This window comes from Streptomyces finlayi, from assembly GCF_014216315.1.
GTDB classification, from domain to species: Bacteria; Actinomycetota; Actinomycetes; order Streptomycetales; family Streptomycetaceae; genus Streptomyces; species Streptomyces finlayi_A.
Genome location: NZ_CP045702.1, coordinates 113,273 through 226,319 on the forward strand (window position 1 = coordinate 113,273; position 113,047 = coordinate 226,319).

At 70.0% G+C, this 113,047-nt stretch carries 103 protein-coding genes, 1 tRNA gene and 8 pseudogenes (2 of these 112 cut by a window edge); 52 read left to right on the top strand and 60 right to left on the bottom strand.

Going from position 1 to position 113,047, the window contains the following annotated elements; translation table 11 throughout:
- The 3 genes from F0344_RS00580 to F0344_RS00590 form a co-directional block, all read right to left on the bottom strand.
- Window positions 1–506: the 5' end (the start) of a polysaccharide lyase 6 family protein gene (locus F0344_RS00580; RefSeq protein ID WP_185296889.1), read on the bottom strand. 913 nt of this gene lie to the left of the window's left edge; 506 of the gene's 1,419 nt are visible here — the first part of the coding sequence; its start codon is at window positions 504–506; its stop codon lies off the left edge, out of view.
- Between the two features lie 125 nt (window positions 507–631).
- Window positions 632–1,417 carry a DUF4232 domain-containing protein gene (locus F0344_RS00585; RefSeq protein ID WP_185296890.1) on the bottom strand — a complete coding sequence of 262 codons (786 nt, stop codon included), beginning with the start codon at window positions 1,415–1,417 and terminating at the stop codon, window positions 632–634.
- Window positions 1,418–1,624: 207 nt separating this feature from the next.
- A complete protein-coding gene (locus tag F0344_RS00590; RefSeq protein WP_185296891.1) occupies window positions 1,625–1,825 on the bottom strand; it encodes a type II toxin-antitoxin system VapB family antitoxin in 201 nt (66 codons plus the stop codon).
- A 629-nt stretch (window positions 1,826–2,454) separates the two neighbouring features.
- Between F0344_RS00590 and rox the strand changes: the two genes are divergently transcribed.
- On the top strand, window positions 2,455–3,882 hold the full coding sequence (gene rox / locus F0344_RS00595; RefSeq protein WP_185302441.1) for a rifampin monooxygenase: 1,428 nt from the start codon (window positions 2,455–2,457) through the stop codon (window positions 3,880–3,882).
- A gap of 34 nt (window positions 3,883–3,916) precedes the next feature.
- Here rox and F0344_RS00600 read toward each other — a convergent pair whose 3' ends face one another.
- The 6 genes from F0344_RS00600 to F0344_RS00625 form a co-directional block, all read right to left on the bottom strand.
- Entirely contained in the window at window positions 3,917–6,034 is a 2,118-nt protein-coding gene (locus tag F0344_RS00600) for a HelD family protein (RefSeq protein ID WP_185296892.1), read from the bottom strand.
- Window positions 6,035–6,095: 61 nt separating this feature from the next.
- Window positions 6,096–6,689, bottom strand: a complete 594-nt coding sequence (locus F0344_RS00605) for an NAD(P)H-dependent oxidoreductase (protein WP_185296893.1) — start codon at window positions 6,687–6,689, stop codon at window positions 6,096–6,098.
- A gap of 79 nt (window positions 6,690–6,768) precedes the next feature.
- On the bottom strand, window positions 6,769–6,939 hold the full coding sequence (locus tag F0344_RS00610) for a hydrophobic protein (protein WP_185296894.1): 171 nt from the start codon (window positions 6,937–6,939) through the stop codon (window positions 6,769–6,771).
- A gap of 84 nt (window positions 6,940–7,023) precedes the next feature.
- Complete coding sequence (locus tag F0344_RS00615; RefSeq protein ID WP_185296895.1) at window positions 7,024–7,623, bottom strand: DUF1707 SHOCT-like domain-containing protein; 600 nt, start codon at window positions 7,621–7,623, stop codon at window positions 7,024–7,026.
- A 616-nt stretch (window positions 7,624–8,239) separates the two neighbouring features.
- Window positions 8,240–8,695, bottom strand: a complete 456-nt coding sequence (locus F0344_RS00620; protein ID WP_185296896.1) for a tail fiber domain-containing protein — start codon at window positions 8,693–8,695, stop codon at window positions 8,240–8,242.
- On the bottom strand, window positions 8,683–8,925 hold the full coding sequence (locus tag F0344_RS00625) for a hypothetical protein (protein WP_185296897.1): 243 nt from the start codon (window positions 8,923–8,925) through the stop codon (window positions 8,683–8,685). Before F0344_RS00625 ends, F0344_RS00620 begins: the two co-directional genes overlap by 13 nt.
- A gap of 305 nt (window positions 8,926–9,230) precedes the next feature.
- Between F0344_RS00625 and F0344_RS00630 the strand changes: the two are divergent.
- Window positions 9,231–9,455 (top strand): annotated as a pseudogene (locus tag F0344_RS00630) (DinB family protein); the annotation flags it as partial.
- Between the two features lie 139 nt (window positions 9,456–9,594).
- Window positions 9,595–10,062, top strand: a pseudogene (locus F0344_RS35295) (endonuclease/exonuclease/phosphatase family protein); the annotation flags it as partial.
- A gap of 58 nt (window positions 10,063–10,120) precedes the next feature.
- Here F0344_RS35295 and F0344_RS00635 read toward each other — a convergent pair.
- Together F0344_RS00635 and F0344_RS00640 are read right to left on the bottom strand one after the other, a co-directional pair.
- The gene (locus F0344_RS00635) at window positions 10,121–10,450 is read right to left on the bottom strand and encodes an NIPSNAP family protein (RefSeq protein WP_185296898.1); all 330 of its coding nucleotides are present in this window, start codon (window positions 10,448–10,450) and stop codon (window positions 10,121–10,123) included.
- Window positions 10,451–10,679: 229 nt separating this feature from the next.
- Window positions 10,680–11,654: a hypothetical protein gene (locus tag F0344_RS00640; RefSeq protein ID WP_185296899.1), complete on the bottom strand. Its 975-nt coding sequence runs from the start codon at window positions 11,652–11,654 to the stop codon at window positions 10,680–10,682.
- A gap of 1,065 nt (window positions 11,655–12,719) precedes the next feature.
- On the opposite strand from F0344_RS00640, the gene F0344_RS00645 reads away from it, so the two are divergent.
- Window positions 12,720–12,795: transfer RNA gene (locus F0344_RS00645), tRNA-Trp, on the top strand.
- Between the two features lie 68 nt (window positions 12,796–12,863).
- On the opposite strand, the gene F0344_RS00650 is transcribed toward F0344_RS00645, so the two are convergent.
- Window positions 12,864–13,406, bottom strand: coding sequence for an MOSC domain-containing protein (locus tag F0344_RS00650; protein ID WP_185296900.1), 543 nt, complete (start codon window positions 13,404–13,406; stop codon window positions 12,864–12,866).
- A 137-nt stretch (window positions 13,407–13,543) separates the two neighbouring features.
- Window positions 13,544–13,708 (bottom strand): hypothetical protein, encoded by a 165-nt coding sequence (locus F0344_RS00655; protein ID WP_185296901.1) that lies wholly within the window; start codon window positions 13,706–13,708, stop codon window positions 13,544–13,546.
- Between the two features lie 735 nt (window positions 13,709–14,443).
- Here F0344_RS00655 and F0344_RS35300 point away from each other — a divergent pair.
- The 7 genes from F0344_RS35300 (at window position 14,444) to F0344_RS00685 (ending at window position 20,857) form a co-directional block, all read left to right on the top strand.
- On the top strand, window positions 14,444–14,578 hold the full coding sequence (locus F0344_RS35300) for a hypothetical protein (RefSeq protein ID WP_258049550.1): 135 nt from the start codon (window positions 14,444–14,446) through the stop codon (window positions 14,576–14,578).
- A gap of 557 nt (window positions 14,579–15,135) precedes the next feature.
- Window positions 15,136–15,696, top strand: a complete 561-nt coding sequence (locus F0344_RS00660) for a mycothiol transferase (protein ID WP_185296902.1) — start codon at window positions 15,136–15,138, stop codon at window positions 15,694–15,696.
- 361 nt (window positions 15,697–16,057) lie between these two features.
- Entirely contained in the window at window positions 16,058–16,891 is an 834-nt protein-coding gene (locus F0344_RS00665; protein WP_185296903.1) for a PP2C family protein-serine/threonine phosphatase, read from the top strand.
- Window positions 16,892–16,954: 63 nt separating this feature from the next.
- Window positions 16,955–17,950: an MASE1 domain-containing protein gene (locus F0344_RS00670; protein WP_185296904.1), complete on the top strand. Its 996-nt coding sequence runs from the start codon at window positions 16,955–16,957 to the stop codon at window positions 17,948–17,950.
- 289 nt (window positions 17,951–18,239) lie between these two features.
- Complete coding sequence (locus tag F0344_RS00675) at window positions 18,240–18,443, top strand: antitoxin (protein WP_185296905.1); 204 nt, start codon at window positions 18,240–18,242, stop codon at window positions 18,441–18,443.
- A gap of 199 nt (window positions 18,444–18,642) precedes the next feature.
- Window positions 18,643–20,223, top strand: coding sequence for a sigma-70 family RNA polymerase sigma factor (locus F0344_RS00680; RefSeq protein ID WP_185296906.1), 1,581 nt, complete (start codon window positions 18,643–18,645; stop codon window positions 20,221–20,223).
- 301 nt (window positions 20,224–20,524) lie between these two features.
- Window positions 20,525–20,857, top strand: coding sequence for a low temperature requirement protein A (locus tag F0344_RS00685; RefSeq protein WP_185296907.1), 333 nt, complete (start codon window positions 20,525–20,527; stop codon window positions 20,855–20,857).
- A 54-nt stretch (window positions 20,858–20,911) separates the two neighbouring features.
- Here F0344_RS00685 and F0344_RS00690 read toward each other — a convergent pair whose 3' ends face one another.
- Window positions 20,912–21,253 (bottom strand): hypothetical protein, encoded by a 342-nt coding sequence (locus F0344_RS00690; protein ID WP_185296908.1) that lies wholly within the window; start codon window positions 21,251–21,253, stop codon window positions 20,912–20,914.
- Between the two features lie 477 nt (window positions 21,254–21,730).
- The gene (locus F0344_RS00695) at window positions 21,731–22,282 is read right to left on the bottom strand and encodes a GH25 family lysozyme (RefSeq protein WP_185296909.1); all 552 of its coding nucleotides are present in this window, start codon (window positions 22,280–22,282) and stop codon (window positions 21,731–21,733) included.
- A gap of 168 nt (window positions 22,283–22,450) precedes the next feature.
- Here F0344_RS00695 and F0344_RS00700 point away from each other — a divergent pair, with 168 nt between their 5' ends.
- Together F0344_RS00700 and F0344_RS00705 are read left to right on the top strand one after the other, a co-directional pair.
- A complete protein-coding gene (locus F0344_RS00700) occupies window positions 22,451–23,131 on the top strand; it encodes an NADPH-dependent F420 reductase (RefSeq protein ID WP_308461003.1) in 681 nt (226 codons plus the stop codon).
- Between the two features lie 232 nt (window positions 23,132–23,363).
- Window positions 23,364–23,864, top strand: a complete 501-nt coding sequence (locus F0344_RS00705; protein ID WP_185296911.1) for an SRPBCC family protein — start codon at window positions 23,364–23,366, stop codon at window positions 23,862–23,864.
- A 70-nt stretch (window positions 23,865–23,934) separates the two neighbouring features.
- Here F0344_RS00705 and F0344_RS00710 read toward each other — a convergent pair whose 3' ends face one another.
- Entirely contained in the window at window positions 23,935–24,777 is an 843-nt protein-coding gene (locus F0344_RS00710; protein WP_185296912.1) for a pentapeptide repeat-containing protein, read from the bottom strand.
- Window positions 24,778–25,451: 674 nt separating this feature from the next.
- Here F0344_RS00710 and F0344_RS00715 point away from each other — a divergent pair.
- Both F0344_RS00715 and F0344_RS00720 read left to right on the top strand, forming a co-directional pair.
- The gene (locus F0344_RS00715) at window positions 25,452–25,943 is read left to right on the top strand and encodes a hypothetical protein (RefSeq protein ID WP_185296913.1); all 492 of its coding nucleotides are present in this window, start codon (window positions 25,452–25,454) and stop codon (window positions 25,941–25,943) included.
- Window positions 25,944–26,039: 96 nt separating this feature from the next.
- Window positions 26,040–26,267: a hypothetical protein gene (locus F0344_RS00720; protein WP_185296914.1), complete on the top strand. Its 228-nt coding sequence runs from the start codon at window positions 26,040–26,042 to the stop codon at window positions 26,265–26,267.
- 43 nt (window positions 26,268–26,310) lie between these two features.
- On the opposite strand, the gene F0344_RS00725 is transcribed toward F0344_RS00720, so the two are convergent.
- Window positions 26,311–27,069 carry an ArsR/SmtB family transcription factor gene (locus F0344_RS00725; protein WP_185296915.1) on the bottom strand — a complete coding sequence of 253 codons (759 nt, stop codon included), beginning with the start codon at window positions 27,067–27,069 and terminating at the stop codon, window positions 26,311–26,313.
- A gap of 241 nt (window positions 27,070–27,310) precedes the next feature.
- On the opposite strand from F0344_RS00725, the pseudogene F0344_RS36680 reads away from it, so the two are divergent.
- Window positions 27,311–27,629: pseudogene (locus tag F0344_RS36680) on the top strand (FGGY-family carbohydrate kinase); the annotation flags it as partial.
- A gap of 201 nt (window positions 27,630–27,830) precedes the next feature.
- On the opposite strand, the gene F0344_RS00735 reads toward F0344_RS36680, so the two are convergent.
- The 4 genes from F0344_RS00735 to F0344_RS00750 form a co-directional block, all read right to left on the bottom strand.
- Complete coding sequence (locus F0344_RS00735) at window positions 27,831–28,889, bottom strand: enoyl-CoA hydratase/isomerase family protein (RefSeq protein WP_185296916.1); 1,059 nt, start codon at window positions 28,887–28,889, stop codon at window positions 27,831–27,833.
- A 147-nt stretch (window positions 28,890–29,036) separates the two neighbouring features.
- Window positions 29,037–29,525 carry a GNAT family N-acetyltransferase gene (locus F0344_RS00740; protein ID WP_185296917.1) on the bottom strand — a complete coding sequence of 163 codons (489 nt, stop codon included), beginning with the start codon at window positions 29,523–29,525 and terminating at the stop codon, window positions 29,037–29,039.
- A 73-nt stretch (window positions 29,526–29,598) separates the two neighbouring features.
- Entirely contained in the window at window positions 29,599–30,600 is a 1,002-nt protein-coding gene (locus F0344_RS00745; protein ID WP_219732095.1) for a DUF6397 family protein, read from the bottom strand.
- Between the two features lie 130 nt (window positions 30,601–30,730).
- A complete protein-coding gene (locus F0344_RS00750; RefSeq protein WP_185296918.1) occupies window positions 30,731–31,147 on the bottom strand; it encodes a roadblock/LC7 domain-containing protein in 417 nt (138 codons plus the stop codon).
- Between the two features lie 132 nt (window positions 31,148–31,279).
- Between F0344_RS00750 and F0344_RS00755 the strand changes: the two are divergent.
- Window positions 31,280–31,707 (top strand): annotated as a pseudogene (locus F0344_RS00755) (PPOX class F420-dependent oxidoreductase).
- 204 nt (window positions 31,708–31,911) lie between these two features.
- Here F0344_RS00755 and F0344_RS00760 read toward each other — a convergent pair.
- A pseudogene (locus tag F0344_RS00760) lies at window positions 31,912–32,343 on the bottom strand (MHYT domain-containing protein); the annotation flags it as partial.
- 88 nt (window positions 32,344–32,431) lie between these two features.
- Between F0344_RS00760 and F0344_RS00765 the strand changes: the two are divergent.
- Window positions 32,432–33,031 carry a class I SAM-dependent methyltransferase gene (locus F0344_RS00765; protein ID WP_185296919.1) on the top strand — a complete coding sequence of 200 codons (600 nt, stop codon included), beginning with the start codon at window positions 32,432–32,434 and terminating at the stop codon, window positions 33,029–33,031.
- A gap of 105 nt (window positions 33,032–33,136) precedes the next feature.
- Here the strand turns inward: F0344_RS00765 and F0344_RS00770 are convergent, their stop codons facing one another.
- Window positions 33,137–33,910, bottom strand: coding sequence for an alpha/beta fold hydrolase (locus F0344_RS00770; RefSeq protein WP_185296920.1), 774 nt, complete (start codon window positions 33,908–33,910; stop codon window positions 33,137–33,139).
- 147 nt (window positions 33,911–34,057) lie between these two features.
- Between F0344_RS00770 and F0344_RS00775 the strand changes: the two genes are divergently transcribed.
- Window positions 34,058–34,588: a PadR family transcriptional regulator gene (locus tag F0344_RS00775; protein WP_185296921.1), complete on the top strand. Its 531-nt coding sequence runs from the start codon at window positions 34,058–34,060 to the stop codon at window positions 34,586–34,588.
- On the opposite strand, the gene F0344_RS00780 is transcribed toward F0344_RS00775, so the two are convergent.
- Window positions 34,568–35,473, bottom strand: a complete 906-nt coding sequence (locus F0344_RS00780) for an oxygenase MpaB family protein (RefSeq protein ID WP_185296922.1) — start codon at window positions 35,471–35,473, stop codon at window positions 34,568–34,570. The two genes, F0344_RS00775 and F0344_RS00780, sit on opposite strands and share 21 nt — an antisense overlap.
- 233 nt (window positions 35,474–35,706) lie before the next feature.
- Between F0344_RS00780 and F0344_RS00785 the strand changes: the two genes are divergently transcribed.
- Window positions 35,707–36,579, top strand: coding sequence for a hypothetical protein (locus tag F0344_RS00785; RefSeq protein ID WP_185296923.1), 873 nt, complete (start codon window positions 35,707–35,709; stop codon window positions 36,577–36,579).
- 208 nt (window positions 36,580–36,787) lie between these two features.
- Here F0344_RS00785 and F0344_RS00790 read toward each other — a convergent pair whose 3' ends face one another.
- Window positions 36,788–36,970 carry a hypothetical protein gene (locus F0344_RS00790; protein WP_185296924.1) on the bottom strand — a complete coding sequence of 61 codons (183 nt, stop codon included), beginning with the start codon at window positions 36,968–36,970 and terminating at the stop codon, window positions 36,788–36,790.
- 96 nt (window positions 36,971–37,066) lie between these two features.
- A complete protein-coding gene (locus F0344_RS00795) occupies window positions 37,067–38,155 on the bottom strand; it encodes an acyl-CoA desaturase (RefSeq protein ID WP_185296925.1) in 1,089 nt (362 codons plus the stop codon).
- 258 nt (window positions 38,156–38,413) lie between these two features.
- Here F0344_RS00795 and F0344_RS00800 point away from each other — a divergent pair, with 258 nt between their 5' ends.
- Window positions 38,414–41,326, top strand: coding sequence for a DEAD/DEAH box helicase (locus tag F0344_RS00800; RefSeq protein ID WP_185296926.1), 2,913 nt, complete (start codon window positions 38,414–38,416; stop codon window positions 41,324–41,326).
- On the top strand, window positions 41,323–42,654 hold the full coding sequence (locus F0344_RS00805) for an SWIM zinc finger family protein (RefSeq protein WP_185296927.1): 1,332 nt from the start codon (window positions 41,323–41,325) through the stop codon (window positions 42,652–42,654). Before F0344_RS00800 ends, F0344_RS00805 begins: the two co-directional genes overlap by 4 nt.
- A gap of 81 nt (window positions 42,655–42,735) precedes the next feature.
- On the opposite strand, the gene nadE is transcribed toward F0344_RS00805, so the two are convergent.
- Window positions 42,736–43,566 carry an ammonia-dependent NAD(+) synthetase gene (nadE, locus tag F0344_RS00810; RefSeq protein WP_308460879.1) on the bottom strand — a complete coding sequence of 277 codons (831 nt, stop codon included), beginning with the start codon at window positions 43,564–43,566 and terminating at the stop codon, window positions 42,736–42,738.
- A gap of 294 nt (window positions 43,567–43,860) precedes the next feature.
- On the opposite strand from nadE, the gene F0344_RS00815 reads away from it, so the two are divergent.
- From F0344_RS00815 to F0344_RS00840, 6 genes are all read left to right on the top strand, one after another.
- Window positions 43,861–45,216, top strand: coding sequence for an esterase-like activity of phytase family protein (locus F0344_RS00815; protein ID WP_185296928.1), 1,356 nt, complete (start codon window positions 43,861–43,863; stop codon window positions 45,214–45,216).
- A 233-nt stretch (window positions 45,217–45,449) separates the two neighbouring features.
- The gene (locus F0344_RS00820; RefSeq protein ID WP_185296929.1) at window positions 45,450–46,040 is read left to right on the top strand and encodes an N-acetylmuramoyl-L-alanine amidase; all 591 of its coding nucleotides are present in this window, start codon (window positions 45,450–45,452) and stop codon (window positions 46,038–46,040) included.
- Between the two features lie 290 nt (window positions 46,041–46,330).
- The gene (locus F0344_RS00825) at window positions 46,331–47,008 is read left to right on the top strand and encodes a CBS domain-containing protein (RefSeq protein WP_185296930.1); all 678 of its coding nucleotides are present in this window, start codon (window positions 46,331–46,333) and stop codon (window positions 47,006–47,008) included.
- 148 nt (window positions 47,009–47,156) lie between these two features.
- Complete coding sequence (locus tag F0344_RS00830) at window positions 47,157–47,834, top strand: CBS domain-containing protein (RefSeq protein ID WP_185296931.1); 678 nt, start codon at window positions 47,157–47,159, stop codon at window positions 47,832–47,834.
- A gap of 496 nt (window positions 47,835–48,330) precedes the next feature.
- A complete protein-coding gene (locus F0344_RS00835; protein WP_185296932.1) occupies window positions 48,331–49,077 on the top strand; it encodes an ABC transporter ATP-binding protein in 747 nt (248 codons plus the stop codon).
- 2 nt (window positions 49,078–49,079) lie between these two features.
- A complete protein-coding gene (locus F0344_RS00840; protein ID WP_185296933.1) occupies window positions 49,080–52,016 on the top strand; it encodes an ABC transporter permease in 2,937 nt (978 codons plus the stop codon).
- A 64-nt stretch (window positions 52,017–52,080) separates the two neighbouring features.
- Here the strand turns inward: F0344_RS00840 and F0344_RS00845 are convergent, their stop codons facing one another.
- The 3 genes from F0344_RS00845 to F0344_RS00855 form a co-directional block, all read right to left on the bottom strand.
- Complete coding sequence (locus tag F0344_RS00845) at window positions 52,081–52,641, bottom strand: flavodoxin domain-containing protein (RefSeq protein ID WP_185296934.1); 561 nt, start codon at window positions 52,639–52,641, stop codon at window positions 52,081–52,083.
- 82 nt (window positions 52,642–52,723) lie between these two features.
- Window positions 52,724–53,458 carry a response regulator gene (locus F0344_RS00850; RefSeq protein WP_308460880.1) on the bottom strand — a complete coding sequence of 245 codons (735 nt, stop codon included), beginning with the start codon at window positions 53,456–53,458 and terminating at the stop codon, window positions 52,724–52,726.
- A gap of 139 nt (window positions 53,459–53,597) precedes the next feature.
- Window positions 53,598–54,500, bottom strand: a complete 903-nt coding sequence (locus F0344_RS00855) for a universal stress protein (protein ID WP_258049554.1) — start codon at window positions 54,498–54,500, stop codon at window positions 53,598–53,600.
- Between the two features lie 299 nt (window positions 54,501–54,799).
- Here F0344_RS00855 and F0344_RS00860 point away from each other — a divergent pair, with 299 nt between their 5' ends.
- Genes F0344_RS00860 through F0344_RS00870 form a run of 3 tightly spaced genes read left to right on the top strand, consistent with a single transcriptional unit; the run spans window position 54,800 to window position 56,566 of the window.
- Window positions 54,800–55,297: a flavodoxin domain-containing protein gene (locus tag F0344_RS00860; RefSeq protein ID WP_185296935.1), complete on the top strand. Its 498-nt coding sequence runs from the start codon at window positions 54,800–54,802 to the stop codon at window positions 55,295–55,297.
- A gap of 6 nt (window positions 55,298–55,303) precedes the next feature.
- Window positions 55,304–55,891, top strand: a complete 588-nt coding sequence (locus tag F0344_RS00865; RefSeq protein WP_185296936.1) for an Rv1733c family protein — start codon at window positions 55,304–55,306, stop codon at window positions 55,889–55,891.
- A gap of 42 nt (window positions 55,892–55,933) precedes the next feature.
- Window positions 55,934–56,566 carry a CBS domain-containing protein gene (locus F0344_RS00870; protein WP_185296937.1) on the top strand — a complete coding sequence of 211 codons (633 nt, stop codon included), beginning with the start codon at window positions 55,934–55,936 and terminating at the stop codon, window positions 56,564–56,566.
- A gap of 262 nt (window positions 56,567–56,828) precedes the next feature.
- On the opposite strand, the gene F0344_RS00875 is transcribed toward F0344_RS00870, so the two are convergent.
- Genes F0344_RS00875 through F0344_RS00885 form a run of 3 tightly spaced genes read right to left on the bottom strand, consistent with a single transcriptional unit; the run spans window position 56,829 to window position 61,258 of the window.
- A complete protein-coding gene (locus F0344_RS00875) occupies window positions 56,829–59,450 on the bottom strand; it encodes a cation-translocating P-type ATPase (protein ID WP_219732097.1) in 2,622 nt (873 codons plus the stop codon).
- 48 nt (window positions 59,451–59,498) lie between these two features.
- The gene (locus F0344_RS00880; RefSeq protein WP_185296938.1) at window positions 59,499–60,371 is read right to left on the bottom strand and encodes a universal stress protein; all 873 of its coding nucleotides are present in this window, start codon (window positions 60,369–60,371) and stop codon (window positions 59,499–59,501) included.
- Complete coding sequence (locus F0344_RS00885) at window positions 60,368–61,258, bottom strand: universal stress protein (RefSeq protein WP_185296939.1); 891 nt, start codon at window positions 61,256–61,258, stop codon at window positions 60,368–60,370. The genes F0344_RS00880 and F0344_RS00885 overlap by 4 nt, the downstream gene beginning before the upstream one ends.
- A gap of 250 nt (window positions 61,259–61,508) precedes the next feature.
- On the opposite strand from F0344_RS00885, the pseudogene F0344_RS36685 reads away from it, so the two are divergent.
- The 7 genes and pseudogenes from F0344_RS36685 to F0344_RS00920 all read left to right on the top strand — a co-directional run.
- Window positions 61,509–61,691: pseudogene (locus tag F0344_RS36685) on the top strand (nicotinate phosphoribosyltransferase); the annotation flags it as partial.
- A gap of 321 nt (window positions 61,692–62,012) precedes the next feature.
- Window positions 62,013–62,672 (top strand): DUF4389 domain-containing protein, encoded by a 660-nt coding sequence (locus tag F0344_RS00895; RefSeq protein ID WP_185296941.1) that lies wholly within the window; start codon window positions 62,013–62,015, stop codon window positions 62,670–62,672.
- A gap of 127 nt (window positions 62,673–62,799) precedes the next feature.
- Window positions 62,800–63,690, top strand: coding sequence for a universal stress protein (locus tag F0344_RS00900; protein ID WP_185296942.1), 891 nt, complete (start codon window positions 62,800–62,802; stop codon window positions 63,688–63,690).
- Window positions 63,691–63,726: 36 nt separating this feature from the next.
- On the top strand, window positions 63,727–64,710 hold the full coding sequence (locus F0344_RS00905; protein WP_185296943.1) for an Acg family FMN-binding oxidoreductase: 984 nt from the start codon (window positions 63,727–63,729) through the stop codon (window positions 64,708–64,710).
- A 126-nt stretch (window positions 64,711–64,836) separates the two neighbouring features.
- On the top strand, window positions 64,837–67,563 hold the full coding sequence (locus F0344_RS00910) for a cation-translocating P-type ATPase (RefSeq protein ID WP_258049555.1): 2,727 nt from the start codon (window positions 64,837–64,839) through the stop codon (window positions 67,561–67,563).
- A 5-nt stretch (window positions 67,564–67,568) separates the two neighbouring features.
- Window positions 67,569–68,228: a potassium channel family protein gene (locus F0344_RS00915; protein WP_185296944.1), complete on the top strand. Its 660-nt coding sequence runs from the start codon at window positions 67,569–67,571 to the stop codon at window positions 68,226–68,228.
- Window positions 68,225–68,881, top strand: coding sequence for a potassium channel family protein (locus F0344_RS00920; protein WP_185296945.1), 657 nt, complete (start codon window positions 68,225–68,227; stop codon window positions 68,879–68,881). Before F0344_RS00915 ends, F0344_RS00920 begins: the two co-directional genes overlap by 4 nt.
- 72 nt (window positions 68,882–68,953) lie before the next feature.
- Here the strand turns inward: F0344_RS00920 and F0344_RS00925 are convergent, their stop codons facing one another.
- The gene (locus F0344_RS00925; RefSeq protein WP_185296946.1) at window positions 68,954–69,643 is read right to left on the bottom strand and encodes a helix-turn-helix domain-containing protein; all 690 of its coding nucleotides are present in this window, start codon (window positions 69,641–69,643) and stop codon (window positions 68,954–68,956) included.
- 219 nt (window positions 69,644–69,862) lie between these two features.
- On the opposite strand from F0344_RS00925, the gene F0344_RS00930 reads away from it, so the two are divergent.
- On the top strand, window positions 69,863–70,312 hold the full coding sequence (locus F0344_RS00930; RefSeq protein WP_185296947.1) for a universal stress protein: 450 nt from the start codon (window positions 69,863–69,865) through the stop codon (window positions 70,310–70,312).
- Window positions 70,313–70,314: 2 nt separating this feature from the next.
- On the opposite strand, the gene F0344_RS00935 is transcribed toward F0344_RS00930, so the two are convergent.
- The 3 genes from F0344_RS00935 to F0344_RS00945 all read right to left on the bottom strand — a co-directional run bounded on the left by F0344_RS00935 (window position 70,315) and on the right by F0344_RS00945 (window position 73,032).
- A complete protein-coding gene (locus F0344_RS00935; RefSeq protein WP_185296948.1) occupies window positions 70,315–70,995 on the bottom strand; it encodes a CBS domain-containing protein in 681 nt (226 codons plus the stop codon).
- 67 nt (window positions 70,996–71,062) lie between these two features.
- Window positions 71,063–71,938: a universal stress protein gene (locus tag F0344_RS00940; protein WP_185296949.1), complete on the bottom strand. Its 876-nt coding sequence runs from the start codon at window positions 71,936–71,938 to the stop codon at window positions 71,063–71,065.
- Window positions 71,939–71,964: 26 nt separating this feature from the next.
- Window positions 71,965–73,032, bottom strand: a complete 1,068-nt coding sequence (locus F0344_RS00945) for a zinc-dependent alcohol dehydrogenase family protein (protein WP_185296950.1) — start codon at window positions 73,030–73,032, stop codon at window positions 71,965–71,967.
- A gap of 562 nt (window positions 73,033–73,594) precedes the next feature.
- Here F0344_RS00945 and F0344_RS00950 point away from each other — a divergent pair.
- The gene (locus tag F0344_RS00950; RefSeq protein ID WP_185296951.1) at window positions 73,595–74,455 is read left to right on the top strand and encodes a universal stress protein; all 861 of its coding nucleotides are present in this window, start codon (window positions 73,595–73,597) and stop codon (window positions 74,453–74,455) included.
- Between the two features lie 139 nt (window positions 74,456–74,594).
- On the opposite strand, the gene F0344_RS00955 is transcribed toward F0344_RS00950, so the two are convergent.
- The 10 genes from F0344_RS00955 to F0344_RS01000 all read right to left on the bottom strand — a co-directional run bounded on the left by F0344_RS00955 (window position 74,595) and on the right by F0344_RS01000 (window position 85,185).
- Complete coding sequence (locus tag F0344_RS00955; RefSeq protein WP_185296952.1) at window positions 74,595–75,500, bottom strand: universal stress protein; 906 nt, start codon at window positions 75,498–75,500, stop codon at window positions 74,595–74,597.
- Window positions 75,501–75,659: 159 nt separating this feature from the next.
- Window positions 75,660–76,010, bottom strand: coding sequence for a P-type ATPase (locus F0344_RS00960; protein WP_258049557.1), 351 nt, complete (start codon window positions 76,008–76,010; stop codon window positions 75,660–75,662).
- Between the two features lie 147 nt (window positions 76,011–76,157).
- Window positions 76,158–77,039 (bottom strand): universal stress protein, encoded by an 882-nt coding sequence (locus F0344_RS00965; protein WP_185296953.1) that lies wholly within the window; start codon window positions 77,037–77,039, stop codon window positions 76,158–76,160.
- Between the two features lie 239 nt (window positions 77,040–77,278).
- On the bottom strand, window positions 77,279–78,481 hold the full coding sequence (locus tag F0344_RS00970) for a globin domain-containing protein (protein ID WP_185296954.1): 1,203 nt from the start codon (window positions 78,479–78,481) through the stop codon (window positions 77,279–77,281).
- Between the two features lie 323 nt (window positions 78,482–78,804).
- The gene (locus F0344_RS00975) at window positions 78,805–79,107 is read right to left on the bottom strand and encodes a hypothetical protein (RefSeq protein ID WP_185296955.1); all 303 of its coding nucleotides are present in this window, start codon (window positions 79,105–79,107) and stop codon (window positions 78,805–78,807) included.
- Window positions 79,108–79,113: 6 nt separating this feature from the next.
- On the bottom strand, window positions 79,114–80,643 hold the full coding sequence (locus tag F0344_RS00980; protein ID WP_185296956.1) for a YfcC family protein: 1,530 nt from the start codon (window positions 80,641–80,643) through the stop codon (window positions 79,114–79,116).
- On the bottom strand, window positions 80,640–81,581 hold the full coding sequence (arcC, locus tag F0344_RS00985; protein WP_185296957.1) for a carbamate kinase: 942 nt from the start codon (window positions 81,579–81,581) through the stop codon (window positions 80,640–80,642). The genes F0344_RS00980 and arcC overlap by 4 nt, the downstream gene beginning before the upstream one ends.
- A gap of 33 nt (window positions 81,582–81,614) precedes the next feature.
- Window positions 81,615–82,616 (bottom strand): ornithine carbamoyltransferase, encoded by a 1,002-nt coding sequence (gene argF, locus F0344_RS00990; protein WP_185296958.1) that lies wholly within the window; start codon window positions 82,614–82,616, stop codon window positions 81,615–81,617.
- Between the two features lie 60 nt (window positions 82,617–82,676).
- Entirely contained in the window at window positions 82,677–83,900 is a 1,224-nt protein-coding gene (locus F0344_RS00995; RefSeq protein WP_185296959.1) for an arginine deiminase, read from the bottom strand.
- Window positions 83,901–84,315: 415 nt separating this feature from the next.
- A complete protein-coding gene (locus F0344_RS01000; RefSeq protein ID WP_185296960.1) occupies window positions 84,316–85,185 on the bottom strand; it encodes a universal stress protein in 870 nt (289 codons plus the stop codon).
- Window positions 85,186–85,435: 250 nt separating this feature from the next.
- Between F0344_RS01000 and F0344_RS01005 the strand changes: the two genes are divergently transcribed.
- Window positions 85,436–86,305, top strand: coding sequence for a universal stress protein (locus tag F0344_RS01005; RefSeq protein WP_185296961.1), 870 nt, complete (start codon window positions 85,436–85,438; stop codon window positions 86,303–86,305).
- An 89-nt stretch (window positions 86,306–86,394) separates the two neighbouring features.
- Here the strand turns inward: F0344_RS01005 and F0344_RS01010 are convergent, their stop codons facing one another.
- Both F0344_RS01010 and F0344_RS01015 read right to left on the bottom strand, forming a co-directional pair.
- Complete coding sequence (locus F0344_RS01010; protein ID WP_185302448.1) at window positions 86,395–87,126, bottom strand: response regulator; 732 nt, start codon at window positions 87,124–87,126, stop codon at window positions 86,395–86,397.
- A 278-nt stretch (window positions 87,127–87,404) separates the two neighbouring features.
- Window positions 87,405–88,415, bottom strand: a pseudogene (locus F0344_RS01015) (iron-containing alcohol dehydrogenase); the annotation flags it as partial.
- Between the two features lie 373 nt (window positions 88,416–88,788).
- On the opposite strand from F0344_RS01015, the gene F0344_RS01020 reads away from it, so the two are divergent.
- Window positions 88,789–90,066, top strand: coding sequence for a PP2C family protein-serine/threonine phosphatase (locus F0344_RS01020; RefSeq protein WP_374940045.1), 1,278 nt, complete (start codon window positions 88,789–88,791; stop codon window positions 90,064–90,066).
- Window positions 90,067–90,257: 191 nt separating this feature from the next.
- Here F0344_RS01020 and ppdK read toward each other — a convergent pair whose 3' ends face one another.
- Window positions 90,258–92,960, bottom strand: a complete 2,703-nt coding sequence (ppdK, locus tag F0344_RS01025) for a pyruvate, phosphate dikinase (RefSeq protein ID WP_185296963.1) — start codon at window positions 92,958–92,960, stop codon at window positions 90,258–90,260.
- Between the two features lie 607 nt (window positions 92,961–93,567).
- Here ppdK and F0344_RS01030 point away from each other — a divergent pair.
- Window positions 93,568–94,032, top strand: a complete 465-nt coding sequence (locus tag F0344_RS01030; protein ID WP_185296964.1) for a pyridoxamine 5'-phosphate oxidase family protein — start codon at window positions 93,568–93,570, stop codon at window positions 94,030–94,032.
- A gap of 245 nt (window positions 94,033–94,277) precedes the next feature.
- Here F0344_RS01030 and F0344_RS01035 read toward each other — a convergent pair whose 3' ends face one another.
- Both F0344_RS01035 and F0344_RS01040 read right to left on the bottom strand, forming a co-directional pair.
- Window positions 94,278–95,993 carry a sensor histidine kinase gene (locus F0344_RS01035; protein ID WP_374940046.1) on the bottom strand — a complete coding sequence of 572 codons (1,716 nt, stop codon included), beginning with the start codon at window positions 95,991–95,993 and terminating at the stop codon, window positions 94,278–94,280.
- A 17-nt stretch (window positions 95,994–96,010) separates the two neighbouring features.
- Window positions 96,011–96,505: a glyceraldehyde 3-phosphate dehydrogenase NAD-binding domain-containing protein gene (locus F0344_RS01040; protein WP_374940047.1), complete on the bottom strand. Its 495-nt coding sequence runs from the start codon at window positions 96,503–96,505 to the stop codon at window positions 96,011–96,013.
- Window positions 96,506–96,530: 25 nt separating this feature from the next.
- On the opposite strand from F0344_RS01040, the pseudogene F0344_RS01045 reads away from it, so the two are divergent.
- A pseudogene (locus F0344_RS01045) lies at window positions 96,531–96,924 on the top strand (zinc-binding dehydrogenase); the annotation flags it as partial.
- 149 nt (window positions 96,925–97,073) lie between these two features.
- Window positions 97,074–97,724 carry a CBS domain-containing protein gene (locus F0344_RS01050; RefSeq protein WP_185296965.1) on the top strand — a complete coding sequence of 217 codons (651 nt, stop codon included), beginning with the start codon at window positions 97,074–97,076 and terminating at the stop codon, window positions 97,722–97,724.
- A 320-nt stretch (window positions 97,725–98,044) separates the two neighbouring features.
- Here the strand turns inward: F0344_RS01050 and F0344_RS01055 are convergent, their stop codons facing one another.
- On the bottom strand, window positions 98,045–98,389 hold the full coding sequence (locus F0344_RS01055) for an alpha-amylase (protein ID WP_258049561.1): 345 nt from the start codon (window positions 98,387–98,389) through the stop codon (window positions 98,045–98,047).
- A 344-nt stretch (window positions 98,390–98,733) separates the two neighbouring features.
- Window positions 98,734–99,060, bottom strand: a complete 327-nt coding sequence (locus F0344_RS01060) for a GYD domain-containing protein (RefSeq protein WP_185296966.1) — start codon at window positions 99,058–99,060, stop codon at window positions 98,734–98,736.
- Window positions 99,061–99,622: 562 nt separating this feature from the next.
- Here F0344_RS01060 and F0344_RS01065 point away from each other — a divergent pair.
- The 6 genes from F0344_RS01065 (at window position 99,623) to F0344_RS01090 (ending at window position 105,758) form a co-directional block, all read left to right on the top strand.
- The gene (locus tag F0344_RS01065) at window positions 99,623–99,880 is read left to right on the top strand and encodes a WhiB family transcriptional regulator (RefSeq protein WP_185296967.1); all 258 of its coding nucleotides are present in this window, start codon (window positions 99,623–99,625) and stop codon (window positions 99,878–99,880) included.
- Between the two features lie 332 nt (window positions 99,881–100,212).
- Window positions 100,213–100,749, top strand: a complete 537-nt coding sequence (locus F0344_RS01070; protein WP_185296968.1) for a Dps family protein — start codon at window positions 100,213–100,215, stop codon at window positions 100,747–100,749.
- A 306-nt stretch (window positions 100,750–101,055) separates the two neighbouring features.
- Window positions 101,056–102,216, top strand: coding sequence for a polyprenyl synthetase family protein (locus tag F0344_RS01075; RefSeq protein ID WP_185296969.1), 1,161 nt, complete (start codon window positions 101,056–101,058; stop codon window positions 102,214–102,216).
- Complete coding sequence (gene crtI, locus F0344_RS01080; RefSeq protein ID WP_185296970.1) at window positions 102,213–103,775, top strand: phytoene desaturase family protein; 1,563 nt, start codon at window positions 102,213–102,215, stop codon at window positions 103,773–103,775. Before F0344_RS01075 ends, crtI begins: the two co-directional genes overlap by 4 nt.
- Window positions 103,762–104,757, top strand: a complete 996-nt coding sequence (locus F0344_RS01085; protein ID WP_185296971.1) for a phytoene/squalene synthase family protein — start codon at window positions 103,762–103,764, stop codon at window positions 104,755–104,757. Before crtI ends, F0344_RS01085 begins: the two co-directional genes overlap by 14 nt.
- Complete coding sequence (locus tag F0344_RS01090; protein WP_185296972.1) at window positions 104,754–105,758, top strand: DUF5914 domain-containing protein; 1,005 nt, start codon at window positions 104,754–104,756, stop codon at window positions 105,756–105,758. The genes F0344_RS01085 and F0344_RS01090 overlap by 4 nt, the downstream gene beginning before the upstream one ends.
- 76 nt (window positions 105,759–105,834) lie before the next feature.
- Here the strand turns inward: F0344_RS01090 and F0344_RS01095 are convergent, their stop codons facing one another.
- From F0344_RS01095 to F0344_RS01115, 5 genes are all read right to left on the bottom strand, one after another.
- Window positions 105,835–107,394 carry an FAD-dependent oxidoreductase gene (locus tag F0344_RS01095; protein WP_185296973.1) on the bottom strand — a complete coding sequence of 520 codons (1,560 nt, stop codon included), beginning with the start codon at window positions 107,392–107,394 and terminating at the stop codon, window positions 105,835–105,837.
- Window positions 107,394–108,125, bottom strand: coding sequence for a class I SAM-dependent methyltransferase (locus tag F0344_RS01100; protein WP_185296974.1), 732 nt, complete (start codon window positions 108,123–108,125; stop codon window positions 107,394–107,396). Before F0344_RS01100 ends, F0344_RS01095 begins: the two co-directional genes overlap by 1 nt.
- Window positions 108,122–109,327, bottom strand: coding sequence for a lycopene cyclase family protein (locus F0344_RS01105; protein ID WP_185296975.1), 1,206 nt, complete (start codon window positions 109,325–109,327; stop codon window positions 108,122–108,124). The genes F0344_RS01100 and F0344_RS01105 overlap by 4 nt, the downstream gene beginning before the upstream one ends.
- A 182-nt stretch (window positions 109,328–109,509) precedes the next feature.
- Window positions 109,510–110,757 (bottom strand): NAD(P)/FAD-dependent oxidoreductase, encoded by a 1,248-nt coding sequence (locus F0344_RS01110; RefSeq protein WP_185296976.1) that lies wholly within the window; start codon window positions 110,755–110,757, stop codon window positions 109,510–109,512.
- Between the two features lie 122 nt (window positions 110,758–110,879).
- Window positions 110,880–111,863, bottom strand: coding sequence for a MerR family transcriptional regulator (locus F0344_RS01115; protein WP_185296977.1), 984 nt, complete (start codon window positions 111,861–111,863; stop codon window positions 110,880–110,882).
- A gap of 138 nt (window positions 111,864–112,001) precedes the next feature.
- On the opposite strand from F0344_RS01115, the gene F0344_RS01120 reads away from it, so the two are divergent.
- Window positions 112,002–112,640: an RNA polymerase sigma factor gene (locus F0344_RS01120; protein WP_185296978.1), complete on the top strand. Its 639-nt coding sequence runs from the start codon at window positions 112,002–112,004 to the stop codon at window positions 112,638–112,640.
- A 78-nt stretch (window positions 112,641–112,718) separates the two neighbouring features.
- Here F0344_RS01120 and F0344_RS01125 read toward each other — a convergent pair whose 3' ends face one another.
- Window positions 112,719–113,047: the 3' portion of a DUF4383 domain-containing protein gene (locus tag F0344_RS01125; protein ID WP_185296979.1), read on the bottom strand. 250 nt of this gene lie beyond the right edge of the window; 329 of the gene's 579 nt are visible here — the last part of the coding sequence; the start codon falls outside the window, past its right edge — the gene reads right to left on this strand; the stop codon is at window positions 112,719–112,721.

Here is a 113,047-nt window from a genome sequence, read left to right on the forward strand (position 1 = left end):
ACGAAGATGCCCTCGGTCGTCTTGTCGTGGAATCGGTTCCGGTCGATCTTGACGTCGTCGCCCCGCACCACGACCCAGTCGAATCCGCTGCCGGTATCGGTGAACCCGAAGTCGTTGCGGGTCAGCCGGATGCGCGTACAACTGGCCGGGATCTCCAGGGACGTGCTCTGCCGGAAGGCGAAGTCCCTGACAGTGATGTTGCTCGAGTCACTGAAGACGAAGCCGCGTTCGCCCCGCAGTACGACGCCGCCGCGGGACTCCGCGACAACGGTGATCGGCGCGTCGGCCGTTCCGTGCTTGCCCGACACCCTGATGGCGCCACCCGACGGAACGGTGTACGTGCCATTGGCCAGGACGATCTGATCGCCGGGAGCCGCGCTGTCGATCGCTTTCTGAAGGTCGGCCAGGGAACCGACCGGGGCGGCCGCCGCCATCGAGGCGTGGAGCGGCACAGCGGCGAACGCCGCGCCCAGCAGGGTGCCCGTGAGGAACGTACGTCGTTGCATGATGCCTCCTGATCGAACGGGGAAGGGGCCGGGGCGTCACGGCAGCGGAACGCGTCCATCCGCTGCTGCGCGGATGGACGCGTTGCAGGCGCGCCCCGGCTGTCGGTGCTGCTGTGCGCCGAGTCCTAGAAGTCGTCGGCGCCGTTGCGCAGCTCGTACGTCCAGTAACCGGTCTTCGCGGCCGCGTCGTCGACCGCGATGCCGCCCGTCGGCGCGGTGACGATCTCGCTGCCCTCCGTGGGGCCGTCGGAGGCGAAGAAGTTCACGTAGAAGGAGGTGACTGCGTGGTTCTCGTCGTCGACACCGCCGTTGTTGATCCGCACGGCGGCGTACGCGGGGGCGCCCGCCTCCAGCACGATGGGTGTGCCCGGCTTGCTCTTGGCGACCGGGGGAACGTCCTTCGAGGTCTGGGGAAGGTCACCGAACCCGAGGAGCGGGTACTGGAGCAGGGTGCAGCTGTGGCCCGAGACGTTCTTCGCCGTGAGCGTGATGTGCGTGGTGGGCGTGCCTCCCTGCTTGGCCGCCGTGACCTTCACATCGTTGACCGTGCAGGCGGGGGCCTTGGCCGCACTCTTCTTGGCACCCGCCTGGGTGGCACCACCGGTGGAGCCCTCCGTGTCCGAACCGGAAGTGCCGGAACCGGAAGTGCCCGAACCTGCGGTGGCCGAACCGGTCGTTCCCGATTCGCCGGTGGTCGAGCCGCTCGTGCCGGAACCGGCGGTGGCCGAACCGCTCGTGCCGGCACCGGCCTCTCCCTTTTCGGCGCCCTTGTCTGCCTTCTGAGCCGCGACAGCCGCTGCGCCGTCGCCCTTCGCGCTGTCGTCGCCCCCGCCGCAGGCGGTGAGCGCCATACCGAGGACGGCTACGGCGGTCGCGGCGAGAACGGCAGGGCGGCGGATGGAGGTACGCATGTGGGGCTCCCCGTGTGATGCGGTCGGTACGTGGTCGATGTCCGGTGCGGACATCTGGTCTGCTCTCAGCTTGCGACCACGCCCTGCCGTCCTGCTGACGTCCCGCTAACGTCCCGCTTACGCCCGGGGCCACGCATCGAACGCGTCGCCCCCTGTCCCCCGGGTCCTGCTCCAGGAGTCGTCACCACGCGCTGACCGCGCGGCCGGTCAGCCTTGAGGTTCCTGCGGCCTGGCGTCGACCTCGCGAAGGCCCTGGTCCTTGAGCTCGGTACGTGCCTCGGTGCGGTGGCCCCGGGCGATGTAGTCGCGTACGACCGCTTCGACGGCGTCCTGCGGCGAGCCGACTCCGGCGAGAACCATCACCTCCACCACGAGTTCGGCATCGAGACTGATGTTGACCTTGGCCATGGGTGGCGCCCCTTTCGTCGGACGGGGACTGTAACAGGGCAGTGACCGGGTTCCCAGGAGACGTCTGCACGAGGTGAGGATCGAGGTCGTGGGCAACGGACCGTGCGGGGCAAGGACATGCGTTCCATGAGCATGGCCATGCCCCGGCCGCCCGCCGCGACGACCGTGAGCAGAGCCGCCGTCAGGCCGCCTCGGCGCGTGGCAAGGGCTGTCGTGGTCAGACGGGCTCCCGCCGCGCCGGTAGGCCAGGACGCCCCGTCGCATGCTCGCTCGACGTACGGAGCCGAGGTCCACCGAGAGCGTGTGGAGAGGGTCGGCCGTGCGACGGGCCAGGGCGGTGACAGCGCTGGAGTCTAGCCCCCGGACAGCAGCACGATCTCACCTGGGAATGGGTCATGCGTTCGGCGAGGCGGGGGAAATGGTCGGTCCGCAGTGGACGACGAAGGGCAAGGAGAGTATCCGCTCCTTGCCCTCCTCAACGTATAGCGCACCGGGGGGCTTGCCGCAAGGCCCCGGCCGTACCACAGAATGACCCGCCGAGCCCCGCACCTGCGGAAACAGCAACTCCGCGAGGTCTGTGCGCTTTGGCCGGTGCAGGCGAATTCCACTCTCGTTGAATGGGCGTTCTGATGATTGACGTGATCGTGGTCGGCGGCGGACCGACCGGCTTGATGCTGGCCTGCGAGCTGCGACTGCACGGCGCGCGGGTGGTCGTACTGGAGAAGTTGACCGAGCCGACCGCGGAGGGCCGCGGGCAGGGCCTTCACACGCGCAGCGTCGAGGTGATGGACCAGCGCGGTCTGCTGGACCGGTTCCTCGCAGTCAGCGAGAAGTTCCAGGCCGGCGGTCTCTACGGCGGCATCGTGAAGCCGTGGCCCGACGGGCTGGACACCGCGCACCCGTACGGGGTCGCCACCCCGCAGCCGGTCACCGAACGGATCCTCAACGAGCGCGCGCTCGAACTCGGTTCCGAGATCCGTCGCGGCCGCGAAGTGGCCGGGCTCAGCCAGGACGACGACGGGGTGAGCGTCGAGCTGACGGACGGGACGCAGGTGCGCTCGCGCTACCTCGTCGGGTGCGACGGCGGCCGCAGCACGGTGCGCAAACAGCTTGGTGTCGGCTTCCCCGGCGAGCCCGCCACGGTTGAGACGCTGTTGGGCGAGCTGGTTCTGACCGAGGATGCGGCAACGATCGAGGCCGTCGTCGAAGAAGTCCGCAGGACCCAGCTGCGATTCGGGGCCACCCCTCTCGGCGGGGGCGTGTACCGCGTCGTCGTGCCTGCCGACGGCGTGGCCGAGGACCGTGCGACCGGGCCGTCCATCAAGGACTTCGAGAAGCAGCTGCGGGCGGTCGCGGGCACCGATTTCGGCGCGCACGCACCGCGCTGGCTGTCCCGGTTCGGCGACGCCACCCGGCAGGCCGAGCGCTACCGGGTAGGCCGGGTCATGCTGGCCGGCGACGCGGCGCACATCCACCCGCCGACCGGCGGGCAGGGTCTCAACCTAGGTGTGCAGGACGCGTTCAATCTCGGCTGGAAGCTGGCCGCCGAGGTCAACGGATGGGCGCCGGAAGGCCTGTTGGACAGCTACCACACCGAACGGCACCCGGTGGGTGCAAGCGTGCTGGACAACACACGCGCGCAGATCACCTTGCTGGGCACCGACCCGGGTGCGAGCGCGCTGAGGGAGCTGTTCACGAAGCTGATGGACTTCGAGGAGGTGAACCGGTACGTCACCGGGATCATCACCGCGGTCGACGTCCGCTACGACTTCGGCGAGGGGCACGAACTGCTCGGCCGGCGGCTGCGGGACGTGAAGCTGGAGCAGGGGCGCCTCTACGAGCTGATGCACGGCGGCCGGGGGCTGCTGCTGGACCCGGCCGGCCGGCTCTCGGTGACGGGCTGGGCGGACCGGATCGACCATGTCGTCGACGCCGGTGAGGAGCTGGACGTGCCCGCGGTGCTGCTGCGGCCGGACGGCCACGTGGCATGGGTCGGTGAAGATCAGCAGGATCTGCTCGGCCGGCTGCCCACGTGGTTCGGCGCCGCCAAGAGCTGAGCAGGCGGTGGCGAGGCCCCGTTGCGACCGTGGCTCAGCTCGCGGGTACTGCGCCGTCGGCAGCGGCTCGCCCGGCGGCCCTCAGCGCGGGTGGCAGGGGCCTGGCGTGCACGATGCGCAAACGGGAGACGGCCCGGGTGAGCGCCACGTACAGGCGGTTCAGACCGCGGGGCTCCGCTTGGACGATGGCTGCGGGCTCCACCACGACGACGTGGTCGTACTCCAGCCCCTTGGCCGCTGAGGCCGGCACCACCGTGACGCGTGCGCCGAGGGCGCCCGGTCCACCGGCGGGGATTCCGGCCGTGGTGAGCGCGGCGCGCAGCCCCGGCGCATCGGCATCGGCCGCGACGACACCGATGGAACCGGCTTTCCCCAGCGCCGCGTTCACGGCGGCGACCGCAGCGACGGCCGTGTCGTCGGTCCGTGTGAAACGTGCCTCGCCGTCGCGGCGCAGGGAACGGGACGGCGGCACCTCCACGTCGAGATGCCCCAGCAGCCGGTTGGCGAGTTCGGCAACAGCGGAAGGGACGCGGAAACCGGTGGTCAAAGGGGTGACGACGGCTTCCGGTTTGCCCAGGTGGGCGAGGAGTCGTGGCCAGTCGCGCGCCGCCCAGGGGGTGGTGCCCTGGGCGAGATCCCCGAGGACGGTGAGCGACCCGGAGGGCGAGCGACGGGCGATGACGCGGCACTGCATGGGGGAAAGGTCCTGCGCCTCGTCGATCACGATGTGCCCGTAGCCGGCGGGGCGCTCGATCAGCCCGGCGAGTTCGTCGAGGAGGACGAGATCAGCCGCTGACCACCGGGCCGTTCTGCGGGAACGCGGCGGCTCGGGCCGGAGCAGGACGCTCCGCTCGCCCGCGTCGAGGATGCCCTCGACTGCTCCGGCGAGAAGGTCCGCACGCGTGAGCAGATCCGCGAGGACCTCCTCGGCCCGCACGGAGGGCCAGACGGCGTCGAGCACCGTGGTGAGCGGGCGGGCCCGGGAAACCTTCTGGACCCAGAGATTGGTGCGCGGACCGGCACGGCGTTCGGCCTGTTGCTGGATGTGACGGACGACGCGGGTGCGGACCCGGTCCCGCCCGACGGCGTACGGAGGTTCCTCGGTGCGTACGTCCCTGACGATCCGCACCAGTTCGTCGGCCGGGACGCGCCAGCGGTACGAGCCGTCCGGCACCGCGAGGGACGGCGCCGGCTCGGGGCTCACTCGCGCGTACAGCGCGCGGCGCAGCACTTCGGCCATCCGAACGTCGTGCTTGACGGCTGCCGCCTGCTCGCTGTCGTGCGCCGTGACCGGGTGCCGGGCGATCTCGTCGTCGAGCGTGGACTGCCTCACGCCGGTCTCGCCGAGGGCCGGCAGCACTTCGGAGATGTAGGAGAGAAAGGTGCGGCTGGGACCGGGGATCAGCATTCCGCCGCGCTGGATGCGCTGCGGATAGGTGTAGAGGAGATACGCCGCCCGGTGCAGTCCGACTGCGGTCTTGCCGGTGCCGGGGGCGCCCTGGACGCAGAACGTGGCAGCCAGGTCCTCCCGTACGAGGTGATCCTGCTCGGGCTGGATGGTGGCGGCGATGTCACGCATGGGACCGATGCGAGGGCGCTCGATCTCGCCGGTCACGATCCCGCTCTCCCCCGATTTCCCCGCCCGCCACGCCTGCCCCGCCTCCCCCGCGCTCAGGTGCTCGTCCTCGATGCTGGACAGATCGGCGGAGTCGCCGCGGCTCGCGTACGTCCAGCCGAAGCGGCGCCGCACCGCGACACCCTGCGGGTCCTGGATGCCGGCCTGGTAGAAGGCCCGGGCGACGGGGGCGCGCCAGTCGACGACCAGGGGCGGTGAGGACGGATGCGAGGTGATGCGCAGACGCCCGATGTGGTAGCGCTGACCGGCGTGGTCGCCGGCCGTTTCGGAGTCCGGGGTGAAGTCGAGGCGTCCGAAGAACAGGGGCCCTTCGGGCAGCTCCCGGAACTCTCTGGCCCTGGTCCGCAGCTGGTGGCCGAGCACTTCGGCGTCGGCACCGGACGCGGAGACGTCCTCGCCGACGACCATCTGTTCCTGCGCACCGTCGATCATGGCGTCGAGCGCGGTTCGGCAGACGTCGTGGTGGGAGCGTTCCTGAGCGAGGGCGTCCGTGAGTACGGAGTCGGAGTGTGACATACCCTCACGATAATGCAACCCTGGCACTTTCGTTACCCAGTAACGACTGCTTCGCAGGTGCTCACTCCACCAGTGCGGCCGCCTGTCGGCGTGCCTGATCCAGCCACGCCGCCCGTTCCTCGTCACTCGAGCCCGTGACCGTCCGAAAGACGGTCCGGCGTACGTCGCCGACTCCTACGTACGGCAGGAAACACGCTGACCAGATGCGCTCCAGCGGGTCGCCGAACTCGCTCTCCTCCCGGTCGGCAGGAGTGTCGGAGGTGTTGAGGACGAGAGCCCTGCCGGCCTTCAGAAGCCCGGCGGGCTCACCCTCCGCCGTACCCAGCTTGTAGGCGACACCGGGCACGAGCACTCGCTGGACCCAGCCCGTCACAACAGCGGGCGGCATGCCCCACCAGTTCGGGTGGATGAACACCATGGCATCCAACGTAGCCACCTCGGCGCGGTGCAGCGCCACCTGCACGTCCTGGGCGAGCGGGGCCGACTGGACCGTGCCGGTCTCATCGGCGGACAGCACCGGTTCGAATCCCTCGGCGCAGAGGTCGTGCGCGATCACGTGGCACCCGCGCTTCCGCAACTCCTCCACGACGGTGTCGGATACGGCATGGTTGAAGCTTCCCGGCTTCGGATGCGCGAGATACACCCCCGTACGCATTGAGCGTCCCCCTCGACGTACCGGATTCGCAACTGTCTGGCTGGGACCACCCCGGACGAACGCGGGGATTTTCCTCCTGCTACCAGCGATACCAGCGGCTTCGACGGCCACCGGTCCCTGCGGAGCGCATGACGAAACCGAGCAGCCACACGGCCAGCACGATCACCGCCACGACCCACAGAGCCTTCAGCGCGAAGCCGGCGCCGAAGAGGACCACCGCGAGCAGAAGAACGAGAAGCAGGGGAACCATAGTTATCGACCTCCAGAGCGGCGTCTGCCCTGGGAGTCCCGCCCTATGCGCCCGAACCTGTCACTGTGCCGCTCACCGTGCCGTTCACCGCGGCCTTTTGCGCCTCAGCCTGCGGCGCTCCCTGCCGTTGGGGTGACGAATGACCACACCGGCCATGCCACCGGTGCCGGTGAGCCGGATCAGGGTTGTGCCGGGGAGCCGTTCCGGGGATGTCTTGTCCCTCAGTCCGCCGAAGTCGGCGTCCACCGCGTCGGTGTCGGCACCCCAGCTCTCGGGGATGACGATCGTGACTCCGGCCAGCTCGCCATGCACTTCTACGTCGACCACCGGCCGGCGGCAGACCGCTTGCGTGAAGTCGAGGGTGACGCCTCCCGTGCCGCCGTACGCTGTCACTCGCGTAGGCACCTGCCACGGCCCGGCGCGCTTCACGCCGTGATAACCGCCCTTGAGGAGCAGCGGTTGTCCGGGGTCTGCCGGGACGACGGGTGGCAGGTCCGCAGTGACGTCGTGCAGATCGGCGCGGGTCCTGGCAGCCAGTGCTCGCCCCACCTTCGCGTCCAGCTCGGCGAAGTCGATCCGGCCGTCGGCCACTGCCCCCTTCACCCGCTCCAGCACCTCTTCGCGCTCCTCATCGGAAACGCGCGTCACATCGCGGTGGACAGATCCTGGCGGCTCAGCGGTCATGGTCCAAGGGTACGGACGGGGGATGTCCGTCGACAGCCGATTCCCCACATGAAGGTGCTCGGTTCGCGGCACCTGCCGGCCCTTCATGTCCTGAAGTCCGGTCGAGTCTTGACCTGAAGTCCGGTCGAGGTCCCAGCGTCACGGCACATCGGTCACCACTTGATGTCCGTGATGACCGTGGACGGCAGTTGGTCACCGGTACCCCGGCAAAGGCGTTCCGGCAATAGGCGTCGGAGAACGCGGCCGCCTTCCGCTGAACCGGCGCCCTCCCGCGCGTTCTTGGCCGCGGCCGGTCCATGCTCCTGCAGCGGCCCAGCGAACGGGGCGTGGAAAGGCTGACGTCCGCCCGGCCGGGACGATGCCGGACGTGAAAGCCCCGACTGGTCGGGGGAGGCCAGCCGGGGCGGTACAGCTGTGGGCTCGGAGGGCGGCCGCCTCCCGGCGAGGGGCTCCATGGGGCTTCAGCCGAACGATTTTCCCCACGGGCTGGAGGTGAGGCCCGGGGACACTGTCCCCTCCATTCCCACATACATATAAACGGTCAATCTTCCCGGGTTGTTCCAGGACCTCTCCCCCAGCGGCAGTGAGCTGCGCCACCCCCTGCTGTCTCAGCCGGCTACCGGGTCCTCGTAGGCGCCGGGTCCGCTGCGCGAAGGACGGATACCGCCGATTCCGCCGCCTGGGTCCGGAGTTCCCCGACCTCTTTCCGCAGATCGGAGAGCTCCCGGTGCAGGGCCTGGATCGCCACGAGGGCGACTCCATTGGCATCAGTGCAACAGATGGTCCTGTCGTCGGTGCCCAGACCGAAGCTCGCCCGCCAGTCCTGCGCCATCGGCCCCAGGTGACGTACGCCGTCGGCCTCCCAGACATAGCGCCAGGTACTCACCGGGAGATCCACTACCGCAGCCAGTACCTCGAACCCGTTCACACCGGTCGCCGATGTGTCCACCGTCTCTCCGGAGGCGGTGGACGTCATTCCGGCCGGGTCAGGTACGTCCGGATGGAGACGGGCCCGGTAGGCGCGCACGGCCGCGGTCCTGGCGCGGCGGAGACGTTCGGTCAGCGGTCCCATCGCACCGGGGTGACGTCGTTCTTCACGGCGCGGTCCGAGAACAGCGTCGTGCCGAGGGGGACCCACTGGGTGGAGGGCCCGGGGTCGGCAGCGGCCGGGCCCTGCTCCGCCACCCGCACCTGAGCGGGTTCAGCCGCCGCAGCCGCGGAGGCGGTGCCGAGGCACACCGACACCGCGGCCACTGTCGCGGAGGCGACAGCGGCGATACGGGTCATTGCGGTAACAGACATGGTCACGCTCCGAATTGCTCGTCGGTCAGATCATCCAAGAAACGACTGCGGCCCGGATCGGTCACGCTCGTCGTCCCGTCCGGTCGTCCCGTCGCGTACCGTCCACCTGGAGCTGCTGAGGTCCCAGACCCGCGGCAACGAAGCCGATGACGATCTGTGGTCCTACGTACCGCGTGGTCGGCTCCCTCCATGGCATGGCGTCACCACCTCGCCGAACGCCTGACCTGGCTGGTGCGCGACCGTTGGCGCAGCTGAGGACAACGGCACGGTCCCAGAGAAATCGCGTGGCGCCTGAACCACCTGTGGCAGGCGCCGTCGCCGCCTTCACGGCCGGCGCGGCGGCCTGGCGCGACGCGCTGCTGAGCGTCGACCACACCGCGCTCGACACCGTCGGGTACTGCGCCTACCCGCACGGCAGCGACGCGGAGGAGCCGTTTCTGGACATCGCGTGGTGGGTCAACCAGGAAGTTCTGCACCATGGGGCTGAGATCGCGCTCCTGCGTGATCTGTACCACGCACGACAGCCATGAACGGCAACGGCGACGGGACGCCGGGACGTGCATCGAGACGTGGTGCGCCGGGTGGGTGCTCGCCGCGTTCGCCGTACTGACGGCCGGGTTGCCGGCGTTCCCCGGGGCGGTGCCCGATTCCCCTGTTCGCATCGGAAGCCTGGGCACCGTCGGTCTCTGGTCGAAGAATCCGCTGACGGATGTCCGGGTGTTGGGAATCAAACCGCGGGGCATTGCGGGGACTTGGAGTCGCGGGCTGCGGGCCGTGGTCCGCACGCCGCGCGGCGACGTCGCCGCGTACGTCGCACACCTGCCTTCCGTCCGCCTCCGGGCGAGCGGCCTCGCGTCCTCCTTGCGCGAGGAGAGCGCCGACCTGCTGGGCCGGGCGATCGCGGCAGAGCAGCTGAGAAGGGTGATCCTGCTGGGCGATCTCAACGGCACGGTCGACGACCGTGGGCTGGACCCGCTGACCTCACGGATGAACGTGCCGGAGCGGGGCCTCGCCTTCAGCTTCCCCGCCGCCTTCCCACTCGCCCGAATCAATCAGGTCATGGCCCGCCAGGCAACGGTGGCCCATATCCGCACCCTGCCCGCCACCGGCAGCGACCATCTGCCGGTGGCGGGCCAGGATCACACGTCGCTGAGGAAGGGGTGCCGTCCACCCCGTTGGTACGACGGACAGTCACTCAGTGGGAATGAGCGTCAGCGTTCCCCTGGTCGAGGGGTCGCAGGAAGCGCCGCTCGTAGCGCCGGATGCACCGCGTCCGGCGAGCCAGCTCGAACGCGGCCTGGCACTCCGGGTCGGTGACGCTGTCCGCCCGGTACCGCTCGTACTCGGCGAAGCCGGGGAACGAGAAAAGGGCGTACGCGATATCGCTGTCGCCCTCGCTCGGCAGGAAGTACCCGTGGTGGGTACCCCCGAACCGGTTGACGAGGGCGACCCACCGACGGCCGTACTCCTCGAAGTCCTCGATGCGGTCGGGGTCGATCTCGTACTTCAGGTGAATGGTGATCATGCATCGGGATGATGCCCGAAGGGGGCAGACTCCGACGAATGAAGGAACGCCACAGATCGCGCGAGGGCGCGAGGCCGACCCTCGGCGCTGGATCGCAGTCGACGATTTCGCGGCGCTGGAGAAGTGGGCGGCGGGCCTGGAGCGACTCGGACGGCAGGCGGGACCGGGACGGCAGGCGGGTCGGGGCCGGTCGGGCGGAAGCCCGCCGCCCCGACCCGCCCCGCAGGCGTTACCGGTGGCCGCTCAGGCGCGCCCGCAGCAGGTTGGGATCCGTGGCCGTGGTGTACGCGGCGCTGAGTACGTACACGTCCTTGCCGCGCAGCGCGACCGATGTGGGGTTCTGAAGTCCGTCTTCGGAGTCAAGGACCGTGCTGGTGGTGCCATCGGGCTGGATGCGCACGACCTTGTTGGGGGCGTTCAGAGCGGCGAGAGCCTCGTCGCCCCGTCCCGTGAAGGTGAAATCGTCGATGCCCACCATGCCTGACGCCTTGACCTGAGGAACGCCCGCACGGTTTCCGGAGCGAATCGGGATGCGCAGGAGCGTGCCCTTGTCGAGGTTGGTCACCCAGAGGGCGCCGCCGTGCACCTTGGCGCCGTTCGCTCCGAGGAAGCCCGTCGAGGCCAGTTCGGGAGCGGTGGACCACGCGGTGGGGGTACCGCCGGACGTGGGAACGGTCCACACCGTGCCCAGCACCGAGTCGGTGATGTAGAGCTGCCTGCTGCGCCGGTCCAGGGCCAGCCCGTTGGGCAGGCCCTCCGCCGGCAGTGCCGCAACGCGTTGTGGTGACTTCCCGGGGGCCAGACGCCAGAGCCCGGTCAGATCCGCCGTGCCGGTCGCGTACAGCACGTACACGGCGCCGCCGGGGGCCCGGACGACTCCGGTGGCCAGGGGGAAGCCCAGGACGGGTGTACGGACTCCCCCGTCGGCCGGAGGGGGCAGGGTCGCCAGGATGCGTGTGGCGCCCCCGGGGGCGACCTCGGCGACCTGTCGGCTCGCGGCGAAGGTGACGAGGGCGGAGCCGTCGCGCGACAGGGCGATGTTCTCCGGCATCTGGCCTGCTGACAGGTCGAAGTGGGCGTCGATCCGCACATGCGTCAGCGGTTCTCCGGCCGTCGCGGTCGCGTTGGCCGGCAGGACCGCTGCCATGGTGGCCGCGGCCACCATGGCAACCGTCTTGATGATCTTGCTGCTTCGCTGGGACATGATTCCTTCACTGTTTTGGGCATGGGGCAGCCGCGGTACGGCGCCAAGAACCGAGGGATGTATCGGGAAAGAAGAGGGTGTGGTGGCCGACGACGCCTCAATGGGCGTGCAGGTGTGGTCAGGTGGTGCGGGTGCCGGAGCCGCAGCGTGGCTGCGGTGTTGGCCACGGCGCGGTGCCGGGCGTGAGTAGCGTCAGAGCGGTGACCGACGGGGGGCGGCCGTGGCCATCACGAGAGCCGGATCAATTCCCTGAGGGCCCCGAAGCCCTCAGGGCGGAACGCTGACATCAGCGAACTCACCTTGTAGAGAATGGAGTTCGCCAGGATGTGAGCCGATCACAGAATCCTGGCCTGCGATGTCGCCGACTACGAAATGCACAACCGGGCCGGCCGACGGAGGATCGTCCGGGCGCGGCCGGTGCTCAGGCGCAGGTTTCCGACCACCGCTCCGGCCCTGGCGGGCCGGTCGGCGCGAAGGCTCGGGTGCGTGCGTGGAGGAACACCGGTCCGGCCATGCCGGGCCGCTCGCCGGGCGCGCGTGGCCGTCCGGATCGAGATGGCCCGAGAAGAGCCGGTGCCCCTGACTGGCCGGCAGGGCAGTGGTCGCCGGAGGGGACGCGTTCGGGGCGCGGCCGAGTCGCTGCCCTGCCCTGCTTCGACGAACGGACGAGTTCGTGTAGATGGGCGCGCTGATGTCTGCGAGCATCGCGCGTTCTTCCCGGCGCGGTCCCGGCACCCGGCGCCGCTCGCCGCAGGTCTGCAACCCGTCGCTGTCGGGGCACAGTTGGCTGCGGCGCACTCGGAGGAAGTTCGGCGAGTTGCCCGTGCTTGTTCATGGTGCCGAGTATGCGCAACGCGGCCGCCCGGCGCCTCACCCTGTCGGGGTAGGGAAACGACTCCGCGGAGGTGGTGCGCGGCCTCGGCGCCGACAGCTCGGGGTTCGTTCCGCTCGGCCCGGTGCGGGAAGGGCGGCGGGCGCGGAGGCCGCTGCTGCGCAGATCGCTTCGGCGACACACGAAAATCAGTAGGCCAGTCAAGGTCGGTGTGCCAGGATGATCACCACCGAAGGGGTGTAGCTCAGAGGCCAGAGCGCCGGTCTCCAAAACCGGATGCCGCAGGTTCGACTCCTGCCACCCCTGCCAGAGCAGGAACGCGTACCGCACCGCGGATGCCGCTTCGGCGGCGGCCACGGCCCCGCGTGTCACAGCGGTCAGACCCGTTCGAGCGGCCGGTGCGGTTCGGCGGGGAGCTCCACCTCGACGGTGTCGCCGGGGCGCACGACGCCGCCCTCCAGCACGATGCTCATGATTCCGGCCTTCCGCACGGTGTTCCCCGCAGCGTCGCGGCCCACGACCTGCTTCAGCAGGCCGTCCTGGAAGGTGTCGATCTGCAGGCACGGGTTGCGGAGACCGGTGACCTCCAGGACGGCGTCGTCACCGACGCGCAGCAGGGTGCCGACGGGCAGGCGGAGCAGATCGAGGCCGCGGGTGGTGATGTTCTCGCCCAGTTCGCCGGGTACGACCGCGAATCCGGCCTCCCGGAGCTCGGTGAAGAGTTCCTCGTGGATGAGGTGGACCTGGCGCAGGTTCGGCCGGGTGGGGTCCTGCGCGACGCGTGAGCGGTGCTTGACCGTCACACCCGCGTGGATGTCGCCCTCCACACCGAGTCCGGCCAGCAGGGTGACGCTGTCCCGGTTCGGCTTGGTGAACGCGTACTCGGCGTTGCTGCTGACCGCCGCTACTGTCCCGCTCATCCGTAGAGCCCCCTCTTCACACGTATCGGTGATCCGCCCAGGACCTGACTCCGGGCGGGACCCCCTTGTCCGCGTGAGAAGCGCGGCCGCCGTTCATCCTCCGCGTACCGCGGAGCTCTGTTGTCCCCCGGACGCGGTCACTCGAATTCGTCGGCGACCGGCGGAAGGTTCGGTTCCATGAACAGGCCCGCGTACTGCGGCTTCGGCTGTCCCCCGTCGAGGCCGGGGCCGTTCAGGGTCTGCCCGTCGGCAGGGGTGTCGTCCACGCGGCGCTGCGCCTGACGGGGCGAGGCATAAGACATCGAGTCTCCAGTACATGGCGGTAGCGGTAAGAGGCACACAGCCCGAGCAGATTGCAGGGCTGGTCCAGCGACGAGTTTCCGGCGCCGGTGCGGCGACCGTTCCACGAATCGGAATCTTGTCGCGCCTGGAGACTGTAACCCCCGGATCGCCGGGACAGCCAGGCCACCACGGCGGGGGGCGGCGACCTGTGCCCGCGATTCGTCGGAGTGAGGCCTCCCGGCGGGATCTCAGCCGGCGGCGGGCTCGCCGTCCCCCTGCGGCGGAGCGAGCTGTGAAGCGGCGGGAATCGCGGCACGGGTGATCAACGCGGCGAGCAGAATCGCACCGGTTCCGTCGACGCGAGTTCCGCGCCCGCCGCCCGGTCGTACGTCTCGCGCTGCTCCCTCCTGAGTCGAGGGGCATCACCGCCGAGGGTTTCCAGGAGATCCGGGACCGGGACCGCCGGGCCGGGTCCGCGGGGGGATCACACGTCCGCACACCGCCTGGTCACCCGGCCTTGGCGCCGCCACCCGCCAGGACATCGTCTACATCACCGCCCGTGCCTGGATGGCCCTCGATCTCGCCCACCCGACAGCACGGCGGCCGGGGCACCGGGGCCGCAGGACAGCCGGGCCGCCTCCAGGACCACTCTGCTCTTCTTCACGTTCCCGGTCGGTTCGGAACACTCCAGGACCCCCGAGCCGTCGACGCTCCAACTGGTTGCCCGGCCCGCCACGTGCCTGCCGTCCCCGCAGGTGTACCGGAAGTCAGCGGTGATCTGCCTCACCCAGGCGAAGTCCACGAAGGTTCCGGCACTGTCGACGCTCGTGCTGGTGGCGCTGTCCGCGTTGACATCCGGGGCGGGCCTGCGGACGTCCGCGAACGCGTAGTCGTCGCTGCCACCTGCGTCAGCGTCTCCGATGTGGGCGCCCAGCGAGCGAAGCGCGGCCTCGGCGCCGACCTGCGGTCCCTTCTCGAACGTGACGGTGACACGCGGCGTGTGGAGCGGGATCAGCTTGTGTGTCAGTTCGCCGCCGCCCCCGCCCAGCTTCCGTTTCCCGGCAACGCCGGTCAGGACGCCTCGCTCGTCGATGTTGAACCAGTCATACGTGCCGTTGTCGCATCCGGCGCCGACCGGCCGCTCGCCCTTGCCGTTCCCCTTGCCGTTCCCCTGACCGGCCGCCTCGCCGCCGTCCGGACGTGCAGGCAGCGGCGCCCGCGAGCAGCGCGGCGACAGCGCACGCCGAAAGGCAGGTCTCTTTGATCTTCATGCTGTTGTCCCCCGGGACCATTGGTCAATGGTGGAGTTGACCTTGCCCGCCAGGACCCGGCCGGGCAAGTGGCGTGAGCGGATCGTCGAGGCGGACGCGGGGGCGTCGCACTACATCACTCCCGGCCGAGGAAGAACTCAGTGGCGAGCTAACGGCCTCACAACGACCATGGGGGCATGACCGACCAACCCGCACGATGGACCCGGGCAACCGTCTACCCCGACATGTGGACAGACCCGGCCGAAGACCCCCGTAACAGTGAAGGTGTCAGTCCGGACGGCGAACTGGCGACGCTTCAGGAGTTCCTGACGAGTTATCGGCTGACCTTGCGGATGAAGTGCGAGGGCCTGGACCCGGAGCAGCTGGCCCGTCGGTCGGTCCCGCCCTCGACGATGTCGCTGCTCGGTCTGCTGCGGCACCTCGCCGAGGTGGAGCAGGACTGGCGCAACTGGATCAGCGACGGGGATCCGCTGCCCAAGCTCTACGGGGAGCGGGACGCGGACTTCCACGGAGCCGTCGGCGAGCAGGCCGAGGCCGACGCCGCGTACGCGGCGCTGGAGCGCGAGCAGGGTCTGACCGACGCCGCGCTGGCCGAGCACCCGGATCTGGGCGAGCGGCTCGGCAAGGACGGGATCGCGGTCCGGGAGCTGATGGTGCACAGGATCGAGGAGTACGCCCGTCACTGCGGGCAGGCCGACCTGTTGCGCGAGTGCGTCGACGGGAGGGTGGGCCAGTAACGAGGGGTCACGGCTGCATTTGCCGCCCGGCACACGAACGGCCGGAGCAGAGCGTGGAGCTCCGGTCCACCGATGCCGTCGGCGAGGAAGCCGTGGCCGCCCGTCTCCGTACGTTCCCGAGCGGCGCGGCGTACGACCGTACACAGCTCCGGATCCCACCCCCGCCCCCGCCCCCGTAACGCTCCCGCTGCACCGGGCATCCTGCACGGGCACGCGTCCCGCCGCGCCCCTCACAGCGCCCTCGTCCTGATTCACGACCGTACGCCCGCACGTCCCCGGATCGGCGGGCCCTGAGTCGGTGCGGTCGCAGGACGGCCCTCGCCGCAATAGGATTCAGGCACTTACGCACAGCGGAGCGGCCATGAACCGGCGTCGGACCCCCCGCTCAGCGAGCGCCGAGGAACTGCTCACCACTCTTCACCACCTGACGGAGCGTGCTCGGCAGGAAGTGGAGCTGCACCGAGCCCGAGTGGAGCTGGCCCAGGCACTCCAGCGGGGAATGCTTCCAGCCTCGTTGCCCACTCTTCCCGGGCTGCAGACCGCGGCCCGGTATGCGCCGGCGCACCACGGTCTGGACATCGGCGGCGACTGGTACGACGGGTTCGTCCTGCCCGACGGGTCGCTGGGTTTCGCCATCGGTGACGTCCAGGGCCACGACGTCGAGGCCGCCGCCTTCATGGGGCAGATCCGCATCGCTATGCGGGCCATCGCGGGCACCGAACCCGATCCGGGTGAGGTCATGGGCCGTACGAACGACCTGCTCGTGTCCGTGGGGTCGACGCTCTTCGCCACCTGCACGTTCTTCCGCCTCGATCCGCTGACCTGGGAACTTCACAGTGCGCGCGCTGGTCATGTGGCGTGCGTGTGGGCGACGGCGGACGGCCGGACCGGCATCACCACCGACGAGGGCGGCATTCCCCTGGGCATCGCGGCGCACGAGCGGTATCCGGTGACCCGGCACGCCCTCGACGCGGCCGGGGCGTTCGTCCTGCTCACCGACGGAGTGGTCGAAGGTCCGTCCTTGCAGATCGAGGAGGGCCTGGACCGTGTGTGCCGGATCGTGAGCGCCCATGTGGAGGCCTCTGCCGACGCGCTGGCCGACGAGATTTTGGAGGCGGCGGGGCTCACCGGTCATGAGGACGATGCGGCGGTCCTCGTCCTGCGCCACGAGGCCGCCGGCCGTCGGCGGAAGTGACGGCAGGGGTCCGCAAGGCGTGTCACGGCCGCGAGGAGTCACGGCCGGTGTCTCATAAGATGCGTGATCCGTAGCAAGGAATCGAGACGCCGGGCCGTAGCCGTCCTCCAGGTGCTCGGCGTTGCCGCTGCCTACTACGTGTCCGCGCAGCTCGGATTCCTCCAGGAGATGGTGGTGCACAGCTCCGTCGTCACGCCGCTCTGGCCGCCGACGGGGATCGCACTGGGCGCGCTCCTGTACCTGGGCATCAGGATCTGGCCGGGCATCGCACTCGGTGCGATGCTCACCATCATCGACATCAGCGGCTCCGCCACTCTCTACGGTGCCGGGATCGCCGCAGGTAACACCCTGGCCCCTTTGTGCGCCTTACTCATGCTGCGCAGAATCGGCTTCCGTGTCGAGCTGGACCGGCTGCGGGACGGTGTCGCGCTGGTCTTCCTGGGCGCGCTTCTGGGCATGCTCATCAGCGCGACGGTGGGTGCCGGGGTGCTGATGCTCAGCGACAAGCTGCCGCTGAACCGGTTCTGGCTGGTGTGGTCGGCCTGGTGGGTGGGGGACGCGATGGGTGTCCTGGTCGTCACGCCGTTCCTGCTGGTGCTGCGCAGGGCGCGGCTGCCCAGGCTGACGGACCGGTGGGCGGAAGCGACGCTGCTGCTGGTCGTCGCGGTGGCGGCGACGGTGGTGGCGACAAGGAGTTCCCTGTCCATGATCTATCTGGTGTTCCCGGTGCTCATCTGGGCGGCGCTGCGCTTCAAGCTGCCCGGCAGCGCCCCGTGCGCCCTGCTGGTCTCGGTGCTCGCGATCGTGTCCGGTCAGGACGGCGTGGGGCCGTTCCACGACCACACCGTGCTCGAGGTCCTGGTGAACCTCGCTATCCTGAACGGCTGTGTGGCCCTCACCGCGCTGCTATTGGCCGCCATCGTCACGGAACACCAGAACATACGGCGGGAGACGGAGCTGGCCTGCGAGGAGCTGGCCGCGCTCGTGGAGCAGCTCGCGCCTCTTCCCCCGATTCCACGGCCGGACACAGGTACCGGACTGCAGGACGGCGACGTCTGACGGACGGGGGACCGGAGCGGGCCGACACGGCGGCCGCAGGCTCAGTACGGCAGCGGGCGGCCCGACGGCGTACGCAGGTCGAGCGGTGGCGGTCCTGTGGGCGGCGGCGCGGGTCGTCGAACGATCTGGATGCGGCCCATGGCCACCACCCCCTCCTGGTTATCCGGTATGTGCCCACGGTGGCGTCGTTCACACCTCCGCCCCGGCCCGGCGAGCCCGCCCGGATGCGAACACCACGCGGTGCGGTGACCCTGGAGGTATGGGGGTGCCGACTTGAGGAGGACCATTCATGTCCGCGATGGACAAGATCAAGAAGATGCTCAAGGGCCACGAGGACCAGGCCTCCACGGGCGTCGACAAGGCCGGTGACGCGGCCGACGACCGTACGCAGGGCAAGTACCGTGGCAAGGTCGACACCGGTCAGGACAGGCTCAAGCAACAGCTCGGTGACGACCGCGGCCAGGACGGCACGCCGCCCCCGCCCCACGCCTGACATCCAGGTCCGGGAGCGGCCAGCGGGTCGCTCCCGGGCGTGTGCCGCCGTACTTCACGCCGGATCCCGGTGGGCTCCCCGCCCGCCCGGATTCGGCGTTCCGTATGCCCGCGGCGGTTTTCTTGTTATCTTCCCGGCCTCATCGCATCTCCCGAGTGTGGGACGTGACGAAACAGGACTCCGAAAGAGTGAGCACAGCATGGGTGAGGCACACGAGACGGCGTTGATCAGGGCCGCGCAGGCAGGGGACGAGTCGGCGCAGGGCCGGCTCGTGACCGCGTATCTGCCGCTGATGTACAACATCGTCGGCCGTGCGCTCAACGGGCACGCCGACGTCGACGACGTGGTGCAGGAGAGTGTGCTGCGGATGCTCCGCGCGCTGCCCGCCCTGCGTACGCCCGACAGTTTCCGCTCCTGGCTCGTGGCGATCACCATGAACGAGATACGGGGGCACTGGCGCGACCGCCGCTCGGAGCACATGCCGGTCGGCGGCCTCGATGACGCCCATGACGTGGTCGATCCCGGTGCGGACTTCGTCGGTCTGACCATCATCCGGCTCGGCCTCTCCGGTCAGCGCCGGGAGGTGGCCGAGGCCACGCGCTGGCTGGACGAGGACGACCGTGCCCTGTTGTCCCTGTGGTGGCTGGAGACCGCCGGGCAGTTGTCAAGGTCGGAAGTGGCCCTCGCGCTCGAACTGTCCCCGGAGCACACGGCGGTGCGGGTCCAGCGGATGAAGACACAGTTGGAGGCCGCCAGGCTGGTGGTCAGGGCACTGGCCGCGGAGCCTCGTTGTTCCCTGCTCGCGTCGCTGGTCGGCGGGTGGGACGGAGTTCCGTCCGCTCTCTGGCGCAAGCGGCTCGCCCGCCACGCCCGGGACTGCACGGTGTGCTCGGGTCACAGGGTGGGGCTCGTCCCCGCGGAGGGGCTGCTCGTGGGACTGGCGCTGGTTCCTCCGGCGGTGTCCGCCGCCGGCGCCGCACCGGACCTGGTCGTCACGGCCGCCACGTCGCACTCGGCAGGGCCCGGACGCGCCGAGCGCAGACGCCGGCAGAGCCGGCGGCGTCGCCGCAGCACGGTGCTGGCGGCGCTGTTTGCCGTCGCTGTCCTGGGTACCGGCGGTGGAGCGGTGCACCTGTACGCGGACGAGGACGACGCGGAGCAGGAGAGCCAGGACGAGAATCCCGCGACAGCCGCCGCGCCCGCATCGCTCCCCACTGCCTCGAAGCCCGCTCCGACGCCGACGCCGACATCCTCCTCCCCCTCTCCTTCGGCCTCCCCGTCACCGAGCGCGTCCCGGAAGCCAAGCGCCTCCCCCACTCCCGAGGCCACGCCGACCACGCGGAAGCCGCCGCCGTCCCCCCGTCCCGCACCGCCAAGGACCGTGAAGCCGGCACCTTCGGGCAGGTCCGAGCAGGTCACCGCCCTCGTCAACGTCGAGCGTGCCAAAGCGGGGTGTGGAACCGTCCGCGGCAACGAGAAGCTCGCGACGGCCGCTTCCCGGCACTCCGCCGACATGGTGGCCCGCGACTACTTCTCGCACACCGCGCCCGACGGTTCGGACCCTGGCGACCGCATCACCGCGGCCGGGTACCGATGGAGCACGTATGGGGAGAACATCGCGAAGGGCCAGCAGACCGCGGCCGCCGTGATGGATTCCTGGATGAAGAGTCCGGGGCACCGTGCGAACATCCTGAACTGTTCCTTCAAGGAGATCGGCATGGGTGTGCAGGACACGTCCGGAGGCCCCGTGTGGACCCAGGCTTTCGGCACGGCAATGTGACACACACTCCGATCGGCGGCCGGGGAGGTCGGCCGGTGGGCTGTGGTCAGGGGCGGACCGGCCCGGGTAACCGGCCGGGGAAGCGACGTCTTGCGGAAGTCAGGCGGAATCATTCCCTCCATGTGGCAGTCCTAGGCTGAGATCAACGCCCAGGCCGAAGGCGTCCGCGCGCATCCCGATTCCCCGCGCACCACAGGAGTTCGGTGTTCCGCCGAGGGCCCTCGGCGACTGGCCGACTCGGTCCGCACAGGCGGACCTTCCGGTTCACTTCCCGCCCCGGCCCGGAATGCGGCAGGACTGCGTGCCCTCGGCAACGCTCGCCTCGGCCGCGACGATCGGCTCCGGCATCGAGGTGACGGTGGAGCAGGTGACGCACCATGCGCACATCTCCGCGATCGCCGCGGCGTCCGTGGTGACGGTGCCCACGGCGCTGTTCGTGTTCATGGTGTGGGCTCTGCACGCCCGCCACTTCAAGGAGCGCGGGCGCCGGCAACTGGTTCTTCCGGTGAGCTCGGCCCTTGTGCTCGTCACCACGCTCGCGGGCCATCGGGCCGTACCGCTGGCTGGTCTCGTATGCGAGCTCACCGTAGCCCTCGGCGCATCGATGTCCGCGCGCCGTCCAGACGCCGGGTGAGGATGCGGACCAGGTGATGTGCCCGGGCGGCGCTTCCGCTGCCCGGGTCCGTGGTCAGCGGATGAGGAGAGTCAGCGCGGCGCAGGTTCCGCCGGCCGCTCCGAAGGCCAGGACGACGGCCGCGAGGCAGCGATTCCTGAGCAGGCGGTATCGCTCGGAGTACTCACCACGGAGTTCGGCGGCCCGCTCGGAGATGCGGCCGAGCGTTTCCCCGCACGTGGCCATGCGATCCGCCATGTAGACGCGTTCGACGTCTTCACGCTGGGCGCCCGTCAGCCAGGGAAGCTGTTCGGCAAAGCGGCCTGCGCGGCGGCGGGCGTCCTCCACCTCCGCATTCCACAACAGGTAGCCCTCCAGCTGGGCCAGGCCCCTGGCGCTGTCCTTGTCGTGCTCCACGGCTTCCCCTCACTCCGTCGTGCCGTCCTCGTCCGGGGCGGGCTTCCTCAGGTCATCCACCGGTCGCCCGGCAGCGTTTCGAGCGCGCCGACGACGTACCGCCGGTTCGCGAACGTGCACGGCCGGAGGAACACCACGCCGGACGGCCGACCTGCAGCGGCATGATCCAGTTGCGAATCCGGCGAAGAGCGGCGTCGCGGACATCAGCGGCAAGATCGTGGGCTGCTTGCGCCGTACCGGCCGCTCGTCCTCGTGGACATCGGCACCAGCTGATTCCGACGTGTCCCTCTCGCCACTGCGACACTCCTTCGGTCGACGGCCGTTCGCGGTCTCGGCGACCAGAATGGCCCCCCGGCCATCCGCGCTGTGGGACATCCTTCTCAGCGCAACGGCGGCAGCCGCGAAGGACACTCCTTTGGCCGACGGCCCCTCACCCCGGCGGCCGTCGGAGCACCTCCCGGACCACAGCGGCGGCCGCTAGCCGCCGGCCCACTCACGCATGGCCTCGCGTGAGGGAAAGTCCGCGAGGTCTCTGTCGAGCGGGTGGTCGGTGAACTGGTGAATGCGCCAGGGCGCCTTGACACGGGGCCTGCCCGCGGCGACGTGGTCGGCGATCCACAGCCCGTCGCCCGCGTACGAGGTCGTGTCGTGGTTGAGCCAGAAGTGGCGGTTGCAGTACAGCAGGACCCGATGGTCCGGTCGCAGTCGCTTCACCGCACGGATGAAGCGGTCCTTGTCCGCGTTGCTCGCGCGCGTGCCCTCGCCGGTCTGTTCCCAGTCGACGGCGAGCAGGTCGCCGGCCCGCTCGGGAGTCCTGCTCACGAAGTACTCGGCCTGTTCGGAGATGTCTCCCGGCCACAGGAAGTGGTAGAAGCCGACGACACAGCCGGCCTCTCGCGCACGCTCGGTCTGGCCCTTGAGACGCGGATTGACGTAGGAGCGGCCCTCGGTGGCCTTGATGAGGACGAAGTCGAGACCGGCCGTGTCGAAGGATGTCTGGTAGGCGCTGACGTCGACGCCGTGCAGCATGGGCGCCACCTCCATGTGGGGTAAGAGATTCCGGTTCCTGTCCCCTACGTGCCCGGACCACTGACCTCCCATCCGTCGGCGGGAAGACGAACCGATACCTCGCCCTCGGAATAGTGTCCGCTCGCGCACGGTTGGTGACCGGACAAGACTTGATCACATCGCGCACCTCTGCATCGGAAGGTCGGATTCATGAAGATCGGCATCATCGGGGCGGGCAACATCGGCGGCAATCTGACCCGTCGTCTCACGGCCCTCGGGCACCAGGTCTCCGTTGCCAACTCACGCGGCCCGGAGACCCTCACGGGCCTGGCCGAGGAGACGGGCGCCCACCCCGTCACCGCGAGCGAGGCGGCGCGCGGCGCGGAGCTCGTCGTCGTCACGGTCCCGCTCAGTGCCGTACCGGCACTGCCGAAGGACTTCCTCGACGGAGCGGCACCCGGAGCGGTGGTCATCGATACCGGCAACTACTACCCGCAGCAGCGCGACGGCCGCATCGACGCCATCGAGGAGGGGCTGCCGGAGAGCCGCTGGACGGAGCAGCAGATCGGTCACCCCGTCATCAAGGCGTTCAACGGCACGTACGCGCAGGACATTCTGGACCGCGGCACGCCTGCGGGCACGCCCGGCCGTCAGGCGCTGCCTGTAGCGGGTGACGACCCGGCCGCCAAGCAGACCGTGCGGAACCTCATCGACGAGCTGGGCTTCGACACCGTGGACGCGGGTGGCCTGGACGACTCGTGGCACCAGCAGCCGGGCACACCGGTATACGGAAGTCAGGGTGATGTGGACACCATCGTCAAGGCCCTCGCCGACGCGTCCCCGGAACGCACCGCGCAGTGGCGCGCCTGAGGCCCGGCACCTGGGCCCAGCGGCGGGCGGGAGCGGGTCGCCGAGGTCGTACGCGAACCGGCGGCCGAGGCCCGGAGCGCTCCTTCCGGCGACCGGCCGCGGATTCCCGCGGGAAACGGAGAGGCATAGGCACCGACACTACTGATGAGTAGGGTGGCTCCGGGGCGTCGGCTCCACGGCCCCGCCGGCTCCCGGCAGTCATCCAGCCCGGCCGTGGCGAAGGAGCTGCCGCATGTCCCGCACCATGTCCGTCTCGGACAGCATCGTGATCGGCTCCGCCCCGTCGGCGGTGTACGAGGCGCTCAGCGACCCCACCGCGATGGGACGGTGGAGTCCGGAGAACACCGGTGCGAGGATCGTCGGGGAAGGCCGGGAGGCGTACGTCGGCATGGTCTTCGAGGGGCGCAACAGGCGCGGCTCGCTGCGCTGGACGACGAAGTGCACGGTGACGGCCGCCGAGCCCGGGAAGCGCTTCGCCTTCCGGGTCCACGCGATCGGCGCGCGGCACCCTCGGCTGCCCGGGTCGATAGCCACCTGGGAGTACCGCTTCGAACCGGTCGACGGAGGTACGCGCGTCACCGAGACCTGGACCGATGACCGGCGCGCGTGGCCGGACTTCCTGGCCAACGCCTTCGACCGGATCGCGACCCGGGGACATACGTTCGCCGCGTTCCAGACCGGCAACATCCGGACCACGCTGGAGCGGCTGAAGACGGCACTGGAGAGCAGCTGAAGCGGGGCGCCATCGTCTCCGGGCGGCGTCTGCCGACTCCTCCCGGTACGGCGCCCGCGCTCGCGCGGGCTCAGGCGGCCCAGTGCGAGGGCCGGGTCAGGGAGGGCGGCAGCCTGGTGGCGGTGTCACCCTTGGCCGCGTTGAGCTGGGCCTGGGTGAGGAACAGGCTCCCGGTGAGATCGGCGCCCGCCAGGTCGGCATCACGGAAGTCGGCACCGATGAGATCGGCGAGCCGGAGATCCGCCCCGCTGAGATCGGCCGCGATGAGATAGGCGCCCCGGAGATCGGCACCCCGCAGATCGGCACCCCGCAGCCGGGCACCGATGAGGTCGGCGCCGCGATGGTTGCGCCTCTTGCGCCGGGGAGCGGTGGCACGGACGAGCTCGCTCGTACGCAGGAGCAGTACGGCCACTGCGTCGCGGTGCGCCGACACGTCCAGCTCGGCGAGCGTGCCGGCCGGACGTTCCGTGAGGCGTTCCGTCGCGTCGAGTGCGCGCCCGATCTCGGAGTGGAGGGACTTCGCCGCAGGGAGCGTGAGCGCCTCGGTGAGATACCAGAGCAGTTCGTGAAGCTGGCGCATCACCGGGAACACCTGGAACATCTGCTGGGCGGTACCAGGTTCACGTCGCCAGTCCCGGCCGCGATAGGTCTCCTGGGAGACCTTCTGGCCGGCGCCGAAACAGTCGTACACGGTGCAGCCGGAGAATCCCTCGGACCGCAGCCGGGTGTGGATCCCGCAGCGGAAGTCGTCCCCCAGATTGCGGCAGGGCTCCCCCGCCTCCTTGTTGATCGCGAAGTCCGCCGAGGCCGTCAGGGTCAGAGCGACACAGCACAGCCCGAAGCAGTTCGCGCAGTCGGAGCGCAGCGCCGGGCGCTCTTCGGCGGGGAGGGCGGACGGGTCGTTCTCGGGCACGGTGGGTGGCTTCCTCTGGTAGGTCGTGCGGGAGGCCCGAGTTTAACGAGATGTCACCCGTACGCGCCGCCTCATGATCATCACCTGGCGGACCGGCCGGCCGTAACGTCCCGTTTCGCCCTGACCTCCAGGCGAAAGAGCTCGACCCGGACTCCGGCCACCTCTCCCCCAGGGCCCCGCTGACCGCTGACGGCGCGGGGACAGCCGGCCTGTGTCACGGCTTCGTCCATGTCCTGCCGCGTGACGCCCTCTCTTCCCGTACAGACGCCGGAGGCGCCGCCCTGTACGCCGAGTCGTCGCGGCTCTGGCTGCAGCTCGGTGCCGACCGGTGGGACTGCGACGTGGCGTCGGTGCGCTACTCCCGGCAGCCTGACGGCAGCCGCCACCTCACGATCGCGTCGCCGGGCGGCCCGCCCCGGGATGTTCCGGTGCCCGCCCCTGTCACCGGTCCGTTCGATCCGTCGTACGACTGGACCGATGCCCTCGCGGACGACTTCTTCCGGTGGGCGGCCGATCAGCTTGCCGTCCCCGGTCACCGGAACGTGCTTCGGGCCCACTATCAGCGGGGCTTCGAGCCGGTGCGACCGCGACCGTGGCGCGGTCCGCCCCCGAGCGCTGTCAGTGGGGTGGCGCACACTGGGGCCCACGCAGGTCACCGCCGAACGGGGGCACCGATGAGCACTGCTGACGAGACGGGATTCGAGCCCGCGACCGGGGACGGTCCGCCGCTTTCCGACCCCGGGAGCAAGCGCGCCGGGGCGGTCAGGACCGCGTACGAGGGGATGCTCCAGATCCGCCGGCTGACCAATACGGAGCACGCAGAACCCGAACGGGTACCCGCCTCCTGGGAGCTCCATCGCACGGTCCGGGCTGTGGCGCTCGCTCTGGAGGCCGCCGGTCTGCCGCCCTCCGCGGTCGACGCCTCCGGCCGACGGGTCGCCCTCGGCTACCGGGTGGGCCCGGGCGAATCCTCTGGTTCCGTCCGGGTGGAGTGGCTGGGCCCGTCCGGCAGCGGGGCGGCCCATGACGAGGAGGAGGCACTGCCGCGCTGCGCGGAGACCCTCCGCCGGCTGGGCTGGACGGCCCTGCTGTACCGAGGGCCGCGCCGGAGACGGTTCCTGGAAGTGGAACCACCGCCGGGTCGCCCGCGTACGGGGAGGGTCTGACCGGTCTCGGACGGGCGTCGCGGAGGCCCGGGAGCGCGTTGTCAGACCGATGGTGAATGCTTGACGGTCCGACACCTCTGACCGGGAGATGCTGAGATGCGCAAGGACGAGATCGCGGCGGCGCAGGCGTACGTCCGCCTACTGGAAGCCACCCGGGCCGCGCTCGCCGATCCGGATGACGCCCCCCTCTACATACCGTTGCTCGCTTCGCCGATGGCGGAGGCCGACGAGGCGCTTCGCGGGGCGGGGCTTTCAGGGAACGAGGAGCGGCTGTTCTCGCTCGTACGGGCCCTGCGGCCCAGCCTGACCGGCTCGGAGCGCTGAACTTTCCTCGGGCGGCCTCGCAGGCACGGCGCCCCCGGCGTCGCTACGGGGTGCCGTACAGGAGCGAGCCCGGCGTGGTGAGGAGTTCGCCCGTCTCCAGCCAGGTCTTGAGGCCGGACAGGATCATCGGCCAGCCCCCGTACAGCTCTTCGAACGCGCCCTCACGCAATTCGTCGTGGGTGACCGTCAGCCGGCAGGAGTCGCCGACCGGCTCGATCTCCCAGGTGACGCGGCTCGTTCCTTCGCTCTTCGCCTCATCGCTCCAGAGGGCCACCATGTTCTGGACCAGCTTGCGCGGCGGGTCGACCTCCAGGTTCCTGCCTTCACCCAGCGGGCCCGGCGCTCCTGGCGCGCTCATCTCGAAGCGTGAACCCGGCGTCCAGTCGGAGGTGACGCGGGCGCCGAAGTTGTACTTGCTCCTGATTTCCGGATCGGTGATCGCCTCCCACAGTCGCTCGGGGGTCGTGCGGATATAGATCTCGAAGACCTTCTCCATGGGATCCTCCAGCCGGCTCTTGAGACCGCTGAGCCCTTCGGCCCAGGGCTCCGCGTACTTGCTCACCCACCGATCGTGGACGAGCCGAATGGGCACCGGGTTCAGGAAGTGCAGCTTCTCCCGGCCGCGCCGCCTGCTGACGACCAGGCCGGCCGCCTCCAGCAACTTGAGGTGCTTCATCACCGCGAACCGCGTGATGTCGAAGCGGGCCTCCAGCGCACCCAGTGTCTGCCCGTCCTCGCGAAAGAGCTCGTCGAGCAGGCTGCGCCGGGTCGGATCTGCCAGGGCTTTGAACACCGCGTCCATCGGCTCAGAATATGTGACCTTTTGGTCACGTGCCAATCGGGATACCGCCGACGGAAGCCGCCTGAGACATACACCTTTCTTCTGGGATGAATTGTTTCAAGTCAAGAGGAAGCCAAGACAGCTGCTTGATTGGGCGGGCTCTGGAAACCGCGTACGTCCCCGGTGAAACGATTCATATCCTTCGTCACAACGGGTCGCCGGATGACTCTGCGCCTGGGAACAGCAGGGTTCGGCTCCTGGTATGGCGGAACTTCTCTCCGACGCCGCGAGGGCGCGGCCGTTCGCGGCGGTTCTGGACCCGGACGACGCGGCGTTCCTGGCGCCGGGTGATATGCCGGGCCGGATCGACGCCTTCCTCGTGCGGACCGGGCACACGCCCCCGGACTGCCCTGGCGGCTATGTGCGGTGTGTGCTGGAGAGTCTGGCGCTGGCGGCACCGGCGGACCCTGCGGCAGGCCGCCGAGCTGGCGGGCCGTGACCTGAACCGTATCCATCTGGTCGGCGGTGGTTCACGCAACGAGCTGCTGTGCCAGTGGACCGCCGACGCGACCGGCCTGCCGGTGACGGCAGGGCCGGCCGAGGCGACGGCGCTCGGCAACATCCTGCTCCAGGCACGGGCCCATGGCCTCGTGGGCGACCTCGCCGACATGCGCCGACTGGTCGCCCGCACGCAGGAGCTGCGTCACTACTCGCCCCGGGGCGATCGGCGGGACTTGAGCGTGCGGAGACGCGCCTGGGGGTCCGTTGAGCGGTGCTGCGTTCTATTCGGGAGCGCCGAGGCCCAGCTCCTGGTCACCGAGCGGCACGAAGTAGCGGGCCACCTCCGCATGGGTGACGTCCGCGAGTGCGGCCGGGTGCCACCGGGGATCGCGGTCCTTGTCGATGATCTGTGCGCGTACGCCCTCCACCAGGTCGGGTGCGGTGAAAGCCCGGCTGGAGACCCGGTACTCCTGGTCCAGCGCCGCTTCCAGGCTGTCGAGCCGACGGGCCCGGCGCACCGCGGCGAGGGTGACCTTCAGCGCGGTGGGTGACTTGGCGAGGAGGGTCTCTGCGGTCTCCTTGGCGGCGGTCACCCCGCTGCCGTTGAGCCGGTCGATGATCTCTTCGACGGTGTCGGCCGCGTAGCAGGCGTCGATCCACGCGCGGTGCGTGGCGAGCTCGGCCTCGGGCGCCTCGGACACGTACCGCAGCACCGTCGCCGTCACGTCGTCGGGGCGGGCGCATCCGGCTAGTTCGGCGGCGAGGCCGGGCAGCCGTTCCGAGGCCACGAAGTGGTCGGCGAGCCCGCACAGCACGGCGTCCGCCGCGCCGACGGCCTGTCCGGTCAGCGCCAGATGGGTGCCGAGTTCGCCGGGCGCCATCGCGAGGAGGTGGGTACCGCCCACATCGGGGACGAATCCGATGCCGGTCTCGGGCATGGCGACGCGCGAGCGCTCGGTGACGATGCGGACATCGCCATGGGCAGACACCCCCACGCCGCCGCCCATCACGATGCCGTCCATGAACGCGACGTACGGCTTGGGGAACCGTGCGATGCGGGCGTTGAGGTGGTATTCGTCGCGCCAGAAGGCCAATGACGCCCTGCCCCCGGCGCGTGCGTCGTCATGGATGGAACGGATGTCCCCACCGGCGCACAGCCCGCGGTCCCCCGACCCGCTGATCAGGACGGCGACGACCGCGTCGTCCCCTTCAGCCGCCGTGAGGCCTTCGTCGACGCGTCCCACCATGGCGTGGGTCAGCGCGTTGAGAGCCCGTGGCCGGTTGAGTGTGATGTGGAGGATGCGGCCTTCGGTGTGCAGCAGGACGGTGTCGTCGGTCATCTATGCGCTCCCGCTCGGGGCCTGGGCGGGTCTTCCGCCGGTCGTGGACGATCTCTCCCTGTCATTCTGCGACGGCGGCCGCCCGGTCCGGCAGCGGGTGACCACCTCGCCCGTCCCGGACAGCGGGTGACCGCCTCACGTCGCGTATCAGAGAGCCTTGTGCATGATGTGCAGCCCTACGTATCCCTTGACCGGATGGTTGAAGCCCTCGGGCAGTGTCCCCAGCACCTCGAAACCGAGTGACCGGTAGAGGCGCACGGCGTAGACGTTCGTCTCCACCACGGCGTTGAACTGCATGGCCCGGAAACCTTCGGCGCGGGCCCAGTCCAGGCTGTACTCGCACAGAGCCCGGCCCACACCCTTGCCCGCGTGGGCGGGGTCGACCATGTAGCTGGCGCTGGCGATGTGCGAGCCGTTACCCATGTGGTTCCGGTTCATCTTCGCCGTGCCGAGGACGGTGCCGGAGTCGTCGACGGCGACCACGGCACGGTTCGGTGCCCGCACCAGCCACCACTCCCGCGCGTCGTCTCCGGCAAGATCCACAGGGTAGGTGAATGTCTCGCCCGCCGCGACGATTTGGTGGAAGAACGGCCAGACGGCGGCCCAGTCCTCGGTGGTGGCTTCCCTGATCATCATGGGGACCAGAATGCCCGTTCACTTCGTCGGCGGCGAGTCCTTTCCGATGGAAAGGACCAGCTGACACGAGGGCTTATGACGAGGCCATCCTCCTTCGCAGTCCGAGCCGAGCCAACAGGCCCGTCCCCGCGCCCCGTTCGGGCAGTGGCTCCCACGGCTCCCCCCTCGCGGGTGCCTGCGCCGTCGCTCGTGGGCCCACCAGCACCGTGGTCTCCGATGGCGCGGCCGCCCGCCCGGACGCACCCCGGTCACCTCGTCCCTCGCCCGGGCGTGGTGCGGCCCTGCTCTCGCGTGCCCGGTCCAGTTCCATTGTCAGGTTGATCCGCCGCCACAGAATCTCGTCCGGATCGTCCGCGAGCATCAACTGCGCCATGATTTCGCGCCCGCTCACCGACGCCGACCGTCCGAAGACCGGCTGCGGCCTGACCCTGGCCAGATAGGCACGCTCATACGGATCGTCGACCACCTCCGCGAGCTGGACCGGGTCGAGGGCGGAGGCCTGCACCGACGCACGCACCCACGCGTCCTCGGTGCCGCTCAGCAGCCTGTCGATCCTGCTGGAGCGCCAGTTGCGCGCCCGCCAGTCGGTGCCCGCCTCCAGCATCGTCCGCATCCCGACCGGGCTCTTGCCGGCGAGCAGCCCGGGCTCCCGAATGGCGAAGCGGGCAAGATCCTCGGTGAGGTAGAGCCACACCACCACGCGGTAGCGGTTGAGATAGAACGAGACCGGTGAGAGGCACCCCACCCGGGCCAGCCGCGTGAACCGCACCGGGCTGATCCCGAGCAGCCCGGCGCCCTCCGCCGTCCCCGCCGTCCGCACCCGGTCGCGCAGCGCTTCGGGAAAGCCGGACTGTGCTCGCAGCCGGGCGATCTCCTCGCTGCGGACCCTGGGCCGCCCGCCGCTCCGACCGTCGGTGACGCCGATCAGCCCGAGGTGTACCGCCAACTCGAACTCACCGCGCCGCAGCTCCAATTGCTGCGCGGCACGGCTCGCGGCCACAGTGACGGCGGCACCCGCGTCAGCGTTCTCGGCCCTGTCTGCGGCGCGCCTGTGCGTCGCTTCCGTAACAGCCATGACTGTCCTCCCCCGCGAGGTCGAATACTCTGTGTAACCACGGTAGCCCGGAGGAGGCTCGACCCGTCCAGCCTGTGGATAACTTTCGGGCCGCACGATAGGAGCACGGAGGAAAGACGAACCGTGCAGGTCAGAGACGGCTTGGGCCACCGTCGACGCCGCCACCGCGCAGCGCGACGCCGAGATGTTCGCCCACGCGGTTCACGAGCAGGGTCATCTCGTAGGCGACCTGGCCGACATCCGCCTCGGCCGCGCTCAGTACGCACAGACAGCTGCCTTCGCCCGCGGCGGTCACGAACAGCAGCGCCTCATCGAACTCCACCATCGTCTGCCGCGCTCGCCCCGCCCCGAAGTGCCGGCCCGATCCACGGGCCAGGCTGTGCAGACCCGACGACACCGCGGCGAGGTGTTCCGCGTCCTCGCGTGCCAGTCCCGTGCTCGCCCCGGTCACGAGGCCGTCGTTGGACAGCACCAATGCGTGTCGTACGTGCTCCACCCGGCCGGTCAGATCGTCAAGGAGCCAGTCAAGTCCCCGGTCCAACGTCATGCGTTCGCCCTCCCCGCTCATACGTTCCCCACTTCGCGCGTAAGCCTTGCCTACCGCTCCCGTACGGGCAAGCACCGTTGTTCGCCGGGGCGCCGCTTCGCGCCACGCTCCTCACTGCCGGAGGATGACTCCATGGCACACCACATGGCTCGGGACGCATGGCATTCCTTCGTTTCAGAGGGCACGCGCACAGGCAAGGTATCGACCGTCCGCGCCGACGGCAGCCCTCATATCGCTCCCGTCTGGTTTCTGCTCGACGGTGACGATCTCGTCTTCAACACCGGTAAGGAGAGCGTGAAAGGCCGCAATCTTGCCCGTGACGGCCGAGTGGCGGTGTGCGTCGACGACGACCGCCCGCCCTTCGCGTTCGTGGTGCTCCAGGGGCATGCCGTACTCAGCGAGGACCCTGCCGAGCTGCGGCACTGGGCGCCCGGATCGCCGCCCGGTACATGGGTCAGGAGGCGGCCGAGGAGTTCGGCGCACGCAACGGCGTGCCCGGCGAACTCGTCGTGCGCGTACGCGTGGACAAGGTGGTGGCGATGGCCGCCGTCGCCGACTGACGGCAGCCTGCCGCCGGGTGTGCGGGGCTACCCGACGGAGTCGAGCAGCCGGGCCGTGTGCATCCGCCCGGCGTACTCGACCATACGGATCAGGACTTCTTTTCCGGACTCGCGGTCGCGCGCGTCGCACAGCACGACCGGGGTGCCCTGATCGAGATCCAGGGCGCGCGACACGTCCTGCGCCCCGTAGGTACGGGCGCCCGGGAGGGGGTCGTACCGGATCGAGCCGTGCAGTCGCAGGGCCGCCATGCCGATGTAGTGCATGCCGGCGACCCCCAGCCCTGTCGTGAGCCCTCCGATCAGCAGCGCCCGGGTACGGCCGCGGCCGTAGCCGACGGCGAAGACCCCGGCTCCGACCATCACCATGGCGACCAGCAGGCTGAACAGCGTGAGCGGCACGTCGTACCGGATGTCGGTACCCGTGACACCGAATCCGAGCATCGCGACGAAGTGCATCGTCCAGATGCCCGTGCCGATGGCGGAGGCCGCGGTGATCAGCCAGTTGCGTCGCGACCGGCCGCTCGTGTCGAGCGCACGCACGGTGCAGCGCGGTCCGAGCGCGGCTTGGATGGATGCCATCGCGTACGACAGTGCGGGTGTCAGCCAGCCGAAGGTGGCGTGGTCCAGGTGTCCCATAAATCGTCCCGAACGATCAGGCAGCGGTCGAGCATGTGCACCGCTGCTTGCCGTTTCGTTCACTTGGGGACTGAGCGATCATGTGCGTATGACTGACGACCGCATACACGTACAGGACTTCTTCGCTGTCCGGGCCGCCGACTGGGACAGCCGCTTCCCGGATGACGGACCTGCGTACACCGCCGCAGTCGAGACCCTCGGACTGGGTCGGGGCGACGCTGTGCTCGACGCGGGCTGCGGTACGGGGCGCGCACTGGCCGCCCTGCGCGAGGCGGTCGGCACCGGGGGCACCGTCCTGGGCGCGGATCTCACACCCGCGATGCTGGAGGCCGCGGTGCGCGCCGGACGTGACCGCAGCGGCGCCCTCCTCCTCGCCGACGCCGCACGACTGCCCCTGCGGAACTGCGCGCTCGACGCGGTGTTCGCGGCCGGTCTGATCTCGCACCTCACGCGCCCCGGTCCAGCCCTGCTGGAGCTGGCGCGCGTGGTGCGGCCGGGCGGTCAGCTGGCCCTGTTCCACCCGGTCGGCCGTGCCGCGCTCGCGGCGCGGCACGGCCGGACGATCACCGACGACGATCTGCGCGCCGAGCCCGTGCTCCGTCCTCTGCTGGCCGGTTCGGGGTGGCACTTGGAGACGTACGTCGATGAGGACGACCGCTTCCTGGTCCGCGCCGTACGCGCGGCATGAGGCGTACGCGCGGCATGATCCGGTCACCACGACGGGCCTTTCACCCACGACGAGTGGTCCACCAACGATGAGCCGTTGATCCGCGATGAGGGGCTCACCGACACGTCACTCGGAGCGTGCGGCTATGGCCGACACCAGTGCGTCGGGCCGGTCGAACATGATGCAGTGCGCCGCACCGGGGACGGTGAGCACCCGCACGCCCGCGTCCTTCAGCTCGTCGGCGCCCGGGAGTTCGCCGCTCAGAGCCCCTTGCAGATAGGTCCGGTCCGCCGTCGATTCCATGAGCATGCGGCGCATGGTGGGCTCGGTGCCCCGCATCAGCCCGACAGCGCTGCGGTGCAGCGCGAGCGGGTCCGTGAGCCGCATGGTCGAGGCCCACATCGGACGTACATGCTCCAGCACGCGGGCGAAACCCCCTCCGTGGACAAAGGCTTCCTCCGTCCACGAGCCGATGCCGCTGCCGCCGCTCGTCCCTGGCGGGTACGGATCGAGATTGGCCTCGGTGAGCACCATTCGCGCGACCAGCTCGGGCCGCCGATGGGCCAGGACGACGGCCACCGCTCCGCCCATGCTGTGGCCGACGAGTTCCGCGCCCCGCACACCGGCTTCGTCCAGCGCCGCGGCCAGCGCGTCGGCATGGTCCTCCAGGGTGTACCCGAAGTCCGCGGGACGGTCGCTGGTGCCGTGCCCCGGCAGGTCGACGAAGAGTGACAGCCGCCCCACCAGCGCCGGGTCGGCGGCGATGTGGGCGTGGTACGCCGCGGACATCGCTCCCAGGCCGTGCACATAGACCGTCGCCCCGCCGTCGCCGTCCGGCCTCGCCGCCGACTCCGTCCACCGGATCCTGCTGCCCTGCTCGTCGAACTTCGCCTCGTTCATCGGCCGCCCCTCTGCCCGTACTCCACCGAGTCCGCCGCCGGCATCAGGCCCGCGGTCGGACCCGACGCACGATACATCGGCGACGATGTATAACGCCATCGGCGTATAACGCAGCCGCTGTACCCCGGCGTACGACAGAATGCGGGCATGCTGGAACTCGCCATCCTTGGATTCCTCTACGGGGCCCCGTTGCACGGCTATGAGCTGCGCAAGCGCATCACTGCCCTCACCGGGCATGTGCGGCCGGTCGCGGAAAGCACCCTCTATCCTGCGATCAAACGGCTGGAGAACTCCGGGCTGCTGGTCCGCGAGACACGGCCCGGCACGACGGCAGCGCCCCGCCACGTGCTGACCCTGACCGGCGGGGGCAGGGCCGAGCTGCTACGGCGGCTGGCACACCCCGCCCCCGGGGACATCACCGACGAGAACCGCTGGTTCGGGATACTGGCCTTCCTCCGGCATCTTCCGGACCCGGCGGCTCAAGCGGAGGTGCTGCGGCAGCGACTGTCGTTCCTGGAAGAGCCCGCGAGCTTCTTCTACGAGGGCGACCGGCCGCTTCGCGCGGAGGAAGTCGACGACCCCTTCCGGCAGGGCATGCTCACCATCGCCCGGGCGACCAGCGAAGCGGAACTCCGCTGGCTGCGCGCCACCCTGGAGTCACTCGACCGGGGCGTCTGACCCCCGAACATGCGCGACCGGGCAGCCGCGCACTCCCGGGGTGGGGAACGTACCGAGTGCGGCGACCTTGTAGCCGTCCGGATATCCCTTGATCTCCGGGTTCTGGCGTGCGTAGTGCGCCGTGGAACGGGGCGGCATGAGGCGTACCGCCCGGGCCCGCAGGCGGAGTGCCCCGCGGGTCAGCCGCCGGGCGACGGGGCCGGGACGCTCGTACCTGAAGGCCCGCAGCAGCGAATCGTCCAGGAGGGCGAGGCTGGCGCCACGCACGACTCGAGCAAGGGGCTTCGGGTACCAGGAGGCGATCAGCGCGAGGGTGGCGTCCGACACCTCGCGTCCCCCCTCGTCCCAGCCGAAGTGCGCTTCCTCGTAGGCGTCGAGCGTGCGCTCGAAGTCCTCGTACGTCCGGGGCACGTCCCTGATGCCCATATGGGCGCCGAGTGTGCGGTAGTAGACGGCGACGGCCGTCAGTTCATGGCTGGAGAGCCGACGCCATCCATAGGTGTCGAGCCAGCGCTTCGGTATGACGACGAACGTACACAGCACATAGCGCATGTCGTCGTTGCTGATGTCGTAACTGCGGTGCATCTGGTTGATCCGCCGGACAGCGGTGCGCCCGGCTTCTGCGGCGAATCCGTGCTCGGCCACGGTGTCCAGGAGCAGGGCGGTGTCGTCGTATCTCTTCTGCGAACGGTCCGTCAGTTCGGCGGTCTCCGCGAGGAGCCGGCCGATGCTGGGGATCGCGTAGGTGCGGTAGAGGGCGAGTTCGAGGGCACGCGTGACATCCCAGGGGAATTCGTACGCCACGGTCAGCCGGTAGATCTCCAGGAAGTCCCGTTCGGGGTCGAGCTGCCGAATCTCCTTCAGCCGGTCGTACCGCTTCGCCATGCTGTCCCCCTTCGTCGGCCGGACCTCCGCCTCAGGAGGAGACGGCGGAGCTGCAGCACACGCGCGGTGCGCTCCTGAGGGTGTTTACCCGGCCCCCGGCCACGCATACCGACGGCCCGCCGGCGGTATGCCCCCGGCGGTGCCCCCGGTTGTCAGGGCCTCGACGACGAGGTTACCGACTGGTTAGGGTGCGGGCCGACGGATCAAGCCGTGACCCGAACGAGGAGGGTGCTGTGGCCGGGACGCAAGACACGGTCGCCGATGACGACGCACTGTACGTGCTGACCGCGGTGCTGTTGACGCCCGCGCAGTTCCCGAGCGTGCTCGGTGACGACTACGTGGCCGCGTGCGGTGCGCTGGCCCTCGAACCGTACGCCGAGGGGTACGGCCTCGTGCTGGGCCAGGACGGTGGCGGAGCCCGCTGGACCGTGGTCGTCGACGATGTCTCCCTGGTCGCGGTCGCCATCGCGTCCTGGGACTGCGGGATGGAGTACGACCTCTCGCCGGACGACCGCTCGGTGGTCTGCGCGCTGCCGGGCTGGCCGCTCGCGGTCGCGGTAGCCGCGCCGGGTGTACCCGCGCCGCACGACCCGCTGCCCGACCCGGGGGCCGAGGGCGAGGACCCGCTCCCGCTGGCACCGCCGGACACGGAGACCTGGGGGCCCGCGCAGCGTCGCCTGGGGGCGGACGAGATCGCCGCGCAGTGGGCGGCGTGGCGCGAGCAGATCGACGACGAGACGGCCTTCGGGCGGCCGGTGGACCATGCCGGCGACGCCGCGCGGACGGGGGCTGCCGACGGGTCCGAGGAGACGGACGGCGACTCCACGCGGTCCGGCCGCCACCCTGGCCTGCGGAGGGTCCTGGAGGAGGCCCGCGCCTATGTCTGCGCTCCGCCCCCGCCCGGCCGCATACGGTCCGCGTTCGCTCCTGGCGGCGCCCGCACCCTGCGTGTCGACGGTCCCGGCTGGTCGCTGGTCGCCAGGACCGACGACATCGCGTTCGCCCTGCTGGACGAGGAACCGGGTGAGGTGCTGCCCATCGGACGCGGGCCCGAACTGCCCGGCCTGCTGGCGGCTCTGGACGCGATGGCCGTCCGGCCGGCCTGAGGACTCCGCACCCGATGGCCGTCCGGCCGGCCTGTAGGCGCGGGCCGTGCGGAGCACCGCCGGCGGGCCGATGCGAGCGCGGTTCGGTGATGCTCCGGCGCCGCCCGCGCGCCGGGCGGCGCTGCGGCGGGAACCATGGCCTCGCGCTCGGATCAGGGCGGACCGCCGCAGGCCCGTCCTGATCCGAACGAGAGGCCGTGGCGGCGGGTCAGCGGCCGATCTGCTTGCGGCCGGCTCTGCGGAGTCTGCGCCGCTGGGACGGATCCAGCATCAGGTACCCCGCGACGGGCACCCCGATCAGCACGAGCAAGGCCCACCAGAATCCGATGAGCGGCCACAGGACGGCTGCCGCGACAACTCCGCCGAGGGCGATCTTTGTACCGTTGGACATGGTCCCTGCCTCCTTCGCGGCCGAGCCGCTCCTGCTGTGAGAACGCTCGTGCTGTGAGAACGCTCGTGCGCGCCCATCGGTTCCACGGAAGCGCGCTTATCGCAGCGGTTCGCCGACCTCGTGCATGTGGCTCAGTGCCTGCCGGTAGGACTCGATGAGTCCGGTCTCCGCGTACGGCATGCCGATGGCCTCGCAGTGGGCCCTGACGAGCGGCTGGGCCAGACGCAGGTGGGGGCGGGGCATGCTCGGGAAGAGGTGGTGCTCTATCTGGTAGTTCAGTCCGCCCAGGAACCAGTCGTTCAGGGCCGAGCCCCGGACGTTGCGCGAGGTGAGGACCTGACGCTTGAGGTGGCCCCAGCGCTCGCCGTCCGGGTCGGGCATCTCCATGCCCTTGTGGTTCGGCGCGAACGCCATGCCCAGGTGGAGGCCGAACAGTGCGTGGTGCACGAGGGCGAAGACGACGGCCTTGCCGAGCGACATGGTGGTCAGGAGCAGCGTCGCGTACAGAGCGAGGTGGCTGACCATCAGCGCACCGGAGACGAGACGCTCACGCACCGGCTGGCTGCGCAGGAACTGGAAGCCGGAGACCTTGAGGGCGATGCCTTCCAGTAGCAGCATCGGGAAGAAGAGCCGCGCCTGGTTACGTGTGAGCCAGCGCGCGAAACCTTCTCGCTGTGCCGCCTGCTTCTGCGTCCACACCAGTGCCCCGACCCCGACATCGGGGTCCTTGTCGATGTGGTTGGGGTTTGCGTGGTGACGATTGTGCTTGTCGTTCCACCACGCCTCGTTCATTCCGAGGAGCAGGTTGGAGTGGACCAGCCCGATGTTCCGGCTCGTCCTGCGGTTGCCCGATATCTGGGAGTGGCCCGCGTCGTGCCCGACGAAGGCCATCCGGGCCCACACCAGGGCCAGCGGCAGAGCCAGGAGCAGGGACCACCAGGTGTTGCCGAGGAGCGCCAGGCCCGTGATCACGGCTCCGAGGGCGACGAGGTTGACGGCGATGCCCGCCGCGTACCAGCCGGTGCGACGTTCCAGGAGCCCCTGGCCCTTGACGGCACGCAGGAGGGGCGCGAAATCGCTCCCCGTGGTTCCGGAAGCGGTGGAGCCGCCGAGACTCTCGGAGTCGCCGGTCACCTCCGATCCGTCGCGAGTGTGTTCAGCAACGGTGGCTACCGCCTGGGGCATGACGTCTCCGGTCTCTGGGCATCTGCGCTGACCTCATGAAACGTACGGATGGGAGCCCGCGGCAGCCATGACGCCACCACCCGGCTTTTCGGGGGGGCAGGCCCCCGGTACCGATGGTGGCGCAAGCTGCACCACGAGTCCCTGAAGGCAGAAACGAGTGACCTGGATCACAGCATATTTCTCCCGGAAGGAGCGTTGGGTGGAGTACCCTCGGCGACCCCGGCCCCACTAGTCAAATTTGAGGAATCTGACATCGCTGTGCACAGGCTTCCTGCGGCAACGCTTTCCGAGATCTCTGAACTGTCCCGCTGCTCCGCAGTCTTCCTTCCCGCAGATCCGGCCCGTACCGGCCTGATCGCGTTCTGGAACCCGGACGGTAGCACCCCTCCCCGGACCCCCGGGATTCCGCGGGAAGTGACCGTCGTCGGGGCGGACGCACAACCGTACGTGGTACCGGCCGTACTCCTGTCCGTACGGGAGGCCCTGCCGGTACTCACGCGGGCGCGGGCGAGCGCGCACGCCTCCCCCGCTGCCGCCTTCTGGGGTGCCGCGGGTCTGCTCGCCCTGCAACTGAGCGCACGTGGCCTCCTCCTGCCGGGGCTGAGCCCCGCCGATCACGATGCCTGGCGGGCCGGCCCGTTGACGGCGGACGACTTCGACGGGATTCGGACCCTCGCGGCAGCCATGCCGCCGACGGCACACGCGGTGCCGGTCGATGAGGCGGCCGAGACCGTGCTGCTACCCGAGCCGGAATCACTTCTGCGAGCCTTCCTCGACGCTGTGGCCGACTCCCTTCCGCGTACTCCGGCCGCCGTGATCGCCACGGGAAGTTTTGCCTTCGCCTCTGAGGAACCACAGAAATGTGCTGATCAACGTAGATGGACCGCCGATGTGGCGGCCGGCCACGACGCGGGCGTACGACTCTCCCTACGTATCGAGGTCTCAGGGATCAACGAGTCCGCAGAGGGCACAAGCGGAATGACGGGTAAGGCGACCGCCCGGCCTTCGTTCCGGGCCGTTCTGCAGATCCACAGCGTCAGCGATCCCACGCTCGTCGCGGACGCGGCCGACGTCTGGGCGGGCACCGCTCCGACCGCCGCGGCCTTCGGCCCGCGGGCCCGGATGGACGCCCTGCTCGCCCTGCGCCGCGCCGCGCGCGCCTGGGCGCCCCTGACACCTCTGCTGTCGGCCGCGGTTCCGAACGCCCTCGAGCCGGCGGACGAGGAGATCTCCGAACTGCTGGGACCCGCCGCCCGGGCACTCGCGGCGACCGGCGTCCAGGTCCACTGGCCCAAGGAGCTGGCCCGCAAACTCACCGCGCGCGCGGTGATCGGTGGCGTCGGCCCGCACGAGGGCGACGACGGCGAGGACGGCTCCAAAGGGCCCACGCGCACGGAGTCGGACGCCCCGTCCTTCCTCTCCGTCGACGCGCTCCTCGCTTTCAACTGGCGGTTCGCGCTCGGCGACCAGAAGCTCACCCGGGAAGAGCTCGACCTCCTCGCGGAAGCCGGCAGGCCGGTGGTCCGTCTCCGCGACCAGTGGGTGCTCATCGACCCGGAGGAGGCCAGGCGCGCCCGCGAGACGCAGGACCGCAAGGTCACTCCCATCGACGCACTCGGCGCCGCGCTGACCGGCTCCACCGAGGTGGACGGGCGCCGCGTCGAGGTGGCGGCGACGGGCTGGCTCCAGCAACTGCGGGACCGGCTGGCCGATCCGGAGTCGGGCGGGAACCAGACCATCGGGCAGCCGGGCGCCCTCACCGCGACCTTGCGCGACTACCAGCTGCGCGGACTGAACTGGCTGAACACCATGACGTCCCTGGGCCTCGGCGGCTGTCTGGCCGACGACATGGGGCTGGGCAAGACGATCACACTGATCGCCCTGCATCTGCACCGTCAGAGCGTCGATTCCGCCGCCGGCCCGACGCTGGTCGTGTGCCCGACGTCCCTGATGGGCAACTGGCAGCGGGAGATCGAGAAGTTCGCACCCGGTACGCCCGTACGACGCTTCCACGGCGCGTCACGCTCCCTGGAAGGGCTGGCCGACGGCGAGTTCGTCCTCACCACGTACGGCACGATGCGTCTCGACGCGCCACGCCTCGCGCAGGCCGAGTGGGGCATGGTCGTCGCTGACGAGGCCCAGCACGTCAAGAACCCCTACTCGGCGACCGCCAGACAGTTGCGGACCATCGGGGCGCGGGCCCGCGTCGCGCTCACCGGCACCCCGGTGGAGAACAACCTCTCGGAGCTCTGGGCGATCCTCGACTGGACGACGCCCGGCCTGCTCGGCCGGCTGGGCGCCTTCCGTACGCGGTACGCGAGCGCCGTCGAGGGCGGCAACGACCCCGGGGCGGCCGAGCGGCTCGCCACTCTGGTGCGCCCCTTCCTGCTGCGGCGCCGCAAGTCGGACCCGGGCATCGCCCCGGAACTGCCGCCCAAGACCGAGACGGACCGCGCGGTGTCACTCACCGCCGAACAGGCCGGTCTGTACGAGGCGGTGGTACGGGAGACCATGGCCGAGATCTCCGGAGCCGACGGCTTCGCGCGCCGGGGGCTCGTCATGAAGCTGCTCACGGCACTCAAGCAGATCTGCAACCACCCCGCGCAGTACCTCAAGGAGGAGCGGCCGCGGATCGCGGACCGGTCGGGGAAGGTCGAACTGCTCGACGAACTCCTCGACACGATCCTGGCGGAGGACGCGAGCGTGCTGGTGTTCACCCAGTACGTGCAGATGGCCCGACTGCTGGAGCAGCACCTCGCGGTGCGCGGCGTCCGTACCCAGTTCCTGCACGGCGGCACGCCGGTCGCCGAGCGCGAGGCCATGGTCAACCGGTTCCAGGCGGGCGAGTCACCGGTCTTCCTGCTGTCGCTGAAGGCGGCCGGGACGGGACTGAACCTGACCCGGGCGGGCCATGTGGTGCACTTCGACCGCTGGTGGAATCCGGCCGTCGAGGCCCAGGCCACGGACCGCGCGTACCGGATCGGTCAGACCCAGCCGGTGCAGGTGCACCGGCTGATCGCCGAGGGGACCATCGAGGACCGGATCGCCGAGATGCTGGCCCGCAAACAGGGTCTCGCGGACTCGGTGCTCGGTGCCGGCGAGACGGCACTCACCGAACTGACCGATGCGGAACTGGCCGATCTGGTGGAACTGCGAGGGAGCGCCCGATGAACGACCGATACGAGACGGACGACGCGTACGAGGATCAGGGCAGCCCTGCCGCACGGGAACCCGAGCGCACCTTCGCCGCCCTGCCGCCGGCCATCGGCCGCGGTTTCGCGACGTCCTGGTGGGGCCAGGCATGGCTGAAGGCGCTGGAGGACACCGCACTCGACGGTGAGCAGCTCAAGACAGGACGCCGGCTGGCCCGCGAGGGCAGGGTCGGTGCGGTCTCGGCGCGGCCCGGCCGGATCACCGCGGTCGTCCAGGACCGGGACTCGACGGCGTACCGCAGTGATGTGCTGCTCCAGCAGCTGAGCGACGAGAAGTGGGACCGCTTCCTGGACATGGCCGTCGACCGGGCGGGGCACATCGCCGCTCTCCTCGACCGGGAGATGCCGCCTCATCTGGTGGAGGACGCGGCGGCCGCCGGGGTGGACCTGCTGCCGGAGATCGGGGACCTGGAGCCGGAGTGCACGTGCGAGGCCTGGGACCACTGCCCGCACACGGGGGCGCTCTGCTACCAGGTGGCGCGGCTGCTGGACCAGGACCCGTTCGTCCTGTTCCTGATACGTGGCCGCGACGAGCGGCGGCTGCTCGACGAGCTCCAGGCCCGCAGCACGGCCCGGGCCGTGCGAGGAGCGCCCGCGTCGCCGTCACCGGCTGCACAGGAAGGACCCGGGGCGGGGGTCGGGGCGCTGGAGGCGTTCGCGGCGAGGGACATCCTTCCTCCGCTGCCCGCCACGCCCGCGCTGCCTTGCGAACCGGGGCAGGCGCCAACGCTGGACACGGAGGCCGGCCCCGCGCCGGGCATCGACCCGGCGGCGCTGGAGCTCCTGGTGGCGGACACCGCCGTACGGGCTTACCGCATGCTCACGGAGGCGTTGACCCCGGGCCACGAACTCCAGCCGCTCCAAGGTGAGTTGACGGTGTATCAGGATGCGGTGCGACTGGCGGCCGACGCCCTGCCTCAACCGCGGATCGCGGCCCGTATCGCCGAGGGGGCAGGGCGGCAGCGTGCCGACCTCGACGCGGCGGTGCGCGCCTGGCAGTACGGCGGGCCCGCGGCGCTGACCGTCCTCGACGAGGAGTGGGAACCGGACCCGGAGTCCCTGGCACGGGCCCGCACGCAGCTCGCCGAGGCATGGGAGGAGGGCGAGCGGCCGCGGCTGAGGGCCGGGCGCAGCCGTTGGACGGTGGCGGGTGCCGACATCCAGCTCCGGTACGGGCCGGACGGCCGCTGGTGGCCGTACCGCAAGGAACGGGGGCGCTGGATGCCCGTGGGGCCGGCGGACAACGACCCTGCGGGTGCGCTGGCGGGTGCCCTGCCGGAGGCGTAGGCCGTTCGGCGCGCCTGTGTTCCGGCCCGGTGCGGGCCGTCCGCCATCGGGCCGGAGCACGTCCGCGAGCGGGTGCCGGCCCTACGGAGCGACCGGCAGTTGACGCTTGTGCTCGGTGAGGCGGTAGCGGCCCACGATCGTTTCGACGACCCGCTCGTCCACCGGCTTTCCTTCCAGGAAGTCGTCGATGTCGTCGTAGGTGAGCCCGAGGGCCTCCTCGTCGGTCTTGCCCGGAGCGAGGCTCTCCAGGTCGGCCGTCGGAGCCTTCCAGACCAGCTCGGCGGGGGCACCCAGCACGTCCGCGACGGCACGCACCCGGCGCTTGGTCAGGCCGGTCAGCGGGACCAGGTCCGCTGCGCCGTCACCGAACTTGGTGAAGAAGCCTGACACCGCTTCGGCCGCGTGGTCGGTGCCGACGACCAGTCCGCCGTGCGCGCCCGCCACCACGTACTGCGCGATCATGCGCTGCCGTGCCTTGATGTTGCCGTGCACGAAGTCCTGGTGGTGGGCGTCGCGGAAGCTCACACCGGCGGCCAGTGCGGCCTCGAGCGCGGCGTCGCTCGCGGGCTTGATGTCCACGGTCAGCACGTCGTCGGCACGGATGAAGGAGAGCGCGAGCTGGGCGTCGTGCTCGTCGGCCTGGACTCCGTAGGGCAGCCGCATCGCGTAGAAGCGCGCTTCGTGGCCGGCGGCCCTGGCCCGCTCGACGGCGAGCTGGCACAGCCGGCCGGCGGTGGTGGAGTCGACGCCACCACTGATGCCGAGCACCAGGGAGCGCAGACCGGTGGAGGTCAGCCGCTCGGTCAGGAAGGCCACCCGGCGCTCGATCTCCCGCTCGGCCTCGAAGGTCTCGGCGACCTGGAGTTCCCGGGAGATCTCCTGCTGGAGGGCGATGGACGCCGGCTCGCTCACGTCTGCTCCTTGTTCCGTTTCATGGAGTGCTGTCTCAGCCAGCCTATCCAGGAGGTGGCCGCCTGGCCGGGGCGGTCCGTACCGGCGGGCGGGTGGGCGGGTGAAGCGGATGACCGGTCCGGTCCGCGGCCGGTGAAGCGGATCGCGCAGCGGCGGTGCGAGGTACCACCGCGGCACGACGCGGGGCGCACGCGTTCGTCACGTGCTGTCCTCACGTTCAGCTCGATGCCACCGCGCGTTGAGGCGAGGGGCAGAGCCTGACCTCGTCCGAGCGTTTGTGCACCAGGAGGCCCCATGTCCGCCCGAATCACCCGTCGCTCTCTCGCTGCGGGGCTGCCGCTCGCTCTGCTGTCGACGTTGTGCGTGGCCGCGACGGCCGGCGCGCAGGAGGGTCGCGGGCACCACGGCGGCTCCGGGACCACCGCCCGGATCACCGCCGGCGCCGTGCTCGGCGACGTGCCGCTCGCGGGGTTCAGCAACAGCCTTCTGCCCGGCTCGGTCTCCGACGACCGTGGCGTGAAGCTCGGCGGTATCGGCAGCGACATCTACCCGGCGGGCCGCAAGGGCGAGTTCTGGACGGTGACGGACCGGGGCCCCAACGGTCAGATCAAGATCGACGGCAAGAAGCGGCGTACGTTCCCCGTGCCCGGCTTCGACCCCGCGATCGTGAAGATCCGGGTCACCGGGAAGCGGATCGAGGTACTCCAGGCCCTGCCTCTGACGACGGCGTCGGGCGCACCGGTCACCGGCCTGCCGAACCAGCCCAGCCGTGACGAGGCACCGTACGGACACGACGCCCGTACCCCTCTCGCGTACAACCCGAACGGCCTCGACACCGAGGGCATCGTCCGTGCGGCAGATGGTTCCTTCTGGCTGGTCGACGAGTACGGCCCCTCGCTGGTCCACGTCTCCGCGCGCGGCCGGGTGCTGGCCCGGTACGTCCCGGAAGGGCTCGGGCTCGAGGGTGCCGGTTACCCGGTGATCAAGGCCCTGCCGGGCATCCTGCTGAACCGCAGGATCAACCGCGGGTTCGAGGGCCTCGCCCTGCTGCCGGACGGTGATCTGGTCCTGGCCGTGCAGAGCCCGCTCTCGCTCCCCGACGAGGACGCGGGTGAGAGCTCGCGCAATGTCCGGCTGCTGCGCTTCGCCACGAAGAAGCAGGCGGTCACCGCCGAGTACGCCTACCGGTTCGACCCGGTCGGTGTCGTCGATCCCGGTGAGGACGACCCTTCCGAGCTGAAGATCTCCTCGGTCGTCGCGCTCGGCCCTCACACGCTGCTGGTGGAGGAACGCACCGACAGGGCTGCGCGCCTGCACCGGGTGACGCTCCCCCACGGCTCCGGAATCCTCGGTTCGGCCTGGGACGACCCGGCGGCCTCACCTTCGTACGAGGAGCTCACCGACCCCTCGGCAGCGGGTGTTCCGGTTCTGCGCAAGAGTCTCGTCGTCGACCTGGGGAAGGTGGCGGGCCTCCCCGGCAAGATCGAGGGCGTGGCGGTCACGGGCCGTGACACCCTCGCGGTGATCAATGACAACGACTTCGGGATGACGGACGGCGCGGACGCTTTCGACGCGAACGGCCGACTGGTCGACAGCGGCATCGAGACCTCAGTGACGCTCCTGAAGCTGCCCCGCCCGCTCCGCGGCTGACGGCTGCTGGTCCGGTCCGGTCCGGTCCGGTCCGGCAAGAGCACCCGGGCAGTCGCTCCTCCGGCGACGGTGCCACGCCGGCCTGTTCGGCCGGGGACTCCTGTGTGCCGACGGGGTCTCCGGCCGAAGGGAGTGGCCGCCGCCGGGAACCGAACCACGGGGCTTCTCGTCATCAGCGGGAGACGGCCGCGCTCTGCCCGCCCGGCTGACCTCTGCCCCAATGGAGTACGCCGATGCCGCAGCCGGACCGTAGAAGCCTCCTTCAGGGCGCCGCGGTCGCCGCTGCCGCGGCTCTCCTCCCCGCATCGGTGCGCGCGGTGGCCGCCTCCTCGGGCGAGACGGACTGTCCGCAGGCGGCATGGAAACCGGCGTCGCCTTCCAACTACACCGCGGCGAACCGCCCTTCGTCCCATCCGGTTGACCTCGTCGTGCTCCACGTCACCCAGGCCACGTTCGGCAACACGGTCGGAATCTTCGCCGACGCGGCCAAGCAGGTCTCGGCGCACTACGTAGTGCGCTCGGCGGACGGATACATCGCCCAGTGCCTACGGGAGAAGGACATCGGCTGGCACGCCGGGAACTGGGACCACAACGCGCGCAGCATCGGCATCGAGCACGAGGGCTGGGTGGACCGGCCCGCCTACTTCACCCACATCATGTACGAGCGTTCGGCGCGGCTCACGGCGGACGTATGCGACCGTCACGGCATCCCCAAGGACCGCGCGCACATCGTCGGCCATCACGAGGTGCCGGGCAGCGACCACACGGACCCGGGCAGCAACTGGGACTGGGATCGCTACATCCGTCTCGTCAACCTGGTCTGAACGCGACCGCCTGTCAGCTACTGAGGTTTTCGAGGTGAGGTCGGCGGGTTGATGGCCAGTCGTGTGGCGGTGAGATGATCGGCCTCTTCCGCCCGCAGCCGTGGTGCTCGCCTCCCCGAGCTGGTCTCCCGCCCCCTGAGCCGCTCTCCCGCCTTCTCTCGCACGTCTCCCCTCCGGCCACCTCAGGGGCCGACAGTCCCGGAAGGGGACCAGTCGGCCCTGCGCGAAGGCGGGCCGCGCGCTGCAGAGTGGGATACCGGGGCTGCGTCGCCTCGGGAAGGAGGACTGTCATGCAGCACCGTACGGTTTTTGAGGTGATGACCCACGACGTAGTCACCGCCGACCCGGAGACCCGCTTCAAACAGATTGCCCGGCTTTTCGCCGAACACGACATCACGGCGGTCCCGGTCGTCGACGCGAGCCGTCGCCTGCTCGGCATCGTGTCGGAGGCCGACCTGCTGCGAGCCACCGCCGAGCTCCCCGACCTGGAGGGCCGTTGGGCCGGTGTCCGATTGCTGTCCCAGGAGAGGGGTCTGCCCGATGCCGAGACGGCCGCCCAGCTGATGACCTCGCCGGCTGTCGTGGCACACCCGGACTGGAATCTCGTCGAAACGGCCCGGACGATGCATCGCAAGGGAGTCAAGCGGCTTCCCGTGGCCGACGAGACCGGTCGGCTCGTCGGGATCATCAGCCGTAGCGACTTGTTGCGGCCCTTCCTGCGCGGTGACACCGCGATCCGTGACGAGATCGTGCACGATGTCCTGGTCGGCACTCTGCGCCTCGCCCCCGACACGATCCGTGTGACCGTGGACGACGGAGTCGTCGGGCTGACGGGCAGGGTGGACGAGCGCGCCGACATCCCAGTGATCGTTCGGCTCTGCCGCTCGGTCGACGGAGTCGTCGCCCTGCACGAATCGATCGAGTACACCTACGACAACCTCGCGCTCGACGTGGAGCCACCGCGATGAACGCCCTGCGGCCCCATCCGGTCAGCCCGGACATCGACCGCGTCGGCACCGCGAACCACGTACCGGCTGAGGCGGACAACTTCAGAGGGCGTGGTACCGCCCGCCAGGTGGGCGAGGCACGTGCCTCCGCGACAGGAAGGAGAGCGTGATGCGTCACCGAACGATCGGCCGGCTGATGACCCGTGAGGTGGTGAGCGTCCGCCGAGACGCCCCGTTCAAGGAGATCGCCCGCACTCTCTCGCAGCATCGAGTGACCGCTGTCCCGGTAGTGGACGACGGGGACCGGGTGGTCGGGGTGGTGTCGGAGGGTGATCTCTTGCGCAAGACCGCCGACGCCTCCGCACCAGGTGACCTGCCGGCCGTTCCCGACCTGAAGGCGTGGGAACGTTCGAAGGCCGCCGGAACGCGGGCCGAGGAGCTGATGTCAGCCCCCGCAGTGTGCGCACGCCCGGAATGGACCGTGGCTGAGGCGGCACGGCTGATGGAGGTGCAGGGAGTCAAACGGCTCGTCGTCGTCGAAGGTGACGACCGGTTGGTGGGCATCGTGAGCCGGCGTGACCTGCTGGGCATCTTCCTCCGGGAGGACGCCGACATCCGCCTGGAGATCGTCGAGGATGTGCTCGGCAGTACGCTGCGTCTCAAGCCGGACTCTCTTGCCGTCGAGGTGCGCGACGGGCGGGTGGAGCTCAGTGGGAGGCTTCCCTTCCGGGGCATGCTCCCCGCGATCGACCGCATGTGCGCGACGGTGGACGGTGTGGTCTCGGTCTCCTGCGCCCGTCTCACGTACGACGTCGACGACACCGGACGAGAAGGTGGACGATCATGACGCACGGCGTCTTGGTCCGCCTTGACGGCACAGAACAAGCGGCCGTCGCCGCTGAGTGTGCGCCAGAGGAAGCGCTGCTGGGCGATACCAGCGTGCAACTGGTGTACGCGAGGGCGCCGGAGGACGTTCTGCCGAGGGAATCCGAGGAGACGTCTGCCGGGGAGATGCCGGGACACCGCCGATGAGCTGCGCGAGCACTGCCCCGATCTGTCACTGACGTCACTGCGGGAGCCCGCATGGTGATCGATCGGCCGGCCGGGCCTGGTGGAGGCGCGCCAGGTCCGCCACGCTCGCCGTGGTCGCTCGGCGCACTCGCCATTCGGTGCTGCGGACACACACCGGCAGCGGGGCCACCCGGTGCTGCACCGCAGCCCGGCGCGCGAACGGCGGAGGCGAAGCCGCTCCAGTGGGCCTCGTGGTAACGCGTCGATTGGGCCGTTCGGCCCTTCTTCCGGGTCTGGGTGGCCGTAGCATCCGATTCCTTCCGGATGGTGGCATGGAAACCATGACTAGTGACCGGGTGCTCCTTACCGCCACCGGGGTTCGCAAAATCTACCGGACAGGCTCCGTGGCGGTGACCGCCCTGCTCGACCTGGATCTCACCGTGTGCCATGGGGAGATGGTGGGGGTCATGGGCCCGTCCGGGTCCGGGAAGACCACGCTTTTGAACTGTCTGTCCGGGCTCGACGACATCGACGGCGGCCGGGTCGTGGTCGACGGCCACGACCTCTTCGCGATGTCGGACGCCGCGCGGACGGAGCACCGGGCCCGGACAATGGGCTTCGTCTTCCAGGCCTTCAACCTCATCCCGGTCTTCTCCGCGGTGGAGAACGTCGAACTCCCCCTGCTACTGGTCGGCCGGCGGTCGCGTGACGCACGTCGAAGAGCGCTGGAGATGCTCGACCGGGTGGGCCTGAGCCACCGGGTCGGGCACCGGCCGAACGAGATGTCGGGGGGTGAACAGCAGCGGGTGACCATCGCCCGCGCCCTCGCCGGCCGTCCTGCGATCGTGTGGGCGGACGAACCCACCGGCAACCTCGACAGCGCGATGGCCGGCCAGATCATGGACCTGCTGTGTGAACTCAACCAGGACGAGGGTCAGACGATCATCCTCGTCACTCACGACTTTGCCATCGGCTCACGGGTCCCCCGGCTGATCCGGATGCGCGACGGACGGCTGGTCGAGGACCTCCACCAGCGCGGCCTCGCCGCCGGCGCTGACACCGACCTCCATTCGGGCTGACCATGTATCCGAACCTGCTGGTCCCCTTGCTCGTCGTACTTGCGGTCGCTCTGGCGGTCCTCGTACTGGTCGCCGTCCGGCAGCCGGTGCCACGGAGGCTGGCCTTCCGACAGCTCGCCCGCAGGCGCACCGAGGCCGCCTTGGTGATCGGCGGGTCGGTGCTCGGCACGGCCATCATCATCGGGGCCCTGGTCGTCGGCGACACTCTGAACTTCTCCGTACGCCAGGAGGCGTACCGGACCCTTGGACCGGTGGACGAGCGCGTCGTCGCGCCCGCCGGACCGGTGGGGCGTACCGTCACCGAGCGGCTGGCCGGGCTGGCCGACGACCACGATGTCGATGGCGTACTGAGCGCCGAAGTCACCCAGGCATCGGCCGTCAGCGGCACCGGCAGCCGCACCGTCGCGGAACCGCGCGTCCTGGCCTGGCAGATGGACTTCAAGGAGGCGGCCGGTTTCGGGGCGCAAGGCGGCGATTCCGGGCTCGGCGGGCCGAACCCGAAGCCCGGACACGTCGTGGTCAATGAGCCGCTGGCCCGGTCGCTGAGCGTGGGAGCCGGCCAGCCGATCACGCTCTATCTCTTCGGGGCACCGCAGACGTTCCGGGTGGACCGGGTGGTTCCCGAGCGGGGTCTGGCGGGCGTGGGCCTCGGCGGTAGGATGAACCATGACGCGTTCTTGGCTCCCGGGACCCTCGAATCGGCCGCCCGGGCCGCCGGAGGGGAGCCGCGCTCCGTCACCTTCGTCTCCAACCGCGGCGGTGTCGAGAGCGGAGATGCCCTGACCGCGCGGGTGACGGCGGACATCCGCCGAACGCTGGGCCCGCACGCCGACCAGACGGCGATCGAGACCCCGAAGCACACCGTGCTGCGCGACGCCAAACAGGCCGGGGACAGTCTCGGTGCGCTGTTCCTCATGATCGGCAGCTTCAGCATCATCGCGGGCGCCCTGCTGCTGGTGAACATCTTCGTCATGCTGGGTGAGGAGCGGAAGTCCCAGATGGGAATGGTGCGCGCGGTCGGGATGAAACGCTCGCGCCTGGTCGGTTCCTTCACCCTGGAGGGGGCCGCGTACGCGCTGCTGTCCGCGCTGCCGGGCGTGGCCATCGGCGTCGGTGTCGGCTGGGGTGTCGCCGTGGTGGCGGCGGAGGTCTTCCGTGGATGGTCGGTCGGCGGCAGCAGTATCCGGATCGCTTTCGCCGTCACACCCACCAGCGTCCTCAACGGCCTGGCCATGGGCCTGCTCATCGCCCTCGCCGCGATCCTCGCGACCAGCCTGCGCATCAGCCGGTTCAACATCATCGCCGCCATTCGAGACCTTCCGGCGTCGCCCGGACGTGGGCCTCGCCGTCGGCTGCTCATCGTGTCCGGCGCCCTGGCGCTCCTGTGCGCGCTCGTGGCCTTCCCCGCCGTGGCGCGCAGCCAGCCCGACGCGACCTACCTCATGCCGGCGCTCGCCCTGGCCTTCGCCACTCCGGCGCTGCTGCGTGTCCTCCCCCGGCACGCGACCACGAATCTGGTGGCCGGTGCCGTGCTCGCCTGGACGCTGCTGGCGCCCGTCGTCCGCCCCCGTATCTTCGACACGCCCTCGATGTCGGTGTACGTCATCCAGGGTGCCCTGGCCGCCTTCTCCGCCGTGGTCCTCGTCAGCGAGAACCAGAAGGCGCTGCTCCGCCCCGCGCGCAGGCTCCTGGAACGACCGTCGGAGTCCGGCCTGGCGGCGCGGCTCGCCGTCGCATACCCGCTGGCCAAACGCTTCCGGACCGGTGCGACGCTGGTGATGTACACACTGATCGTTTTCGTGCTCGTCCTCCTGACGGAGATCTCGGGCATTCTCCGCGCCGGAGTGGACGGAGTCGTCGCCGATGCGACCGCCGGATACTCTCTGCGGCTGGACTACAACCCGCAGTCATCCCCCGGCCGGTTCGTGTCCGAACTCCGTAACGGCCGGTCGGCCGCTGAGATCGCCGCTGTCACACCGCTGCTCAACGCGACGGGGCGGGCCACCGATCCGGGACACCGGAGCCCTCAACCACTGGACGCCGCCGTCGTCGGCGTGCCCGACGGGGCAGTCACCGGCATCACGTTCCGGGAGCGTCTGCCCGGTCTGGCGGACGACGCCACAGTGTGGCGGGCTCTCGCCTCCGATCCCCGTTACGTCGTGATCGACGGATTCTTCGGCAGCACCGGCGGCCCGGCCGGCGACTACTACGACCCTGGCGACGCCCTCACCCTGACGGATCCCCGGACAGGTCGCAGCGAGCAGAAGGTCATCGCCGGGGTACTCAGCAACGGGATGGTCTTCTACCCCGGCACCGGTTCCCGTTCCACCACTTACCCGGTCGTGACCAGCGAACAGGCTACCCGCGAACTCTTCGGCGACCAGGCCCAGAACGCCTCCGCCCTCGTCAGGAACCGCCCCGGAACGTCCCCCGATGCCCTGGCGTCCCGCCTGCAGGGCGAACAGCTGTCGTCCAGCTTGGTGGCCACACCCATCGAGTCGGACGTACGCCGCCAGTTCGATTCCAGCACCGCCTTCTTCCGCCTCATGCAGAGCTTCCTCGCCCTCGGCCTCGGCGTGGGCATCACCGGCCTCGGAGTCGTCATGGTCCGCTCCGTACGCGAACGCCGGCGCACCATCGGCATCCTGCGGGCCCTCGGCTTCCGGGCCCGGACCATCCAGCGGTCCTTCCTGTGGGAGAGCGCCTTCATCGCCACGGAGGGAATCGTGCTCGGATCCCTGCTCGGAGTGCTCACCACCTGGCTGATGTACAGCAACAGTGCCGCGTTCGAGGGGCTCGAAGGAGGCTTCCCGGTCGAATGGGGCAACATCACCGGCCTGGCCGCAGCCACGTTCGCCGCATCGCTCCTGGCCACGATCGGGCCGGCTCGGCGCGCGGCCGCCATCCGCCCTGCGCTCGCTGTCCGCGTCTCCGAATGACGAGCGATGCGGGCCCTCGAACCGCTGCGCCAGTGATCGCCACGGCTACGAGCTCGCCATCCCGTCATAGGCCTCCCTCCGGACCGCCATCCGGTTCACCACTTCGGGACACGTCGAGCTCCTGGACGATGCCGTCCGCCCAGGCGTCGATCGCCGTCCAGTCCCGGTGGTCTCCATAGCGACACCCGAGCAGCCGAAACAGCAAGGCGCCCTTCCGGTCGAAGTGGTCACGCCGGATCACACCTGAGAAGCGCCGATGATCCCGCGGACGGACGATGTCGACGAGAGCAGCGATGCGCGGCTGCACGGCATGCTCGGCAAGCAGGCGCAGCGGCCCGGGCAGGGCGGCGGTCATGCCGACGCTGAACATCCAGGTGGTCCGGGAACCGAAACGATCAGTGTTGTTCCTGACGAAGGCTTCGGCGGCCGGCAGCCAAGCGCCGTCATGAATCGCGCTGCCCAGCACCAGCACGTCGCCGGCCGAGCGCCACTGCCCGTCGGACGGCTCGCGCAGGGCCTGGATCTCCACAGCGTGTCCCCGCAGGCGCAATCTCTCGCCGATCCGATCGGCGATCTCCTGGGTTGAGTGATGCGCTGACGCGTAGAGAACCCTTACGGCGGCCATTGCGCCTCCTCCACTACCACCCCGACGCCTATGCTCCCGGATGCCACGAACGGCGTATGAAGCAAGGCGAGGACGAAGTCACTCAGTTCTGCCGGCGGCCGTCGTGCCGGGAGGCGTGGGGTCCCTTCTCATGCTCAGACGTCGGCATCGCCTGGGTGGCGATGACTGCGGCCTGCACCCGGCGCTCCACACCGAGCTTGGCCAGCAACCGCGAGATGTTGTTCTTGACGGTCTTCTCCGAGAGGAAGAGCCGCTTTCCGATCTCTCGGTTGGTCATGCCCTCCCCCACCAGGACCAGAATGTCCCGCTCCCGGTCGGTCAGCCCCGGCAGTCCCTGCAACGGGTCGTCGTGGGGAGCGCTGTCCTGCCGGAGGCGGGCCATCACGCGAGCGGTTGCGCCGGGGTCCAGCAGGGACTGGCCCGAGGCCACCGTGCGCACGGCTTTCACCAGGTCGTCTCCGCAGATTTGCTTGAGGACGTAGCCGGACGCGCCGGCGACGATCGCGTCCAGCAGAGCCTCTTCGTCGTCGAAAGAGGTCAGCATGAGGCAGGCGAGATCGGGCATGCGTGACCGCAGTTCCCGGCAGACACTCACGCCGTCCCCGTCCGGAAGCCGCACGTCCAGAACCGCGACATGCGGGCATAGTGCGGGCACTCTGGCCAGCGTCTGCTCGGCGGTGCCTGCTTCGCCCACGACGGTCAGGTCCGATTCCGCGTCCAGCAGGTCGTGCACCCCTCGCCTCACCACTTCGTGGTCGTCGAGCAGAAAGACCCTGACCTGCGGCTTCTCTAGGGAGCCGTCGCTGCTGCCCATCATCACAGTCTCCGTAGTCCCCGGGGGATCACCGGTACTCACTGTATGTATCGTGCCCCCGCTGCCGTCCAACGGCCAGCGCGGACGGCCCTGATCGCCCGCGCCCGCGCCCGAAGCGGAACGATCGATCTGCCCGTGCGGTCTACAACTTCTCCGGGGTCTCCCACTGCGGGACCAGGGCTACCGTGCATGTGGCGTAGTGGAGTACCGCGTGGTTGACCTTGCCGAGAAGAATCCCCACCCGCCCCCGGCGGCGCCGCGCTCCCACGACCAGCAGGTCCGTCGTCGCCGAGCTCCGCAGCAGGATGTCGCGCGCGCTGCCCCTGGCAACCGTGCGACGTACGTCGACCATGGGGTGCTTGCTCTCCGACCGGTGCAGCGCCTCGTCAAGCTGGGTTTCCGCATGCCGAGCGAGCTGGGCGTCCCTCCCGGGGCCGGCGGCTGACGTAAGTGCTGGGCAGCACCACGCGGTCACCGCATCGACTCCCTGACCTCGCACCTCAGCCATCTGAAAGGCGAACTCGACGGCTGCCGAACTCGACGCGGCGTCCTCGACGCCCAGGAGTATGCGGTGAGGAACACCTTCTGGCGGCGCCGACGTACCGTCTCGCACCACTACCACGGGGCACAACGCGCGGCCGGCCACCGCGAGGCTGACTGATCCGAGCAGGAGCGCTTCCAGTCCACCATGGCCGCGCGCCCCCACAACAAGCGCCGAGGCGTTGTGACTGCCCTCCAACAGAGCCCGCACCGGCGCGGCGTCCACAACCTCCACGGTCACTTTCACGTCGGGGTTGCGCAGGTGAGCGCTCTCCACCGCAGAGGCCAGAAGGGCGTCGGCCTTCCCGCGAGCCGCTTCCGGTGTCCCGAGCACCACGTCATCTTCGGGACCCATCGAAGCGTGAACCAGATGAAGAGGGAGCGAGAGGCGAGCCGCCTCATCCACGGCCCAGTCGAGCGCCGACAGGCTGGAGGGGGATCCGTCCACTCCCACAACGAGGGGCAACCACACGTTCACCACCGCCGTACATCGCCGGAACCGCATGCATTCCACTCTCACCCTCCCACCCTGAGACGCTCCGGGTGAGGGTCGGTCGGGTCCCGCTGAGGGACCTTCGGCGCCGCAGTCGTTGCGTCGCCCCCGCCGAGCACGCGGCCGTCCTGCCCGGGCCGCACGGGGGAAGTGGGCCACTTGGCCCGGGCTTCTGGGCTCACCGGCCCTGGAGTCGCACGCGCGCAGGGGGCAGCCTGATGAGACCGGGCCCGCACCGGTCAGCCGAGGACGCCGACCGGTGACCGTAGTCGCAGAAGGTGGTGGAAACGGTGTCCCGAAAAGTGCTGAGAGTGTTGATCGCCTATGGGACAAAGAATGGTTCCACCGCAGAAATAGCCGGTGTGATCGCGTCCGTTCTGCACGACGCGGGTCTGATGACCGACGTCCGGCCCGCTGCTGAGGTCGAGGACATCACCCCCTACGACGCGGTCGTACTCGGTGGCGCCCTGTACGCGGGGCGCTGGCACCGGGACGCACGGCGATTCACCAGGAAACACCGACGCGGCCTCGCCGAACGGCCGGTCTGGCTCTTCAGCAGCGGTCCACTGGACCCGTCGGCGTCCGAGCGCGACCTCCCGCCGGTTCCCGGCGCCCGACGTGCGGAGCGCCGGACCCTGGCGCGCGAGCACGTCACCTTCGGCGGAAAGCTCGAAGCCGGAGCTCAGGGCCGTGTCGCCCGGATGATCCTCGAACAGGGCCGAGGCGGTGACTTCCGCGACATGGACAGAATCGCCGAGTGGGCCACGGGAATCGCCGACGACTTGGCCGCCGGAACGCAGGGGCCGTGACCCACCATGCTTGCGCCCGTATGGAAACGGCAGTGGCGTAACCATCCGTTGCGCCGACGTGTCGACCTACTGGAAGCATGGGCGTTCCTGGCTCTCTTCGCGCTCCTGGTCCTGGGCGCCCCGGCAGCTGGTGCGGCCGCGGCACGGGCCGTGTACACGTACGACCTCGGTGTCGCCGCCGACCAGGAAGCCTCTCGGCGGCAGGTCCCCGCCGTGGTCGTGCGCCGAGTCCCCCCGGCCGACATCTCTGTGGGAGAAACGGGCCGCGGTGACACGGTACGGGCCCTGGTCCGCTGGACCGCGCTGGAAGGAAGCCCTGACCGCGGCATCTCATTCGTTCCCGCGGGCCTGGAACGCGGGGATCGCACCACCGTGTGGCTGGACCGCCGAGGCCATGTCAGTGCTCCTCCGCTCAGCCATGAACACATCATGGCGGGAGCGTTCACCGTCGGGGCGGCCACCGCGGGCGCGGGCGTGGGAGCGGCCGCTGCCGCCGGACTCGTCGTACGGCGAGCAGCCGGTCGCTACCGAATGACGGTATGGGAGCGCGAGTGGCAACGGGTGGGCCCCAGCTGGAGGCGTCACGACGCGTGACGCGAGAAATGCCGAATCCGCTCTTGACGAAGGAGTCCGCCGATGTCTGTCTCGCCCACCACCGTGAGTGATGTCATGACCCACACCGCGGTCGCCGTAGGGCGCCGCGCGTCGTACAAGGAAATCGTCCAGCTGATGGAGCAGTGGAAGATCAGCGCCCTGCCTGTACTCGAGGGCGAGGGCCGGGTGATCGGCGTGGTCTCGGAGGCCGACCTGCTGCCGAAGGAGGAGTACCGGGTCGATGTGCCGACGGCCTCCGACCGGCCTCCGAGCGACGTGGCGAGGGCGCAAGCGGTCTATGCGGAGGAGCTCATGTCGAGCCCCGCGGTCACCGTGCACCCGGACGCCACCCTGGCCGAAGCGGCGAGGATCATGGCGCGGCGGCGCGTCAAGCGGCTGCCCGTGGTGGACCGCTTGGGCCTGCTCGAGGGCATTGTCAGCCGTGGCGATCTGCTGAAGGTGTTCCTGCGGTCGGACGAGGACATCGCAACAGAAATCCGCAGCGGCGTTCTGCCGAACGTACCGAACACGACAGGCGTCGAGATCTCGGTCAAGGAGGGGGTGGTCGTTCTGGGCGGCCACTTGGACGACCGGGCACTCGTGCCGCTGCTGGCCAGGGCCGTCCGTGCGGTGGAGGGAGTGGTGGACATCCGGCTGGACCTCACACGCGCCTGACCCTCACACGCGTCTGACATCGCCACATCGCCGGCCTCGGCCCGGGCACCATCACCGCGCCGTGCCCGCGATACTCACGCCTGACCCGCCGACGGCCGTCCTGGGTCCTGTCTGGAGTTCCAGCGCGGGAGAAGGAGCGGCGTCCGGTGCCGTCGAATCCAAGGCGGAGGAGGGAGCGATGGCGGAGCCCTCGCGACTGACGACAACGCCGGAGGCGGCGGTGCCGGACGCCGCGACGCCGCGGGGGAACTCCAGACAGGACCTAAGACTCCCGTCGTACGTGGGTGTCACCGGGCCGGCGCATCCAGACATGCCCGCTGAGCCGCGCCGCCAAGAAGGCCGGAACGCCGACGGCGGCTGCCAGCGCGAGCTCCGACCAGCCGAGTGCCACGGTATCCAGTACCGCACGCAGGACAGGTACGTAGAGTGCCGCGACCGCCAGCCCGGCCGACACGACCACGGCGACAGGCAAGAACAAGTTCTCCCTGGTCAGCAGCCGGTCCCGCAAGCCGAGCACCACACCGAGCTGCGCAACCAGGAGAGACAGGAACAGTACGCTCTGCCAGGGCCGGTCAAGGGCACGGGCCCCGAGTCCCGCTGCCAGGGAGATCACGGTCACGACCGCGCCCAGGAAGAACATGCGCTGCCACAGGCCATCGCCCAGCACATGCTGCTCCGGCGGTCGCGGCGGCCTCCGCATCGATCCGGGAGACACGGGCTCGGCGCCCAGTGCCACTCCGGTGAGGCCGTGAGTGAGCAGGTTGATCCACAGAATCTGACCAGCGCGCAGCGGAAGGGGAAGCCCGAGGAGGGGGCCGACGAGCATCACCAGGATCTCGGCCGCGCCGCCGGCCAGTCCGTAGAGGAGGAAACGGCGGATGTTGTCGTACACGCGGCGCCCTTCCTCCACCGCGGCCACCACCGTCGAGAGTTCGTCGTCCGTCAGAACCAGGTCGGCGGCTTGGCGGGCCACCTCGGTGCCGCGGCGTCCCATCGCGACGCCGATGTCGGCGTGGCGCAGCGCGGGGCCGTCGTTGACGCCGTCCCCGGTCATGGCGGTGACATGTCCACGAGCGCGCCACGCCTCGACGATGTCGAGTTTCTGCTTGGGATCGATGCGTGCGAACACTCTCACCTGGGTCGGGTCCGGCACCTCCCCTGCGGCCAGTGCGCGCCCGGTGACGACATCGGCGTGTGTCGCCCCGTCGTCCAGCACACCGACCCGCGAGGCGATGGCCCGTGCGGTCGCGGGGTGATCGCCGGTGATCAGTACAGGCGTGATACCCGCGGCCCTGCAGTCGGCCAGCGTCGCCGCAGCAGCCTTCTTGGGCGGGTCGCTCAGGGCGGCGAGTCCGAGCAGGCGCAGTCCGGTTTCGCCGTCCCGCACCCGCGTGGGCGCCTCGTCCCGGAGGGCCGAGGCGATGGCGAGGACCCGGTATCCGTCGGCGGCCAACGCGGCCGCGTTCTCCCGGGCGCGGCGGATCAGCGCCGGGGGTGCGGCGAGCACGGCTTCATCGAGCACCACTTCGGGCGCACCCTTCAGGCAGACCAGGCAGGAGCCCTCGGGTGTGCCGTGCAGAGTGGTCATCCTCTTGCGGAGACTGTCGAAGGGCTCCTCACCCGTTCTCGGGTATCGCGCGTCCAGTTCCCGCTGGTCATCGCACCCGGCCTTGGCGGCGGCTGCGAGAAGCGCGGCCTCGGTAGGGTCGCCCAGAGCGGTCCACCGACCGTCGTCGGCCTCCGAAGGCGGACGCAGGCGGGCGTCGTTGCACAGTGCGGCAGCACGGAGAAGTTCCCGTACGGAGTCGATCTCCCCGCCCCCGGCCACCACGACTTCGCCGGCCGGGTCGTACCCGGAACCGGTGAACCCGGCCTCGGCCTGCGGGGTCCACACACGCTCGACCACCATGCGCCCCTCGGTCAGTGTGCCGGTCTTGTCCGTTGCCAGCACGGAGACCGAGCCCAGGGTCTCCACGGCCGACAGACGGCGGACCAGTGCGTGGCGCGCGGCCATGCGCCGTGCGCCGAGAGCCAGAGCCAGGGTCACCACGGCGGGCAGGGACTCGGGAACAGCCGCCACCGCGAGGCTGATGGCGGTCACCGCCATCGTCCCGATATCGGTTCCCCGGGCCAGGCCGAGCCCGAAGACGAGGAGGCAGAGTCCCAGCGTGACGAGAGCCAGAACTCTTCCCAGCGCCGCCAGGCGGTGCTGCAGGGGCGTGGGCTGGGGTCGGGTGTCCAGCAGCTGCGCGATCCGGCCCAGGGCGCTCGCCTTACCCGTGGCCGTCACGTGGGCGACTCCCCTGCCACGGAGCACGATCGTGCCGGCCTGAAGCCTGGACGCCTCTGGGGAGCCGGGAAGAAGCGCCTTGTCCACGGGGACGGCCTCACCGGTCATCATGGACTCGTCGAGCAGCAAGGCAGAGGCGTGGCGGAGCTGGGCGTCCGCAGGGACGATGTCCCCCTCACCCAGCAGGACGAGATCCCCCGGAACGACGTCAGCGGAAGACACTTCTCGTTCGACGCCGCCGCGTCGCACTCGCGCGCCGGGAGCCGACAGAGCCGACAGAGCGGTCACCGCGTGATCGGCTCTGATCTCCTGCACGACGCCGACGGTGGTGTTCACCACGATCACGAGGGCGATGACAATGGAGTCGGCATGATCGCCGATGGCCAGCGTCAGGGCGATCGCGCCGAGCAGGACCATGATCAAGGGGTCGCGGAGCTGAGCCGCGACCCGGGCCCGAAGCCGCACCGTGTGCTCTGCCGCAACCGTGTTCGGTCCGTACCGGGTGAGGCGCCGTGTGGCCTCGTCCTCCGTCAGGCCGTCGTCGCGGACGGCGGCCACGTCGTTCGGCGTCCGACTTTGTTCATGATCTGCCACAGGGTCTCCGTTCGACGGCGGAGCGCGTCGGCTCCTCCTTGCCGGCGCTCAGTCGTGCCGGTGCGTGGGCACGGTGATCACGGGGCATTCCGCCCTGTGCAGCAGGCCGTGCACCACGGAACCGAGTCGCATGCCGCTGTAGCCGCCATGGCCGCGGCGTCCCACCACGACCGCCAGTGCCTCCGCCGAAGCCGCGGCGAGCTTCTCCACCGGATGCCCCCGCAGCACTTCCTGAGTGACCTCCACATCCGGATACCTCTCTCCCAGCCCCGCGACGGTTTCGGACAGCACCCGGCGCAGTTCCTCGACGGCGGCGGCCTCGTCACCGAGGTGGACGATCGGGCGGTGCCACACCGCTACGGCATGGACGGAGGCTCCTCGCACGCTCGCTTCCTCCACGGCGAAGGCGACCGCTGCCCGTGACGTGTCGCTGCCGTCGACACCCACGACGAGGTGAGGGCTGCCGCTCCGGCCCGTGGGTTCGGGCCCCACGACCACGACGACCGGACAGTCCGCCCGGGCGCTCACCGGTACGGCCACGGAGCTCGCACTGAGGATCTCCTCGGGGCGGCTCAGACGTCGCGATCCGACGACCACCATCCGCGCCCGCGCCGCCCCCTGGCAGAGGACCGCGGCGGGCGCGCCGTCGAGCAGTTCCGTTCTCACGGGGACTTCCGGGCGCATGGCGGCCACCACTTCGGCCGCCGCGGCGAGAGCTTTTTCGCCCTGTTCCTTCAGCGCCATGTAGTGGGGGAGCATGTCGACGCGGTGAGTGTCGCGCGTGGGCGGTACCGACACGGAAAGGCGCAGGGGAAGTCTCCTGCGGGCAGCCTCCTCGACCGCCCAGCTGAGCACCGGGACCGACTGCTCCCTGGGATCGACACCGACGAGTATGTCCTTGCGTACGGCGGAATCTGTCATCGCTCCTCCTCGACCGGCACGACCTCTACAGGACAGTGGGCATGGTGAATCAGCGCGTGCGCCACTCGCCCGACTCCGGACCCCAGGCCTCTGGCCCGGCGTCGGCCCCCCACGACCAGCAGGTCGGTTCCCCGGCTGGCCTCGACGAGTACGCCTGAGGCGGACCTTCCGGACTTGACATCCGTATGGACGGTGAGGCCGGGAAACTCGCTGCGGAGTACTTCCGCCAGGCCCGCGACCAGCTGTAGGCGCCGCTGGGCGAGTTCGTCCACGTCATCGAGCATGGTCACGACGCCGCCGACGGAGCCCAGCACGTTCCAGACGCTCACCAGACGCAGTTCCGCCCTGCGCAGCAGGGTCTCGCGTGCGGCGTGACGGAGCCAGCGCAGATCGGTCTCCCCGTGCACCGCTGCGGTGACCGTCCCGCTGTCCGGCCGGTCGGGGTCGCCCCGAACCACGACGACAGGGACCTCGCTCCGTGTCGCCACGCCCAGTCCGACGGAACCGAGCAGGAGCGCCGAGAAGCCGCCGCGGCCCCGGTTTCCCACCACGACGCACCCACCCGGGGCGACGTATCCGAGCAGGGCGTCCACGGGCTCCCGTCGGCTGAGCTTCCTGACGACCCTCAGCTTCGGATACCGCTCCCGCACCACTTCTGCGGCGTCGACCAGCAGAGCACGACCGGCTTCCCGAGAGCTCTCCACGGTCTCGGCCGACAAAGCGATGGCCAGTCGGTCCAGGTCGGCGCCGTACACGATGTACAGCTCGCTGTCCCGCCGGTTCGCCTCGGCCGCCGCCCACAGAGCCGCCGACCTGGATTCGGAAGAACCGTCGACCCCCACCACAACCGTGCCGACTTCCGGGGTACCGGCTTCGCCGTTGCGCATGATTCCTCCTCTGGCAGGACACTCGGCCTCCTCGTTCAAAGCTGCCAGCGCGGAACCCGGCGGACGAGGGCCGCGAGGGTCCGCCCTGGGGCCGAAGGTCCCTGTCGGAGACCCATATACCTGCGGCTCGCGCGGGGCCGGTCGGCCCTGTCGGACCTCGGGCGCCGAGTCCCATCCTGGAAGCACTGCACGTGACCCTTCGGAACCCGGTGACGAGAGCGGCGAGCCCATGTCCGACACCACCACGACCGATCCCCTTGCCGGCTTCCGGGTCACCGCGGACGACGTCCAGGACTTCGCGGACGCTCTGCGTAGACCACCTGCCGAGCTGAAGCCCCTTCTCGGCCTGGCTTTCGACGGCGAGGTACGGACCGTCGCTCAGGGCCGCGTCGTGTTCGCCGGGAAGCCCTTGCTGGAAGTGACCGCGCCACTGTGGGACGAGGAACCGCCCACCGGGGCCGATCCTCTCCTTCGCACGGTGATGCGTGACGGGTCCCGGATCGGCCCCCGGGACGATCTCGCCGCAGCATACGAGCGATTCGTCGACGACATCGCCGCACTACCGGTATCCGCTCGTCGCATCCGTGATCCCGAGCCACCCGAACCGACGGTCTCGCGCGGCCTCGCAGCACTGACGGGGACCGTCCGGCGAGATCTCGAAGCTCGGGTCCTGGGCCGGCCGGACCACGGAGGACACCGAGGAACGTCGAACTGCAAGGCACATCCCTCCTGACCTGCGAAGGAGTTGACTCCCATGACGACACCCCACGCCGTCTATCGTCCTGTGCGGGTCGAGGCGACCCCCGACTCGCCGCTGTCGCAGTGGCTGTGGCTCGTGAAGTGGCTTCTCGTGATCCCGCACTGCATCGTGCTGTTCTTCCTGTGGATAGCGTTCTTCCTGGTGAGCGTGGTGGCGTTCTTCGCCATTCTGTTCACCGAGCGGTTTCCCCGGGCGTTGTTCGACTTCAATCTCGGGGTTCTGCGCTGGACGTGGCGGGTCTCGTACTACGCCTACGGCGCTCTCGGAACGGACCGCTACCCGCCCTTCAGTCTGGGCGAGGTACCCGAGTACCCAGCCCGGCTGGACATCGCCTATCCCCAGCGACTGTCGCGAGGGCTTGTGCTGGTCAAGTGGTGGCTTCTCGCCCTTCCGCACTACGTCGTGACCAGCTTCTTCATGGGGAGCTTCCAGAGCGTGTGGTGGTCGGGGGGGCTGATTTTCGTGCTCGTCGTCATCGCCGCCGTCACCCTCGCCTTCACCGGCACGTACCCCCGCGACCTCTACGACCTGGTCATGGGGCTCAACCGATGGGTGCTCCGGGTCTGCGCGTACGCGAGTCTGATGACGGACGACTATCCGCCGTTCCGGCTGGACATGGGCGCGGGGGAGCCGGACAGCGGGCACCGGCCATGACGTCGGCGTCCACCGTCGCAGGGGCCGTTCGGACCCGATCCGGGCCCCTCGGCCCCTCCCCCCGTGTGCCACCGTGCGGGGACTCTGAAGACAACCCCTCACCCACCCCGTCCGAGGAGTGATCCACATGAGCGGAAACATCACTGTGGGCCTGGACGGCTCCCCCGAAAGCCTGGCCGCGACCGAGTGGGCCGCACGCGAGGCGGAGTTGCGCGGCGTACCTCTGCGGATTGTCCACGTACGGGAATGGCCGGTCACCCCCGAGATCCCCCTGACGTACTCCGAAACGGACCTCCAGCGGGCTGATTCCCTGCTCCGGAGCGCAGCGGACAAGGCCGGGCAGGACCACCCCGGTGTACCGGTGAGCACCGACAGTCTTCCCGGCCAGGCGGCCGATGTGCTCGCATCGGAGGCCGGCGAAACGGCGACCGCCGAGTTGGTGGTTCTGGGTTCCCGCGGGCTCAGCGGGGTCATGGGCTTCCTCATAGGATCCGTCGGGATGGCGGTCCTGGGCTCGGCGCGACGGCCGGTCGTACTCGTGCGAGCAGCTCCGAGGCGTGTGCATACAGCGGATGCGGCGGCGGCAGGACGGTCCGGCGATGTGGTGCTGGGGCTCGATCTCTCCCGGCCCTCCGACGATCTCCTCCGTTTCGCTTTCGACGAAGCCGCCCGCCGTGGCTGCACGCTCCGCGTGCTGCATGCCTGGTCGCTGCCGGCCTCCTACGGGCGCGCGGAGATCATCGACCCGGACATCGGCCTGGAAGTGGGCGACCAAGTCGCCCGGAGCCTCAGGGACACGCTGTCGCCCTGGCGTGAGAAGTACGCGTCGACGCGGGTATCCGAAAGGGCGGTGGTCGGCGCGGCAGGCCCACAGCTCGTGTACGCGTCCGCCGACGCGGATCTTGTGATCGTCGGGCGCCATGTCGGGCGGGTTCCCGTCGGTCCGCACCTCGGCCATGTCGCACACGCGGTGATCCACCACTCCGCCGCTCCCGTTGCCGTTGTTCCCCATGGGTGACCGTCCCGGACACCTCGTAAGCGCACGGAGGCTCTCGTGACCGCTCAAACAGTGGATCCGGCCGTGGTGTCGGCGTTCGTCGCGGATGCCGTTGCCGCCCCGTCCATGCACAACGTCCAGCCGTGGCGGTTCCAGTACATGCCGAGTACCGGCATCCTGCGCCTGCGCATGGATCCGGCCCGCGTTCTGCCCGCGGCCGACCCGCGCGACTGGGGTCTGCATCTGGGCTGCGGCGCCGCACTGCTCAATCTTCGCGTCGCCGCCGTGCACGCCGGGTGGCAGGCGCGCTTCTCGCTGCTGCCCGACGCCGCCGATCCCGAGCTCCTCGCAGAGGTCGCCTTCATACGGCCGCCCGCCGCCGACCAGGACCTGGAAGATCTGTACGCGGCGCTACGAAGGCGGCACACGAACAGGCAACCGTTCACCGACGAGGCCGTTCCACCGGAGGTGCTCGACGGGCTCAAGGGCGCCGCAGTGTCCGAGGGCGCCCGCCTGACCTTCCTGAGTCCCTGGCAGGTGGAGACCGTCCTCGAACTGGTGTGGGACGCCGAGCACGAGGAAGCCATGGCACCGGACGTGCGGGAGGACATCGACCGCTGGACCCGGGCCGGCTCAGGCCGCGCGACGGCGGACGGTATCCCGGAGTACGCGTTCGGCCCCCGCCGTCACGGGGGCCTGGGCCTGGTGCGTGACTTCGCGGGCCAGCGGCACATAGAGGGGCGTGAGACGGCCATCTTCGAGAAGACGCCCTGCCTGGCCGTGCTGGGCACCCAACGCGACCGCCGAGTGGACTGGCTGCATGCCGGCCAGGCCCTGGAGCGTGTCCTGCTCCAGGCCACCCTCGACGGACTGGCCACGTCCCTCAGCTCCCACGCGCTCGAATGGCCGGAACTGCGCTGGGCCGTGCGCGACCCACGCTCTGCCACGGGATACGCCCAGATGCTCCTGCGCCTCGGGTACGGCCCCATTGCTCCGGCGACCCCGCGAAGGCCGGTCAGCGATGTGCTCGACATCATCTGATCAGCGGCGTGGTGTCGGCTGCGGGCAGCGGCCCGAGCGGGGGGCCGTCCGGTGACCGGCCCGGCCCGGAGCGTGTCCTCGGGCCGGGCGCGCGAAGCGTCCGCGACCCCGGCCCCGGCCCCGGCCGTGCGAACACTGCAGACGGGCGATGTGTACGCCGCTCTGGGATCGACACCGGACGGCCTGTCCTCCACGACGGCACGGGCCCGGAGGCGGAGCCACGGACCCAACCAGCTGCCGCCCGTCGCGCACCGCGGCGTGTGGCGCCAGTTCGCCGCGCAGTTCACCGATCTCTTCGCGATCGTCCTGCTTCTCTCGTCAGGAATCACGCTGCTCGCCCACTTGCTCCAGGACCCGCCGGAGGTCGGCACCCTGCAGCTCGCGGTCGCCATCCTCTGCGTGGTCCTGCTCAACGCGACCATCGGTTTCGCCCAGGAGTATTCGGCAGAACGAACGACAGAATCGCTGCAGGCCATGGTGCCGCACTCAAGTCGTGTCCTGCGTGACGGAGAGCTGCTCGAGCTGCCTGCCGACGACCTCGTACCGGGCGACGTAATCCTTCTGGAGTCCGGTGACGCCGTGCCGGCGGACTGCCGGCTGGTCGAAGCGCATGACGTCTCGGTGAACAACGCCGCGATCACGGGAGAGAGTGACGCTGTCCGCCGAACCCATGAAGCGGACGCTCCCGGAGCACTGCTCGAAGCGCGCAACTGCCTCTTCATGGGCAGCGACGTCGTCACCGGCACGGCAAGGGCGGTGGTGTTCGCCACAGGTGAGTCGACAGAGTTCGGACGCATCTTCCGGCTCACCGCCGCCGCTCCCCGCCAGAAGACACCGCTTCAGCACGAAATCGCCTCGATGGCTCGCCGGGTGGCGGGCGTCGCGGTGGCTACGGGCGCTGTTCTCTTCGCCGTACGGTTGCCCGAGGGACAGGACCTCGTCTCCTCCTTCGTCTTCGCGCTCGGTGTCATGGTGGCCCTTGTTCCCGAGGGGCTGCCCGCCACCCTGTCGGTGTCACTGGCCATCGGGGTACGGCGGATGGCCCAGAAGAACGCCCTGGTCAAACGTCTTCTGGCTGTCGAAGCACTGGGCTGCACCACCGTGATCTGCACCGACAAGACCGGGACGCTCACCCAGGCGGAGATGACGGTCCTGACGGTCTGGGCCGACGGCGCCCTTCACGCCGTCACCGGCGTGGGGTACCGGCCCCGAGGTGACGTCGTGGACCCACACCCGGTACTGCCGGTGCTCCTGGCCGGAGCCCTCTGTTCCAACGCGCGGCTGGTTCCGCCTTCGGACCAGGACGACTGGCAGGTGCTCGGAGACACCACGGAGGGAGCGCTTCTCGTTGCCGCCGCCAAGGCAGGCATCGATCTCAAGGCGCAGCAGGCTGCGCATCCCCGAATCGCCGAGTTCCCCTTCGACTCCGGGCGCAAAATGATGAGTACCGTCCACGAGGACGGCAACGGCGCCTGCCAGGCATACGTGAAGGGCGCTCCACAGGAGGTTCTGGCCCGTTGCGCGTACATCGAGTGGGGCGGCGTCGTACAACCGCTGACGGAAGATCTCCGCGCCCGGGTGACAGCCACCAACGACGATCTGGCATCTCAAGGACTGCGTGTGCTCGCCGCTGCCCGGGGTTCTCCCCTTCGAGCGCCTTTCGCACAGGAGAAGACGGAGTCGGACCTCGTCTTCCTCGGCCTGGTCGGCATGCTCGATCCCCCGCGGCCGGAAGTCCGGGCGGCGGTCGAAGCCTGCGAGCAGGCTGGAATCCGTATCGTCATGGCCACCGGAGACCATCCGCTGACGGCCGAGGCCGTGGCACGTCGCGTCGGCATCGTACGTCGCGACGAGCCCCTCCTCATGACCGGCTCCCAGCTCGACACTCTCGACGACAGCTCGCTGGAGCGGCTTCTCTCCACGTCCCGTGAACTGCTGCTGTGCAGGGTCGGCCCCGAGCACAAGATGCGGGCGGTCAAGGCGCTGCAACGGCGCCACGAGGTTGTCGCCGTCACCGGAGACGGGGCGAACGACGCGCCGGCCCTCAAGCAGGCGGACATCGGCATCGCGATGGGGAAGGAGGGCACGGACGTCGCCAGGGAAGCGGCTGTCATGGTGCTTCTCGACGACTCGTTCGCCTCCATCACCACAGCGGTGCGGCTCGGGCGCTCCGTCTACCGGAACATCCGGAAATTCCTGGTCTACGTCTTCAGCAGCAACATCGGCGAACTGGGCCCCATCGTCGCGGCCACGTTCGCCGGCTTCCCCCTGGTGCCGATCAGTGCGATGCAGATTCTGGCCATCGACCTGGGCTCGGACATCATGCCCGCGCTGGCGCTGGGCGCCGAACCCCCCGAACCCGACGTCATGGAACGGCCGCCCCGTTCTCGGCACGAGCGCCTGTTCTCCACGGCAGTCATGCGACGCATCCTGTTCCTCGGGGGCATCCAGGCGCTCACAGGGTGCGCGGTGTTCTTCTGGCACATCAACGCGTCAGGGATACCTTTCGCCGACTTCACCGAAGACAACCCCGTCTACCGTGAAGCCATCACCATGGTGCAGGCCGGCATCGTACTCAGCCAGTTCTTCATCGCGCTGGCCGTACGCACCGAGCATGACAGCGTCCTGCGGATCGGGCTGCTGAGCAACCCCTGGTTGCTCACCGCGGGCTGTGCCGGAATCGGCTGGATGGCTGCCATCAGCTACGTGCCCGTTCTCCGGAGCGTCTTCAACACGGCCCCGCTGAGCCTCACGGACTGGGCGGTCCTCGCCTGTCTGGGCCTGCTGCCTCTGCTGGCCGACGAAACGCGCAAAGCATGGCTTCGGCGCCATCACACGCGAAGCAGGAGTTGAAACCCATGAGAGTAATCATCGCCGGGTGCGGCCGGGTGGGCTCTGTCCTCGCCGCGCAACTCGCCTCGGAAGGCCACGACGTGTGGGTCATCGACAACAGAGCCGCCGGCCGCCACGCTCTGCCGCCAGGCTTCGCGGGTCACTTCGAGGAAGGCGACTGCCTCGGTCGCCACACGCTCGAGCGGGCAGGCGTGGGTGATGCCGACGCCCTGGTCGCCGTGACCTCGGCCGACAACCGCAACCTCGTGTGCGCACGAACGGCCAAGGAGACGTACCGCGTCCCCATGGTTCTGGCACGCGTCAACGACGTCCGACGTGCCGAACTGGCGGAAGAACTCGGTGTCCCCACCATCGAGGGCGTGCGCTGGACGGTGCATCAGATCCATCAGCGGCTGCTCCACCGTCATCTGTCCGCCGCCATGACCTTCGGCAACGGAGAGGTACGACTCCTGAGATCGGACATTCCCGGCTATCTGCCCGGCCGCAGTCTGTCGGAGTTCGACATCGACGGGGAAATCCGCGTGGTCGAAGTGACACGGGCGGGACGTTCACTGATTCCTCGGCATTCGACCACCGCGGAGGCCGGAGACATGGTCACGTTCGCGGTCGCCGTCACCGCGCTCGGCCGTCTTCGCGGATTTCTCGACAAGGAGCTGGGAACATGAGGGCACTGATCGCAGGAGCAGGCCGACTCGGTGCCCGGATCGCCCAGGTCCTGGCCTCGGCGGGAAGCGAGATCACTCTCGTGGAGAGCGACACCGCCCGGGTCGCAGCCCTGCGCGAACGGCACGGGGCCCGGCTGACCGTCGGCGATGCGTGTGAACCGACGGTGCTCGAACGTGCCGGCGCTCGCGTCGCCGACGTGGTCCTGGCCACCACCGACAACGACGACGACAACCTGGTCATCAGCCTTCTGGCCAAGCGGCACTTCGCCGCCCCCCGTGTCGTGGCCCTCGTCAACGACCATGAGCGCGCCTGGCTCTTCGACCAGCGCTGGGGAGTCGACGTCGCCGTTCCCGCCTCGACGCCGTTGGTCTCGCTCATCGAGGAGGCAACCGGCGCCTCGGACACGGTGGCTCTCCTCCGCCTCAGCAAGGCGGGCGTCGACATCATCGAGACGGTGATCACCTCTCGGTCTCGTGCGGTCGGCCGTTCTCTCATGGACATCGCTCTGCCCGCGGGGACCGTGGTGGCCACCGTCGTCCGCGAGGGGCAGCCCATGGTCCCTGAGGCAGCTCTGCGCGTGCGGGCCGGCGACGAGATCCTCCTGGTGTCGCACGAGGCCGAGGAAGAGGAGATCCACGCGGCCTTCCAGTGAGAAGGCACGCTCCTGCCGCTGCCCTGTACGGGCCCGCAGCCTGCCCGGGCGGGTAGCCGCCGGGCGCGGCACTCAAGCCGGGGCGTCGCGTACGAAGATCCGCCGACCGGTGACGCGGCTCGCCTGGACGGAGATCCAGAGGTGTCGATCGCCGCCCGCCCAAGGCTCGGTGGGTGCACGTTCCGTGAGCACGCGCTGGGCTGCGGGGTCGGTCACCTCCCGCGCCCTGCCGACGACCAGAACGCTCCAGCCCCGGCTGAACGCTTCGTCGATGCGATCCACTTCGAAAGCGATCTCATGGTCCACCGTCCGGGCCGGAAGTGCGCCGGCCGCCGTTCTGAAGGCCACGGACCCATCGTTCACCACGTAGTTGACCGGCACGATGGCGGGGCCCTCGCCGGTGGCCACTCCCACCCGTCCCACTCCGTGCGTTCCCAGCAGGGCCCAGCACTCCTCACGGTCGAGTGTGAGCAGTTCCGGGTGATAGGCGGCCTGGCCTGTACCGGGCGGCAGGTCCACCGTAGCCCCGGACAGTTCTTCGAGGGACGTTCCCAGTGCGTCGGCCAGCCGTAGCATGAAGCCGATACCCGGCGTGGCCGACTGTTCCTCCACGTAGGTGATGTATCCGGGCGCCGATCCGGCCCGGTGCGCGATTTCGTCCCTGGAGAGTCCGAGCTGTTTCCGGCGCGCCTCCACCCTCCGGCCGAAGTCGCCGGTCACGTGCTCCGGGCCGGCAGGACCCGGCTGCGGTTGTTCGGACATCGTGACGTCCCTCTCGTTCCACGTTCCACCTGTGTCCGGCGGTCAGTCGTACGCGGTCAGTCGTACGGCGGCCGGCGCCCCTACCCCTTTCATACCCCGGCGGGCGGTCACCGGCGACGCGCCGACGAACGAGGGCCGTGGATCGAGGACGCTTCAAGTGGCGGATCGGGCCCGAGGAGGGCAGCGTGAGAGGCGGAGCACCCCTGAGAGGAAGACGGCATGAACATGGACGCACACGTCCCCCGCATCGTCGTCGGAGTCGACGGCTCCGCGTCGTCCAAGGAGGCACTGCGCTGGGCTGCACGGCACGCACAGCTGATCGGGGGTGTAGTCGATGCAGTGAGCGCTTGGGACACACCGTCCATGTCCGGCTGGTCAGGGCCTGCGACCGACCCCGACTTCGATGTGGAGGCCGCCCGGACCGGTCTCGCCGAGGAGATCAGATCCGTCTTCGGTGACGACCGTCCCGTCGGTGTGCGTGAACTCCTGGTGCGGGGCAACCCCACCGAGGTACTGCTGAGCGAGGCCGAAGGAGCGGAGCTGCTCGTCGTCGGGAGCCGCGGGCGCGGGGGCTTCGCGCGTGCTCTGCTCGGCTCCGTGAGCCAGCAGTGCGCGCAGCACGCGACCTGCCCCGTGGTCATCGTGCGGCCCAGCGCCGCGAGGGCGTGATGTCACTCGGCTCTGTCGCCGGCCACAGAGGAGGCCCCCGGACCGGTGAGCGCGCAGCGGACGTCCACCACGCCTTCCACGGCGCGGGCAAGGCGCACCGCGACCGGAATGAGGGAACTGTCGCGGACCTGGCCGCTGAGCGTGACGCGCCCTTCCTCCACCGCCACGTCGATGCCTGCGTGTGAGACAGGGAAAAGCCGGTCGACGACCTCCTGACGAACCTCGGCGGCGAGTTCCTTGTCGGGCCGCAGGAACACCTTGAGCAGATCCACGCGGCTCACGATGCCCTTGAGGACGCCCGTCCCGTCAACCACGGGGAGACGCTTCACCTCGTGCCGGGCCATGAGGCGAGCGGCCTCGGGCAGCAGGGCATCGGGGTGAACGGTGACGGCCGGACTCGTCATCAGGTTCCGGGCACTGACCGCCCCGGCCTTGGCGTAGTCGGCAAGGCGCCGCTTCTGGTCGGTCATGGTGGGCTCCGTGTCCCGGAGCTCCTCCTTGGCCAGCAGATCCGCCTCGGACACCACACCCACCACCCTCCCCTCGCCTTCCAGCACCGGAAGCGCGGTGACCCGCCACTGCCGCATGGTGGCGACGATCTCCTTGAACTGTGCGTCCAGACCTACGGCGACCACCACGGTCGTCATCACGTCCGCCACCGTGTGCGGCGATCGGTGAGTCATGGCTTGACGTCCTTTCCCGGGTGCATCGGGGCGAACCAGGGGGCTGCGCCACCCGGTTGTCCGCCCTTCAGGAGGATTGCGGTACCACTGCGACCGGGCAGGCGGCATGGTGCAGCACGGTGTGCCCCACGCGGCCCAGATGCACACCGGCCTGTCCACCACGCCGGCGAGCACCGATCACGAGCAGATCCGAAGCCGCCGAGCGTGCCAGCAGCACCTTGCGCGCCGGTCCCTCGACCGTGGCACGCCGGACGCGTACCTCCGGGTATGACTGCTCGTGGGGCTTCAGCGCCTCCTCCAGCAGGGCCACCGCCCCCTCCTCGTCGTAGCGAGCCGGGCTTCCGGTGAGGAGCGGATGGCTGGTCTGCTCGTGGGCCGGACGGCGCCAGGCTCGGACCACGTCCAGTACGCAGCCGCGCACACGCGCCTCCTCGAAGGCGAAACGCACCGCGGCCGTGTCCACGTCGGCGCCACCGATGCCGAGGAGTATGCGTTCGTGGGTTCCGGCGAGTCCGGCGGCGTCGCCGCGGACGACGATCACCGGACAGTGCGCACCGGCCGCCACGGCCAGACTCACCGAGCCCAGCAGCAGACCGGCGATCTCTCCCCGGCCCCGCACCCCGGTGACCAACGCGGACGCATGGAGCCCCTCGCGCAACAGCGCTCTCACCGGGTCCTCCAGCAGGACCTCAGTGGTCACTCCGACGTCCTGCGTACGCCGTCGGACGCGCTCCGCAGCGGTCCCGACGATGTTCTCGGCGAGCACGCGCCCGTCCGAGCGGCTGAGTGCGCCCGCGCGCAGGACTCCTTCGTACCGCTCCCACAGCGACGCGTGCACCAGGCGCAACGACAAGCCATGCCGTTGCGCCTCGTCCGCGGCCCAGTCCGTCGCGCGCAAGCTGGGTTCGGAGCCGTCGACACCGACGACCAGGGGTGATTCCATGGTCATTTCCGCCTCTCTCATACCGATCAGGCGGGAAGTGCCACGACATCATGCGGAGGACCGCCCAGCACGACCTTCAGGGCGCCGGTCTCGGCGGCCCGGGAGAACACGTCGTACGCCTCCTCCATCTGTGGGATCTCGAAACGGTGGGTGACCAACTGGGCGGAGGGCAGCCGCCCCGCCGCCATCATGCGGAGCAGAAGCGGCGTCGAGTAGGTGTCGACGAGCCCCGTCGTGATGGTCACGTCCTTGATCCACAGCTCTTCGAGGTGGAGGGCGGCCGGCTTGCCGTGGACTCCGACGTTGGCGACACGCCCCCCGGGACGTACCACGCGGGTGCACAGTTCGAAGGCTTCGGGTACGCCGACCGCTTCGATCACGACGTCCGCGCCGAGCCCTTCGGTGAGGTCCTTGATCAGCTCTTCCGGTCGCTCGTCCGCTCCGACGGTGGCGTCGGCACCGATGGCGCGTGCGGCTGCCAGCCGGGGCTCGGCGAGATCGACGGCAATGATCTTGCCTGGTGTGTAGAGCTGCGCCGCGGCGATGGCTGCCAGACCGATCGGCCCCGCACCCACCACCACGACCGTGTCTCCGGGCCCCACCCGTCCGTTGAGCACGCCGACCTCGTACCCGGTGGGGAGGATGTCAGCCAGCAGGACGGCGGCGGCGCTGTCGACCGAGTTGGGCAATGGGTGCACCGAGAAGTCCGCGAAGGGCACACGGACGAATTCTGCCTGCGTCCCGTCGATGAGGTGGCCCAGAACCCAGCCGCCACCTCCACGACACTGCCCGTAGCGGTTCTCGCGGCAGAACCGGCAGCGACCGCACGCCGAGATGCAGGAGACGAGGACCCGGTCACCCGGGCGCACCGTGCGCACCTCACTGCCGGTCTCCACGATCTCGCCCACGGCCTCGTGGCCCAGCACGGTACCCGGCGCCACTTCCGGCACATCGCCCTTGATGATGTGCAGATCGGTTCCGCAGATGGTCGTGGTGTCGACGCGCACGACGGCGTCGGCGGCGTCTTTGACACCCGGCTCCGGAACAGTCTGCCAGGAGGTCTTCCCCGGGCCTTGGAATACAAGAGCCTTCATGATGGCGTCCCTTCTCCCGCAAATCTGCCTCACCCCCAGCATGGCGCGGAGAGAGAGTGGACGCTTGGGCCGGTCGGTACCCCCGTAGGACCTGACGGCCCGACCCCTCGCCGCTCCGCGCGGGCTCTTCCAGGTCCTCCGGCCCCGGACGCAGATCCCGCTCACGTTCCGCGCACGCCCGGCACGGCTTCGCAGCCCGCCGCACCGAACGCTGCGGGACGTACACACACCGTTGTCAACGACGGCGATGACGACACCTTTGCCGGCTGCCGGTGCCGCACCCGCCGCGTGCGCGTGCCGGGCGACCGCACCGACCGCCGGCGCGCGGCTTCCGATTGCCGCCTTCGGCTGCCGCCCGGACACCGGGGTGCGTCCGAGTCTTCGTTCCTCCCCCACCGCGACCTGCGCGAGTCCCCCGGCCGGGCAGCGCAGTCGGGGCCACTGGGGCCCGGTGAGGGCCGATCGGCCCCAGCGCCGGCCGCGACGCCCGTGCGAGGCTCAGATCTCCACGTCAGCACAGCCGCTGTGAGCTGCACTCGCAGCGGCGGCACCGGGAGGCAGCATGTCCGGCACCATCACCGTAGGACTCGACGGAACCGACCACGCTCTGGCCGCAGTGGACTGGGCGGCCGACGAGGCGAAGCGTCGAGGCTCGGACCTCCGGCTGGTTCATGCCTGGGTCTGGCGACCCACTGACACGGTCTACGTCGGTGACCGTGCGGCGGAGGAACGCTGGGTACGCAACGTACTCGACGAAGCTCAAGCCCGTGTGGCCAGGAAGCACCCCACCCTGGACGTCACCACCGAGCTGCTCGTCGACGACCCGGTGCCCACACTCCTCACCGAAGCCGCACGCTCCGAGATGCTGGTACTGGGATCCCGTGGCTACGGCACCCTGACCGGATATCTGATCGGTTCCGTCTCGCTGCACGTGCTACGTCAGGCGACCGGGCCGGTCGTCATGGTCAGGGAGCCGAATCCCACCACACCGAAGCAGACTCCGGAGGTGGTGGTCGGCGTGGAACCCGGGCAGGTCGGCGACTCCGTCCTGGAGTTCGCCTTCACCGCCGCAGCCGAACGCGGAGCGACCCTGCGCGCCGTACACGCCTCGAGCATTCCGACGGTCCTCGCCTGGAGCCCCGGCTCGATGTACCTGGCGGAGGCGAACGGTCTGGAACAGATCAACAGGGAGGTTCTGGCCGACCTCCTCAAGCCCTGGCGTGAGAAGTACCCACAGCTGAAGGTCATCGAGCACTTCGAGATCGGCTCCGCCTCCGACGTCCTGCTGAACAACAGCGGCCAGGCGAACCTCCTCGTCGTCGGACGTCGCAACCACCAGTCGGGCCCGCGGCGAATCGGCCCGGTCACACACGCCGTCCTTCACCACGCCACGGCCCCGGTGGCGGTCGTGCCGCACGACTGACGCTCAGACGAGCCGCTGCCGTCACCTCGCGCGGTTCCCCGGCACTGTCGCCCGACACCGACGACTGCTCGTCGGTGTCGGGCGACAGTGCCGAGCCTTCTCCAGGCAATAGTGCGGCGCCAGTACGTACCTGGGGCGTTCAGTCGTGGGCGACGACGGCCACGGGTGCGGTGGAGTGGTGCAGCAGGGCGAGCGCGATGGCACCGATGTGCCCACCGAAGAGGTTGCCGCGCACACGTCGGCCTACGACGACGAGGGAGGAGTCACGGGAAGCGTCGATGAGGAGGCCGGCGGCACTCCCAGGGCGGGACACCTCGACGACGTCGACGTCCGGGTACTTCTTCCGCCAGGTCGCCAAGGCACTCGTGAGTACGCCGGCCCTCTGGCGGGCGAACTCCTCGTGGGGCTCGAAACCCGATCCCATGGTGTAGACGGAATAGGGCGACGAATTCCAACCTTGGACGACAACCAGCTCGGTGTCGCGGTACCGTGCCTCCTCGAAGGCGAAGGTGATCACGGTGTCGTCGGCGGTGTCGGCGGCCAGACCGAGGACGACCGGCCGGAACGCGGTGGCGGCGGACGGGACGCCGACGGGATCCATCAGGTGTTCGTCGGCTGACTGCTCACCGGCTCGCACAAAGATCACGGGCGTCTCTGCCCGGGCGGCGACAGCCTGTCCGACGGACCCGACCAGGAAGCCGGTGAGCCCGCGCAACGCCTGGGAGCCGAGAACGAGCAGTTCCGCCTCACGGGAGGCTTCCACGAGCATGTCGACCGGCGCACCGACGCGTTGTGTGATGCTCACGTCGACACCGGGGTGGCGCAATCTCAAGCCCTCGGCGAACTCACGGGGCATCCTCTCGGTCCAGTGCCGCAGTGTCTCGGCGCCGACGACAGGTGCCTGGGCCATCGCCTCCGGTACCGGCTGACACGCGTGGACCAGACTGACCTGCAGGTCGCGCAGCTTCGCCTCGCGAGCCGCCCACTCGGCCGCGGCCAGGCTCTCCGCGGAGCCGTCGAGTCCTACGGTGATCGTGCGGGCCATGATTCCTCCTGTGTCGGGTTGTCCGGCTTCAGACTCTCGTCCAGCGGGCCAGGCGCCAAGGGCCGCTGGTCCCGCAGACAGTGGCTGACCGGCATCTGACCGCTCACCTGTGCGTTTGAGCCGTTGCGAGCCGGTCTTCCCGCTCAGTACAGCTGCCCGTTACCGCGGATGAGCAGGGCTACGGGCCAGATGCCAGCGGGCCACAGCGCCTCCGGTCACTTCTTGAGCCTCGCGAATCGGCGACACGGGGACGTGGACGGCCAGACGCCCATCGGCCGGGACGCGGTCGCCGGCTTCCAGGAGGACGACATCACCGGGCACCGGTGCGCCGGCCGGGATCACCCTCAGCAGACCGTCGTGGCGCACGCGCGCGGTGGGAACGAGCATCTGGCGCGAAGCCTCCAGACTGCGCTCGGCGCGGCGTTCCCGCAAGAAGCCGATGTTCGCGTCGATGAGCAGGACGGCCGCGATCACGAGGGCGTCCTTGATCTCACTGATGGCGCCGGCCACAACGGCGGCGGCAGCGGCAGCGGCAGGAGGCCGGTCAGCCAGCTGCGAAACCGGTCCAGCAGCCGGCGCCACCGCGATCGAAGGGCAGGTTCGGCCCGCTCGTTGACTTCCCAGGCAGTACATCGCTCAGCGTCCGCTGAGGCGCTGTCACTCCTTGCCGCGGACGACGGTCACGGGGCAGTGGGCGTGGTGCAGCAGGGCCTGGCTGACCGAGCCGAGCAGGAGGCCGGCGAAGCCGCCGTGTCCCCGGGCTCCTGTCACCAGCAGTTGCGCCCCCCGGCTCGCGTCGATCAGGGCTGGACGGATGCGGGAACGCACCAGGCGCCGCTCCACTTCGACCTGGGGAAAGACCTTCTGCCAGGCGGTGACCGTCTCGTCCAGCAGGTGCTGCTCGGCCTCACGGAGCTTGTCGATGTCCGCGACCATCGCGTTCACGGGGTCACCAGGGCCTTCGTAGGCACGCTCGCTCCACACGTTCCACACGTGCAGGGCCACCAGCGGAGCCCCGCGCAGGGCCGCCTCGTTGAACGCGAACTCCACCGCCGCCTCACCGGCATCGGAGCCGTCCACCGCCAGCACCACCGCGCCCGCCGGGTCGGCGCGGCCGCGCACCACCATCAGCGGGCAGCGGCCGTGCGCGGCCAGATGCACTGCCGTCGAGCCCAGCAGCAGCCCGGAGAAGCCGCTCAGGCCCCGGCTGCCGACCACGGCGAGCGTTGCCGATCTCGACTCGATCTCCAGTACCTCAAGTGCCTCACCGGCCACCACCGACCGAGTGATGTCCATGCCCGGCGCGACCCTGTGCGCCCGTTCCTCTGCGCGAGCCAGCACCCCCTGGGTCATCGGCTCCAGACCATGGTCGGCCGGGTTCCACGGGGACCCGCCGACCGGCTGCAGCCCGGGCGCGTGACCGAACGCGTGCACGATCCGCAGAGGCGCATCACGCATGTGCGCCTCACGGGCCGCGACATCGACCGCCTCAAAGCTGGATGCGGAACCGTCCACCCCTACGATCACCGGATCAGTCACTGGGTTCTCCCGTCATGGAACGCCGCCGTCATGCGACGGCTTCGGCTCCCAGCATCGGTGCCGGCCACCCACTGCGCCTAGGGGCCATCAGTCCGTCCAGAGGGCCACCCGGCCCTGCCGCGTACCCCGGGTGGCCGGAAACGCCGGCCTATCGCCCGGTTCCGGCGCCGCGACGGGCGCGCGGGGGCTCCTCGGCATCGGACCGGCCACATGATCGTGCAGACAGCCCGCCGGGGCGGTCAGGCGGTGGCGTCGGCCAGCCACAGGTCGGGGCCGAAGACCTCGTAGCGGATGTTGCGGGCGGGAATCCCACCGCGCAGCAGCTGCTTCTTGACCTCGCGCATGAACGGGAGCGGGCCGCACATGTAGACGCTCGCGTCGGCGGGCAGTTCCAGTTCACCGAGGTTCATCAGACCCGTCCGGGAGCCCGGCTCTTCCACCGCGTCGTCCTCGTACCAGAACGTGGCACGGGCCTTCGGCAGTGAGGCGACCAGCCGGTGGGTGTCGGCACGTAGAGCGTGACCGGCGGGTGAGCGGTCGGCATGAAGGACCGTGACGGGCCGGGCGGATGCGACGGCCGCGAGGTGCTCCAGCATGGAGACCATCGGGGTGCAGCCGATGCCGGCGGAGACCAGCACCAGCGGCGCGTCCGTCTCGTCCAGCACCACATCGCCGAACGGGGCGGAAAGGGTGAGTTCGTCACCGGCTTCGAGGGTGCGGTACAGCAGGTTCGACACTTCGCCGGCCGGAGCGCCGTCAGCGCTCAGACGCTTGACAGTGATCCTGCGCACCTGGTCGTCGGGGGCCGAGGAGAGGCTGTACTGGCGCAGCTGGTGCACACCGTCGGGCATCCGCACGCGCGCGCTGACATACTGACCGGCCCGTGCGCGAGGTGCGGGTGCGCCGTCGGAGGGCCGCAGCAGGAACGAGACGGTGTCGGGGGTCTCCACCCGACGTTCGAGAACGGTCCACTGCCGCCAGGGCCGGCCGGGCTCCACCTGGGCTTCGAAGGAGAGGCGCGACTCTTGGGCGATGAGAGCGCCGGCCATCAGCCAGTAGACCTCGTCCCACGCGGCCGCGACATCGGGGGTGACCGCATCTCCGAGCACGTCGGCGATGGCAGCGAACAGGTACTTGTGCACGATCGTGTACTGGTCGTCTGTGACGCCGACGGCCACGTGCTTGTGCGCGATACGGGCGAGCAGGGCGTCCGGGCGAGTGCCGGGGTCGGCGAGCAGCGCACCGGCGAAGGCCGCGATGGACCCGGCCAACGCCCGACGCTGTGCCCCGCTCGCCTGATTGCCCCGGTTGAACATGCCGTCCAGCAATTCGGGATGTTCGGCGAACATCGTGGCGTAGAAGCGGGTGGTGATCTCGTCCAGTGCCCCGCCGACGGCGGGCAGGGTTGCCCGGATCAGTGAGGCCGACTCGGCAGACAGCATGACACTCCTGGTGAAGAAGGGGGTTGAAGAAGGGGGGGAGTTGAGCCTGCGAAGTCGCAGGCTCAACTGGTTTGGCAGTCTTGAGGCCTCCGGATCCCGCTCCACCGCTACACACGGGACGATGGTCCCGGCGATCAGGGCCACCCGGCCGGGTGGGGTGGGCGGTGGCCGGGACCAATGGCCCGTACGCGATCCGCGACGCGCGCCCCTGCCCGGTCCCGAGCCGTGCGGGGCGCCGGGGCGGGCGATCCTGGGTGTGATCCCACGTGCGCGGCCGTGGGCTCCACCATTCCGGTGCGCCGACGGGGCGGTACGGGACGGGCTCAGGACATCCGGTCGGACCGGGAGGCTTCGCCGTACATGCTCGTGGCGGCGACCAGGGCGAGCATCCCCACACCCATCATGATGAGCCCGACCAGTGGGCGGTCGGCGCCGTCCCACTGCCAGTCCACGGCGAACACCAGAATCGCGCCGAAGCCGATCGATGTGATGGCTCCGATGGCCAGCAGTCCAGGCATGAGGCCCACCTCCTTGAGCGGCTGATGGGCACCCTGCCCCAGCCGAACTTCACTGTTGCGGATCAACTGGGCTTTCCACAGGGCCTGTTGGCCCACCTGCAGCGCCATGGGGCCTCAGTGCAGGGCCGCGCCGATGACCAGGAAGCCGGCCACCACCACGAGCAGTGCGCCCATCAGCGGTGCCATGAAGCGCAGGTACTGGTCGTATCTGACCTTGGCGAGCGCGAGGCCCCCCATGACAACGGCCGAGGTGGGAGTGATGAGGTTCACCCATCCTGAGGCGGACTGGTACGCGGTCACCACCAGGGCGCGGCCCACTCCGGCGAAATCGGCCAGCGGGGCGAGGATCGGCATGGCGAGGGCGGCGTGGCCCGAAGAGGACGGGACGAAGAAGGCCAGGGGAAGGTTGACCGCGAACATCAGGACGGCGAACACACCCGAGGACGTGCCGCCCACTGCGCTCTGCAGGGCGTCGAGGATCGTGTCGGTGACACTGGCGTTGTTCATGAGGACCGTGACTCCGCGCGCCAGCATGACGATCATCGCCGCTCCGATGAAGTCTCCGGCCCCCGCGGTGATGGCATCCGCTGTCCCCTTCTCCCCAAGAGCTCCGATCAACCCGACGAGGATCGCGGCGACGATGAAGAGGGCGGCGAGTTCGGGGAAGTACCACCCGAGTGTGGGCAGAAAGGTCACGTGTATGTCGGACCAGGGGACCACGGCGAATATCATGAAGAGGAAGGTGGCCGCGAAGAGGCACAGAACGGTGCGCTGACGGCTCGTGAGCCGCACCGCGTCGCTGCCCTCCTCCTTGATGCGACGGTCGTCCTCGGTGAGCGGCGTCAGCGAGCGTGCAGGGTCCTGGGTGATGCGGCGGGCGTAGCGCGCGACGTACGCGGCTGCCAAGGCCGTCAGGCAGACCCACATCGCCATGCGCAGGAGGATGCCGTCTCCCGTGCCGATGCCGGCGCTGTCGGACGCCACGCCGGTGGCGAAGGGGTTCACGGTCGAGGCAAGGGTTCCCACTCCGGCACCCACCATGATCACGGTCGCGGCGACCATGCGGTCGTACCCGAGGCCCAGCATCAGAGGAATCATCAGCCCGTAGAAACCGAGGGTTTCCTCGGCCATTCCGTAGGTGGTACCGCCGAGCGAGAAGACCGTCATGAGAACGACGAGGAGCAGGGTCCTGTGGTTGCGCAGTCGCTGCGCAAGGCGTGCCACTCCCGCGGTGAGCGCGCCGGTCCGCATGGTGACGGTGATGAACGCCCCCACGGCCAGGATGAAGAGGAAGACCCCGGCGGCCCCCGCGAAGGAGCCGGTCCCGCCGGGCGTGGTGATGCCGGTCCCTGCGTCGGTGACGCCGTACAGCCCGTTGACCGGGGAGAGGAAGAGATCCTTGAGCCGGTCCCAGAAGCCGGTGGCCAGTTGTACGGGATGGTAGGTGCCCGGGACGGGACTGCCGTCCTTCACGTCGTAGCGGCCGGCGGGGATGAGGAAGGTCAGGGCCCAGACCGCCACGGTGAGCGCGATCAGAACGGCGAAGGCCGAGGGGAAGCGGAACTGCCGCCGCCCCTTCGACGTGTCGGGGCCGTTCTCCGCCCCGGCCGGCTGCGGTGCTGTGGTTGCGCTGTCGAGTGTCATGTCAGGTCCTGTGGTCCGTCGCGGTAGCGACCGCTGGGTGTGACGACGGTGCCGGTGGCGCCGTCGAGGATGGCTTGGGCGTCTCCGAGGGAGCCGATCGCCGCCATTTGGCCGGTGAGTTCGACGAAGCGGCACACGGCGTCGACCTTGGGGCCCATGGAGCCGGCAGGGAACTCCTGGGCCCTCAGGGCTGCGGGCGTGGTCCGGCCGACGGGTTCGGCGTCGGGCGTGCCGTAGCGGAGGGAGACGTGGGAAACGTCCGTGAGCAGCAGCAGCGCGTCGGCGTCGAGCGCCTCGGCCAAGAGGGCGGCGGTGAGGTCCTTGTCCACCACGGCCTCGACACCTGACAACTGCCCTTGTTCGTCACGGATCACCGGTACGCCTCCGCCCCCGGCGCATACGGCCACCGCCCCGGAGTTCAGCAGCAGTCGGATCAGCCGTGTCTCCACCACGCGTTGGGGGCGGGGGGAGGGCACGACACGTCGCCAGTGTGCGCCGTCCTGCTTGACCGTCCAGCCGCGTGCGGCGGCCATGCGTTCGGCTTCGGCCCGGTCGTAGACGGGGCCCACGAATTTGGCCGGATCGGCAAAGGCGGGATCGGCCGCGGAGACGAGTGTCTGGTTCAGCAGAGCGCAGACCTGGCGCCCCGGCAGGGCATTCTGCAGTGACTGGAGCAGCCAGTATCCGATCATGCCCTGGGTCTCCGCGCCGAGGACGTCGAAGGGATAGGGACTGCTCAGCGAGTGGTCGGCAGCGCTTTGCAGGGCGAGCACGCCGACCTGGGGCCCGTTGCCATGAGTGATGACGAGTTCATGCCGGTGCGCAAGGGGTGCGAGGGCGGTCACGGCCGCGCGGATGTTGGCGAGCTGCACGGCGGCGTCGGGCCGTTCCTCGCGGCGGAGGAGGGCGTTGCCGCCCAGTGCGACTACTACACGCATGGGGAGTTCTCCGATGGTGGCGGGCGGCGGGGTTCAGTCGCCGAGGGTGGCGACGAGAACGGCCTTGATGGTGTGGAGCCTGTTCTCGGCCTGGTCGAACACGATGGAGTGCGAGGACTCGAAGACCTCGTCGGTGACCTCCAGCGCGGTCATGCCGGTCCGGGCGGCGATCTTGGCGCCGACGGTGGTGTCGCTGCTGTGGAAGGCCGGAAGGCAGTGCATGAACTTGACCGCCGGGTTGCCTGTCGCCTCCAGGGTCTGCACGGTCACCTGGTACGGCTTGAGCAGGGCGATACGCTCGTCCCACAGCTCCGGCGGCTCTCCCATCGACAGCCACACGTCGGTGTAGAGGAAGTCGACACCGGCCACGCCCTGCGCCACGTCCTCGGTCAGGGTGATCCGCGCGCCACTGACGGCCGCCGCCCGGCGCGCCTCCTCGACGACGTCGGGTGCGTTTCGCAGGGCGCGGGGACCGACCATTCGTACGTCCATGCCGAGCATCGCCGCAGTGATGAGCAGCGAATTGCCGACGTTGTTCCTCGCGTCCCCGAGGTAGGCGAAGGACACCTGGTCCAAGGGCTTGTCGGTGTGCTCCCACATGGTGAGGACATCGGCGAGCGACTGGGTGGGGTGCCACTGATCCGTCAGACCGTTCCACACCGGAACACCCGCATGCCGGGCCAGCTCCTCCACGAAGCGCTGGTCACTGCCCCGGTATTCGATCCCGTCGTAGTAGCGGCCGAGGACACGGGCGGTGTCCTTGACCGACTCCTTGTGCCCGAGCTGCGAACCGGCGGGGTCGAGGTAGGTCACGTGCGCGCCTTGCTGGTGAGCGGCGACTTCGAAGGCGCACCGGGTCCTGGTCGAAGTCTTCTCGAAGATGACGGCGATGTTCTTGCCGCGCAGGCGCTGCTCCTCACTCCCCTCGCGGCGGGCAGTCTTGATGGAGGCGGAGAGTTCCAGCAGGTGCCTGAACTCCGCCGGTGTGAAGTCCAGTTCCTTGAGGTACGGGCGCCGGCGCAGGTCGATTTTCATGGTCTGGCTCCTCGGTGCGTACGGGGTGGTTGCGGACGGGTGACCTGGCGCGGTGTGTGCTCAGGCCGCCTCGCGCTCGATGGGGCAGGTCATGCACCGCGGGCCTCCCCGGCCGCGGCCGAGCTCGCTGCCGCGTACCGTGATGACCTCGATCCCGCTCTTGCGCAGGTAGGTGTTGGTGGTCACGTTGCGCTCGTAGGCGACGACCACGCCGGGTTCCACGGCCAGAACGTTGCAGCCGTCGTCCCACTGCTCCCGCTCGGCGGACCTGACGTCCTGGCTGGGGGTGAGGACGTTGATGGAGGGCAGACCAAGGGCGTCGGCGATGGCATGGTCCATCTGGTCGGGCGCGTGATCGGTGACCTTCAGCCCCTGCCCTCCGGTGCCGGGTTCGATCGTGCAGGAGGGCAGCATGCCGAGTCCGGCGTAACGGGTGAAGGTGTCGCCGCTGACCATGGTCATGACGGTGTCGAGGTGCATGAAGCTGCGGCTCTTCGGCAGGGTCACGGCCACGACCCGCTGGGCGGAACCCGCGGCGAACATGCGCAGGGCGAGATTCTCCACGGCCTGGGGCGTGGTGCGCTCGCTCATGCCGACGAGCACCGCACCGTTGCCGATGACCAGGACGTCGCCGCCCTCGATCGTGGCGGGGTACGCCTGCTGCCCATCCGACCACCGGTGGAACTCCCCCTTTTCGAAAAGGGGGTGGTGACCGTAGACGGCCTCGAAGTGGACCGTTTCACGGCGTCGCGCACGCTTCTTCATCGGGTTGACGCTCACACCGTCGTACGCCCAGCATGACGTGTCACGGGTGAACAGATGGTTGGGCAGGGGTGCGAGAAGGAAGTCGTCGGGCGCCATGGCATGCAGGCGCACACTCGGCACCGTGCCCACGCGGTCGAGCAGTTCGCCCTTCGTGACGCCGCCGATCAGGCTGGTGGTCAGCGCGGCAGGTTCCAGGGAGTCGAAGTACGCGCGAAGCCGATCGGTACCGAGAACTCCGAACTCCCGCTCGTCGAAGACCCGGTCCAGAACGAGCTGACGGGCGTCGAGGGAGTGGAGCGTCTCGGCGAGCAGGTCCGCGAGGAGGTGCACACGGACTCCGCGGTCACGCAGGGCATCAGCGAAGGCGTCGTGCTCCTCGCGAGCGCGCTTGACCCACAGCACGTCGTCGAAGAGGAGCGCGTCCTTGTTGGTGGGGGTGAGGCGTTTCAGTTCGAGGTCCGGCCTGTGCAGGATGACCTGCTTCAGCCGGCCTGTCTCGGAGTCGACGTGAAAAGGCATGGAGTTCCCCGGAGATCAGAAGGAAGGTGGGCGCAGAAGGGCGCGGCACAGGGACGTTCGGCCGCCCGGGATTCCACTGAGGGCATCGCGGGGACCCCTGAACCCTGTCACTCGCCTCTGTTCGCTCCTGGTGGCAACGGTCCCTGGCCGGGGGCCGGGCGGCACCTTCGGAGCTGGTCCCGCTCGGTGTGCCGAGCAGGGTCCTTCGGCCCTACCGGATGCCATCGCGGACCGTCGGGGGCGCGGGAACGGACCGTTACGCGAGGGCTCGGGGACGGTACGGGCCGCGCAGGCATCATGTGGGGTGCTCCGCAGGCGAGTGGAATGCGCATTCGCCCCAGGGCACCCTTGATGTGAGGCCGCGGCGACGGACCTGCCGGTTCCGCCGCGGCCCGCCCCAGTCGCGTACGCAGGGTCAGTCGTGCGGAACGACCGCGACGGGTGCCGAGGAGTGGTGGATGACGGCGTGGGTGACGGCTCCGATGTGGGTACCCATCCGCCCGCTGCGATTCCTTCGGCCGACCACCATCAGCCGGGCGTCCCGCGATGCCTGTACGAGGTCCTGCGCCGGACGGCCTTGGTGGCACTCACGGATGACGGGGACTCCGGGGTACTTGTCCATCCACGGCGCCAGCGCTTCCTCGACGGCTCGGCGCGCGTCCTGTGCGACCTGCGCCATCAGCAGCGGCATGGCACCCCCCAAGTCGGGACCGTAGAGAGCCGGTGCGGACCAACTGTGCAGGACGCGCAGGCCGCAGCCGTACCGTTCGGCCTCCGCGAAGCCGAACTCGAGCACCTCGTCAGCCGGTCGGGACACGTCCAGGCCGACGACTACGTCCCCGGCGGGAACGCCCCCGGGCATCGGGAAGTCGTGGGGACGTACGAGGACGACAGTTCTCCTGGTGCGAGCGAGCACGGCCAGCGAGACCGACCCGGCAAGAAACCCCGCCAGCCCGCCCAGTCCCCGGGAGCCCAGGACCAGCAGTCCGGCCTCGTCTCCGGCGGCGCACAGCGCCTCGACCGCGTCGTCGGCGGTCCATTCCGTCTCGATGTCGAGGGCCGGGTGGCGCCGGTGCAGCCGCCTCGCCGCCGTGGCCAGCATCCGCTCGCCCCAGCCACGTGCCGTGGCCGGGTCGACGAGGAGCCGGCGTCTGTCGTCGTCGACACACCATGCCTGAAGCAGGCGCAGCGGCACCGCGCGGCGCAGTGCCTCCTCGGCGGCCCAGTCAACGGCGGCGAGACTTTCCCGAGATCCATCGAGGCCGACCATGACGATGCGGGACATGAAGACTCCTTGGGGAGAGAGACTGGGACGGCACTGCTCACAGTGGCCCGCGGAGGCCGCACGCGCAGGGGGCCACAGGTCCCCTGGCGAGTGACGGTGGTCCCCGTGGGCGCCCAGCCACCAGGTGCGGCCGAACGGCGGTCCACTCAGGGCCGATCGGCCCTCGGTGGGCGGCCCTGTCTCACTGATGCTGAGAGCCACAGGGGGGCCGATGCGGCCATCCCGTCCCCCTACCTATGGAGGCAAAGCCATGATCCCCGAAGTCACTGTCGGAGTGGACGGTTCCGCGGAAGGCCTTGCGGCGGCCGAATGGGCGGCGCGCGAAGCCGTGCGGCGTGGGGTGGCGCTGCGCATCGTGCACGCCTGGCTCTGGCAGCCGCTGGACGTTCCCGTCGCGCAGGACAGGGATGTGCAGGCCAAGTACGCCCACGGCGTGCTGCGGGAGGCCGAGACGCACGTCGCGGGGCTGTGTCCCGACCTCGCCATCACCTCGGAAGTGGTGCAGGACACGGCGGTCGCCGCGCTGCTGAGAGAAGCGGAGGCATCCGAGATGCTGGTGCTCGGATCACGCGGACACGGGGCGTTCCTCGGCTTCCTCCTCGGCTCGTGCGGACAGGAGGTGATCGCCGCCGCGACACGGCCCGTCGTGTCCGTACGCGCCCGTGAGAGGCAGACACGCCAGCTGACCGGGAGCGAAGTGGTCGTGGGCCAGTCGGGCACGCCGTACAGCGACGCGGTACTCGGCTTCGCCTTCGAGGCGGCTGCCCTACGCGGTGCCGCCGTGCGTGCGGTAAGGACCTGGAGCCTGCCGCCGATCTACGCCTACGGCCCCGGCTCCCTGCGTCTCGCGGACGAGGCGGGAGGATTGGAGCCGTTCGAGCAGAAGGCACTGGCGGAAGCGCTGGCGCCCTGGCGCGAACGGTTTCCCGACGTCCAGGTGATCGAGCAGGTCGAGATGGGTAGTGCGGGGCAGGTGCTGTTGTCCAGCCTCTCGGACGCCCAGTTGCTCGTGGTCGGCCGCAGGGAACGGCGTGGCCGTGTGGGAACACGCATCGGGTCGGTCGCCCACGCCGCTCTCCACCACGCCCCCTGCCCCGTAGCCGTCGTCCCGCACAACTGAAGACCCATGGCCCAAACGAGGAAGTGACACGGACGGGCAGGAGAGTTCAATGGGCTCGCGTCCTCGTTCGGCTCCTGCCGGCCCGGTGCTCAGCTCCGCGGTCGGCGTTCGTGCCCCGCCGCGGATGCGCCCTGACCGTCCTGGGCCGCCAGCGCCTGCGTCGCGATGACAGCAGCCTGCACGCGACGCTCCACACCCAGCTTGGCCAGCAACCGGGAAATGTTGTTCTTCACCGTCTTCTCCGCCAGGAAAAGCCGCTTACCGATCTCCCGGTTCGTCAGCCCCTCTCCCACCAGGAGAAGAATCTCCCGCTCCCGGTCCGTCAGGCCCGGCAGACCCTTCTGCGTCGCCTGCTCCTCGGGGGCACCGCCACGCAGCCGGGCCATCACCCGCGCCGTCGCACCCGGATCCAGCATCGACTGTCCGGAAGCGACCGTACGCACGGCATGAACCAGGTCCGTGCCGGTGATCTGCTTCAGAACGTAACCCGCCGCACCGGCCATGATCGCATCGAGCAATGCCTCCTCGTCGTCGAACGACGTCAGCATCAGACACGCCAGATCGGGCATACGGGAACGAAGCTCGCGACAGACACTCACACCGTCCCCGTCCGGCAGACGCACGTCCAGAACCGCGACATCGGGACGCAGAGCCGGAATCCGCACCAACGCCTGCTCGGCCGTGCCGGCCTCCCCCACCACCGTCAGATCAGGCTCGCCGTCCAGCAGGTCATGCACACCGCGACGCACCACCTCATGATCGTCAAGAAGGAAGACCCTGACCGCATCCCTCTTGGTAAGGCCGCTGCCGCTGTCCGTCATCACACACTCCGAATTCTTCGCATCCGCCGCCTCCGACGGACCCCAGTCCACAGTGTCGTTCAACAAGCGCTCCCCTACCAGGGCCATACGGCCCTCCAGCGCAGCGCGTGACAAGGGCCACGCCTGATGCGAGCTCCGGCAGGATCTTCGTCCTGGCCGGAGCCCGCTCCGGTTGTCGGCGAGTGCGTCCGAGCCACGTCGGCCCGCCTCACGAGCAGTGCCGGGCGCGACCTGCCGCTCGGCCGGGCGGCCCCGGCCGGCCGAAGGGCTGCCTGGAGTCACTCGATCGGCAGCGTGCGAGGGCCGCCGTGGAAGGCGGTCCGCATGATCTCCTCCATGTCGTCCAGCATCGGCATGCGGGGATTGGCCGGGGCGCACTGGTCCTCGTAGGCGTTGAGTGCCTGCTGCGGCAGTGCGTTCATGAACGCCACCTCATCGATGCCCACGGCGCGGAAGGAGGGCTCTATGCCCACGGCGTCACGCAGCCGCTCCACGGCGGCGGCGTAGGAGGCGACGCCCTCGGCAGCGGTGGAGGCCGGCAGGCCGAGGGAGCGGGCGATGTCCTGGAATCGCTCAGGCGCCCGGTAACTCTCGTACTTGGGCCAGCCCGTCAACTTGGCGGGAACGGTGCCGTTGTAGCGGATCACGTGCGGCAGGAGAATCGCGTTGGTCCGTCCGTGGGCGATGTGGAAGGTGGCACCCAGGGTGTGGGACATGGCGTGGACGATGCCGAGGAAGGCGTTCCCGAAGGCCATCCCCGCGATGGTTCCCGCGTTGTGCATCTTCTCCCGGGCCCTGGTCCGCTGTGATGCCTCGCCCGTGACCGCCGATTCCAGATTCGCGAAGACCAACTTGACCGCGTGCAGAGCCAGGCCGTCGGTGAAGTCGTTGGCGTAGACCGAGACATACGCCTCGGTGGCGTGAGTGAGGGCGTCGAAGCCGCTGTCGGCAGCGAGTGACGCGGGCAGGTCGGCGGTGAGCGTGGGGTCGACGATCGCGACGCTCGGAGTCAGGGCGTAGTCGGCCAGCGGGTACTTCTTACCGGTAGCCGGGTCGGAGATGACGGCGAAGGGGGTGACCTCGGCGCCGGTGCCCGATGTGGTGGGGACACAGACGAGGCGAGCCCGCTTGCCGAGTACCGGGAAGCGGAAGGCCCGCTTACGGATGTCGGAGAACTTCTGTCGCATGTCGGCGAAGTCGATGTCCGGCTGTTCGAACAGCAGCCACATCACCTTGGCCGCGTCCATGGGTGACCCGCCGCCGAGGGCGATGATGGTGTCCGGCCGGAAGCCGAGCGGCCTGCGACGGGGAGCAACTGGCGTCATCCCCCGCCGGAACGCAGGGGATGACGACGCCATGGAGGTCTCCCCCCGGCTCACTCCGAGAAGAAGCATGTGCACGTCACCCGAATGCACTACGCATCGCCCACCTCCTGACGCCTCCCTCCGATGAGGTCACGGACCAGCGCGCTCACAGCCGCCGCGAAACGGGTGCTCCACATGCGGAAACGCGCGGGCAGGCCTAGCGTGAGGCAGTACAGCCGACAGGCGCCACGGCCCGCTTCGGCTCCGGGGTGTACTCGGGTCCGAAGAACGAGGTGATCGTGCCATGCCCTCCGAGAACGAGCCTGGAGGACGAGCCCGTGAACACAGCCTTCCCGAATTGCGCACGCGGCTGGACGACGAGCTGGAAGGCATTGCCACGCAGGTGCACGCGCTGGCTGGGGCGAAGGACCGGCTGGAGGGGCTACTCGACGCGGTACTGGCCATCGGCAGCGACCTGGACCTGCCTACCGTCCTCCGCCGTATCGTGACCACCGCCATGCACCTGGCCCGCGCCCGCTACGGCGCACTCGGCGTTCTTCACGAGTCCGGTGACCACCTGGATCAGTTCATCACCGCCGGCCTCACGGACGACGAGCGCGCCGCTCTCGGGAATGTGGACTTTCCCCACGGCCGCGGCGTACTCGGTCACTTGATCCGCCACCCCGAGCCGCTGCGCTTGGACGACATCTCCTCCCACCCGGCATCGGTCGGCTTCCCTCCCGGCCACCCGCCCATGCGCACCCTGCTCGGCGTTGCGATCACGGTGCGTGGCGAGATCTACGGCGACCTGTACCTGTCGGAGCGACACGACGGCCGCCCGTTCGACCAGGACGACGAGGAAATCGTGCGTGCGCTCGCCGGAGCCGCCGGGATCGCCATCGACAACGCCCGCCTGTTCGGCTTCATGCGTGACAGCGCCGAACAGTTTCAGCGGCTGCTGCTCCCGGTGCTGCCGGACCTGGCCCCCTTCTCGGGCGCCGCGGTCTACCGGACCGCTGCCGAACCGGCCGGCGTCGGCGGCGACTGGTACGACGCCGTGGTCCTGCCCGACAACGCCTGTGCGGCCGTCGTCGGTGACGTGGTGGGCCATGACCTGCATGCCGCCGCCGCCATGGCGCAGGCGCGCAACATGCTCCGGGCACTGCTGTACGACCGCAAGACCCCACCAAGTTCCGTGCTGACGCAGCTCGACCACACCGTGCACGCCACCACCGATCTGCCGGTCACTACCGCGTGCCTGGCCCGGATCGAACCCGCCGACAAGGGGTGGACGCTCCACTGGAGCACCGCCGGCCACCTGCCGCCCCTGGTCCTCACCCCCGACGGCCACGCCGAGTACCTGCACGCCGACCCCGGCATTCCACTCGGCGTCGACCCGGAAATGCGCCGCCCGGACCACAGCCACCCCCTGCCGGACGGCGCCACCATCCTGTTGTTCACCGACGGCCTCGTCGAACACCCTCACCACCCCATCGACGAAGGCCTGGCCACCCTCCGAGACCTGGCAGCCGCCCACGCGACCCTGCCACTGGACAACCTCGTGCGCACACTCGCCGACCAGCACCCCAGCGACGGCCACGACGACATGGCCATCCTGGCCTTGCGCACCCCGTAGACAACCTGTGTCCGTGCCCTGCGGCGCAACTGCCGCAGGGCACGGGCGGGGAGGGCCGTTCGGCCCCGATCCCTGTCTCAGAGGCCCTTCAGCCCTCCGTCGCACGAGCGCACGCTCGGAGGTGGAATGACTCGCGCACCGGCCTCGAAGAGACACTCGTTCCTCGACACCAGCACGACCCGCCTTGGACTTCACCTGCCCGCCTGAGCCTCGGTCGCCCGAAGGGCGGCACGCCCGGCTTCGAGCCGGGCGACTGGTACCCGGAAGGGGGAGCACGACACGTAGTCCAGGCCGGTGTCGTGGAAGAAGTGGACTGACTGCGGGTCTCCCCCGTGCTCCCCGCAGACCCCGATGTTCAGCCCGGGCCGGGTCGCTCGGCCCTCCGCGACGGCGATCTCGACCAGACGTCCGACCCCTTCACGGTCGATCGTCTCGAACGGGGAGGTCTGGAAGATGCCCTTGTCGAGGTAGGCCGAGAAGAACGCGGCCTCGACGTCGTCGCGGGAGAAGCCCCAGGTCGTCTGCGTCAGGTCGTTCGTGCCGAGGGAGAAGAACTCCGCGTCCTCGGCGATGCTGCCCGCGGTGAGGGCCGCCCTGGGCAGCTCGATCATCGTCCCCACCGGGCAGCCCAGCGCGACGCCGGTACCCGCCGAGACCCGCTCCAGTACACGAGCGACTTCCGCTCGTACCAGTCGGAACTCCTCCACCGCATCGACCAGCGGCACCATGATTTCGGCCTGCGGATCGCCGCCGGCACGCTTGCGGGCCACCACAGCCTCGGCGACGGCGCGCACCTGCATGGCCACGAGCCCGGGAACAACCAGACCTAGCCGCACACCGCGCAGACCCAGCATGGGGTTCGCCTCGTGCATCCGGGTGACCGCCGCCAGCAGTTCCGTCTCGTGGAGGTCGGGCTGCCGCCCGAGGGCTTCGTCCCGGGCAACGCGCACCGACAGCTCCGTCAGGTCGGGCAAGAACTCGTGCAAGGGCGGGTCGAGGAGCCGAATGGTCACGGGCAGCCCGTCCATCGCTTCCAGGATGCCGATGAAGTCCGCGCGCTGCAGGGGCAGGAGGGCGTTGAGCGCCGCTTCCCTCTCCTCATCGTCGTGTGCCAGGATCATCGCCTCCACCAGGGAGCGGCGGTCGCCGAGGAACATGTGCTCGGTGCGGCACAGACCGATCCCCTGCGCACCGAACCGCCGGGCGCGGGCGGCGTCCTCCGGCGTGTCGGCGTTCGCCCGCACCTCCATGCGCCGGGCCTCGTCCGCCTGCCCCATGACCCGGTGCACGTCGCGTACGACTTGCGTCGCCGACTCCCCCGGCGGGTGCCCGCCGTCCTCGAAGTACCGCATCACCGGAGAGTCCACGAGAGGTACGGCGCCCAGGAACACCAGACCCTCGGACCCGTCGACCGAGACGACATCGCCTTCCCGTACGGTGACCGAGGGCGTCGAGAAGCTCCGCCCCTGAGGATCGACGGTGAGCTCCCCGGCCCCGCACACACAGACCTTGCCCATCCCCCGGGCGACAACGGCCGCGTGGCTCGTCTTGCCTCCCCGGCTGGTGAGCACGGCTTCCGCGGCGATCATGCCGGGCAGGTCGTCCGGTGTCGTCTCCTGCCGTACGAGGACGACCTTCTCCCCTTCGGCGGACCGGCGGACCGCTTCGGCGGAGTCGAACACGACCGCGCCCACGGCGGCCCCGGGTGAGGCGGGGATGCCCCGGGCCAGCACCTCTCGCGTGCCGGAGCTGTCGAAGCGGGGGAACATCAGCCGCGCCAGTCCTTCACCGTCGACCCGCGCCAGCCCTTCCTGCGGGGTGATCAGGCCCTCATCGACCAGTTGTCCGGCGATGGCGAAGGCGGCCTGGGACGTGCGCTTGCCGACACGGGTCTGCAGCATCCACAGGGTGGCGCGTTCGATGGTGAACTCGATGTCGCAGAGATCCCGGTAGTGCGCCTCCAACTGCGCCATGCAGTCGCGCAGCCGGGCGAAGGAGGCGGGGTCAAGGTGTTCCAGCTCCTGAAGGGGCACGGTGTCGCGGATGCCGGCGACGACGTCCTCGCCCTGGGCGTTCGGCAGGTAGTCGCCGTAGATGCCGGGCTGCCCGGTGGCAGGGTCGCGGGTGAATGCCACGCCGCTGCCCGAGTCCGGGCCGAGGTTGCCGAACACCATGGCCTGGATGTTGACAGCCGTGCCCAGATCGTCCGCGATGTGCTCGCGACGCCGGTAGATGCGCGCCCGTTCGCCGTTCCACGAGGTGAAGACGGCGAGCGTGGCCCGTCGGAGCTGCTCGGCGGGGTCTTGGGGGAACGCCTCCCCCGTTTCCTCCAGGATCAGATCCTGGTACATCTGGACGAGCCTGATCAGGTCACAGGTGTCGAGCTGGGTGTCGTCGTCGGCGTGGTGCTGCTTCTTGATCCCGGCCAGGACGCTCTCGAAACGTGCACTGTCGACGCCCATGACCGTACTGCCGAACATCTGCACGAGACGGCGGTACGAGTCCCAGGCGAACCGTTCCCGCCCCAGGGCCTTCGCCAGTCCGAGGACGGACAGGTCGTTGAGACCGATGTCGAGGATGGTCTCCATCATGCCTGGCATGGAGAACCGGGCGCCGGATCGGACCGAGACCAGCAGGGGGGCGTCCACCTGGCCGAGCCGTCGCCCCGCCGCACGTTCCATGACGGCAAGGTGCTCGCTGACCTGGCGCTCCAGCTCCGGCGGAGGCTCTCCGGTCGCCAGGAAGACCCGGCAGGCCTCGGTGGTGACCGTGAAGCCAGGTGGTACGGGAAGGCCCATGCGCGCCATCTCGGCGAGGTTGGCCCCCTTGCCGCCCAGGAGGCCGGCCATGTCCCGGCCGCCCTCGTGGAAGTTGTATACGTACTTCCCGTCCATAACGGCACGCCCGTCCTTCGGTATCGGCCGGGATTTCCCGACGTCTAGCGGGTCTCCCGTCTTCACACTGGACGACTCCCACAGTGAGCAGGAGGGGCCGATGGGCCCGGAGCGGGACCAAGGGGCCCTCTCGGGGGAAGCAGGCCGGGTCCGCCCGTCGGCGTCGGGGTGTCCTCATGTCCCGAGGCCGGATCAGGACGGCGAGCAGAGGTGGCCTCGGCTGACAGCCTGGCGGGAACGGTCGCCGGACCAGCAGACGACGGCGTCGGCACGTCCCCGCACGACCGGCGGCACCGGCCAGGAGCCGGATCTGTCGCACGTACGGGGCGGCGCGAACATGTCGGCGGCGCGAACATGTCGGCGGCGCGTGCGTAGGTCTCGCGTACGTCGAGCCTGAGCCTGCCCTCTGTCGACCGCGTGGTCCGTAGTCCCGCCCAAAGCCCCCACCAGGGCCATGCAGACCCGCGACGTGCTGAGCTGTGCGCAACCCCGGAATCCGACCATGCCCCAGAGGTCCGTTCGGCCCTATTCCGACTGCGGGTTCCAAGGGAAGCTGGCCTCAGGCAGCTCAGAACACGACGACCAAGCCGGAGCAGAGGCGGGCACGATGAAGAACGAAGCCAGGCGACGAGGGGCGGGTGACCTCCGAGGTGCAGTGGCGCCCCGGCATCTTGCACAGCTCGACCGAGCCGAGGCGCTCCGCCTGCTCGGCACTGTCTCCTTGGGGCGCATCGTTTTCACGCAACACGCCCTGCCGGCCATCCGCCCGGTCAACCACGTCATGGACGGCGACGACATCATCGTCCAGTTGCACGACGGCGCCACACTCGCCTCCATCGTGGCGCCCACTCACGCGGCAGGTGTCGTGGTCGCCTATGAGGCGGACGTCATCGATCCCGAAACCCATCTCGGCTGGAGCGTGGTGGTGACCGGTTACGCCCACCGGGTCACCGATGGCGACGAGCTCGCGAGCTTCTCCGCCCGTCTGCGCCCGTGGGTGCAACGCCCGGCCGTGAACGCCGCCCTGCGCATCCGGCCCGATCTGATCACAGGCTTGCAGCTCACCGTCTAGCTTCTGTGCACGGAGGTGGGTGACAGTGATCACGGCTGGGTGATCTTGAACGAGTGAGGGCCTTCCGGGTTCGGTGTGGATTACGACATCTACGCCGAACGACCACAAGGCCCTCGTACCCCACCGTAATGCACCCCTGGCCAAGACCGGCCGCCCGCGCCTGGCCCGCTGTGTGGTCAAGGACGGCTGGCCGCCGCGGCGGGCCGCCGACGGAGAGCGTCCCCGACGCACCAGCTCGTCTCGACTCAGCCGATTCCGAGCGGTGCCCGCCACACAAGTCGGCTGCCGCCCTCGTCCGGGCGCTCGACCTTCAGGGTGCCGTCCACGCTGCTGGCCCGTTCCTCAAGATTGTTCAGACCGCTTCGCCTACCGCCGGCCGGGATGCCCCTGCCGTTGTCCGACACGATGAGGACGACCTCGTCGGAGGTGGCCTGCAACGCGACCTCGACCCGGGTGGCATGCGCATGGCGAGCGGCGTTACTCAGCATTTCGGTGAGCGCCGCCATGACGTGATCGGCTACCTGCGGTGCAACGTCCGTGTCGAGCAGGCCCTCCATGCTCAGGCGGGGTGGGAACCCGAGCGTCGTCGCCATCTCGCCCACCGCGCGTGCCACGCGGGCACGCAGGCTCGGTCCCGCGTCCTCTTCCCGGGCCCGCAGACCGAAAATCGTCGAGCGGATGATCTTGATCGTCTCGTCCAGGTCACCGACCGCACGCGAGACACGTTCGGCGGCGCCCTCGTGCTGCACGAGCCGGGCCGCGCTCTGCAGAGTCATACCGGTGGCGAACAACCGCTGGATAGCCAGGTCATGCAGATCACGGGCGATCCGGTCCCGGTCCTCAAGGAGCGCGAGCTGCTCCGCGTCGTTCCGGCGCTCAGCCAGCTCCAGACCGAGCGCGGCCTGGCCCGCGAAAGCCAGCAGCGGTTCCAGTTCCGCTTCGGTGAAAACCGCCTCGCCCAGTTGCCTGGCCAGGAGCAGAACACCCCGCGCGTCTTTTGCCGTGATTCCCAAAGGCACGGCCACCGCCGGCCCCAGGCCCTCGAAACGGCGAGGCCCGGCGGTATAGCGGTCGTCTTCCGCCAGAGCGGCTGTCGAGAAGGGCGCGCCTCCTACGTGGGCAGCGCCGGACAGAGTGCCCTCGACCGGGACCACCAGCCCACGTCGGGTTTCACCGCACGCACCGATGGCCAGCTCGACGACCAGGTCGTCCGTCCCGGCAACAGGCACGGACACGTCGGCGAGCGCTGCTCCCGTTATCTCCTGAGCGCGGCGGGCAATCAGCTCCAGAACCTCCAGGCGCGGGCTGCCGGAGAGCAGGCTGTTGGTGACTTCCGCGCTTGCCCGCAACCAGCGCTGCTGACGCTGCGACGCCTCGTAGAGCCGGGCGTTGTCGATGGCCACACCAGCCGCCACCGACAAGGTGGAGATCACCGATTCGTCCTCGGCGTCGAAATCCTGACCGCCGCGCTTGTCGGTCAGGTAAAGATTGCCGAAAACCTCGTCGCGTACCCGGATGGGCACACCCAGGAACGTACTCATCGGAGGGTGATGAGCGGGGAAACCGTACGATGCCTCGTGAGCGCCCAGCTCGGTCAGGCGCAGCGGCTCCGGGTTGCGGATGAGCTCACCCAACAGGCCGTGCCCCGCGGGCAGAGGGCCGATCTTCTCGATCTCCTCCTCCGTCAGCCCGACGACGAGGAACTGCGACAGGGTCCGGCCGTCCGGACCGATCACTCCCAGGGCGCCGTACTGGGCGTCAACCAGGAGAGCCGCAGCTTCCACGATGCGGCGCAGCACCTGGGACAAGTCAAGCTCGCGACCCACCGAGACAACGGCCTCCAGGAGACTGTGTACACGGTCCCTCGTGCCTCGAGCCGCGTTGATACGCGCCTGGAGTTCCTCCAGCAGCTCATCGAGCCGCATCTGAGGCATCCGCGACAACGGCTCTTCCACGCCCACTGGATCTCCTCCGTCGATCACCCGCTCCGAACAGACAGCCTATCGGCTGTGCGGGGGCCGAGGGGTCGCTCAAGCGGCCGGCGCCCAGGCCGACGAGGGAGGCCTTGCGCAATGCCACCGCTCTGGCGACTGCCGAACAGAAGATCGCCCTGACCGGCCAGCACACCTTGCGCGTTCCCGCCTTCAGGTGCCGGCCCGGCGTCTTCCCTGGTTCGGAAGCGGCAGGCGGCCTCGATGACCACGTCCACGACCACGTCCACACCGAGGCCCCCCCGGCGCAGGTCGGCCGGATCGCGCTCGGACGTGACGGCTATGCGGTGCCCGGCCACCGTAATGGATTCCTCGTCGTAGTCGACGGTGCGCCCCAGACGACCGTAGGCGGAGTCGTAGGTGAGCGGATGGGCCAGCTCAAGGTGCCGGGCGGCCCAGCCCGATTGCGGGCCGAACGGCCCGCCACAGGGGTCCTGACCGGTTCTGTCGCCTTCCCGCGACTCGCACCACGCTGGAATCAACGAAGAACAGGGGGAGCGGACGATGAAGGCAGCAGTGGTGAAGGTCCTCGGAGCGCCCTTGGTGATCGACCCGGCTACGGTGCTCCAGCGGCACGGCGGCGCCCACGCCGTCCTCTCCCTGGCCGTGAACGATGACGCTCTGGCGACAGGGCTCGCCGGCCTGCCACGTGGCGGCAAGCTGGTCCTGGTCGCCCTCCCCGCGGACGGGGCCGTCGAGGTGCCCGTCTTCTCCACCGTGCTGGGTGGGATCTCCGTGATCGGCTCGATCGGGCACACGCCAGGACCTTGCGGAGGTGTTCCAGTTGCATGCCGCCGGACGTACGCGCGTGGTCTACGAGGCCCGCCCGCTGTCGTCCGTCAACGAGTGCGTCGACGTACTCGACGGCCGGGTCACCGCCCGCGTCGTCCTCGAGATGTGACTCTTCGGTCTCACCGTCGAGTGTCCCGCTGAGAAGCGGGGACGTGAGCACCGGACATCACGGTGGCAGTCGGCATGAGCGATTGGTGAAACCCGCGCGAAAGAGTGGAGTTGAGAACCGTGGTCAGGAATCGGACCGTTGGAGAACTGATGACCAGCGAGGTGGTGCAGGCGCACCCGGACACCCCCTTCGAGGAGTTGGCCCGGCTGCTCGATGCCCACCGGATCAGCGGCCTGCCGGTGGTGGACCGTGACGACAAGGTCATGGGCGTGGTGTCCCAATCCGACCTCACCAAGCGACAGGCGGCTCGCGGCGGGCCCGGGACCGCCCGGCATCGAATCCTGCGAACGGTGAGAGGAATGGCCCACGTCGGCCGTGCTCCGGTCCCTGCCGTCACAGCCTGCGAGGTCATGACGAGTCCAGCGGTCACCGTGCATCCCGAACAGCGCGTGGTGGACGCCGCACGCATCATGGAACGCCGCCACATCGACCGGCTGCCCGTGGTGGACGAGGAGGACCGGCTCATAGGCATCACCACACGCCGTGACCTCCTGCGCGTCTTCCTGCGCACCGACGAAGAGATTCGGTCGGACGTCTTGGACACGGCAGCCCTCCATCGCCCCGCGCAAGGCGTCGCCGACCAGCTGCGTATCGATGTCCACGACGGGGTGGTCACCATGGCGGGTCGACTCCCGCCTGATACCGACACCTCAGGCCTGATCCGTGCAGCGTGGCGAGTGGACGGTGTGGTCGGTGTGGTGAACCGGCTGGCAGAGACTCTCCCGACACGGAAGACGTAGTTGTCTGAGCCAGCGGATTCTTCCAAATGGTCCGCGAGGCGCGGGAGATGGAGCTCATGCGCGGTGAGCAGCCGCGGCCGGTCTTTCAGGTGGGTGTGCTCGTGAGACCCTCGACCAGGAACGTGAGCCTTCTCGGATGGCCGGTAACGGCTGCGGCGTACAGACCTGCCCCTCCTCGACCTTCCAGTCCAGGTAACGCCTGCTGGGCGGGAGAGAGCGTCTGTCTTCCGGTCAGTCGTCCTTCCGGTACTTGATCGCCATCACCCCGAGCCCCCCTCCGGCCAGGGCCATGGTGCCTCCGATGGCGACGACGATCCATCTCAGGCGCCGCCGGCCTCGACGAGGTCCGGCTCGCACGTCCGCAGCCCTGTGACGTAGTTGAGCTGCGGTCCGTAACCGGCGAAGGTCGCCGACATGCCGGGCTCGATGACCCGGCACGGGGCTGCCTGGCCGTCGGTGTACTCGACCGTGACGGCGGCGGTGACGTCGCAGCTGTTGACGACCGTGCTGTAACGCCGGCCCGAGTAGTGCTGCACGCACTCCGGAGCCGCGGCGGTGGCCGCCACGGCGGACGGGGCGGCGGCCAAGGCCATCAGGACGCTGGCCACGGCTGCGGCGACGAGGGCGACGAGGTGCGATGCGCGTGCCGTAAGAGAGAGGTTCATGTCCGGCATCTTCAAGGCACGCGGCAGCCTTGCGCAGACGAGTCTCGGCGTCGATGACGATCTGGCGATTGGTGGAGTGCCGGCAGTTCTTCGACCACTCGGAGATCTCGTGGTCGCGGGTGGGGACCATGGCGCCGCCCATGATGGGCCCCGCACCCCTCGTGGAATCTCTTGCGGGGCTGGAGTGCGAACAGTGGAGCGAGACGGTCGATGATGCGGTCCACAGCGGAGCTCCGGCGAAAGAACTCAGACACGGCGACCAGGCACAGCTGGGATCACCCGCGAATGACCACACCTGGGCGAACCACTCACCTCGTCACCCGAGAACGCGGCAGCCTGAACCGCTACGAGCCCGGCGCCCGGTACCGGACTCGTTCGGCTTTGCGCAGGGCATCCATGGTTTCGTCGACCGTCAGGAGGACTGTCGTCTCGAACGAGCTGAGCGCGCCGCCTCCACTGATCGCCAGCGCAACCGCGGCCATGGACACGTTGTCGGGGGCCTCCCACAGGTTGTAGCCGTCGTGCGTGCCGAAGGCGTACCAGAAGCCGTGGAGCTTCCCGCCGACGGACTCGATGTACGCCTGAGCGGCCTTTGCGCGGTCCTCGGGGTGGGCGGTCAGCCTCGCCCACGTCTCCGGCGTGTAGCTGAACCTCGATAGATAGAGCGGCATCATGTCTCCCTTTCGTTCCACCGAAGGATGCCCCCGCGGGGCGGGGAACGCGCCGGATGCGGCCCGCGTGTCCCCCAAACGGCTGGGGACAACGACCGGCATGGGCACATGCCGGTCGGTGAGCAACCCACCCGGGCGCGCTGTCCCTGCTTTTCGTACCCGGTGGCTGATACGTCCGCGTACGGTCCGGTACGCGTGTCCACTACCGGTCCCACCCTGCCCGCGCGTGCGAGCTACTTCGTCTCACAGCCCGAGAACGCGTCAGCCCTGCATCACTGGGGCATGCCGTGCGCGGCAAGAGCTCCGGCGGCACCATCCTGCCTGCCTCCACGGAGGCGGGTGCGTACCGGGGCGACGAACCAGGTGCCGCCCGGCAAGAAGTCGGTGGCGCCCACGCCCCGCCAGGTATTCGCGGCGCCGGCGACTGGCACTTACAACTGCCTTATTTCAGTCACCAGTTACTCCAGCGGCGTCCATCGCGGTCGCCGGGGCGACGTTTCAACTGCCGCTGAACGGTGAGCCGAGTAGGAGCGCATTCCACGCTCATACCGCAGGAGGATTCATGGACGACTGGCGTGCATCCGCGGCCTGTCAGAACGCCGACCCCGACCTCTTCTTCCCGGTCGGGACCGGCGCCCCCGCTCTCATCCAGGCCGAGGAAGCGAAAGAGGTCTGCCTGCGCTGCCCCGTGCGCGAGGCGTGTCTCAGGTGGGCCATGGAGGACTCCCGCCAGGTGACGGGAGTGTGGGGCGGCCTGGACGAGGACGAACGGCGCGCTCGGAAGCGGCGGCTGCGGCGCCGGACGAGCGAGGTGCGCTGAGCCCGGCGTGGGCTCCGGGACACACTCGCAGCCCACGTAGCGGTCGGCGGCGGCCACAGCCGGCCACCAGGTCCGCTGCCCCGAGTCGAGGACGAGGCCGCGACGAGGAACCCCGTGCCGCGGATCGCCTGTCCGCTGTTCACCGCAGCGGGCCGGCAGCGAGTCGGCAGCGGGTCTCATACGTCCGCCCCAGTGAACAGGAGTCCGGCCCCGGCGCGGCCGGAAGGCGGGAACCGCATTCAGCTGGTTGTCTGAAAACCTCAACGCCTGACTCCTCAAGGAGCACCACTGTGTCACCACAGCGTCCACAGATTTCCTACACCGTGCCGGGCATGACCACGGAGGTCGGCCGTGAGGTCATCGCCCTGCTGCAGATGCGCCTGCACTCGCTGAATGATCTGGGCCTGACCCTCAAGCACATCCACTGGAACGTCGTCGGGCCGCATTTCATCGCCGTGCACGAAATGCTCGACCCACAGGTCGATCAGGTCCGCTCCATGGCGGACGACCTGGCCGAGCGCATCTCCACCCTGGGCGGCGAACCGCAGGGCACACCGGGCGCCCTGGTCGCCGACCGTGCGTGGAACGACTACTCGATCGGCAGAGCCGAAGCCATCGAACACCTCGGCGCCCTCAACCTCGTGTACACCGAGGTCATCAAGGACCACCGGGCCGCGATGCAGGCAACCGAGGAATCCGACCCCGTAACGCAGGACATGCTCATCGAGCAGCTCCGCGGGCTGGAACTCTTCCAGTGGTTCGTCCGCGCGCACCTCGAGTCCAGCATCGGACAACTCAGCACCGCCGGCGCCTCGACCGAAACCGCTGCCGCGTCCCAGGCAGGCGACCGGGCACGCACCCAGCCCTGACCCACGAGGAGCAGACGCCGCCTCCCGCGACGGCTCACGCCGGGGGATGGCTGCGCGTCGCTCCCGCTCGCGAGGTCTGCCGTTGCTCCGCACGCCACTCCAACGGCGCACACGCACGGCCGCTTCCCGCTCCCGGCTGTTCAGACACCATGGCTCGGTCCAGGAGCCGGTCGGGCGCGGGCCGGCCCCCGCTCGGACTCCGGCAGGGCTTCGCGCCGGGCAGCCGCGAGTGCATCCGGATCCCGGCCGCGGCCGAAACAGATGTCATGCAAGGCATGAAGATCGAAGGGGCTTCCCGTGCCTGATATGCGAACGAAGCGCGCCGGCGCGGTCGGACCTGCCGGCGACCGCGAAGTACCGCGCACCGCTGTCGAGGCGACCGTCACGGTCGACGACGTTCTCGCGGAGTACCTCGGCGTACGGCTGCGCGAGGCACACGACGTGGACGACGTGTTCGCGGGAGAGGTCGCGCGCCGGGTCGCCGCTTTCGTCCAGCAAGGCGGCAGGCGGTTCCGGACCGCCTTCTTGTGGTGCGGATGGCGGGCCGTACACGGCGAAGGCGACCCCGGAACCCTGCTGCGGGTCGGGGCCGCCCTCGAACTTCTGCAGGGGTGCGCGCTCATGCACGACGACGTCATGGACGGCTCGCCGGTGCGCCGGGGTGCGCCGGCTGTGCACGCCGACTTCGCCCGGATGCACCGCGCCGGCGAAATGATCGGAGCGCCCGAGACGTACGCGACCGCGGCTGCCGTGCTCGCAGGCGATCTGGCTCTGGCGTGGGCCGACGACCTGCTCACCGACACCGCACTCGGTTCACGGCACGGACGACGACTGCATGACGAGTGGCAGGCGATGCGCTGCGAGATGGTGGCCGGGCAGTACCTGGACATGCGTGCCCAGGCGACCGGCTCGTCCGCCGTGGACGGCGCCGTGCGGATCGCCACCTTGAAGAGCGCTCTCTACACGGTGGAACGGCCGCTCGCCATGGGCGCCGCACTGGCCGGTGCCGACGGCCCGGCGCTGCGGGCTCTGCGGTCCGCCGGCCGGTGTGCGGGTCTGGCCTTCCAGCTCAGGGACGATCTGCTGGGCACGTTCGGCGACCCGGCGGTGACGGGCAAGCCCGCGGACGAGGACCTGCGGGGGCGGAAGCTCACCTATCTCCTCGCGGTCGCCGTGCGGCTCGCCTCCTCGTCGGACGATGCCGAGGCGATCGCCGCCCTCGGACCGGGCGATGTCGCACGTTCCGACGCCGAGGTCGCACGGATGCGCGCCGCCGTGGAACGCACGGGTGCACGCGCCGTGGTGGAGGCCGAGATCGCCGCTCTCTCCGCCCAGAGCCTGCGCCACTTCGAAGCCACCGGAGCGGATCGGCATGCCCTTCAGGAATTTGCCTCGCTGGTGGAAAGGGCCGCCGTCACCGCGCCGGACAAGCACACCTCGTGGGCCGGAAACAGGGAGACCGTGTGAAAACCGTGCCCGGGTCCACGGATCACGTGGTGGTGGTCGGCGCCGGTCTGTCCGGCCTGGCCGCCACCTTGCATGTGCTCGGCTCCGGCCGCCAGGTGACCGTGGTCGAGCGGGGCGCCGGACCGGGCGGCCGTGCCGGCCGGATCGAGTTCGGCGGGTACCTGGCGGATTCCGGCCCGACCGTCCTGACCATGCCCCATCTGGCGGACGAGGCCTTCGCCGCCGTGGGCGACAGCCTGTACCGGCGGGTGGAACTCATCGAGCTGCACCCGGCCTACCGGGCGCGCTTCGCCGACGGCACCCAGGTGGACGTGCACACGGACGGGGACGCCATGGAGGAAGAGGTACGGCGCTTCGCGGGCGCCGCCGAGGCCGCGGGGTACCGGAGGCTGCGCGGCTGGCTGCATCAGTTGTACCGAGCCCAGATGCGGCGGTTCATCGACACGAACTTCGACTCCCCCTTCCAGCTCCTCCACCCGGATCTGGCCCGGCTGGCCGCCTTGGGCGGCTTCGGGCGACTGGATCCGCAGATCGGCAGGTTCCTCTCCGACGAGCGACTGCGCAGGGTGTTCTCCTTCCAGGCGCTGTACGCCGGGGTGACACCGGCCCGGGCGCTCGCCGCCTACGCCGTCATCGCCTTCATGGACACGGTGGCGGGGGTCTACTACCCCCGGGGCGGCGTGCACGCGCTGCCCCGCGCCATGGCGGACGCGGCCGGTGACGCCGGGGGCCGGTTCCGCTGGTCGGCCGAGGTGACCGAACTGGAGCGCTCCGCCGGACGCGTACGGGCCGTGCACCTGGCGTCCGGCGAGCGGATCGCATGCGACGCGGTGATCCTGACACCAGATCTGCCCGTGGTGCACCGCCTCCTGGGGCGGGCCCCGCGACGCCCCGTACGGCTGCGCCACTCCCCCTCCGCGGTGATCCTCCACGCTGGTACGGACCGCACCTGGCCCGAGCTCGCGCATCACACGATCTCCTTCGGCGCCGCCTGGGAGCGCACCTTCGACGAACTGACACGCACCGGACAGCTGATGAGTGATCCGTCGCTGCTGATCACCAGGCCGACCACGCACGACCCTGGACTCTCGCCGGAGGGGAAGCACCTGCACTACGTCCTGGCTCCGTGCCCGAACACCACCACCGGGCCGTCGGCCGATGCCTGGCACGACCTGGGCCCGCGCTACCGCGACAGTCTCGTGACCGAGCTGGAACGCCGGGGGCTGAACGGATTCGGCGACTCCGTCGACCGTGAGCTGCTGGTGACGCCGATGGACTGGACGGCTCAGGGGCATGCGGCGGGCACACCGTTCTCCGTGTCCCACACCTTCGCCCAGACCGGCCCGTTCCGGCCGCGCAATCTTGTGCGCGGATGGGACAACGTCGTCCTGGCCGGGTGCGGGACGACGCCCGGGGTGGGCGTGCCCACCGTCCTCATCAGCGGAAAGCTCGCCGCGGCCCGCATCACCGGCCTTCCCCGCCCGGTGCGGACAGGACCGGCAGCCCCGAATCGGACCGTCGTGGCATCCAGGAAGGGCAGCGCCCATGACCCGTCGTGAGCTGGATGCCGCGGGCATCACCGATCCAGGCCTTCGCGCGGCCTACGCGACCTGCCGACAGCTCAACGCCCGTTATGGCAGGACCTACTTCCTTTCGACCCGTCTGCTGCCGGTCGAACGACGCTGCGCGGTCCACGCCCTCTACGGGTTCGCCCGCTGGGCGGACGACATCGTCGACGACCTCGACCGCCGGGAGACGCCGGAGCAACGTGACCGGCTGCTGAAGCAGTTGGAGAGCGACCTCGCGCACGGGCTGCGAACGGGCAGCGGGACGGAGCCCGTGGTGCGGGCAGTGGCGGACACGGCGGGGCGGTACGACATCGCTCCGTGGCTGTTCACCGACTTCATGGCCTCCATGCGCAGCGATCTGAGCGCCACCGACTATGCGACGTACCCCGATCTGCGCGCGTACATGCACGGTTCGGCCGCGGTGATCGGGCTGCAGATGCTGCCGGTGCTCGGGACGGTGGTCGCCCGCGAGGAGGCCGCACCGCACGCGGCGGCCCTCGGCGTCGCGTTCCAGCTCACGAACTTCCTGCGCGATGTGGGCGAGGACCTGGACCGGGGGCGCGTCTATCTGCCGGCGGATCTGCTCGCCGCTCACGGGGTGGACCGGCCGATGCTGGAGTGGAGCCGTCGCACGGGCCGGCCGGATCCGCGCATCCGCGCCGCCTTGATGGCGGCCGACGCGATGACCCGGGCGGAGTACCGGGAGGCGGAACCGGGCATCAGGATGCTCGACCCGCGGGTGAGGCCCTGCATCCGCACGGCCTACACGCTGTACGGCGGCATCCTGGACGCGATCGCCGACGACGGGTACCCGGTGCTGCACCGCCGGTGCGTTGTTCCGCGTCGCCGCAGGGCTCGGACGGCTGCCGCCGGACTCGTACGCATCCTGGGCGCCCGGGTCCGTACCCGGTCGCCCGCCCCAGCCGTTCCCGTGCGCGGTCCGGTACCTCAAGGGGAGGAGCACAGCCGATGAGGGATCTGTCGGGCGGCGGGCGCTGGAGGTCGCCGCTGCGGCTGCGCCGGGGACCCGGTTGGTTCGACCAGGCACCGACCTGGCGGGAGGCACAGCCGTCCCTGATCTCCGACGCCCTCGCGCGGGCGTCCGCGAGGCCCTCGGGAAACTGGTTCGTCGTCGGCGCCTCCCGGAATATCGCCGGGGACCGCGCGTACGGCAGAACCGTGAGTGGAGTGGAGGTCGTGCTGTGGCGCACGCGGGCGGGCGTCGTCCAAGCCGGGCCGGGCGCGTGCCCGCACCTCGGGGCTCCGCTGCGCGAGGCCACAGTGGTGTGCGGAACGCTTCTGTGCCGTTGGCACGGCCTGGCCCTCCGGGGCGGCCCGTTCGCCGGGTGGGAGCCGTATCCCGCCCACGACGACGGGGTGCTGGTGTGGGTACGTCTCGACGAGGCCGGAGGCGAGGAGCCCTTGGATCATCCGGTGCTGCCCCGGCGCCCGGCGCCCGCGAACGTGGTGGACTCGGTCTTCACGGCTGTGGGGCGGTGCGAACCACAGGACGTCGTTGCCAACCGGCTCGACCCCTGGCACGGGTCCTGGTTCCATCCGTACTCGTTCGTCGACCTGCGTGTGGTGAGCACCCCACGCGGCGACCTCGACGACGCGTTCGGCGTCGAGGTCTCCTTCCGGGTCGCCGGACGCCTGGTGGTGCCCGTACGGGCGGTGTTCACCGCGCCCGAGCCGCGTACGGTCGTCATGCACATCACCGAGGGGGAGGGGGCCACCTCCGTCGTGGAGACGCATGCCACCCCCCTGACCCCACCGGGAGACCGGAACCCCCGGACCGCCGTGGTCGAGGCGGTCATCGCCGCATCGGACCGGCGCGGCTTCGCGCTGGCACGCGCTGCCGCCCCGGCACTGCGCCCGCTCATGCGCCGGGCGGCCGGGCGGCTGTGGCGTGACGACCTGGCGTACGCCGAGCGCCGCTGGTCGCTGCGCAGCGAGGGGCGCTTCCCCGGCTGACCCGGTGACCCGCCTGACCGCCTGACCGCCTGACCCGGCTGCCCCGGTGACCCGCCTGACCCGCCTGACCCGGCTGTCAGGTGTGTCCGGCCAGGGCGGCCAGGGCTCGCAGGGCCGGGGACCGGCCCGCGCGGGGCACCGTCCACAGGACCTGCCCGCGCACGCCCCATCCGGCGAGCAGGGCATTGGCCGCCAGGAAGCCGGTGGTCGCGGCGCGTTCCATGAGGGCGACCGGCAGGTCACAGCGGACCGTGTCGCCGGCCACCATCACCTGTGGGTGCGGCGTCCGCACGGAGGGCCGACCGCCGTAGCTGCCGACCGTGAACATCGGGCAGTCCGCCCGCCATTCGTGGCGGGCGTCGATGATGCGGGCGTTCGCGGTCTCCGGATACACCTCGTGGAGCCGCGCTACAAGGCTCTCCTGGACCTCCTTCGGCTCGGCTCCCCCGTCGACGGCGTAGGCGTGGAGTTCCACCACCGAGCCGCCCGTACGTCGGGCCCACCGAGCCGCCTCGCCCTCGAAGCGGTCCAGCACACTGACGTTGTCCAGGCCTCCGTACCCGCTGGTGCCGAGGAAACCGGCGCGCTCCTCGCGTACGGGCCGGTCGAGCCAGAGGCGCGAGACGAGGAACGGTGGCGCGTTGCGCAGCCTGGCGATGTTCTCGCGCCAGGCGGCGCTTCCCAACCGGGGTGACGCCTCCACGACGTGCCGCAGGCCGGCCACGTCGAGGGCGAGGACCGCCGCGCCGCAGCGCTCACTCCCGGCGCCGCTCTCCACCTCCACGACGCCGCCCCCGACCGGCCGGACGCCGTGCACGCGGACGCCCGTACGCACGTCGACGCCGAGCCGGTCCAGATAGGCGCCCAGTGGTTCCCACAGGGCCGACGGGAACGGTTCCCTGGGTACGTCGAAGAGCAGGCCCTCGGACGAGCCGAGGAAGTAGATGTGGAACATCAACAGCATCTCGGCCGCCGACAGTTCGCGCGGATCGGCGAAGAAGCTGCGCGAGAAGACCTCGAACGCCAGGTGCCTCGCGGTCTCGGGGAACCGGATGTCCGCCAGGAAGTCCGCGGCGCTGACGTCGTCGAACCGCTCGTACACCTCGGGCACCCGCACGTCGAGCAGCGGCAGCGCCGAGCGCGGGTCCATCGCGGCCAGGTCGCGCCACCCGAACGTGGGACTGAGGGCCGCGAAGCCGAGTGCGCTCCAGGGCGGAGTACGCGGCACGCGGGCGAAACTGTCCGTCAGGCCGCTGCTGTGCCGCAGGGGGTAGTCGGGCAGGGGGCAGAGCGCGGACAGTTCCGGATCCGTGCGGCGCAGCAGCCCGCGAAGGTTGTAGTACTGGCGGAAGAAGGCGTGGAATCCGCGGCTCATGGTGGCCTCGGAGCCGTCCGTGAGGCGGGTGCGCCACCCGCTCAGACGGCCGCCGAGCGACGTTTCGCGCTCGTAGAGGGTGACGCGGGCTCCTCGTTCGGCGAGCGCCGTGGCTGCGGCGAGGCCCGCGATTCCGCCGCCGATCACAGCCGTGCGGGGTGCGTCTCCGGTGCAGCGGTCCCTTCCCGGGACAGGCAGGATCACCTCAGCCTTCCGGTCCCGGCCCCGGCGGATGGCGGTGCGCCGCGAGGTCGTCCTCATCAGGATGCCGCCCCTTCGGACAGGGAGCCGTTCTCCGCGAGGAAGGTGTGGACCACGCCGGTCTGCCATCCGGCGACAGGGACCGTACGCACACCGGTGAAGCCGGCCCGGCCGAGCCGGGACGCGAAGGCGGGGGCCGTGTCGAAGCGCAGGACGCTGCGCCACAGATGGCGGTACAGCTCGCGGTCGCCGGTCAGTGTGCCCGCCGGCATGATCACTCCTCGGCACACGGCGTTCCACAGCACGGTGTGCAGGGCGGAGCCGCTGAGGCTGTGCTCGTGGACGGACAGGCGCCCACCGGGCCGCAGGAGGGACCGGACGGAGCGGAGCACGGCGTCCGGATCGGTGACGTTGCGGAACAGATAGGCGGCCAGTACCGCGTCATAGGGTCCGTCGTGGCCGGCCGTCAGCAGTTCCTCCGCGGTGAGGTGCAGGAAGCGCACACGGTCGGGCCAGGGTTTGGCGAGTGCACGCTCCAGCATCCCGGCGGAGGCGTCCACGGCCGTGATGCGCGCGTGCGGGGCGGCCCGCATCAGTGCCCTTGTCGACGAGCCGGTGCCGCAGCCGAGGTCGAGCACATGGAGCCCCGCCCCTCCGTGCGGCAGGCACAGCCGCCGTGCGGATCGGTGCAGTTCGGCGTGGTAGCCGGGGTTGGCCGCGACGAGACGGTCGTACCCGGGGGCGGCGTGGTCGAAGGCCGCGGTGAGGTCGTGGTCGCGCAGAAGTGTCATCGGTGGAGCTCCTCGGACGGTGAGGGGGTTCGGCGGCGGAGGAACGGCAGTTCGGCAGCGGTGCGGAGCATGGGGATCACCGGAGTACGCAGACCGATACCGAACTCCTCCCAGGGTGTGCTCCCGCCGTCGAGGAAGCGAAGGAGCCGCTCCGTCGGAGTACGGCGAAAGAGGTCCGTGAAGAAGCGTGGGCCGTCGATCCGACCGGTGTCGAGCGCCCGTAGCACCACCGCGTCCATCGCCAGTGCCCGTCGGCCGTGCGGACGCGGCGCGGGCTCCCCCCCGTCACGGAGCGCGGCGGCGATGGCCCGGCTCTGGCGCTGTACGGCGGCGAACGTGTAGCCGGTCGCCGGGCGGGTGGCGCCTCCGGCGGCCCCGATACGGAAGACGGCCTGCCCTGTTCGGCGCGGGAAGCGTGCGTCGGTCATGGGGATGACGCCCTGCTCGGCGGTTTCGACGCGAAAGGGTCCCAGCCGGAGCACGTCGTCGGTGTAGTGACGCAGAGCGGTCTCGTACGCGGCGGTGGACAGCGGGGTCCGGGAGAACTCGGTGTACTCGACCAGGGCCCGGTCCGGTGCCAGGGGCAGGACGTAGCCGAACGCGAGGCCGCGGGCCGGCTGCGGCACCCGGAAGTCCATCAGATCCGCCACGTCCGGGTCGAAGCACGCGGCCGCTGTGTGCACGAACCAGCCGCGGAAGTGCTGGAGCAGCGTGGTACGGGCAGGCGGCAGCCGGCGCAGGGGCCGGGAGTCGAACACGTTCCTGCCGCGCACGGTCAGCGGGTGTCCTTCGGCGGCGGTGCAGTGCACCTCGGCTCCGCCGCCCACGTCGCACACGTCGTGGGCCGTGGCACGCAGGATGCGCGCGGTGGGGTACTGCGCCAGCCGGGAGCGGACCAGTTCCTCGAACGACCCGGACCGCAGCATGCGGTAGCGCAGCGGCGTGGGATCGCAGGTGATGCTCTCGCCGTCCGCTGCGGTGATCCGCAGCCGTGTCCAGGAGGCGACGACGGCTTCGTCGAACTCGCCGGGCCCGTCGTCCCAGTAGCACCAGGTACGTTCGGCAGGCCGCAGCGGGCCGTCCGGAGCCTCGACAACGGTCACAGCCCTGGTTCCCGACCGCGTCAGGCAGTGCGCCAGCGACAGTCCGGCCGCTCCGCCGCCGACGACGACCGCTTCCACCTGTCCCAGCTCCTCCGGCACCGGTCACCGTGCCTTTCGTTCGATGGTGGGGACTGCGTCACAGGCGGTGTCGCCGGTGCCGCCGGCGACAGGGCCCGAGCGCCGTCGAGTCTCACGTCCCACTCCGTATCGCCGTGCCGGACCGCTGTCTCGACTTCGGCCGCTCGTCCGTGCGTGGATGCGCCGGCGCATGGCCCGGACGGTCATGGGCGGGCCGGATCGGCCAGTACCTCCCGTGCCGCACGGGTACCCGATGCCAGAGCGCCTTGTACCGATCCCGTCGCCCGGTGGTCCCCGCACACATGGCGCTGCGGAGCGAAGCGGGTGGTCCGGCTCAGTGGCCAGGGCGGCAGCATCGCGGGCAGGGCGTCCTTCACCGTGTACGTGGCGATGGGCGTCCAGGCGTCCGTGTCGGTGCCGTACAGCTCGGCAAGGCGGCTTCGTACCGTGGCGTCCCCGCCCGGCGGACCGCCGCCGAGCACGGAGGTCGACACCAGTGCCGTACCGGGCGGGGCGTAGGTGGGCGTGACCTCGGTGAGTACGCACGTGTTCAGGACGGCCGGGCTGCTGTCGACGATCAGCGTCGGTTCCGCCAGGGGCGAGATGTCGGTCGCGTGGTAGTAGGTCGTCACCGTACGGCCGTCCGGAGCCGGGAGGCCCGGCAGCAGGCGGGCGGCCGTCGGCCCGTCCGTGGCCAGGACGACCACGGTTCCCGCCCGCTCGCTGCCGTCGTCGAGGAGCACACCGGCGTCGGTCACGGCGGCGACGGGGGTTTCGAGGTGGAGCGTGCCGTCCGGCAGGCCGGCGGCGAGCTGGGCCGGCACCGCGCCGATGCCCTCGGCGGGGAGGCAGAGTGTGCCTCGGGCGATGCTGCGCCAGACTAGGTGGAAGAAGCGGGCGGAGGTGGCCAGTTCCTCCTCCAGGAACACTCCCGACAGGAAGGGCCGCAGCAGGTCGTCGACCGCACGCGGTGACAGTCCGGCGCGGGCGAGCGCGGCCGAGGTGGTGCGGTCGGGCCGGCGCTTGATGGAGCCGGCGGGAAGCAGGACGTCGCGTGCGGTGAGCGCGGCGAGCGCGGTGAGGTCCCGCGCCGAGAGCGCCCTCCCGGGCAGCAGACTCCCGGCCGCTCCGGGACGTCTGGTGGGGTCGGCGATCCGCACCCGTCCTGTGGACGTCTGGGCGAGCAGCCCGGGGGTGAACGGCCTCAGGCGCAGGTCCCGCAGGGCGATGCGCTTCCTCACCTGCGGGTAGGCGGTGTTGAAGACCTGGAAGCCCCGGTCCAGCAGGAAGCCGTCCTTGCGGTCGGTGCGCATCCGGCCGCCCACGCCGTCCGAGGCTTCCAGCACCTCGACCCGCAGGCCCGCACGGCACAGGTCCAGTGCGCAGGCGATACCCGCCAGACCGGCACCGACGACGAGAACATCAGGCGTCGAGCGCTGTTGATCGGTCATCATCCGTCTCCTTCACCAGTACGCGGACACAGAACCGGACCGCTGTCAGCGGACCACGGGCGGGGCGCCGTCGCCGGGAGCCACTGCGGGCATCAGCCCATCTGTAGCAGAACCACCGGCTTTCACCTCGTCACGACCGCCTCGAAAGCCGTCAGTGCTTCGGAGAGTCCTGACGGCCGGAGCACGCCCGGCACCGTGTGCCCGGCCCATCCCGGGCCGAGGGCCAGTACGACCGGACTCCTGCGGGCTCCCCGTACGCCCCACTCCATGGCGGCAACGTGGTGGGCCAGTGGCCGGCTGGCGGTCGTACGGGACTGGGCCCAGAGGCCGACCGCCGCGGGTCCGGTCCTGCGCACCGCCTCGACGAGCGCCTCGACCGGCAGGGCTGCGCCGAACATCCTCACCGGCAGGCCACGTCCGGCCAGCGCGGCGGCGAGGGCTTCCAAGGGAAGGGTGTGGTTCTCGCCAGGGACGCAGGCCAGCAGCGTCGTGCCGCCGGAGCGCTCGGGCACAGCCGGTGGGACGCAACGGCGCAGGGCGCCGGAAACGTGCCAGGACAGAAAGTGTTCGACCTCCACGTACTTCTCGCCCGCGCTCTCCCACTTACGGCCGACAGCCTGGAGCGTCGGCATGATCACCTCGTTCCAGGCGGCCACCACTCCGTAGTCGGCGATCACCGTCATGAGGAGTTCGTCCAGGGCGCCCGAGTCCAGCCGGAGGGCGGCACGTGCCATTCCCCTGCACTCCTGGCGCACGTCGCCCAGCTGCAGGCCGGTGCGTGCCCGGCTGCGCGCGATGGGACCGCGCGGACGGGCGGGGGTGACACTCTTCGCCGTGGTGGCCCCGTCGGTCGGCTGGTCGACGAGTGCGATCCTGGCTGCCTCCGCGGGCGGCAGACCAGTGGCGGTCAGCGCGCACATCCGCTCGAGCCGGGCGATGTCCGCCGCCGTCCAGCGGCGGTGCTTGCCACCGGTGTGCAGAGGCGGGCCGAGGCCGTACCGGCGGTCCCAGGAGCGGACCGTCGTCGGGGCGACGCCGAGCCGCCTGGCCACCTCGCCGGTCGTGAAACCGGCGTCTTGCCGTCCGGTCGCGTCAGGAGGAGTCACCTCCTCACCATACGACGCACAAACGAGGCGTGTTGCTTGCGTCGTTTGTGCCTCCAAAACTAGGTGCCAGAGAGGCGCAGACGTCGGCAACTGACGGTTTCGGTGTCCTGACCATTCCGCCGGCAGAAGGACGAGACGATGCACACCACCAGTCGTCCCGCCGAGCCGTCGCTTCCCCCGGCAGATGCACCGGGCGACCAGGAACTCGTCCGGCGCTTCCTCGCGGCCGACGAACTCGCGTTCGCGGCGGTGTACAGGCGATGGGGACCACTCGTCCGCACCATGGCGAGCCGGTCCATCGGCGACGTACACGAGGCGGAGGACGTGACCCAGCAGGTCTTTCTCGCCGCGTGGCGCGGACGGGCCGGCTTCCGGCCGGAACGTGGAGCGCTCGGCGCCTGGCTCGTCGGCATCGCACGCCTCAAGATCATCGACGCGCTCGCCGCCAGGACGCGGCGGCTCGGACTCGTCGACACGGTCGCCCACACGCTGGCCCTGTCCGCACCTCACGAGACCGCTCCGGCACCCGAGGCCGCCCTGGACCGGGTGCTCCTCCTCGATGAGCTGATCCGGCTCCCGAGCCGGCAGCGAGAGGTGCTCCGCATGGCGTTCTACGACGACCTGACACACGCGCAGATCGCAGAGCGCACGGGCATTCCGCTCGGCACCGTGAAGAGCCACGCGCGAAGAGGTCTGCACCGTCTGCGGGACCGGATCGAGGACGGTCACAGCACTGACGTGGGAGGAGTGGAGGGGCACTGCATACCGTCCGCCTAGCCCGGACGCGCGAGCCGCTGCCCGGCAGAGGATGCGACGTTGCCAGGACGTCACAGGCTGGACGTGGCCGGAAATCAGTCAGGGCTGTTCGGAGGTCAGTGGCGGCGGGGACTGGGACGTCCGCTCCACAGGCTGTTCCCCGGCGGAGGTCGGGGACGATGCCGCTCGGCGACGGTTCCGGGACTCGCGGGCGGCCTGTCGCGGATGTCGACGCCGCCAGTACGGGTTGTCGTGCGAGAGCCTGCTCGTGACCCGGCCGTACATGCCGAAGGTGAGGATGACCAGGCCCATGACGAAGCTGAACAGCACGTTCGACATGCCGAAGTCAAGGATGTTCGCGGGCCTGCCGAGCACGAAGATGTGGGCGAAACCGCTCAGCAGGAACAGTGCGCCGACGGCCGTGTTGA

Coding starts and splice junctions, on each gene's coding strand:
- F0344_RS00925 (WP_185296946.1), bottom strand. CDS start 69,643: ATGTCCGAACAACCGCAGCCGGGTCCTGCCGGCCCGGAGCACGTGACC.
- F0344_RS00735 (WP_185296916.1), bottom strand. CDS start 28,889: ATGACCGACGACACCGTCCTGCTGCACACCGAAGGCCGCATCCTCCAC.
- F0344_RS00715 (WP_185296913.1), top strand. CDS start 25,452: ATGAGCACTGCTGACGAGACGGGATTCGAGCCCGCGACCGGGGACGGT.
- F0344_RS00640 (WP_185296899.1), bottom strand. CDS start 11,654: ATGTCCCAGCGAAGCAGCAAGATCATCAAGACGGTTGCCATGGTGGCC.
- F0344_RS01000 (WP_185296960.1), bottom strand. CDS start 85,185: ATGTCCCGCATCGTCATGGTCGGCCTCGATGGATCTCGGGAAAGTCTC.
- F0344_RS00885 (WP_185296939.1), bottom strand. CDS start 61,258: ATGCGCAACGGCGAAGCCGGTACCCCGGAAGTCGGCACGGTTGTGGTG.
- F0344_RS00650 (WP_185296900.1), bottom strand. CDS start 13,406: ATGAGCGGGACAGTAGCGGCGGTCAGCAGCAACGCCGAGTACGCGTTC.
- F0344_RS01030 (WP_185296964.1), top strand. CDS start 93,568: ATGAAGAACGAAGCCAGGCGACGAGGGGCGGGTGACCTCCGAGGTGCA.
- F0344_RS00995 (WP_185296959.1), bottom strand. CDS start 83,900: ATGCCTTTTCACGTCGACTCCGAGACAGGCCGGCTGAAGCAGGTCATC.
- F0344_RS01050 (WP_185296965.1), top strand. CDS start 97,074: ATGACCAGCGAGGTGGTGCAGGCGCACCCGGACACCCCCTTCGAGGAG.
- arcC (WP_185296957.1), bottom strand. CDS start 81,581: ATGCGTGTAGTAGTCGCACTGGGCGGCAACGCCCTCCTCCGCCGCGAG.
- F0344_RS00585 (WP_185296890.1), bottom strand. CDS start 1,417: ATGCGTACCTCCATCCGCCGCCCTGCCGTTCTCGCCGCGACCGCCGTA.
- F0344_RS00955 (WP_185296952.1), bottom strand. CDS start 75,500: ATGGCCCGCACGATCACCGTAGGACTCGACGGCTCCGCGGAGAGCCTG.
- argF (WP_185296958.1), bottom strand. CDS start 82,616: ATGAAAATCGACCTGCGCCGGCGCCCGTACCTCAAGGAACTGGACTTC.
- F0344_RS00655 (WP_185296901.1), bottom strand. CDS start 13,708: ATGTCTTATGCCTCGCCCCGTCAGGCGCAGCGCCGCGTGGACGACACC.
- F0344_RS00790 (WP_185296924.1), bottom strand. CDS start 36,970: ATGTCCAACGGTACAAAGATCGCCCTCGGCGGAGTTGTCGCGGCAGCC.
- F0344_RS00970 (WP_185296954.1), bottom strand. CDS start 78,481: ATGCTGTCTGCCGAGTCGGCCTCACTGATCCGGGCAACCCTGCCCGCC.
- F0344_RS00775 (WP_185296921.1), top strand. CDS start 34,058: ATGCTGGAACTCGCCATCCTTGGATTCCTCTACGGGGCCCCGTTGCAC.
- F0344_RS00600 (WP_185296892.1), bottom strand. CDS start 6,034: ATGTCACACTCCGACTCCGTACTCACGGACGCCCTCGCTCAGGAACGC.
- F0344_RS01095 (WP_185296973.1), bottom strand. CDS start 107,394: ATGAGGACGACCTCGCGGCGCACCGCCATCCGCCGGGGCCGGGACCGG.
- F0344_RS00610 (WP_185296894.1), bottom strand. CDS start 6,939: ATGGTTCCCCTGCTTCTCGTTCTTCTGCTCGCGGTGGTCCTCTTCGGC.
- F0344_RS00915 (WP_185296944.1), top strand. CDS start 67,569: ATGAGAGTAATCATCGCCGGGTGCGGCCGGGTGGGCTCTGTCCTCGCC.
- F0344_RS00695 (WP_185296909.1), bottom strand. CDS start 22,282: ATGCTGCACGGCGTCGACGTCAGCGCCTACCAGACATCCTTCGACACG.
- F0344_RS00980 (WP_185296956.1), bottom strand. CDS start 80,643: ATGACACTCGACAGCGCAACCACAGCACCGCAGCCGGCCGGGGCGGAG.
- F0344_RS00805 (WP_185296927.1), top strand. CDS start 41,323: ATGAACGACCGATACGAGACGGACGACGCGTACGAGGATCAGGGCAGC.
- F0344_RS01070 (WP_185296968.1), top strand. CDS start 100,213: ATGACCACGGAGGTCGGCCGTGAGGTCATCGCCCTGCTGCAGATGCGC.
- F0344_RS01075 (WP_185296969.1), top strand. CDS start 101,056: ATGCGAACGAAGCGCGCCGGCGCGGTCGGACCTGCCGGCGACCGCGAA.
- F0344_RS00780 (WP_185296922.1), bottom strand. CDS start 35,473: ATGGCGAAGCGGTACGACCGGCTGAAGGAGATTCGGCAGCTCGACCCC.
- F0344_RS01055 (WP_258049561.1), bottom strand. CDS start 98,389: ATGAACCTCTCTCTTACGGCACGCGCATCGCACCTCGTCGCCCTCGTC.
- F0344_RS01010 (WP_185302448.1), bottom strand. CDS start 87,126: ATGACGGACAGCGGCAGCGGCCTTACCAAGAGGGATGCGGTCAGGGTC.
- F0344_RS00865 (WP_185296936.1), top strand. CDS start 55,304: ATGCTTGCGCCCGTATGGAAACGGCAGTGGCGTAACCATCCGTTGCGC.
- F0344_RS00820 (WP_185296929.1), top strand. CDS start 45,450: ATGCCGCAGCCGGACCGTAGAAGCCTCCTTCAGGGCGCCGCGGTCGCC.
- F0344_RS01120 (WP_185296978.1), top strand. CDS start 112,002: ATGCACACCACCAGTCGTCCCGCCGAGCCGTCGCTTCCCCCGGCAGAT.
- F0344_RS00855 (WP_258049554.1), bottom strand. CDS start 54,500: ATGCGGTTCCGGCGATGTACGGCGGTGGTGAACGTGTGGTTGCCCCTC.
- F0344_RS00950 (WP_185296951.1), top strand. CDS start 73,595: ATGTCCGGCACCATCACCGTAGGACTCGACGGAACCGACCACGCTCTG.
- F0344_RS00815 (WP_185296928.1), top strand. CDS start 43,861: ATGTCCGCCCGAATCACCCGTCGCTCTCTCGCTGCGGGGCTGCCGCTC.
- F0344_RS00750 (WP_185296918.1), bottom strand. CDS start 31,147: ATGACGTTGGACCGGGGACTTGACTGGCTCCTTGACGATCTGACCGGC.
- F0344_RS00825 (WP_185296930.1), top strand. CDS start 46,331: ATGCAGCACCGTACGGTTTTTGAGGTGATGACCCACGACGTAGTCACC.
- F0344_RS00895 (WP_185296941.1), top strand. CDS start 62,013: ATGACGACACCCCACGCCGTCTATCGTCCTGTGCGGGTCGAGGCGACC.
- F0344_RS00675 (WP_185296905.1), top strand. CDS start 18,240: ATGTCCGCGATGGACAAGATCAAGAAGATGCTCAAGGGCCACGAGGAC.
- F0344_RS00880 (WP_185296938.1), bottom strand. CDS start 60,371: ATGACAGATTCCGCCGTACGCAAGGACATACTCGTCGGTGTCGATCCC.
- F0344_RS00620 (WP_185296896.1), bottom strand. CDS start 8,695: ATGGGACCGCTGACCGAACGTCTCCGCCGCGCCAGGACCGCGGCCGTG.
- F0344_RS00900 (WP_185296942.1), top strand. CDS start 62,800: ATGAGCGGAAACATCACTGTGGGCCTGGACGGCTCCCCCGAAAGCCTG.
- F0344_RS01005 (WP_185296961.1), top strand. CDS start 85,436: ATGATCCCCGAAGTCACTGTCGGAGTGGACGGTTCCGCGGAAGGCCTT.
- F0344_RS00795 (WP_185296925.1), bottom strand. CDS start 38,155: ATGCCCCAGGCGGTAGCCACCGTTGCTGAACACACTCGCGACGGATCG.
- F0344_RS01065 (WP_185296967.1), top strand. CDS start 99,623: ATGGACGACTGGCGTGCATCCGCGGCCTGTCAGAACGCCGACCCCGAC.
- F0344_RS00830 (WP_185296931.1), top strand. CDS start 47,157: ATGCGTCACCGAACGATCGGCCGGCTGATGACCCGTGAGGTGGTGAGC.
- F0344_RS00850 (WP_308460880.1), bottom strand. CDS start 53,458: ATGATGGGCAGCAGCGACGGCTCCCTAGAGAAGCCGCAGGTCAGGGTC.
- F0344_RS00615 (WP_185296895.1), bottom strand. CDS start 7,623: ATGACCGCTGAGCCGCCAGGATCTGTCCACCGCGATGTGACGCGCGTT.
- F0344_RS00930 (WP_185296947.1), top strand. CDS start 69,863: ATGAACATGGACGCACACGTCCCCCGCATCGTCGTCGGAGTCGACGGC.
- F0344_RS00745 (WP_219732095.1), bottom strand. CDS start 30,600: ATGGCTGTTACGGAAGCGACGCACAGGCGCGCCGCAGACAGGGCCGAG.
- F0344_RS00840 (WP_185296933.1), top strand. CDS start 49,080: ATGTATCCGAACCTGCTGGTCCCCTTGCTCGTCGTACTTGCGGTCGCT.
- rox (WP_185302441.1), top strand. CDS start 2,455: ATGATTGACGTGATCGTGGTCGGCGGCGGACCGACCGGCTTGATGCTG.
- F0344_RS00835 (WP_185296932.1), top strand. CDS start 48,331: ATGGAAACCATGACTAGTGACCGGGTGCTCCTTACCGCCACCGGGGTT.
- F0344_RS00680 (WP_185296906.1), top strand. CDS start 18,643: ATGGGTGAGGCACACGAGACGGCGTTGATCAGGGCCGCGCAGGCAGGG.
- F0344_RS00660 (WP_185296902.1), top strand. CDS start 15,136: ATGACCGACCAACCCGCACGATGGACCCGGGCAACCGTCTACCCCGAC.
- F0344_RS00605 (WP_185296893.1), bottom strand. CDS start 6,689: ATGCGTACGGGGGTGTATCTCGCGCATCCGAAGCCGGGAAGCTTCAAC.
- F0344_RS00725 (WP_185296915.1), bottom strand. CDS start 27,069: ATGGACGCGGTGTTCAAAGCCCTGGCAGATCCGACCCGGCGCAGCCTG.
- F0344_RS00665 (WP_185296903.1), top strand. CDS start 16,058: ATGAACCGGCGTCGGACCCCCCGCTCAGCGAGCGCCGAGGAACTGCTC.
- F0344_RS00590 (WP_185296891.1), bottom strand. CDS start 1,825: ATGGCCAAGGTCAACATCAGTCTCGATGCCGAACTCGTGGTGGAGGTG.
- F0344_RS01090 (WP_185296972.1), top strand. CDS start 104,754: ATGAGGGATCTGTCGGGCGGCGGGCGCTGGAGGTCGCCGCTGCGGCTG.
- F0344_RS00635 (WP_185296898.1), bottom strand. CDS start 10,450: ATGATCACCATTCACCTGAAGTACGAGATCGACCCCGACCGCATCGAG.
- F0344_RS00625 (WP_185296897.1), bottom strand. CDS start 8,925: ATGTCTGTTACCGCAATGACCCGTATCGCCGCTGTCGCCTCCGCGACA.
- F0344_RS00940 (WP_185296949.1), bottom strand. CDS start 71,938: ATGGAATCACCCCTGGTCGTCGGTGTCGACGGCTCCGAACCCAGCTTG.
- F0344_RS00720 (WP_185296914.1), top strand. CDS start 26,040: ATGCGCAAGGACGAGATCGCGGCGGCGCAGGCGTACGTCCGCCTACTG.
- F0344_RS00770 (WP_185296920.1), bottom strand. CDS start 33,910: ATGAACGAGGCGAAGTTCGACGAGCAGGGCAGCAGGATCCGGTGGACG.
- F0344_RS00920 (WP_185296945.1), top strand. CDS start 68,225: ATGAGGGCACTGATCGCAGGAGCAGGCCGACTCGGTGCCCGGATCGCC.
- F0344_RS01085 (WP_185296971.1), top strand. CDS start 103,762: ATGACCCGTCGTGAGCTGGATGCCGCGGGCATCACCGATCCAGGCCTT.
- F0344_RS00945 (WP_185296950.1), bottom strand. CDS start 73,032: ATGAAGGCTCTTGTATTCCAAGGCCCGGGGAAGACCTCCTGGCAGACT.
- ppdK (WP_185296963.1), bottom strand. CDS start 92,960: ATGGACGGGAAGTACGTATACAACTTCCACGAGGGCGGCCGGGACATG.
- F0344_RS00845 (WP_185296934.1), bottom strand. CDS start 52,641: ATGGCCGCCGTAAGGGTTCTCTACGCGTCAGCGCATCACTCAACCCAG.
- F0344_RS00765 (WP_185296919.1), top strand. CDS start 32,432: ATGACTGACGACCGCATACACGTACAGGACTTCTTCGCTGTCCGGGCC.
- F0344_RS01100 (WP_185296974.1), bottom strand. CDS start 108,125: ATGACACTTCTGCGCGACCACGACCTCACCGCGGCCTTCGACCACGCC.
- F0344_RS00740 (WP_185296917.1), bottom strand. CDS start 29,525: ATGATGATCAGGGAAGCCACCACCGAGGACTGGGCCGCCGTCTGGCCG.
- F0344_RS00975 (WP_185296955.1), bottom strand. CDS start 79,107: ATGGCGCTGCAGGTGGGCCAACAGGCCCTGTGGAAAGCCCAGTTGATC.
- F0344_RS00870 (WP_185296937.1), top strand. CDS start 55,934: ATGTCTGTCTCGCCCACCACCGTGAGTGATGTCATGACCCACACCGCG.
- F0344_RS00935 (WP_185296948.1), bottom strand. CDS start 70,995: ATGACTCACCGATCGCCGCACACGGTGGCGGACGTGATGACGACCGTG.
- F0344_RS00705 (WP_185296911.1), top strand. CDS start 23,364: ATGTCCCGCACCATGTCCGTCTCGGACAGCATCGTGATCGGCTCCGCC.
- F0344_RS01110 (WP_185296976.1), bottom strand. CDS start 110,757: ATGACCGATCAACAGCGCTCGACGCCTGATGTTCTCGTCGTCGGTGCC.
- F0344_RS01060 (WP_185296966.1), bottom strand. CDS start 99,060: ATGCCGCTCTATCTATCGAGGTTCAGCTACACGCCGGAGACGTGGGCG.